Origin of the sequence: Mesorhizobium sp. M0778 (assembly GCF_040320105.1) — a bacterium.
Lineage (GTDB): Bacteria > Pseudomonadota > Alphaproteobacteria > Rhizobiales > Rhizobiaceae > Mesorhizobium.
Genome location: NZ_JAMYPA010000008.1, coordinates 171,031 through 267,049 on the forward strand (window position 1 = coordinate 171,031; position 96,019 = coordinate 267,049).

The following is a 96,019-nucleotide window of genomic DNA, read 5'->3' on the forward strand; positions in this document are numbered from 1 at the left end:
TCATCGACTACAACGTCTTCGAAGGTTTCGAGGTGACCGGCCTGCCACGCTACGTCTTCTCGCGCGGCGAACTGTCGATCGAGGAAAACGAGGTTAAGGCAAAGCCCGGCCATGGCGAGTTCGTCGCTCGCGAGCCGAACGCGGCGGTCAACCGGGCACTGTCGACCTGGAAGGAAATTTCCGCGCCGCGCAAGGTGGAGCGTACAGGCATCCCGGCGACGGGCGTTTGAGCTTGGCGAGCCACGGAGCGATCATCTCAATGGCCGCGGTGATCCTTGCCGCCGGGCCGGCGGCGGACGTCCTTGCCGGCTCCTTTGGCAATGAGGTCGGTTGCGCTGGTGTACGGCTCGGTTATCAGGACCGCGACGATTATGTCGTGCTGACCGCCGAGGGCGTCGAAACCTATGGCAGCGGCTGCGAGTTCGCACAGCCATTGACGACGACGCCTGGCACCCAGTTGTTGAGCTCCACCTGTTTCGCCGAGGGCGAGGAGGGGACGACCACAGATGTCGTCAAGGTCATCAACAAAGGAGGGGACGGTTTCTTCGTGACCATTCCCGGCCTTGAGGAGATAGGGCCGCTGAAATCATGTTCGTGACGGTGCCGATGACGGCCGCCGCCTCGACCCAGTCCTCAGGCGACCAACCCGTCCAGTTCCGGCAGCAGGACGACGCTTTCCTGTTCGTTGGGATCGGTGCGGGCAATAACCGCCGAGGCGGGGCTGTCGCTCAGATTGGCCGGCAGATGCGGCACACCGGGGGGAATATAGAAAAGATCGCCGGCCTTGACCACGATATGCTGTTCGAGCCGGTCGCCATACCAGGTATGGACTTCGCCGGAGAGCACATAGATCGCGGTTTCATGGTTTTCGTGCATATGTGCCTTGGCGCGGGCGCCCGGAGGCATGGTCAGCAGATGCATGCAGATACCGGAGGAGCCGACTGTTTCGGCGGCGATACCGGCGAAATAGCTCAGGCCCTGCTTGCCTTCATAAGAGCTTTCAGGGCGGATAAGATGGCACGTCGGTTTGGGCGACATCGGGGCAACTCCGGGCGTCTATCTGATGGGACAAGGGCACGTAGAACTGGGGCGCGTAGAACTGGCGCGAGTAGGACTGGGCGAGTGGAAAGCAACATCGGGGTAAAATCAATCGGATTCCGGCCGGTGGCGCAGTGGCCGGAAGCGACAGGCTACGGCCGATGACGGGAGCATCGCCAGCCGTTGTTTCGGCAAGCAAGCTTGGCCTGACCTTCCAGACCAATGACGGTCCGGTGCAGGCGCTGTCGAATGTCGACCTGACCATCGGCAAGGGCGAATTCGTGTCCTTCATCGGGCCCTCCGGCTGCGGCAAGACGACCTTGCTGCGCGTCATCGCCGATCTGGAGAAGCCGACATCGGGAGCCATTTCCGTCAACGGCATGACGCCCGAGCAGGCGCGCCAGCGCCGCGCCTATGGCTATGTCTTCCAGGCGGCCGCACTTTATCCGTGGCGCACGATCGAGCGCAATGTGGCGCTGCCGCTGGAGATCATGGGCCTGTCCAGGGCGGAGCAGGCGGCGCGCATCAAGCGAACCCTCGACCTCGTCAACCTCAGCGGCTTCGAGAAGAAATACCCCTGGCAGCTTTCGGGCGGCATGCAGCAGCGCGCCTCGATCGCACGGGCGCTCGCCTTCGATGCCGACCTTTTGTTGATGGACGAACCGTTCGGCGCGCTGGACGAGATCGTGCGCGACCACCTCAACGAACAACTGCTGGAGCTTTGGGAGCGGACCAACAAGACCATCTGCTTCGTCACCCATTCGATCCCCGAGGCGGTCTATCTGTCGACGCGCATCATCGTCATGTCGCCGCGCCCGGGGCGTGTCAGCGATGTCATAGAATCGACGCTGCCGAAGAAGCGGCCGCTCGATATCCGCGAGACGCCGGAGTTCCTGGCCATCGCGGCACGGGTGCGCGACGGGCTGAGGGCAGGGCACAGCTATGATGATTGAGCGGGATGAGGGTCCTCCTCTCCCCGACGGGGAGAGGGTGGCCGGAGCGAAGCGGAGGTCGGGTGAGGGGGCGGCGCCGACAGATCCAACTAAAAGAAATGTTGGGGCAACCGCTCGTGCCCGAAAGCTCCGGTTTGACGAGACCGAGGCTGAGTACCGGCTTTGGGGGGAACTGAGAGGACGTCATCTCAACGGCTACAAATTTGTGAGGCAGGTGCCGCTTGGCCTTTTCATCGCGGACTTCGTTTGTCGCGAGAAGGGTCTGATTGTTGAAGTCGACGGCAGTCAGCATGCGGATTCTCCAACCGATACGGCGAGAACTGCTTGGCTGAATGGCTATGGCTATTCCGTTCTTCGGTTCTGGAACCATGAAGTTCTGGCCGAACGTCGAGCGGTCCTTGATACGATATTGGCTTGCCTCGACGGAAAGATTTCTACCCCCTCACCCGGCCTCCGCTTCGCTCCGGCCACCCTCTCCCCGTTGGGGAGAGGAGGGCGCCAAGCGCCCGAGGATCGCTAGATGGACTCGTTTCGCGACAAGATCGTTCCCGTGACCTCGATCCTCCTGGGCGTGGTCGTCGTCTGGTACGTCATGGCCGTTGTCCTCAACGCGCCGTTCCAGCGCGATCTCGACCGCCGCGCCAATTTGACACCGGGCATTGTGGAATTCATCGGCAAGACGCTGGCACAACCGAAGCCGACGCTACCGGCGCCACACCAGGTGGCGGTGAATTTTTTCGAAAACACCTTTTTGCGCAGCATCACCTCGAACCGCAGCCTTGTCTACAATGCCTGGGTGACGCTGTCGTCGACGCTGCTCGGCTTTGCCTTCGGCACGGCGCTCGGCATCGTCATCGCCGTCGGCATCGTGCATGTGGCGACGCTCGACCGCAGCATGATGCCGTGGATCATCGCCTCGCAGACCATTCCGATCCTGGCGGTGGCGCCGATGATTATTGTCGTGCTGGCGGCGGTCGGCATCACCGGGCTGATCCCGAAAGCGCTGATCTCGACCTATCTGTCGTTCTTCCCGGTGGCGGTTGGCATGGTGAAGGGGCTTCGCTCGCCCGAGCTCACCCATCTCGACCTGATGCATACCTATAATGCCAGTCCCTCGCAGACCTTCTGGAAATTGCGGGTGCCGGCCTCGGTGCCGTTCCTGTTCACCTCGATGAAGGTGGCTGTCGCCGCCAGCCTGGTCGGCGCCATTGTCGGCGAGCTGCCGACCGGCGCCGTCGCCGGCATCGGCGCCAAATTGCTCGCCGGCGCCTACTACAGCCAGACGATCGACATCTGGTCGGCGCTGGTCGCCGGCTCGGTGGTGGCGGCCTTGCTGGTTATGCTGGTCGGCATTGCTGGGCGCCTTGTCGACCGCGCCATGGGCGGGAGGCCGGCATGAGCTCGCTCCTGAGCCTTTCCTCAATCACCCCCCGATCCTGGCAAGGATATGCCGCGCTTATCCTTCTTGTCGGCGCGCTGCTTCTTTGGCCGCTCGTCAGTGCTACGCCCGGTTACGGCATGGCGACTACGGTTTTGATTTTCATTTTGCTGCTCATGGCAATCGAGGCCGACAACTTTCCACCGATGATCGGGGTGGTGTTGCTGTTCCTTGGCGCGCACGGCGCGGCGTGGATGTTGCTCGCCGGCATAACCGGCAATGAGGGCAGCGCTCGTGGCTCCTTCTATCTGCTGCTCGTCGCGGCGTGGTTTTTGGCCTGGCGCTGCGTAACGGTCTTGTCGTCGGTTCGCCCGACGTCGCGCTGGACGTCAACCGCCTTGCGCCTGATCATTCCAGCCATCTTCGGCGCTTGGATCCTGATCATCTGGGAGGCGGTGACGCGTGGCGCCGGCATTCCCTTCATCCTGTTGCCGCCGCCAAGCGCCATCGGTGCACGCATCGTCGGCTCGCTGCCGGTGCTGGGGGCCGATGTCAGGCAGACCATCTTCAAGGCGGTGATCTTCGGCTATGTCGTGGGCAGCAGCGCCGGCTTCCTCGTTGCCATCGCCGCCGACCGTGTGCCGTTCCTGCGGCGCGGGCTTTTGCCGATCGGCAATATGGTGTCGGCGCTGCCGATCATCGGCGTCGCGCCGATCATGGTCATGTGGTTCGGCTTCGACTGGCAATCCAAGGCAGCCGTGGTCATAATCATGACCTTCTTCCCGATGCTGGTGAACACCGTCGCCGGGCTTACCGCCTCCGGCCATATGGAGCGCGACCTGATGCGCACCTATGCCTCGAGCTACTGGCAGACGCTGTTCAAGCTGCGGCTGCCGGCGGCGGCACCGTTCATCTTCAATGCGTTGAAGATCAATTCGACGCTGGCGCTGATCGGCGCCATCGTCGCCGAGTTCTTCGGCACGCCGGTGGTCGGCATGGGATTCCGCATTTCGACGGAAGTCGGCCGGATGAACATCGACATGGTGTGGGCCGAAATCGCAGTTGCAGCACTTGCGGGTTCGGTCTTTTATGGCGTGGTCGCTCTTTTCGAGAGAGCAATCACGTTTTGGCATCCCTCTGTCCGTGGTGGATAGGGGCGGTGGGTTTAGGGCGCTAACTTCAGAGGGTAAAAACATGAAAAGACTTGTTGTTTCGATGCTGGCCGGCGCGATGTCGCTTGCCGCCTTCCAGGCGATGGCCGCAGACAAGGTGACGCTGCAGCTGAAATGGGTCACCCAGGCACAGTTCGCCGGCTATTATGTCGCCAAGGCCAAGGGCTTCTATGACGCCGAGGGCCTAGACGTCGACATCAAGCCCGGCGGCCCGGACATCGCACCCGAGCAGGTCATTGCCGGCGGCGGCGCCGACGTCATCGTCGACTGGATGGGCGGCGCGCTGGCTGCACGCGAAAAGGGCGTGCCGCTGGTCAACATCGCCCAGCCGTTCAAGAAGGCCGGCATGGAGCTGGTCTGCCCGAAGGACGGCCCGATCAAGACCGAAGCCGATTTCAAGGGCCACACGCTCGGCGTCTGGTTCTTCGGCAACGAGTATCCGTTCTATGCCTGGATGAACAAGCTTGGCCTCAAGACCGACGGCGGGCCGGACGGCGTCACCGTGCTCAAGCAGAGCTTTGACGTGCAGCCGCTGATCCAGAAGCAGGCGGATTGCATTTCGGTCATGACCTACAACGAATACTGGCAGCTCATCGACGCCGGCTACAAGCCGGAAGAGCTGACCGTCTTCAACTATTCCGCCATGGGCAACGATCTGCTCGAAGACGGGCTCTATGCGTTGGAGGACAAGCTCAAGGATCCGGCCTTCGAGGACAAGATGGTGCGTTTCGTGCGCGCTTCGATGAAGGGTTGGAAATACGCCGTCGACAATTCCGACGAGGCGGCCGGCATCGTCATGGACAATGGCGGCCAGGACGAGAACCACCAGAAGCGGATGATGGGCGAAGTCGCCAAGCTGATCGACAATGCCGACGGCAAGCTCGATCCGGCGACCTACGAGCGCACCGCCAAGGCGCTGCTCGACCAGAAGATCATCACCAAGGAGCCGACCGGCGCCTACACGACCGCGATCACCGACAAGGCGATCAAATAGAGCTATCAAGCAGGCTCTGTTGGAAGACAAAAAGGGGCGGGCGACCGCCCCTTTTTAGTGGGATGTAAAATGAACGTTACCCGCGGAAACATCCGTTCGCAAAATCGTTGTGCCGATGCATCCAACTCAAGGGTGCCACAACGGAGGTTTCCATGCGCATCCAGTCCTTCACGCCGATGCTTTCGGCGCTGGCCATTTCTGCCGCCATCTTCTCGGTGTCACCGGCTCTGGCCGAAACCGTAAAGATGACCGCGACGCTCGATGGTGCTCAGCAGAGCCCGCCCGTCACCACGAAGGGCAAGGGTACCGCCACGCTCAGATTCAACACCGCCACCAAGAAACTCAGCTGGACGGTGAGATATTCCGGCCTCAGCGGGCCGGCGAAGGCCGGGCACATTCACGGCCCGGCGGCAGAGGGTCAAAACGCCGATCCAGTGGTGCCGTTCGAAGGCAAGCTGAAGAGCCCGATCAAGGGTTCGGCGACATTGACCGATGCCCAGGCGACCGATCTTGAGGCGGGCAAATATTACGTCAACATCCACACCGCGGCCCACGCCGACGGCGAGATCCGCGGCCAGATCGAAAAGGTCAAATAGGCAGATCAAGACGACAAAACAGGGCAACCACCCTGTTTGTCAGGCCTTGTCGCGAATCTGGGTCATCGTGCGGGTCGGCGTGATGGCTTCGGGGTCGAGCCTGATCTCGACGATCGACGGCTTGCCGCTAGCACGCGCGCGCTCGAAGGCCGCCGCGAAGTCGGCGGTCTTTTCCACCGTCTCGCCATGGCCGCCATAGGCACGGGCCAAAGCAGCAAAGTCGGGGTTTTTCAGATCGGTGGCGACGACACGGCCGGGATATTCGCGCTCCTGATGCATGCGGATGGTGCCATAAATGCCGTTGTTGACTACGATGACGATGATCGGCAATCCGTATTGTACGGCGGTGGCGAATTCCTGCCCGTTCATCAGGAAACAGCCGTCGCCGGCGAAGGCGATCACGTCGCGGTCGGGGAAAAGCTGTTTGGCGGCGACCGCCGCCGGCGTGCCGTAGCCCATCGAGCCGGAGGTGGGTGCTGCCTGCGTGCCGAAACGCCGGAAGCGATGGTAGCGATGCACCCAGGTGGCGTAGTTGCCGGCGCCATTGGTGAGGATGGCGTCGTCCGGCAGCATCGTTTCGAGATAATTCATGATCGGCCCCATCTGCACGGCGCCGGGGCCGCTCTCCGGAGGCGTCGACCAGTCGAGATAGGCGGTGTGCAGCTTCGCTGCCTCCGCCGCCCACACCGGCGTTGCGGCCGGCTTGCGTTTGGCAAAGGCTTCGACGAAAGCGGCAGGCGAGGTATTGATCGCCAGCGCCGGCCGGTAGACGCGGCCGAGCTCGCCGGCGTCGGCATGGATATGGACCAGCGTCTGGTCGGGGTAGGGGCTCTTCAGCAGCGTGTAGTCGGATGACGGCATCTCGCCCATGCGGCCGCCGATCAGCAGCACAAGGTCGGCCTGCTTGATGGCGGTTGCCACTTTGGGATTGATGCCGATGCCGACATCGCCGGCATAGTTCGCGTGGAGATGGTCGAACAGCATCTGGCGGCGGAAGGAGCAGCCGACCGGCAGCGACCAGGCTTCGGCTATCGTCCGCATCCGTGCAACGGCCTGCGCATCCCAGCGCGTACCGCCAAGGATGACGAACGGCCGCTTTGCCTTGTTGAGCAGCTCGTCCAGCGCGTCGAGCTCGGCTTCGCCAGGCCGCGTCTCGACAGGGGTGTAATGCCGGGCTTCCGGTGCCTCGGCAAGGCTGGTCAGCATGTCCTCGGGCAGCGAGATGACGACCGGGCCCGGGCGGCCGGACGTCGCCACTGCAAATGCCCGTGTGACGAATTCGGGGATGCGCGCGGCGTCGTCGATCTCGACCACCCATTTGGCGATATCGCCGAAGAACCTGACATAGTCGACCTCCTGGAAGGCCTCGCGCCCCTTGGCGTGGCTGGCGACCTGGCCGATGAACAGGATGAGGGGGACCGAATCCTGCATGGCGATGTGGATGCCGGCCGAGGCATTGGTGGCGCCTGGGCCGCGGGTGACGAAGCAGATGCCGGGCCTGCCGGTCAGGCGGCCATGGCAGTCGGCCATCATTGCGGCACCGCCCTCCTGGCGGCAGACGATGGTGCGGATTGGCGAATCATGCAGCGCGTCGAGCACCGCCAGATAGGATTCGCCGGGCACGCAATAGATACGGTCCGTTCCGTTGGCTTCGAGCGCATCGACGATGAGTTGTCCGCCGGTCTTCATTTTCCTGACCTCTCCAGTTCGGCAAGGATTTCTTCGGTGTGTTCGCCGAGACGCGGCGACGGCCGTTCATAGACCAGCGGCGTGCCGGACATGACCATCGGCGCGCGCACCGAGGGCAAGAGATTGCCATGGCCGTCATCGAGGTCGAGCCGCATGCCGCGCGCGATGGTCTGCGGGTCGGCAAACATCTGGCCGATATTGTTGATCGGGCTGGCCGGCACGCCGGCTGTCTCCAGCCTGGCCAGCAGCGGGTCGCGATCGAAGACCTTCAGCGCCTCGACCATGTGCTCGCGCAGCTTTGCCCGGTTGGCGACGCGGGCGGGATTGGTGGCGAAGTCAGGGTTCGAAGCCAGCTCATCGAGGCCGACGGCAGCGCAAAACTTTGCGAATTGGCCGTCATTGCCGACCGCCAGGATGATGTGGCCATCTTTCACCGGCACCACCTCGTAGGGCGCGATGTTCATATGCGCATTGCCCATCTGCACCGGCGATTGTCCGGAGACGAGATAGTTGAGGTTCTGGTTGCCGAGCGTTGAGATCTGGGTGTCGTAGAGCGCCATGTCGATATGCTGGCCTTCGCCGGTCTTCTCGGCGTGGCGAAGTGCCGCCTGGATGGCAACGACCGAATAAAGCCCGGTGAAGACATCTGAAATAGCCACGCCCGCCTTCTGCGGTTCGCGGCCGGCTTCGCCGGTGATCGACATCATGCCGGCCATGCCCTGGATGATGAAATCATAACCGGCGCGCGGCGCATACGGTCCCGACTGGCCAAAACCGGTGATCGAGCAATAGATCAGCCGTGGGTTGATTTTCCTCAGGCTGTCATAGTCGAGGCCGTATTTCTTAAGTCCGCCGACCTTGAAGTTTTCGATCAGCACTTCCGAGGTCGCGACCAGCCGGCGCACCGTCTCGGCGCCCTCGGGCGTCGAGAAGTCGATGGCGATGGAGCGCTTGCCGCGGTTGCAGGAATGGTAATAAGCGGCCGAAAGGTTCTCGCCATCATGGCCGATGACGAAGGGCGGTCCCCATTTGCGGGTGTCGTCGCCGCTGTCCGGGCTCTCGACCTTGATCACGTCGGCGCCGAGGTCAGCAAGCAGCTGCCCGGCCCATGGCCCGGCGAGGATGCGTGCGAGTTCGATGACGCGGATGCCTTTGAGCGGAGGCTCAGTCATGGATCACCGTGGTTGGCCGAAAGCGCAGGCTTAGATGTTTTTTGTGCATGTCGTTATCCCAAAACCGCTGCGCACCCTCGGGTCGAGCCCAAGGGCATGCTTTGGGCGACATCCCACTATCAATCCCGGGTGCCGCTGTCACGGCCCTTGCAATGGGCCAAGTATCAAGGCGCCCTCAGCACGCGATCGGCCCAAGCGGCAAAATCCTCCATGATGATGTCTCGATTGACCTCGTTCAGGCTCTCGTGGCGGGTTTCGGCGTAAACCTTTGAAACGAGATTCGAAAAGCCCAGCATGTGCATCCGGCCGGCGAGATGGCTGACCGCCTTGCCGCCGTCCGAGGCCGGATCCTGCCCGCCTCCGACCAGATTGACGAACAGGTCGCGCCGCACGCCGGAAAAATTGCGGTCGCGGCCGCAATGCAGCGTCATCTTGACGATGTCCTGCCACATCGACACCGATGCGTCCCAGCCGCAGAGCGGGTCGGCGATGTATTTCTCGACTTCGGCGGCATCGCGCGACAGCCAGTCGAAGGGCGTCCGGCGATCGGGCACTGCCTTGCCCCAAGCCCGGAACGTCAGCCGGGGCAGCATGCGCGACGGCACGTCTGAGCCAAGCCGGAACTTTTCCCAGGCAAGCATGCCCAGCGCGATTTGGCCGAGCAGTCCGGCAGAGAAATTGCCGTTCCAGATCGCGGCGGCATGGATGCGCGCCGAGTTGCGGAGGACAAAGTTCAGAGCGACCGACGCGCCCAAGGAGTGACCGAAGGCGATGACCGGCAGGCCGGGCTGTTCCCTGGCGATCAGATCATGGACGGCAGCGACATCGGCGATGACCTTGGCACCTCCATCCGCATCGGCGAACCTGCCAGGTGGCGCGTCGGGCGCCTTGGTGACGCCGTGGCCACGGTGGTCGTGCGCGTAGACCTGGTAGCCGCGCGCGCCGAGGAAATCGGCGAAGCGGGCATAGCGCGCCGCGTGCTCGGCCAACCCGTGATTGATCTGGACAATGGCGCGCGGCTGGCCTGTGGCGTGTTTCACATAAAGGTTGAGCTCGGCGCCGGTCGGCGATGCCAGCATCCTCTGCTTGTCAAATGGCATGTCTCGCTCCCGTCGGCGACTGTTGGGTGACGCAGCGATCGACGTCAAGAGACGTAGGGTACCCATTCGACGCTAGTTGACAGTATGCTGTCAATATGATTACATGACAGCATACTGTCAATTGGCCAGCAGATTGGGGGTATGACTATGAAAACCACCGGGGCCATTTCGCGGCGTGCAATCTTGCTGGCGGGCTTCGCCTTCACGACGGCCACCCTGTTGCCAGGGATTGCTGCGTTCAGTCAGGAAACCAGGGAGATGACCCATGATGACGTCCACCGTTCCAGGCCCGCAAGGCCAGCTTGCCACTTATAGGATCAACGCCGGCAATGGCCTGCCGATCCTGTTCCTGCATGGAGATTGCAGCCGCGCTTCCCACTGGGACCGGGTGATGCAGCTCTCCGTCGAAGGCCGCGAGGCGGTAGCCTTCGATTTTCGCGGCCATGGCGCCTCCGCGCCGGCGCAGGACGGTGACTATGGCTATGACGGCCGTGCAATGGATGTCGGTGCCGTGGCCGACGCGTTTGGCCTGAAGCGGTTTCTCATTGTCGCGCACAGCGGCGGCGGTGGTGTGGCGCTCGCTTATGCCGCCAGCCATGCCGACCGGGTCGCAGGTGTCTTGCTCGTCGACCCGGCGACCAATCCTCGTGCGCTGCCGCAGGCGATTCGCGACGGCTTTGTCCGCGATCTGGCCGGTCCGCAAGGCCGCGATGTCCTGAACGCCTATTACACGTCGATTGCCGGCCCTAACGCGGCTGTTCGCCAGCGTGTTCTGGCCGATGTGGCAGTGGTCGATCCGGCGGCGAGGGCAGGTGTCGGCAAGGCACTGGCCGAATGGAACCCGGAGCCGGCACTCAATGCGTATCGCGGGCCTATGTTCGTATTGGCTACCGAGGCCAGTGACACTCCAGCCGCGCTCTACCGGCTGCGCACGGACATTCCGCGCCAGATCGTGGCGGGCAGCGGCCATTGGGTGATGCTTGACAAGCCCGAGGTCGTAGCCGAAGCCGTTAATAATTTCGTCGCGACCATCGAGGCCGGCCAGAAATGACGACCAGGACCGAAGCGGCAAATGTGTTCACGGAACTCGTGCTTGCCGTGTTCAGGATGAACGGCAGTTTTCTGGATGCGGCCGACCGGCTGGCCGCTCCAACCGGGCTGACGGCAGCGCGCTGGCAGGTTTTGGGTGCGGTTTTGAAGGAGCCGAAATCCGTGGCCGACGTCGCCCGCGACATGGGTCTCGCCCGTCAGAGCGTACAGCGGCTGGCCGACATACTGGCTGCGGAGGGGCTTGCCGCCTATGCCGACAACCCAGCGCATCGCCGCGCCAAGCTGTTGTCGATAACCGATGCCGGCCGGGCAGCGGTCAAGAATATCGGCACACGCCAGCATGTTTGGGCGAACCGCGTTTCGGAGGGTATGGACGCCGACGCGCTAAAAGCCTCGCTTGATCTGCTGCGCACCTTGACAGAACGCGTGGAGGCGGGCGGATCCTGATCGACCACACGGGAACCGTCTCAATGCGCTGGCGATTGTTTTTACGGCCGACGAAAGAAATCGTAATTCTGACATGTCGCAAGTTCTAGCTTGCGGCGTGAATACGAGGAGTGCCGGAATGCGGATTTGGGCGATATGGGGGGCGGTGTTTCTTGCGTTTGCTGGCGCAAGCGCGGCGCGGGCCGATGTGAAGATGACCGGCTCTTTCGTCGCCGATGCCGCCTGTCCGGCAACGCAGGCGATCAAGAGCGGCAAGAATCCCCGCAACGTCTCGACCGCGGCTGGCCAGAGTTACGATCTGCTGGCCGGCAACAAGGACGCGCCCACGCACTATCTCATCCGCGTTCCGGGCGCCGATCCGGAGCGCCGCTGGGTTAAGATCAGCTGCGGTCACGTTTCGGGCGGCAGCGCGTCGACGATACCGGCTGCACCGGCGCCTGCCGAGCCGAACAAGCCATCGGCGTCCGGAAAGCCGGAATATGTCTTCGCGCTGAGCTGGCAGCCGGCTTTCTGTGAGACCAAATCCAGCAAGACCGAATGCCGGGCGCAGACCGCCGCCGGTTTCGATGCGACCCACTTCACCTTGCATGGGTTGTGGCCGCAACCGAATGGAAATTTCTATTGCCAGGTCGCGGCAAGCGACAAGGCGAACGACGATCCGGCACATTGGCGGGATTTGCCGCCGGTCACGCTGGACCCGAATACGCGATCGGAACTCGACCAGGTGATGCCGGGCACCGCATCCGCCCTCGAAAGGCATGAATGGATCAAGCACGGCACCTGCTACGGCAAGAGCCAGCAGGAGTATTTCTCCGACGCTTTGAACCTGATGCAAGCGGTGAACGCGTCGCCGGTGCGCGATCTCTTCACCAGGAACGTCGGCAAGCAGCTGACATCCGATCAGATCCGCAGCACCTTCGACAGCGCCTTCGGCAAAGGCGCGGGCGACCGGGTCCGCGTATCCTGCGTGGTCGATCCCTCGAGCGGCAGGCGGCTGATCGACGAGCTGACGCTCGGCCTGGCCGGCCCGATCGCTTCGAACTCTTCGCTCGGTGCGCTGCTGCTTGCCTCGGCACCGACAGCCAAGGTGGGTTGTCCGAAGGGTACCGTCGACGCCGTCGGGTTCCAGTAGACAGGCCGAACGCGACTGTCGCCTTGCGCCGGGGGTGGTATGGTCTTGAAGGCACACATTCGTAGGGGGTGGCGATGAGTGGCATGACGAACGGGGCGCTGGCGCGGCTGGCGTTCTGGGCCAGGGGCATGACGGCGATCCGAGACGGCCATATGGAATGGCCGGGCTTTTCCTACACCGAAGTGGAGTGGGCGCGCATGACCACGCTGGCCAAACCCATCGGCGGCGGCACCTACCAATTGTTCACGCTGGTCAACGCGGCGATCTTCATCGCCATCGCCGCGCTCGGGATCTTCTGTGTCTTCCTGCCGCTGGCGACGCTGCTGTTCCCGGTATCGGCCGAAACCAGTGCGCTCAAGTTTTCGCTGCTCCTGGCGGCATGCGCCTTGCTGATCATCGGCATCGGCTTGCCGATTTCGCTGCGTCTCTCGACCGCGCTGGTGGCGCCGAAGGCAATGCGGGCCGCGCTTGTCGCCGTGCCCGGCGACCAGATGCTTGCGGCAAAAGTGTCGTGGCAGATCAACCGGATCACGCTCGTGCTTTGCGGCCTGCTGGTGCCGGGCATTCTTCTGTTCATCGCCTACGACATCGATGCCGGCCCGGTCATCGCGGCAATGAAATGGCTGGCGATCGCGCTGATGGCGGTTTCGGTTGCGATCGGCGCATGGCAGCGGCGCAAACAATCCTGATTGCGCCAATCCGAGACCAGAGTGAGCGTTACGCGCCGGCGCTGCGCTCCGGCCTGGTCCATGTGTTGCGCCCGTCTGCTTCGTTGCCACCCGGTTCGCCGACAACACGATCGCGTCCGGTCGATTTGGCCTTGTAGAGACGCTGGTCGGCCAGCGCAAAGAGATCGGCAAGGCAACGGGTCGTCTCGCTGACCGTCGAGATGCCGGCGCTGACGGTGATGTCGAACCGGCTGGTGCTCGCAGACGTCTTGACCGCTTGCCTGACGGTTTCGCCCAGCAGTCTGGCGAGCGGCTGTGGACGCCAGCAGAGGATGGCGAATTCCTCACCGCCGATCCTGAACAATTGATCTTCGGTCCCGACAAGTTCGCCAAGCAAAATCGCCAGGGCTTTCAGCACCTTGTCGCCCTCGGCGTGGCCGAAGCGGTCATTGATCGATTTGAAGTGGTCGACATCGATGATCAGCAGGCTGAGCGGCTTGGCGGTCCGTAGGCTGGTTGCCACGGAGGCCTCGCCATCGCTGTCGAAGCGACCCCTGTGCAGTAGGCCGGTGAGGCCGTCGCGACCGACGTGCTCGATCAGCGCCTCATAGCGCTCGCGATAGGTCAGCGTGTCGAAAATGTCGGAAAGCCCGCGCGGCGCCGGCACCTGCCGCGCCTCGAACCATCTGATGTAGGCGACCAGCATGGTGCTGTAGACCAAGGCCGCTGCCACCTTGGCGAACCAGCCGCCGAAGAACACCGCGACCGGCGCCCCGGTGACGAAATGCAGCGCCGTGAAAAAGCCTGCCTGGTCGAAGGTGAGCACGCACGCGACGGAGACCAGGATGCGCGTGAAAAGCGCTTTGCGCAGATATTTGCCGAGCTTTTCATAGAGCAGGATGATCAGGATGGCGTCGACGAACAGCAGCGTCGTGCCCCACACCATCAGCCAGCCCATCTCGTCGATGAAGCCGATGTCCGGAAGCTTGCCGTCGGGCAGCGGTGCGATGTCGTGCAGGCGCAGGATCAGCACGAGCCCGATCATCAGGGCATTGCCGAGCAGCAGGCCGTAGATGGGCTGGCGGGCGGTTGCCGCGTCCTCCTTGATGTAGAGCAGGAGCAGCATGACCAGCTTGCCGGAAAACAGCACAGCCGAACCCGGCGACACCATGCCGAACGGCAGCGCGACGTAGAAGACGCTGGCGAGGTAGGTTTCCAGGAAATGCATAACGCCAAGGGCGCAGACAAAGACGCCGAGGCCGATGCGGCCTCTGAACCGGAAAAGCGTGACCATGATGCCGAAATAGAGAACCGCTTCGGCAAAAAGCAGGAAACTGTTCAGCACGGCCCGATCTCTCTCCCCGAAATCGCGGCTGCCAGCGATTTCCCATCCAAACACTGTTTTGACGCGGAATGGTTAACCGGAGCTTTCGCCCGGGCGCCGGCACGAAATGAAGCGGCTAAGCGTTCGCGGTGCGACCAATTCCGCCTGGGACCAAAACTGTTTGCCGTTCGGGGCCGCATCGCTTACATAGCCCCCAACTTCCATTCAATCCGACATCAGTCGACTTTTCAGGGAAAGCGCGCGTGGCACGCCAGTTCATCTATCACATGGCCGGCCTCAACAAGGCCTACGGCACCAAGAAGGTGCTCGAGAACATCCATCTGTCCTTCTACCCGGACGCCAAGATCGGCATCCTCGGCCCCAACGGCGCCGGCAAGTCGACGATTCTCAAGATCATGGCCGGCATCGACAAGGAGTGGAGCGGCGAGGCCTGGCTGGCCGAAGGCGCGACCGTCGGTTACCTGGCGCAGGAGCCGGCGCTCGATCCGAACAAGAATGTGTTCGAAAACGTCATGGAAGGCGTTGCCGCCAAGACCGCGATCATCGAGCGCTACAACGAATTGATGATGAACTATTCCGACGAGACGGCGGACGAGTCGGCCAAGCTGCAAGACGAGATGGACCGGCTCAATCTGTGGGATCTCGAGCAGCAGGTCGAGATGGCGATGGAGGCACTCGGCTGCCCGCCCAAGGAGGCCGATGTCACCAAGCTGTCGGGCGGCGAACGCCGTCGCGTCGCGCTCTGCCAGCTCTTGCTGCGCCAGCCCGACCTTCTGCTGCTCGACGAGCCGACCAACCATCTCGACGCCGAGACGACGGCGTGGCTGGAAAAGCATCTGCGCGCCTATCCGGGCGCGGTGATGATCATCACCCACGACCGCTACTTCCTCGACAATGTCACCGGCTGGATCCTCGAGCTCGATCGCGGCCGCGGTATCCCGTACGAAGGCAACTACACCAAATATCTCGAAGCCAAGGCCAAGCGGCTCAAGCAGGAAGGCCGCGAGGACGATGCGCGCCAGCGGGCGATCGGCCGCGAGCGCGAGTGGATCCAGTCCAGCCCGAAAGCCCGGCAGACCAAGTCGAAGGCCCGTATCCAGGCGTTCCAGGATCTGCTGGATGCGGCCGACAAGCGGCGTCCGAGCGATACGCAGATCGTCATTCCGCATGGCGAGCGGCTCGGCAATGTGGTGATCGAGGTCGAGGACCTGTCGAAGGGCTTTGGCGACACGCTTTTGATTGACGATCTCGAATTCAAGCTGCCGCCCGGCGGCATCGTCGGCGTCATCGGCCCGAACGGCGCCGGCAAGACGACGCTTTTCCGCATGATCACCGGCCAGGAAAAGCCCGATGCCGGCACCATCCGCGTCGGCGAGACGGTCAAGCTCGGTTATGTCGACCAGAGCCGCGACGCACTCGACCCGACCAAGACGGTCTGGGAAGAGATCTCGGGTGGCGCCGAAGTGGTCAAGCTCGGCAAGTTCGAAGCCAACACCCGCGCCTATTGCGCGTCGTTCAATTTCCGCGGCGGCGATCAGCAGCAGAAGGTCGGCAACCTGTCCGGCGGCCAGCGCAACCGCGTGCATCTGGCCAAGATGCTGAAGACCGGCGGCAATGTGCTGCTGCTCGACGAACCGACCAACGATCTCGATACCGAAACACTTGCGGCACTTGAAGACGCGCTCGAGAGCTTCGCCGGCTGCGCCGTCATCATCTCGCACGATCGCATGTTCCTCGATCGCCTGGCGACGCACATCCTCGCCTTCGAAGGTGACAGCCATGTCGAATGGTTCGAAGGCAATTTCGAGGATTACGAGCAGGACAAGATCCGCCGGCTTGGGCCCGATGCGGTCAATCCGCACAGGATGACGTATAAGCGGCTGACGAGGTAGAGTCTCGATCCGTTGCGGGCGATCGTCGTTTGGCCTAAATTGATCGGATGGAGTTGCCCATGATCACGGTCAAATTACCGCAAAAAGCCGAGAAGCTGCTGGCCGATATTGCCAAGGCCAGCGGCCGTACGATCGATCAGGTCGCAGTTGAAGCGATCCTCGAAACCATTGAGGATTGGCAGGATGCCAGGATTGCGGAGGAACGCCTGAGGGATGACGACGGCGTACGCATTCCGTTGGAAGAGGTGATCCGGAAGCTTGAACTTCGCGAAGTCGAGGAGCGGCACAAGAAACCTGCCGCTGAATGAGTTGGTAGGTCGAGTTTACGCGGCGAGCCGAAAAAGACATTGAAGGGCTTTCACCGAAGGACCAGCGCCGTGTCCTAGAATTCCTGTATCAAAGAGTTTCTGCGCACCCCAATCCAAGAGCACTCGCCAAACGGCTGACTGGGACCAAGGAAGCTTGGCGGTTTCGCGTCGGCGACTACAGAATCATTGCCCAGTTTCAGGACAGCCGGCTCGTCGTGCTGATCGTGGAGATAGGCAAGCGTCGCGAGATCTATCGATGAATAACAGCATAGCGGCAAAGGCAAAACCCGACTGGTCCGCCGCACTCTACCTGAAATTCGAGGATGAGCGCACGCGGCCGGCGCGCGACCTCCTAGCGCAGGTGCCAGTGCCGGAACCGCGCCGGGTGGTGGACATTGGCTGTGGGCCGGGCAATTCGACCGAATTGCTGGTCGAGCGCTGGCCGCAGGCACAGATCAGCGGCTTCGATACCTCGCCCGACATGATCGAGAAGGCGAAGGCGCGCCTGCCCGGCGTCACCTTTGCCTTGGCGGACGCGGCGACGTGGCAGCCGGCCGAACCGGTCGACGTGATCCTCGCCAATGCAGTGTTTCAGTGGCTACCGGAGCATCCGGCTGTCTTCCAGCGGCTGATAGGATTTTTGGCGCCCGGCGGCGCGCTTGCCGTGCAGATGCCGGACAATATGGGCGAGCCTTCGCACCGGCTGATGCGGGAGACCGCGGCCGAGATGCCGTTCACTGACAAGTTCGAGCGTGCGGCCCGCGCGCCGCTGCCGCCTGTCGCGTTCTATTACGACCTTTTGTCGCCATTCTCGGATCGGCTCGATATCTGGCACACGATCTACAACCATCCGCTGGCCGATGCCGAGGCGATCGTCGAATGGGTGAAGTCGACGGGGCTGAAGCCGTTCCTCGATCCGCTCGACGAAGACGAGCGGCAGCTTTTCCTGAAGCGCTACACGGCCAGGATCGCCGAAGCCTATCCGAAAACGGCAAGCGGCAAGGTGTTGCTGCGCTTTCCCCGTGTCTTCATCGTGGCGCGGCGTTCTAATTAGAAACTCTTAGCTACACCCAAAAACAGTGCATGGCGGATGCTTGACCGGCTTTCGCCGTCATGCGCATCTCGCTGGGGCAGGGATAACGGCCCTCATGGGCCATGGGGGGTGGATGATGACATTGAAAACGCTCATTTTTGGCGGCAGCATTTGTGCGGCCGCGGTGCTCGCCTTCTCGATATCGGCGCAGGCCAAGCGAGCGCGCTGCTTCACCAGCGACGACGGCTATTTCTCCTGCAGCTATCGGGCGCTGGACGATGCCGGCAGCTTTCGCATCTCGGCGCCGGGCTATCCGACTTACGTCCTGGAGATCGACGGACCGGGTTTTGCCTACGGCTATGTCAATCTCGGCCGCCGCAACGTGCCGCTGCCCGGGCAATTCGTGCGCAGCAATGATGACGGTGCCTGCTGGAACAACCCGCAGACCAATACCAAGCTCTGCGCCTGGTAAAGACCCGTTCCAGGGACTTGATTTAAGCCGGCATAAACTGGCTAGGTGCAAAAAGAGGTTGCGCCGAGCTTTTGCGGCGTCGACATGAAGCCGCAACGCCTGCGCACGGGACGAACTGGAAATGCATCGCGTCATCATCAGCGGCATCGGCGTTGAAATCCCCGAAGCGTCGATCACCAATGAGGAGCTCGTCGCCAGCTTCAACACTTGGGTGGACATGGAGAACGTCCGGCGCGAGGTCTCGGGCGAGCCGCTGCTGCAGAAATCGGACAGTGCCTTCATCGTCCACGCCTCGGGCGTCCAGACCCGCCATGTCATCGAACGGGAAGGCATCCTCGACCCGACCCGCATGGCGCCGCGCTTCCCGGCGCGGCCCGACGATGCGCTGTCGCTGGAGGCCGAGTTCGGCATCGCCTCGGCCAGCAAGGCGCTCGATCATGCCGGGCTGAAGCCTGGGGACATCGACCTGGTGATCTGCTCGGCCTCGCACCATCAGCGGCCCTATCCGGCTATCGCCATCGAAATGCAGCAGGCGCTGGGCACGAGAGGCGCCGGCTTCGACATGGGGCTTGGCTGCTCTTCGGCGGCGGCCGCATTGCACATTGCGGTCAATCTGGTGCGGGCAGGGGCGCATAAACGCATACTGGTGACGACGCCGGAGATCATCACGGGCCACCTCAATTTTCGCGACCGGCAGACGCATTTCATCTTCGGCGACGCGTCCGTGTCGATGATCGTCGAAGGGCTCGCCCAGGGCGAGAAGCGGCCGGGGCGTTTCGAGGTGCTCGACACGCGTGCCTGGACGCAGATGTCGAACAGCATCCGCACCAATCTCGGTTATTATACCCGCGCCACCCAGGACGATCCGTACATGATCGATCTGGAAGGCAATCTGATCAAGCAGATCGGCAACAAGGTGTTCAAGGAAGTCACCGTTGCCGGCCACAAGTTCATCGTCGAATTCCTGGCCGAACACGGGCTGACGCCGCAAGCGATCCGGCGCTTCTGGCTGCATCAGGCGAATGCGCGGATGAATGCCATGATCCTGAAATTGTCGTTCGGCCATGACGTCGACCATGACCGCGCGCCGATGGTGCTGGAGCGCCTCGGTAATACTGCCGCCGCCGGTGCCATCATCGCCTTGTCGGAGAACCATGCCGATATGAAGCCCGGCGACTACGGCCTGCTCTGCGCCTTCGGCGCCGGCTACTCGATCGGCGGCGCGCTATTGCGCATGCTCTGACCATTTCGGCGCGAACGGAACCAGCATCGGAACCCGCCGGGGCGTAGTCACATCAGTCCGCTTGATCGGAGCATCAGCGCTTTCGACTGGACCCGATGGGCTACCGAGGCTAATTGCGCGTATCACGCGAGGAACGAACCCATGCCGGATCTGTTCCCAGAGGCCGAAAATCCGGTCGAGATCGTGCCGGCGCGAAAGCTCACCGCCAAGGTGGCCGCGCTTTATCTCGCGCTGTTCGATCATTTCGAGACACGAGCCATCGACACCTTGCAGCTTGGCTTCGACGGCATTGAAGGCGATTTCCACGCTGGCACGACACGGCGCTCCGGCGGACGGGAACCCTGGTATCCGCGCGGCACCGAAATGCGCAACGAACGGCAATTGTCGATCGTGGCGGCGGACGAACTGACCACCGTCGCCGAACGGATGGGCATCGCCGAGATCAAGCCGGAATGGATCGGCGCCAATCTCCTAATCGAAGGCCTGCCGCACCTCTCGATGCTGCCGTCCGGCGCGCTGCTGTTCTTCAAAGGCGGCGCGACTGTCAAGATCGACGCGCAGAACGGGCCTTGCCGCATCGCCGGGCGATCGGTCGCCGAAAGTGCCGGGATGGCCGATCACGAGGCCGGCGCGCTGCTGTTCGCGAAAGCGTCGAAGCGTTTGCGCGGCCTCGTCGCCTGGGTCGAGAAGCCCGGCACGATCACGGCCGGCGAGGAGATTTCGGTGCGCGTGCCAGAACAGTGGATTTACCGGGCCTGAAGACTAAAATCTTAGAGGATCAGGGATTGTCTGTTTGTAGTTGGCTGCTGAAACAGCTTCCAATCCATCGCCTTGTTTGGCCGTTTTCTTTGTTCGCCGCAATTTCGTCACCGCAATTCTTGCAACGATAGATGCCGGAATTCGGTGGCTTGCTGCCTGGCGACCATTCGTTGTCGTAAGCAACGCTGTCTTCTTGTGCCGCAAGCTCGGTGTTATCATAACAGTTTCAGGCGTGGCCACGTTTCATCCGCGCCTGCTTAAGGATGGCGCGCCAGCGGATCATGGCGAAGGGAATAGGCTCGTTGTTGTTGGCAATGTGGAAGATCTCGTTGTTGAGGTTCTTCAGCGAGCGCCAGAAATCATAGTCGGTGATGCGTGGGTCAGCCGCCAGCCTGTCCGCCTCGACCTTGATGTCGGTTTTCATGCACGTTCCCCGAACCGCTGCTGCTCCGCCGCCCGTATCGCAATTCGATGCGGATGGTTTTCCAACGCCGCGCTGAGTCGTTCAACGTCTCAATTCGGCTTGTTCACGTTAAAACCTCGGTAAGGTTAACGGCGGTTGGGTTGCGGTTCAAGCCGGCTTACGACGAATACCGATCGAGCGGCCGGCGCGCTCCGGCATCGGCAGGGCGGCATGGGCGGCGCGCATCGCTTCGACATTGGCAAGGACGTCGGCGGGGAAGGGCGCCACCTTCGGGCCAGCCATGTCGACATGCAGCGACAGCGTTTCAGACGTGGCGGCAAGCCAGCCGTCGACATGGCGGATTTCCTGATAGGCCCTCAGCCGCTTGTCGTCATGGTCGAGGAGTTGGAACGAGACCGTGACCTTGTGGTCGAGATGCAGCTCCTGGACGTAGCAGACATGGACTTCCGCGGTGTAGATGGTCAGCCGCCGTTCCCTTACATAGTCCATCCCCATTCCCATCATCTCGAAGGCTTCGTCGGAGCAACGGTCGAACAGCACGTTGTAATAGGCCATGTTGAGATGGCCGTTGTAGTCGATCCAGGCCTTCTCGATATCCATGGCGCGAGAGACGAAAGGGGCGGGGATGGGCATCGGAAACTTCCTTCTCGTCATGCCGGGATGAGCGTGGACTGGACAGAGCGTGGTCGGTGAGACTACGCATCCCTAGATGCAGAACAAGGGTGGACGCTGGTCCATTCGCGGAGGAATCGATGGCTCTAAGCGACCTCAACCCGGTCGAACGCAACGAGGAAGGCATTGCCGCCGTGCTCGGCATCCTCAAGCAGCGGCTCGGCGAGCGATTCCAGACCGGCCAGGCGATCCGCGCCCAGCACGCGCACACCACGACCTATATCCCGACGCAAGCGCCGGATGGTGTCGCCTTTGCCGAGACGACGGAGGAGGTCCAGGAGATCGTGCGTGCGTGCGCGGCACATCGCGTGCCGGTGATCGCCTTTGGCGTCGGCTCTTCGCTCGAAGGTCACACCAATGCGCCGGGCGGCGGCATCTCGCTCGATACGTCACGCATGAACCGCATCATCGCGGTCAATCCGCAGGACCTCGATTGCATCGTCGAGCCCGGCGTGACGCGCGAGGACCTCAACCGGCATCTGCGCGACACCGGCCTGTTCTTTCCGATCGACCCGGGCGCCAACGCTTCGCTCGGCGGCATGGCGGCGACACGGGCGTCGGGCACCAACGCCGTGCGCTACGGCACGATGCGCGACAACGTCCTGTCACTGACGGCGGTGATGGCCGACGGCGAAGCGGTTACGACCGGAAAGCGCGCCAAGAAAAGCTCGGCCGGCTATGATCTGACGCGGCTGCTGATCGGCTCGGAAGGTACGCTTGGCATCATCACCCAGCTGACCTTGAAGCTGCAGGGCATTCCGCAGGCGATTTCGGGCGGCGTCTGCCCGTTTCCCAGCGTCGAGGCGGCCTGCAACGCGGTGATCGCGACCATCCAGATGGGCATTCCGGTGGCGCGCATCGAATTGGTCAATGCGCTGCAGATGCGAGCGATGAAGACCTATTCGAAGCTCGACTATCCGGAGAGCCCCTGCCTGTTCGTCGAGTTCCACGGCAGCGATGCCAGCGTCGCCGAACAGGCCGAGACTTTCGGCATGATCGCCGAGGAAAATGGCGGCGGCCCGTTCCTGTGGACCAGCATCGCCGAAGAGCGGACAAAATTGTGGAAAGCCAGGCACGATGCCTACTGGTCATCGCTGACGCTGCGGCCGGGCGCCAAGGGCCTGTCGACCGATGTCTGCGTGCCGATCTCGCGCTTTGCCGAATGTGTCACCGAGACCGAGGCGGATATCGCCGAGATGGGCCTGATCGCACCGATCGTCGGCCATGCCGGCGACGGCAATTTCCATGTATTGGTGCTGATGGACGTGGACGACCCGAAGGAGATCGCATTGGCGGAAAAATTCGTGGCGCGGCTCAATATGCGCGCCATCGCCATGGACGGCACCTGCACTGGTGAGCATGGCATAGGGCAGGGCAAGATCGGCTTCCTGCGGCATGAGCTCGGTCATGGCGTCGACATCATGCGCACGATCAAGCAGGCGCTCGACCCGCTGAATATCATGAACCCGGGCAAGATATTGCCGGCCGAATAGTGGAAGAAGATCCAGATGGTCCCTGGCTTGACCGCACCACCATTTGGATCGAGACTCCAAGGACCTGAGAGGCAGGCAGGCGTCACAGACGGAGGAATGGTGTCATGGCGATTTCACGCAAGGAAGAGGCTCGGGCGCTGAGCGCCGACGAACATGCTCTCGTCGAGAAGTCGCACCATCCAGCAGTGCAGCATCTTGCCGACGCCGAACTCGCCAGCCTGGTCAAGCTCCTAAGGGAGCGGCGCGACAAGGCCCAGACCGAGGCGCATCGCCGCCGCCGCGAAATGCGCGGCAAGGGTGCGCCAAAGGGCGCCGGCGCCTCGAAGGCCGATGAAGGTTCGCAGTTGAAGCTGGCGGTTCTGGCGATGACCATGCGGCGGCTCAATGGCGAGGCCGAACGCCGCCGCCAGTTGGCAGCGCGTGTTTCGCTGGTCGAGAATGCACGCAAGGCGCTGTCCATGAAGCAGGGCGCTGCGGCAGACGGTCCCGAGTTCAACACGCGCACCGCGCACAAAGGCATGCGCGCGATCGTGAGCCGGCGGCCCGAGAATCTGATCCGGCCGATGGAACTCGGCCGGCAGCGGCAGGCGGCAAAGGTGGCGCAGGCAAAGCGCGACGCGCGCTGAGTTTTCTTGGCCGCCTTCTTTTGCTCTGGAAACCTGTCTGGCGGAATTGCCTCTTTATCGACACGCTGATGCGGGTAGAGTGCGGCTGATTTTCAATCAACCGCTTCGGAGTTCATGCTCGCACGCCTGTTCGTGATCTTCGGTGGGCTTCTCGTGCTGGTGCTGTGTGCGGCGCTGGTGGTGCCTTACTTTGTCGATTGGACGGGTTACCGTGCCGATTTCGAGCGCGAGGCGAGCGCCGTCCTAGGCCGCAAGGTGACCGTGCGAGGCGATGCAACGGCAAGGCTGCTGCCATTCCCCTCGGTGACCTTTTCCAACGTCGCCGTTGCCGGCGGCCCCAACGGCCAGCCGGCGATGACCGTCGAAACCTTTTCGATGGATGCAGAACTCGCGCCATTCCTGCGCGGCGAGGTGCTGATCTTCGACATGCGTCTGGTGCGGCCGAAGGCGATGATCGACATCGCCGCCGACGGCACGGTCGACTGGACGATACGACCGTCCTCGCCCTTCGATCCTGGCCAGATCTCCATCGAGAAGCTGACGGTGACGGAAGGACAGATCGCGCTCAGCCACGCCGCAGGCGGGCGCAGCCATCTTATTTCCGAGATCAACTCGACGATCTCGGCCAAGTCGCTGGGCGGCCCCTGGCGGATGGACGGCTCCCTGTTGCTGGACGGGTTGCGGACCACGATCGCCGCTTCCACCGGCAAGGCTGAAGCGGACGGGCAAATGCGGCTCAGGCTCAAAGCCGATCCGGATGACTATCCGCTGGTCATCGAGACCGACGGCAATGTGGGCCTCGTCGAGGGCGCCGCGGTCTATTCGGGCCAGTTCAAGATATCGGGCGCAGACCAGACTGTAGCGCAGTTGCGCGGCACCGACGGCGAGGCAGTGAAAGTCAGCGCCGGCAAGCCGGATCCGGGGTTCAGGCTGAACGGCAAGTTTTCGCTCGACCACCAGGAGCTCGGCGTCGACGAGTTCCGCTTCGAGACCGGACCGCTCGGCAATCCTTACACCGCCGACGGCAAGGCTGCGGTCGACCTTGGGCTGAAGCCGCATTTCTCGATCGAGGCCAATGGCGCACAGGTGCAGTTCGACGAGGCCGTGGGGGCGGCGGCCGGTGCCGGATTGACGCTGTCCGAGCGGGTGGCGGCGCTGGAGCAGGCGCTGCTCGATCTGCCGAAGCCGACCATACCGGGCACGGTCGAGGTGAGACTGCCGGCGGTGGTGGCAGGCGACACGACCGTTCGCGACGTGCATCTATCCGCCGAACCGGCCGAGGGCGGCTGGGCGGTGAAATCGCTGGCCGCCACGCTGCCCGGCCGCGCCAAGCTGGAAGCCAATGGCATGGTCAGCGTCGAGGATCATTTTGGATTCACCGGATCGCTGCTTCTGGCTGTGGCGCAGCCCTCCGGCTTTGCCGCCTGGCTGTCGAAGGACGTCGACGAGGCGATCCGCCGCTTGCCGGCCGCCGGCTTCAAGGCAAAAGTAGATTTGAGTGAAAAGCACCAGGCCTTCAGCGATCTCGAACTCATCCTCGGCAAGGCGAAGTTCTCCGGCCGCATCGATTCCACCCAGCCCGAAGACACAAGGCCATCGGTGCTGATGCAACTGGAAGGTGGCGAACTCGACGTCGATGGACTCGCCGCCTTCGCCTCGATCTTCGTCAGCGACAAGGGAGCCAACCGCTTTTCCGACCGCGACCTCGATTTCCAGATCAAGGCCGGGCCGGTCAGCGCAGGTGGGTTGACCGCCGATAGCGTCGACACCGCGCTTAGATTGCGCGACGGGCTGCTTGAGATCGACCGCCTGTCGGTCGGCGGACTTGCCGGCGCCTCTATCAGCGCCACCGGCCGGATCAAGGACTTCCCGGCGAGCCCGACCGGCAAGCTCGACGCCTCGGTGGTCGCCGTCGACCTCAAGCCGCTGATCGACGTCGCCGTCCGGCATTATCCGGACAATGCGGTGCTGAAGGGGCTGGCGGCGCGCGCCGCTGCCTATCCGGAGCTGTTCCAGGATGCGCGTATCGACGCCGTCACGAGTGCCGCAGACAATGGCGACGGTACGACTGGACTGGCAATGAGCGCACAGGGCAGGGCCGGTGGCTCGGCCTTTTCGGCGTCGTTGTCCGGCAAAGGGGCGCTCGACCGGCCTCTCGAAGCGCCGGTGACGTTGACCTTCAATGCAAGGAACGCCGACGCCACCGCACTTCTGGCGCTTTACGGGTTGCCGGCACTGCCACTCGGCATGCTCGGCGAGGCGACCACCGACGTCTCGGCCAAAGGCACGCTTGGCGGCGGCCTGGCGACACGCTTCAGCCTCGCCGGCAACGACTTCAAAGCTAGTTTCGACGGGACAGTTGCCGACACGCCTCAGGGCGCCGCCGCAAAGGGCAAGGTCAGCCTTGAAACGGCCGATATCGAGCCATGGCTGATGACGACCGGCGTCGGCCTGCCTGGCATGGGGACCGGCATGTCGACGTCGCTTGCGGCCGATGCCGACTACGGCAATGGTCTCTTGGTGCTGAGCGGCCTCAGTGGCGCCGTCAATGAAGCGGCGGTTTCCGGTGACGTAAATATCGACGTCAAAGAGGGGCTGCCGCATCTTGCCGGCGCGCTGTCGCTGGACGAGCTGGACCTCGATCCGATGGCGATGATGCTGTTCGGCGACCAGGCCTTCCTTGTCAATGATGGGGCCTGGCCGACGGCACCGTTCAGCCAGAAATCCAGTCTGCCATTTACCGCCGATCTCGATCTGACGGCGGCGTCGCTCGCCACCGGCCCGCTTGCCACCGCCTATGACGCCGCGCTGTCGCTGCAGCTCGACCAGGAGGGTATCCGCGTTTCCGATCTCAAGGCAAAGTTCCTCGGCGGTGTGCTGAGTGGTCTGTTCGAGCTCAAGAACAATGACGGCACCGGGCTTTTCTCCGGCCAGATGAAGCTCGCCGGCGGCGATCTGGCAGCCGTGCTGCCGGAGGCCGGCATCAGCGGAAACGGCGAGTTCACGACGGCGCTGTCGACCAGCGGCAAATCGGTCGACGCGATGGTGGCGGCGCTGTCCGGTTCCGGCACGGCGACGCTGAAGGGCATGACCATTGCCGGCTTCAATCCCGATGCCTTTGGCGCATTCATTGCCAAGGCCGACGCGATAGGGCGCGATATCGACGCGTCGAAGACTGCCGGCTTTGTGCCGCAGATCGCCGCGGCGGGCAGTTTTCCGGCGCAGGACACCGATATTGCCTTCACCATCGCCGGCGGCACGCTGAGGGCGCCGCCGGTCAAATTCGAAAGCCCGGGCGCGACGCTGTCCGCCGACATCACCGCCGATCTGAATACCAGCACCGTCGATGCTAAGGGCGAGATCGCCTACCGGCCCGGCGACGAGGCGCTGGTCGGCTCCGAACCGATTTTGAATTTCAGCGTCGACGGGCCGTTCGGCGCCACCAAACGGCAGTTCGACAGCGAGCCGCTGACACAGTTCCTGACCCAGCGTGCGCTGGAAAAGGAGCAGCAGCGGGTCGAAGCCATGCAAGCCGCACTGCTCGAGAAACAAAGGCTGCGGCGTGAGGTGCGCTACTACGCTGCCCTGCAAACGGAGCGTCAAAGAGCGGCGGAGGAACTGCGCAGGCAACAGGAAGCAGCGCGGCTGAAGGCCGAGGCCGACGCCAAGGCAAAGGCCGAAGCTGAGGCGCAGGCCCAAGCCGAAGCGGAGGCGAGGGCGCAGGCTGAAGCCAAGGCGAAGGCTGAAGCGGACGCCAAGGCAAAGGCCGAAGCTGAGGCGCAGGCCCAAGCCGAAGCGGAGGCCAGGGCGCAGGCTGTAGCCAAGGCGAAAGCGGATGCAGCGGCGAAGGCCGAAGCCGAGGCCAGGGCGAAAGCCGAGGCGGCTGCAAAGGCCAAAGCGGATGCCGAAGCCAAAGCCAAGGCGGCGCAACAGGCCGCCGAGGAAGCAGCGCAGGCCGAAGAACAGCAACGCCAGAGGGCGGAAGAGGCGTTGCGGATAGCCTCGGAAGAGAAGGCAAAGCTCGACGCCGAACGCAAGGCCGCGGCGGAGCAAGCGCAGAAAGCAGAACGTGCGCCACCGGCCGCAAATAACGTGCCACCCTCAGTGCCGCCCCCGCCAAAGCTCAAGTTCGATCCCTCGTCGATCGACGATCTGCTAAAATCGCTGAATGGCGGGTGACGGCGCATCCCTTATGCGCCGCGTCCAGCAAGCAAGCGCTTCAGCATCGGCTCGATCCGCCCGAGTTCGTCGAGATGAGCGGCTGACAGATCGGCGAGACTGTCGTCGGCGCGGTCGGTCAGCCGCAGCAGCACGCGGCGGTGGTCCTCCTCGTAGTGGTCCCTCGCGACGAGCCCGGCTTCGCAAAGACGGTTGCCTATCCGGATGAGTATCTCGAGGGCCCCTCCGACAAGCTGCTGATGGCGAACGTGTCCCATTTGCCCGTCGTCACGCGAGAAAATGCGCGGCTGGTGGGCTATGTCGGCTGGAAGGACCTGATGCGTGTCAGATCGAAGAAGCAGGCCGAAGAACGCGACCGCTCGGCTTTGCTGGGCTTCCGTATCCGGCGCAGGAAACAAAATAGCGTTGCCTGAAGGCTACAACTTGCGGCGCTTGGCCCAGTCCAGCACATAGAGCCTGAGCGCCGAGGAGAGGTTCGCATCGCGCGGGCGGCTCTCGTCGATTTCGGCGACAAGCGCGGCGAGCGTCAATTTTCGCGCGGCCGCGATGGCGACCAGGTCGTCGTAAAAAGGCTTTTCGAGCGAATAGCTGGTGCGGTGGCCGCGAATGGTGACCGAGCGCTTTTCGACCGGGCTCACGCGACCGCCCTCACACTTCAAGCATCGGATTTGTCCGAATCGCCCGATTTTTCCCGGCGATGACTGGCGACGAATTTGTCGGCCTTGTCGGCGATCAGGCGGTCGCGATCCCGGCTGGTTTTGGAACGGCCATGCAGCGCCCGGTTCTGTTCGGCCAGGCGCTCCTTCTCGGCTCGCGCCTTCTGCTTGCGTGCCTGACGGAGATTGACGATCTCGGCCATGTCACGCCGCCCGTCGGGTCACTTCTTGCGGAAGGCGTCGAGCGACACCACGTCGGCCCCCTTGGCGCCGGCGTCGGCCGCGGCAGGCTTCTTTTCCGCCTCAGCGGTTTTCTTCTTCGTCTCAGGCTTTTTCTCGGCGACGATGGCCAGCGGCTCGGGAGCAGGCTTGGCCTTTGTCTCCTGTTCAGCCGGGGTATCCGTCTTGACGTCGAATTCGAGCTCGAAGTTGACGGACGGATCGTAAAAGCCGCGTACGGCCGAGAACGGGATTTCCAGTTTCTCCGGCACGTCGGAAAACGACAGCCCGACCTCGAAGCCGGTGTCGCTCACCTTCAGGTCCCAATATTGGAACTGAATAACGATGGTCATCTGTTCGGGATAGCGTTCGCGCAGCCGCGAAGATACGCGCACGCCCGGCGCGCCGGTGAGAAATGTGATGAAGAAGTGATGGTTGCCTGGGAGACCGGTGCGCGCGACCTCGGCCAGGACCTTGCGCATGACGCCGCGCAACGCCTCCTGGGCCAGAATGTCGTAGCGGATGTGGTCGTCGGCCATGTGGCTGTCGGCTTCCGTTGAATCGTCCTGATAGCTGTAATCAAGCTTGAGCGCGGCGTAAACCGGATATAGATCGCCGGGGTGCGGAAGCGAAGCCTGTTGGCGACGATTTGATCGCCAAACGGCTTTGATCGTCAAGCGCTGGCGAGCACGCCCTGTTTGCTTGCCCGGACCACATGCTGCCGCTTGCCGAAGGCGCGCAGGAAGGTGCGCACGCCATTTGTCGCCGATTGCACCACCTCGTCCTCGGTCGGTGTACCGCCGAGCATGAACGTCGTCTGCAACTCGGCATTGGCAAGCGCCATGAACTGGCGCGCTGCGACATCGGGATCGTCGATATCAAGGAAGCCCGCATGAGCGAGGCGGGCGAAGCGGGCGGCGATCGCCGGCCATGTCCTGCCCGGTCCTTCTTCGCGCCATTCGGCGAACAACTCGGGATAGCGCCCGCCCTCGGTCTGGATCAGCTTGCGCAGGAATTTGCCGTCGCGGTTGCAGATGCAGTTGTGGTTCATCCGCACAGCAAAGGCGATGAGATCGGCCTCGAGATCCTTCGGCTGATCGGGAAAAGTGGAAATCGTGGCAAAGATGCTGGCATTGCAACGTTCGGTGAGGTCGCGGACGATGGCAATGAAGAGTTTTTCCTTGTCGCCGTGATGATTGTAGATGGTCTGGCGCGAGACGCCGGCCTCGGCGGCAATCATGTCGATATTGGCACCGGCGAAGCTTTCGCGGCAGAAGACCGAGGCGGCGGCGTCGACAATCGACATCCGCTTGGCTTCATGGCCCCGCGGCGGGAAAATGTCAGGAGAAACGTTGAGCTTCATGCAAAACTATATAGAGGTGGTTGACGAATTAGACAAGCCTGTCTAAATTTGTGGACCTGCACGAAGGGAGTTTCGTTCCGGAGAAGAGTCGGAACTCCACGGGATGGAACGTCCTAGGGTTACACGCCGGTCCTCGGCGGCAACCAGAATTCGAAAGAGCCTGCTATCATGAACGCCAAATTCCTCCGCATTGCGGTCGTGCTCGGCCTATTGTCCGCCATCGGCCCGTTTGCCATCGACATGTATCTTCCGGCCCTTCCGTCAATCGGCGAGGATCTGCATGCCGGCACTGCCGCGGTGCAAATGAGCCTGCTGATCTTCTTTCTTTCCATGGGCTTCGGCCAGATCGTCGTCGGACCGATCTCCGACATGGTCGGCCGCAAGCTGCCGCTCTACGGCGGCCTGGCGCTGTTCATGGTCGGCGGCGTCGGCTCGGCGCTGGCTCCCTCGATCGAATGGCTGATCGCCTTCCGCTTCCTGCAAGGGCTCGGCGCCAGCGCCGGCATGGCCGTGCCGCGCGCGATCGTGCGCGATCTGCATACCGGCACCGAGGCCGCCAAGTTGATGTCGCTGTTGATGCTGGTGTTTTCGGTGTCGCCGATCCTGGCGCCACTGACCGGTAGCCAGATCATCGAGAATTTCGGCTGGCGCGCCGTGTTCTGGACGGTGACGGGCGCGGCCGTGCTCGCCACCATCCTGCTGGCGACCTCGCTCAAGGAGACGCGGCCGGTCGAGGAGCGCGCCGGGTCGTCCTTCGGGACGGCACTTTCCGGCTACCGCTTCCTGATGGGCGACCGCAACTTCCTTGGCCTGACGGCCATCGCCGGCTTCGGCATTGCGAGCTTCTTCGTCTATCTGTCGAGCTCGTCCTTCATCCTGATCGACCATTACGGGCTGTCGCCTTCGGTCTACAGCGTGTTCTTCTCGATCAATGCGGTTGCCTTCATCGGCATGTCGCAGCTGACCGGGTTGCTGTCGGAGCGGTTCGGGCTGCAGCGCGTGGTACGCGTCGCGGTGACCGGCTATGCGACGACGATGGTGGTGTTGTTCGCGGTGATGGCCTCGGGTGTCGACCGGCTCGACGTGATGGCGGCCCTGCTGTTCGTCGGCTACGGTTTCCTCGGCCTGGTTATCCCGACCACGTCGGTGCTGGCCATGGAAGAGCATGGTGAGATCGCCGGCACGGCGTCGGCGCTGATGGGCACGCTGCACTTCGCCATCGGCGCGGTCGCCATGGGTGTCGCCGGCGTGTTCTTTGACGGCACGCCGCTGCCAATGGTGGCGGGCATCACGCTCTGCGCGGCGATCTCCTTCACGCTGGCCAAGGTAACGCTCGGCCGCAGCCGCGAAGCTGCGGAAGCGCCGGCGGAGTAAGCTTCTCCTAGCGAGACAAAAAAGGCCGGGCGATGTTCCCGGCCTTTCACGTTTGCGATCCCGGTTCAAAGCAGCCTATGCCTATATGACGGGTTCAGGACATGCAGCTTCGACATCTCAAGACATTCGTGGCGGTCGCCACCACCTTGAACATCACACGCGCCTCCGAGCGGGTTCATCTTGCCCAATCGAGCGTGACGGAACAGATCCAGGCGCTGGAAGCCGATCTGGGCACGTCGCTGTTCGACAGGTCACGGCGTGCCTTGAAGCTGACGGCGGCGGGACAGCGCCTGCTGGACTACGCAAACGATCTCCTCGACCTCGCGGACGAAGCCCGTTCCGCTGTCGCCGACGCGAGCGGCACGGTTGCCGGTCGCCTGACTGTCGGCGGCCTGGAGACGCTTTGCGTTACGCGCTTGCCAGCCTTGCTGAGCGAATTCCACCGGCGCTATCCAGACGTGGAACTGAACCTCCAGGCGGACGATAGCGGCCGGTTGCGTGCCGGCGTGGCCAGCGGGGCGCTGGACGTGTCTTTGCATTTCGGGGCCGCCCCGGTGGCGGCGCCGGAGCTGCGAAGCGAGCAGGTGGCAGAAGAAGAGCTCGTCATCATAATGCCGGCAAATCACCGGTTGGCCGGATATTCTGCCATAACGCCCGACGATCTGGCTGACGAGGCCTTCCTCGTCACCCAGCCCGGTTGCGTCTACAGGCGGATGTTCGACGAAACGTTTGCCGCAACGTTGCCTGACCATCCAAAACTGGTCGGCGAGTTCGCCAGCATGGGCGCGATACGGGGCCTTGTTGCAGCCGGTCTTGGATGCGCGCTGGTCCCGCGTCTCGTGGGTTCTGCGGCTGACGCCAATATCGTCGTGCTGCCTTGGGTCGGAAGCAGCCCGGTGACGCCGGTCACCATGGTATGGCGCCACCGGCGCATTCAAGCGCCGGTCTTGCAACTGTTCCTCGCAATGGTTCGCGAGGTCTGGCCATCACTAGACCAATCGCTGGCCACCATCGACATGAAGCACGGTTCCGGTGATGAAGCCGTTATGCATCAGGGACGTGATAGCTTGGGCAACGTCGGCTGCCCGGCCGATCCGGCCGACGAGCAGACGCTTTGCCATGGCGTCCAGCGCAGCCGTCTTTCCGCTGCCGACGACGGCATCCCAAATCGGCGTGTCGACCCAGCCCGGCGAGACGACATTGACGCGGATCGGCGCCAGTTCGACGGCAAGCGCGTAGGCGAGTGAGCCAAGGGCCCCATTAACGGCTGCCACCACCGAGCCTTTCGCCGCCGGACGATAGGCGGCGATGCCCGAGGTCAGCGTGATCGACCCCCTGGGCGTCAGACGAGGCGCGCCGTGTTTGGCGAGAAGAAGCGGCCCGACGATTTTGGAATCCATCACTTTCCGCGCTATCGAGACGTCCATCTCGGGAAGCAACACATAGACGCCGATGATGTCGGCAGCGGTCGAGACGATGTGGTCGAGCGTACCGACGTCCTCGAACAGGCGCTGGACCTCGTCCTCGCTTGTGACGTCGGCTGCGATCGTCCTCAGCCTTTCCGGGTGAGGCAAGTGCTGCCGTGCGGCCGACAACCGGTCCTCGGAGCGGCCGACGATCGTAACCTCGGCGCCGGCAGCAAGCTGCTGTTCGGCAAGCGACAGCCCCATGCCGGAACTGCCGCCAACGATCAGGATGCGTTCGGGTTTTGGCGTGGTTTCCTGGTTCATCTTATCTCCATCAGGTAGCTCGCGGGGCGTGACCGACACGCGGCGAGAAACTGAAGCCTTGTTCGACAAAGGCAGGGGAGAAGGGAAACGGGAAGATACGAATGCTGCCATCGGAGGTTCCGATGATGGAAAGCCCTTGGGTTTTCGCCTCAGCCTGAGACGCCTCAGCCTGAGACGTTGACGATGCGCGATTTTCTGTGTAGCAGCGATCATCATGAAGATCGCAATGGTTCTTGCAGTGGTAGGAAAGCGCACGGGCAGGATGGTGTAACCATCCGGCGACAGCCACTCGTGCGCGACAAACAGGCTCCCGACGGGGCCTTTTTTTATGCCCGAAATTCTTCTTACGCCCGATTTCGGCGATGCCCCGTCAACCCATCCTCATCACGCTACGGGACAGAACCATGACAAGCGATAATTCCATTCAGGATACGAGCAACCGCATGACAGGAGCGGAGATCGTTCTCCGCGCACTCAAAGACAATGGTGTGGAGCATATTTTCGGCTATCCCGGCGCGGCTATTTTGCCGATCTATGACGAGATATTCCAGCAGGACGACATCAAGCATATCCTCGTGCGCCATGAACAGGGCGCCGGCCATGCCGCCGAGGGTTACGCCCGGTCCACGGGCAAGGTCGGCGTGATGCTGGTCACGTCAGGCCCAGGCACGACGAATGCCGTGACGCCCCTGCAGGACGCGCTGATGGATTCAGTGCCGATTGTCTGTCTGTCCGGACAAGTGCCGACAACATTGATCGGCTCCGATGCCTTTCAGGAATGTGACACGATTGGCATCACGCGATCCTGCACCAAGCACAACTCTTTGGTCAAAGACGTCAATGACCTGGCGTCAGCGATCCATAGGGCGTTCCACATCGCCCAGTCAGGGCGACCGGGGCCGGTTCTCGTCGACATGCCAAAGGACGTTCTGTTTGCGTCCGGCATGTACACGCCGCCTTCGGACGTTGCTGCGCTGAAAAATTATCAACCGAAGCTGCAGGGCGACATCAACAAGATCGGCCAGGCGATAGCGCTGATGGCCAATGCCAGCCGTCCCGTTATTTATGCCGGCGGCGGCATCGTCAATTCCGGCCCGGAAGCATCGACATTGCTCCGGGAGCTGGTTCAACTGACCGACTTTCCGGTCACCTCGACGCTTATGGGCCTTGGAGCTTACCCCGCCTCCGGCAAGAACTGGCTCAAGATGGTCGGTCTGCATGGTTCCTATGAGGCGAACATGGCGATGCACGATTGCGACGTCATGATCTGTATCGGCGCGCGCTTCGATGACCGCGTGACCTCGCGTGTGGATGCTTTTTCGCCCAACTCCAGGAAGATACATATCGATATAGATCCGTCCTCGATCAACAAGAACGTCCACGCCGATATCGGCATACAAGGCGATGTCGGCAATGTTCTGGGGGACATGGTTCGTCTATGGCGCGCATTATCTCAGAAACCGGATGGAAGCCGCCTTCAGGACTGGTGGAGAAAGATCGCCGCCTGGCGCGCATGCAATTCGTTCTCCTATGAGATGAACAACGACGTGATCATGCCGCAATATGCGGTGCAGCGCCTTTACGAGCTGACGAAGGATCGCGACACATACATCACCACTGAAGTCGGCCAGCATCAGATGTGGGCGGCCCAATTCTACGGCTTCGAAAAGCCGAACCGCTGGATGAGTTCGGGCGGCCTGGGGACGATGGGTTACGGCCTGCCGGCGGCGCTCGGCGTGCAGATCGCTCATCCGGACAGCCTCGTCATCGATATCGCCGGCGACGCGTCGGTTCAGATGACCATGAAAGAGCTGTCGACGGCAGTCCAGTACGACGCGCCGATCAAGATATTCATCCTGAACAACGGATATATGGGCATGGTTCGCCAGTGGCAGCAAATCCTTCATGGCAACCGCCTCGCGCATTCCTATTCCGAGGCCTTGCCCGATTTTGTCAAATTGGCCGAGGCGTTCGGAGCGGTCGGCCTGCGCTGTGACAAACCAGCCGACCTTGACGATGCGATACAGGAAATGATCGACGTGGACCGGCCGGTGCTCCTCGACTGTCGTGTTGCCAAGCTCGCCAATTGTTTTCCGATGATCCGGACGGGCAGAGGGCACAATGAGATGCTGTTGCCCGATGAGGCTACTGGTGAAACATTCGCCGGTGCGATCGACGCGGTCAGCCAGGGGCTGGTATAAACGCCGCGGCGTCTTGAGCGTATCAGGGCGCATAAAAAGCCCAGCCGGCGAGGCCTGCAGCTGCACATATCAAAAAAGAAGAAATGGAGGTTTCTGTTGCCAGGTACCTCCGAACCCCGCCTAGAAGTGCGAACCACTAGGGCTTGAATTGAAGCTATCGCACCGCTTACGCGGCGAGACGTGCTTCCGCATAGTTGTCGTTGGCAACTATAAGTTTAGCCCGATAACGGTGGTACAATGCCGGGCAAAAGTACGATCTTTACACCTTCGTCGATCCTATTTCGCCCCCAGCAAAAGCCGCTCTTGAGCAGCGGTTTTTGGTGGAGGCGCCGGGTACCGCCCCCGGGTCCGAACGGCTTATTTCATCGCCTGTTTATCACCATAGTCGGTCCAGCCGACGAGGCGAATATAGGGACTGGCGGTGGAAAATGAAAGGCCGGAATGCCACTTTCGTCCGTGTCAAAGTGGATCATCAAGGGGTTGACTTGCAGCCGGTCTCAACCGAAGCTTTGTGGCGGTGAGGAGACCCAGCGCACAGTTGCGGCAGCGCGCCACAATCCTCATCGACCGGATCCCGTGGCGCCGACGAGGGGAAATTCGATGGCCGATTATCTCGCAGACGTAAAAAAATATGATGCGGCGGCGGATGCCGACGCGGTCGCCAAGATCGTCAAGCATCTGGGCATCGCGCTCAGGAACCGCGATTCCTCGCTGGTGTCCTGCACCGACCCGGAGGAACTGAAGCGCGTCAGGAACAGCTGGGTCGCTGGCAAGCTCGGTGTCACCGACGGCGCCAAGGCGGATGCGGCTATCGAAAAGACCTGCAAGGCGATGGCGGCCGACAACAGCAAGAGCCGGGTGACGTTCTATTATCTTGTCGCCAAGGATCTGGGCATGCTCGGCTCGCTCTGAACAAACTCGCCGCTGATGCTGGCGAGGCTTCTGCTGGAATTGTCTCGCTTTGCTGTGTTCGGCCGACGGTCATTCGGCTATGATGGCTGACAACCCGAATCGGACCGGAGCCGATGCGCCAGTATCTCGACCTTCTGAAGCATGTGCTGGAAAACGGCGCAGATCGCGGCGACCGTACCGGCACCGGAACACGCTCGATATTCGGCTACCAGATGCGCTTCGACCTGGCCCGCGGCTTTCCGGTCACCACCACCAAGAAGCTGCACCTCAAGTCGATCATCCATGAGCTTTTGTGGTTCCTGGCCGGCGACACCAACATCAAATATCTCAACGATCACGGCGTCTCGATCTGGGATGAGTGGGCCGACGAGAATGGCGATCTCGGCCCGGTCTATGGCAAGCAATGGCGTTCGTGGCCGGACGGCCATGGCGGCGCCATCGACCAGATTGCGAATCTTCTGAAGGAGATACGCAAAAATCCTAACTCGCGGCGGCTGATCGTTTCGGCGTGGAACCCTGCCGAGGTAGAGGCCATGGCGTTGCCGCCCTGCCACTGCCTATTCCAGTTCTATGTTTCGGAAGGCAAGCTTTCCTGCCAGCTCTATCAGCGCTCCGCCGACATCTTTCTCGGTGTGCCCTTCAACATCGCTTCCTATGCGTTGCTGACGCTGATGGTGGCGCAGGTGACCGGATTGAAACCCGGCGATTTCATCCACACGCTCGGCGACGCGCATCTTTACTCGAACCATTTCGAGCAGGCGCGCGAACAATTGCGGCGTACGCCCAAGGCGTTGCCGACGCTATGGATCAATCCCGAGGTGAAGGATCTCTTTGCCTTCGGCTTCGAGGATTTCCGGCTCGACAACTATTTCGCCGACGCGACGATCAAGGCGCCGATCGCGGTTTAGCACCCTACCTGACTGTGCATATCGAAATTGCCTACTGCGGCTACGCCCTCGGACGTTGTCAGCATCCATCTTGATCGACCGACGTCTGTGGTGCGCGCAACAGATTCCATGCGATATTTTCTTCGACCTCGATACCGCTGTATCTAAAGGAGGTTATCGCAGGCGGAGAAAACCGCAGCTCAGAATGCCGTCGCCTGGTAAAGAGCCTTTCCTTGTTATGTTCACATGGATATATCGATGGACGGCTTCGGGCGATCCGAGACGAGGAGAGTTCATGCTGGCGCGCAAAGGTTCGACGACGATTGCCATCGCGGGTCTCGCTGCCATGCTGATGGCCGCGGTGCCGGCGGCCCATGCCGATGACAAGGTGGTCGTGTTTGCCGCGGCGAGCCTGAAGGACGGGCTCGATGCCGTCAACAAGGCCTGCGAGGCCAGTGTCGGCGAGGCGGCAACCATTTCCTACGCGGCGAGCTCGGCGCTGGCCAAGCAGATTGAAAGCGGCGCGCCGGCGGACGTGTTCATCTCGGCCGATCTCGACTGGATGAAATATCTTTCCGACAAGGAGCTGACCAAGCCCGACACCGAAGTGAAATTGCTCGGCAACCAGATCGTGCTGATCGCGCCGCAGGATTCCAAGGTTGAAACCAGGATTGAAAAGGGTTTCGATCTTGCCGGGCTCGTGGGTGACGGCAAACTTGCCATGGGCGATTTCAAGGCGGTGCCGGCAGGCAAATACGGCAAGGCGGCGCTCGAATCGCTCGGTGTCTGGTCTTCCGTCGAAGGCAACGTGGCGCAGGCCGAGAATGTGCGCGCCGCCCTAAAGCTGGTGTCGACCGGCGAGGCAGCACTCGGCATCGTCTATGCCACCGACGCGCATGCCGAGCCTGGCGTGAAGGTGGTCGGCACTTTCCCCGACAATACACATCCGCCGATCATCTATCCGGTTGCCCAGCTTGCGGATTCGAAGGGCAAGGATACCCCGGCATTCCTGAAATGCCTGCAATCCGCCAAGGCTGGCGAACTCTTCAAGGCGCAAGGTTTTACCGTGCTTGCGCCGAGCAACTGACGAACGGCCCTGAGCATGAGCTGGCTGCTGGATCTCGCTCCCGACGAATGGAATGCGGTCCGACTGTCCATCAAGGTGGCGACCGTGGCGATGATTGCCAGCCTGCCGCCGGGCGTAGCGATCGCTCTTGTGCTCGCCCGCGGCCAGTTCTGGGGCAAGACGCTGCTCAACGGGCTGGTGCATCTGCCGCTGATCCTCCCGCCGGTGGTGACCGGCTATTTGCTGCTTTTGACTTTCGGCAAGCGCGGTCCGGCCGGAGCTTTCCTGGCCGAACATATCGGCATCGTTTTTTCCTTTCGCTGGACCGGCGCCGCGCTCGCCTGCGGCGTGATGGGTTTTCCGCTGATGGTGCGGGCGATCCGGCTGTCGATCGAAGCGGTCGACCGCAAAATCGAGGCGGCCGCCGGCACGCTCGGCGCCAATCCATTATGGGTGTTCGGCACGATCACGCTGCCGCTGATCCTGCCCGGCCTGATCGCCGGTGCGATCCTCTCCTTCGCCAAGGCGATGGGCGAATTCGGCGCGACGATCACCTTCGTCTCCAACATTCCGAACGAGACGCAGACGCTGCCGTCGGCGATCTACACTTTCACGCAGGTTCCCGGCGGCGACGCCGGCGCGCTCAGGCTGACGCTGATCTCGATCGTCATCTCGATGGCGGCACTGGTCGCCTCGGAAGTGCTGGCGCGACGCGTCGGCCGGCGGATGGACATCGAATGACGGTTCAGGTCGACATCAGCCACCGGCTTGGCGATTTCGCCGTCAATGCCCGCTTCGAAAGCGCCGGGCGGCTGACTGCGCTGTTCGGGCCTTCCGGCTCCGGAAAGACGACGCTGATCAACCTGATTGCCGGGCTGATCCGCCCCGACAAAGGCCGTATCGCGGCCGACGGCCGTGTGCTGGTCGATAGCGATGCCGGCTTGTTCATGCCGAAGCACAAGCGGCGGATCGGCATGGTGTTCCAGGACGCGCGGCTGTTTCCGCATATGAGCGTGGCGAGCAATCTGCGCTATGGCCGCTGGTTCACGCCGGCTGCTGAGCGCTACGCGGATATCAATGGCGTGGTCGAACTGCTCGGGATCGGCCATTTGCTCGACCGGCGGCCGGCAAAACTCTCCGGTGGCGAGAAGCAGCGCGTGGCAATCGGCAGGGCGCTGCTTGCCAGTCCGAAATTGCTGCTGATGGACGAGCCGCTGGCGTCGCTCGACGAGGCGCGCAAGGCCGAGATCTTGCCTTATATCGAGCGGCTGCGCGACGAGACGAAAATCCCGATCGTCTATGTCAGCCACTCGATCGCCGAAGTGGCGCGGTTGGCGAGCGACGTCGTGGTACTGATGCAGGGCAAGGTCGCTGCTTCCGGTCCAACCGGAGTGATCATGCAGCGTCTGGATCTATTGCCGGCCGAAGAGCGCGGCGAGGGCGGTGCCGTGCTGGATACCGCGGTTCTGCGCCACGACGAGGCGTTTGGCATGACCGTGCTTGGCTCGGCGGCGGGCGAGATCCGTGTGCCGCTTCTGGCAACGCCGGTCGGTGCGCCGGTGCGCGTCCGCATCCGCGCCCGCGACGTGATGATCGCCACCGAGCAGCCGGTTGGCCTCAGCGCGCTCAACATATTCCCGGGCGCGATCATGGCGATAAAGCCGGGCGAAGGGCCTACGGTCGAGATCGGCATCGACTGCAATGGCGCAACCGTGCTTGCCCGCATCACTGAACAGTCGCGGCAGACGCTAGGGCTCCAGCTTGGTCGAAAGGTCTTCGCGGTGGTCAAGACGGTGAGCTTCGACCGGGCAAATACCGGCGCCGGCCTCCCCGGCGAGGCGGATGGGTGAACGGCCGATGATTCGCTATATCGTGTTGGAATAGCGGTATCGCTGGAGAACTTGTAGAATGGCGTGACCGCGGAGGAGCAAATGCCGTCGCTGAGCTTGCGGATAAATCTCGATCCAGATGGCCGCATCGGGCCGGGCAAGATCGAGCTTCTGGAACAGATCGCTGCCTTCGGCTCGATTTCGGCCGCGGCGCGCGGCATGGAGATGTCCTACAAGCACGCTTGGGATCTGGTCGAGGACATGAACCGCGTGTTCGGCAAGCCGCTGGTTGCGGCACAGACGGGCGGCAAGAAAGGCGGTGGCGCCCAATTGACGTCGGTCGGGCTTGCGGTGGTCAGCCGCTTCCGCGCCATCGAGCGGGCTGCGTCTTCAGCAGCGGCGGCGCATATGGAGGCGCTGCAGGCCGAGATCGATGCTGCGTGAACTCGGCGGAATTCATGCCGCGCTCAATCCCTGTCACTCCTCAGGCTCGCCCGGCTTGCGCAGCAGATAGGTGTCCATGATCCAGCCCTTTTTCCGGCGGGCCTCCTCACGAGTGCTGACGATCTCGTCGCTGACGTCGCCAATCCGGCCCGAGATGATGATCTCGTCGGGTGTGCCGAGATAGGCGCCCCAGTGGACGCTAACGTCCTTGTCGGCCAGCGTGTTGAAGGCGCATTTGCCGTCCAGCATGACGATGGTGCTGCCGGCGTTTTCGGGCAGACCTTCCTCGGCGAGCCGGCGGCCGGTGGTGATCAAAATGGCGTCGCCGATGCGGTTCAATGCCATTTTGTGACTGGCTGCGAGTGCCTGGATGGCGGTGATGCCAGGGATGACCTCCAGTTCGAACGCGACATTGCCTCTGAGGCGCACGCGCTCCAGGATACGCAGCGCGCTGTCATAGAGCGAAGGATCGCCCCAGATCAGGAAGGCGCCGCAGCCATCTTCGGGGAGTTCGCCGCGAATCAGGCCTTCATAGATCGCGGCGATCGCCTCGTGCCAGTCGTCGACGGTCGAGCGGTAGGAAGGCGCCGGCTCGGCGCGCACCGGCACATCGAATTCAACGCGGCGCGAGTTCGGATTGATGACGAAGCGGTCGCAGATCTGGCGGCGCAATTCGGCGAGATCGTTCTTCTTCGCGCCCTTGTCGGGGATGAACAGCACGTCGGCCCGATTGAGGCCGTTGATGGCCTGGACCGTCATGTGCTCCGGATTGCCGGCGCCGATGCCGATGACAAGAAGCTTGCGCATGAGCGAACTCCTGCCCGATCGAGACCGGCGTGTCTAGACCGACACGACAAGCCGGCACGCGCCGGCGCGTTTGCCGAAAGGCTTTGAAACGCCACATTGAACGGCTAGAGTCATGTTGGCATTTTCGCCGGGGGAGTTTCCATGTTCCGTTACGTCCTGACCGCAGCCTTGGCGCTCTCGGCTACGCCCGCACTCGCCAATGATTCGGTCGCCGAACTCGGCACCGGTGGGCTGATCCTGTCGCGCAGCGATGCGGTGGCGATGGAAAGCGAGGATCTCTACATCTCGCCGGAAAAGGTGACGGTCGATTACGTCTTCCGCAACAACACCGACAAGGATGTCGATGCGATCGTCGCCTTTCCGATGCCCGACATCGAAGGCGACCCCGAAGAAATACCGGCGATTCCCGAGGCGCAGAGCGACAATTTCCTCGGCTTCGAAGTGACGATCGACGGGGTGCCGGCAAAGCCGCAGCTCGAGCAGAAGGTGTTCGCGCTCGCCATCGACATCGGCGCCGACCTGGAGGCGCAGGGCGTGCCTTTCTATCCATTCGGCGATGCGGCCAAGGCAGCGCTGGCAAAGCTGCCGCAAGCGGTCACCGACGACTGGGTCAACCGCGGCATCATCATCGAAGACACTGCCGATGACGGTTCGGGCATGAAGACCGTCTATACGCCGTTCTGGCAATTGCGCTCGACCTATTGGTGGCGCTCGACCTTTCCGGCCAACAAGGCGGTGCATGTCTCGCATCGCTACAAGCCGAGCGTCGGCGGCACCTCCTCGGTCAGTTTCTTCTATGACGGCCAGTTCCAGGGCCAGTATGCCCCCTACAAGACCCGCTACTGCATGGATGACACGTTCGAGAACGCCGTGCGCAAGGCAGCCAAGGACGATCCCGACGGCTACCCCAAATATTTCGAGAACCGCATCGCCTATATCCTGACCACGGGCGGCAACTGGGCGTCGGGAAACATCGGCACGTTCAAGCTGACCGTCGACAAGGGCGATCCGAAGAACCTGGTCTCGTTTTGCGGCGAAAACGTCAGGAAGATCGGACCGACGACGTTCGAGATGAAGGCGCAGAACTTCTACCCCGAGCGCGACGTTGACATATTGCTGCTGGAGCCATCCGATGGCGGGAACGGCGGCTGATGGACCTCGCGATCTACGTCGCCATCGCCGAGAACGGCGTGATCGGGCGCGAGGGTGGGTTGCCGTGGCGGCTTTCCACCGATCTCAAGCGGTTCAAGGCCGATACGATGGGCAAGCCTATCATCATGGGCCGCAAGACCTATGAAGGCATCGGCCGGCCGTTGCCGGGCAGGCTCAACATCGTGGTGACGCGGGACAGGGCATGGCGCGCCGAGGGCGTAGAAGTCGCGCACTCGATCGAGGACGCAATCGCGCTGGCGACGGTGCGCGGGCGCTGCATGGCAGGCGCCGACGAGATCTGCGTCATCGGCGGCGGCGAGATCTATGCTCAGGCGCTGCCGCTGGCCGATCGGCTGCACGTCACCCATGTGCTGGCCGCGGTCGACGGCGACGCTCATTTCCCGCCGATCGACCCGGCACTGTGGCGGATAGTCTACTCACAGGAGGTTGAGGCCGGTGAGAAGGACAGCCATGCGACACGCTATTCGGTTTACGAGCGGCGCCGCGATGTGAATTGAAGACGACAAAGCGTCGCGACAGGTCTAAATGGACCCAAAGGCGGACTGTGACGGCAGCCGATCGCGTTGAAAGCGTGCCGTTGCATCCCTATAGAAGAATAATGTTGGATTTTGCGCCGGTGAGCCGGCGCTTGAGGGAATTCCAAGCGAAAGGACATTCATGCCCTGGAACGACAAGAGCGGCGGCGGCGGCCCGTGGGGCGGCGGCAACAATCAGGGACCTTGGGGACAGGGACCCAAGGGACCCAGCGGCCCGCAGGGCTCGCCTCCTGATCTCGAGGATATCATCCGGCGTGGGCAGGATAGGTTGCGGCGCGCACTGCCGGGCGGCGGTGGCGCGAGCCCGGCGGTGTTCGGGCTGATTGCTGCGGCGCTGGTGGTGCTGTGGGCGTTCAAGGCGGTCTACACCGTGCAGCCCGACGAAGTTGCGGTGGAGCTCAGGTTCGGCAAGCCGAAGGCGGAACTCTCGCAGCCTGGCCTGCATTTCCATTGGTGGCCCATTGAAACGGTCGAGACCGCCAACATCGCCGAGCAGCTTGTCAGCATCGGTGGCGGCAGCACCAGCGGCAATGGTCTGATGCTTTCCGGCGATCAGAACATCGTCAACGTGCAATTCTCTGTGGCCTATCAGGTTTCCGACCCGAAGGCCTATCTGTTCGACGTGTCCGACCCCGGCGGCATGCTGCAGCAGGTCGCCGAAAGCGCGATGCGTGAAGCGGTCGGCCGGCGCCCGGCGCAGGACATTTTCCGCGACGACCGGCAAGGAATTGCGGCGTCGGTGCGTGAGATCATCCAGACGACGCTGGACGGCTACAAGGCCGGCCTCAACGTCAACGCCATTTCGATCGAGGATGCCGCGCCGCCGCGCGAGGTGGCGGACGCGTTCGACGAGGTGCAGCGGGCCGAACAGGACGAGGACAAGTTCGTCGAGCAGGCCAATCAGTATTCCAACCAGAAGCTCGGCCAGGCGCGCGGCGCTGCCGCGCAGATCCGCGAAGACGCGGCCGCCTACAAGAACCGGGTCGTGCAGGAGGCCGAAGGCGAGGCGCAGCGCTTCATCTCGGTCTATGACGAATATGCAAAGGCGCCGGAGGTGACGCGCAAGCGGCTTTACCTGGAAACAATGGAGAGGGTGCTGAAGGATTCGAGCAAGGTCATCGTCGAGCAAGGCAATGGGCAAGGGGTCGTTCCCTACCTGCCGCTGCCCGCATTGCAGCAGAAGGCGCCGGCACCGGCCGCCGGAGGAAACCAGTGATGGCCAACCGTCTTCCCGTCATTGCGGTCATCGCCGCGGTCATCCTGTTCCTGCTCTATTCGTCTGTCTTCGTCGTCAATGCGCGCCAGCAGGCGCTGGTGCTCAGGTTCGGCGAAATCGTCGACGTCAAGAACCAGCCAGGCATCTATTTCAAGGCGCCGTTCTCCTTCTTCGATGCCGACACCGTGCAGCTGATCGAAAACAGGGTCCTGCGCTTCGACCTCGACAACATCCGCGTCCAGGTTTCGGGCGGCAAGTTCTATGAGGTCGATGCCTTTATCGCCTATCGTATCTCGGATCCGCGCGTGTTTCGCGCCGCGGTCTCCGGCCAGATCGAACTGGCCGAGGCCCGGCTGAGGACGCGTCTCGACGCCGCCTTGCGCCGCGTCTACGGCCTGCGCGACTTCGAGGCGGCACTCTCGGAAGAGCGCGCCGTGATGATGCGCGAGGTACGCGATCAACTGAGGCCCGACGCCACCTCGCTTGGCCTGCAGATCGAGGATGTCCGCATCCGCCGCACCGATCTCACGGCTGAGGTCTCGCAGCAGACCTTCGACCGCATGAAGGCCGAACGTCTCGCCGAAGCCGAGCGGCTGAGGGCGCGAGGCAATGAGGCAGCGCAGCGGATCAGGGCCCGCGCCGACCGCGAAGTGGTGGAAATCGTCGCCGAAGCGCAAAAAGAGTCTGAAATCCTGCGTGGTGAAGGTGAAGCCCAGCGCAGCGCGACGTTTGCCGGGGCCTATCAGCGCGATCCGGCCTTCTTCGATTTCTATCGATCGATGAATGCCTATGGCACGGCGCTGAACAGCACCGGAACGACGATGGTGCTGTCGCCGAATTCCGAGTTCTTCCGCTTTTTCCGCGACCCGAACAGCAAGGAAACGCTCGCGGCACCGGCGGCACCACCGCCAGCGCCGCCCGCTCCCGCCGCGCCAGCGGCACAGCCAGGCACCGGCCAGTAGGGCCGGTGCAGGGGAAGCCGGCGTAACGGAGGATTTATCCTCTGGCGGTAGCCGTAGCCGCAAACGTGCCTTATTTCTTGCCAACATGACGCGACGCGGCGTTTTTGCCGAAGCGCTTTTTTAGAACACCCGGAGGCCTTTCGATGACATCCACCACCCTTCTGCGTGCAGCGAGGCGGACGTTCATCGCCGGGGCCGCTGCGCTTCTGGTCGGCGCAGTTGCCGTTCCGTCGTTCGTGACGCCGACAGTGGCAGCCGACGGGCCACCCTCGGTTGCCGATCTCGCCGCCGGCCTGCTCGGCGCGGTGGTCAACATCTCGACTTCGCAGACGGTGAAGGGCACGGAGGGTCCGGGCGCCGTGCCGATGCCGCAGCTCCCGGAAGGCTCACCCTTCCAGGACTTCTTCGACGATTTCTTCAAGAACCGTGGCGGCGACAAGGGCGGCGGCGGGCAAAAGGTGCAGTCGCTGGGCTCCGGCTTTGTGGTCGACGCCGAGCAGGGCATCGTGGTGACCAACAACCACGTCATTGCCGATGCCGACGACATCGAGGTGAATTTCTCCGACGGGGTGACGCTCAAGGCGACGCTGGTCGGCACCGACACCAAGACCGACGTCGCGGTGCTGAAGGTCGATCCGAAAGGGCACAAGTTGACAGCGGTGAAGTTCGGCGATTCCAACACGATGCGTGTCGGCGACTGGGTGATGGCGATCGGCAATCCGTTCGGTCTCGGCGGCACGGTGACGGTCGGCATCGTCTCGGCGCGCAATCGCGACATCAATTCCGGCCCGTATGACGACTTCATCCAGACCGATGCCGCGATCAACCGCGGCAATTCCGGTGGACCGCTGTTCAACAGCAGCGGCGAGGTCATCGGCATCAACACGGCAATCATCTCGCCGTCGGGAGGCTCGATCGGCATCGGCTTCTCCATTCCGTCGCAGCTCGCCTCGGGCGTAGTCGACCAGCTTCGCCAGTTCGGCGAGACGCGGCGCGGCTGGCTCGGTGTGCGCATCCAGCCGGTGACCGACGACATTGCCGAAAGCCTGGGCATGGCGACCGCCAAGGGCGCGCTGGTTGCCGGCGTCATCAAGGGCGGACCGGTCGACAACGGCACCATCCAGGCCGGCGACGTCATCATCAAGTTCGACGGCAAGGACATCCATGAAATGCGCGACCTGCCGCGCGTCGTGGCGGAAAGCCCGGTCGGCAAGGCGGTCGACGTGATCATCGTGCGCAAGGGGGTCGAGCAGACCGTGAAGGTGACGCTCGGCCGACTCGAGGACGGCGAAAAGCTTGCCAGCGGCGGTGAAAACGGCAACACCGACCAGGACGATGCCGACAAGGCGCCTGCCGTTTCGACGGCTGCCGTGCTTGGCATGACGATCGGCGAGCTCAACGACGAGACGCGCACGAAATTCGGCATCGCCGCCGACGTCTCCGGCGTCGTCGTGACCGACGTCACCAAGGATTCAGCCGCTGCCGAACGCGGCATCCAGCCGGGCGAGGTGATCACCGAGATCGCGCAGGAATCGGTCGCCACGCCCAAGGACGTCATGGACCGGATCGGCGCGCTGAAGGAGCAAGGGCGCAAGAACGCGCTTTTGATGCTGGCGTCGAAGACCGGCGAGCTGAGGTTTGTGACAATCCGGATGGATTGAGTCCGGAAGAGCCTGTAACACTCTGATCTTGAAAAGAAAAAGGGCGGCTAGCGGGCCGCCCTTTTTCTTGCTTGCCAGTCTGTGCGTGACAGCCTGTAGAAGACATGTCGCCTGAGTGCGGTGTGGCTGTCCGGAACACCGGGATGGTCGAAGTCGGAGGCCGGGTCGGCGATCATGTTCAGGCGCTCCATGACGGCAGTGGACCGGCTGTTATCCTTGACGGCGAAGGACACGATTTCGTGGAGGCCAAGTCTTTCAAAGCCATAGGTGAGCCAGGCTTCGGCTGCTTCGGTGACATAGCCGCGGCCCCAGAATTCGGGTGCCAGCCGCCAGCCGATCTCGATCGTGCCGGGCGGCAGGAAGGGCAAATGATCGGTTCGGGTTATGCCGACGAAGCCGATGCATTCACCTGTGGCTGTGATCTCAGCGGCCGCGAAGCCGAAGCCGTTGCGATCGATAGCGGCGCGCAACTCCTCCATCTTGGCGTCAGCCTGGGCGCGGTCGCGGCGAAACGGAAAGAATTCCATGACGCGCTCGTCGGAATTGATGCGATGGAAGAGCTCGCGGTCACGATCTTCCCAGTTGCGCAGGATCAGGCGCTCGGTGCGGATCGGCGTCATTCGATAAATTCTTTCCGGCGATAACCCTGCAGATAAAGCAAGGCGGTGAGGTCGCCGTGGTCGATGCGGATCTTTGCCTCGGCTGCCACGGCCGGCTTGGCGTGCAAGGCGACGCCGATGCCGGCAAGACGGATCATGTCGAGATCGTTGGCGCCATCACCCACGGCAATGGCATCGGCAGGCGTCAGGCCGAGGCGGGCGGAAATCTCGATAAGGGCTTCGGCCTTGGCGGCGCGGCCGAGGATCGGCTCGGCGACCAAGCCGGTGAAGCGGCGATCCTGCTCGATCAGCCGGTTGGCGCGATTTTCGTGAAAACCGAGCAATGCTGCGATGCGGGTGGTGAAGATGTCGAAACCACCGGAGATCAGCGCCGTCCAGGCGCCGTTGGCCGCCATTGTCTGGACGAGCGTGCGACCGCCGGAGGCAAGCGTCAGGCGATTGTCGATGATGCGGTCGATGATTGCGGCATCGAGACCCTTAAGCAGCGCCACGCGCTCGCGCAAGGCCGGCTCGAATGCGATCTCACCGTTCATCGATCGCGCCGTGATGGCGGCGACGCGATCCTTGACGCCGATCTCGTCGGCAAGCTCGTCGATGCATTCCTGCTCGATCATCGTCGAATCCATGTCGGCGATCAGGACCTTCTTGCGCCTGTTCTCAGCCGGCTGGACGGCCACGTCGATGGGTTCGGAAGCAAGCGCGGCATGCAGGCGGGCCGTTATTTCGGAAGCTTCGGCGGTCTCCGGCAAATCGAGCTCGCAGGCGATGCCTTCGGCCAGCCAGCGAACAGCGCTTGCGCCGACCAACCGCGAGGCCATATTCGCTAGCGTCGGCGTCAATGCGCGGCCGGCGGGATGGGATAGAAGCGTGGCGATCAGCGGCATCGAAAATTCCAGCAGACAGGCGGGCGAAGGTCGCGTGAAGAACGCGATCCTGATAGCCGGGCCGACCGCCAGCGGCAAGTCGGCACTCGCACTCGACCTCGCCGAGCGCAATGGCGGTGTCATCGTCAACACCGATTCCATGCAAGGCTATTCGGTGCTCGACGTGCTGACGGCGCGGCCTGGTCCTGCCGAACTCGCCCGCGTCCCCCACTTTCTTTATGGACACGTCGATCCGTCCACCGCCTATTCCACCGGCGCCTGGTTGCGTGATGTCATGAAGCTGATCGACGACGGCACGCTTTCGGCGCGGCAAGTGATTTTCGTCGGCGGCACCGGGCTTTATTTCCGGGCACTCACGGAAGGTATTTCGGAGATGCCCGACATTCCGCAGTCGATCCGCGAGCGCTGGCGCTACGAGCTCCAGGAACAGGGCGCGGTGAGATTGCACCGCATCCTGTTGCGCGAGGATTCTGCGGCCGGCATGGTGCTGAAGCCGACGGATGGCCAGCGCATCGTGCGGGCGCTGGAGGTGCTCGACGCGTCGGGCCGTTCCATCCTGGACTGGCAGGCCGCGCGTGGCCAGCCGTTGATCGACAGAAGCAGCGCGCGCTTTTTCGTCATCGAGCCGGAGCGGGCGGCGCTGGTGGAGCGGATCGATGCCCGCTTCGACCGCATGCTGGACAAGGGGGCATTGGACGAGGTGAAGCAGCTTTCAGTGCTCGGCCTCGATCCCGACCTGCCGGCGATGAAGGCAATCGGTGTTCGCGAGCTTCAGGCCGCGCTGGCCGGCGCCATCAGTTTTCCCGAGGCTATCGAGCGTGCGAAGATCGCGACGCGGCAATATGCAAAGCGGCAGGCGACCTGGTTCAGGCACCAATTGGGTCCGGAATGGCACAGGTTGCGTCCCGGTGAGGGGATCAACTGGGTGATCTCACCCCCTCCTTCGAGCGCAACCTGAAAAGTCGACATCGAGGGGACATTTCGCGTTGAAGTTGTCCAGGTTAACTGTCCGTAAGCTCCCGCATGCCATAAGATCGATAGGAACTTTTCAACGGGGAGCAGATGCATTTCCACAAGGCGGAATCAGCGTTTTTCGTCTTTATTTTTGTGATCCTGGCCGCCGGCCTGGTGACGCTTTACGCCTATGGACTCCTGCAAACCCTGGCGGCCGACATTAGCAATACGCCTTCGGAACTCGATGAAATCGTCTATCTCAACAAGCTGCTGTTTGCGATCGGCGTGCTGCTGGCGACTGCGCTGTTCTTCGGCATTTTCTTCATCTATCCGCTGATCCGAAAGCAGGCGACGGAAGAAGGCAAGCTGCGCGCGATGACAGTTTCACTCAGTGCGCGCTCGGAGACGCTGGAGCATGCGGCGCTGACCGACAGCCTCACCGGCATGCAGAATCGGCGCTATTTCGACGATGCGCTGAAAGAATATCTCGAGGAGTTTCGCCGCATCGAAAAACCAGTCGGGCTGATGATCCTCGATCTCGACCACTTCAAGCAGGTCAACGACAGCCACGGCCACGATGTCGGCGACGAGGTGTTGCGGGCCGTCGCCAACTGTCTCAAGGACATGACACGCTATCACGACGTGGTGGCGCGCCTGGGCGGCGAGGAGTTCGCGGTGGTCACGCCCAATATGGACGCCGAGCTGCTATCCAAATTCGCCGAGCGCATCCGCAAGGCGATCGCCAGCATGTCGGTGCTGACAGGCAATGTCCGACTGAAAATCACCACCAGCGTCGGGCTTGCCGTCTGGGACCGCAAGGAAACCGCCGAGGAGTTCTATCGCCGCGCCGACCGCCAGCTCTATGAGGCAAAGAGGCAAGGCCGCAACCGCGTCTGCGCCTGAATCCCGTCATTAAATTCGTGATGCTGGAAATTCGGGATGCTGGCCGTCTGGTGCCGTTTTCTGCGCTTCCGGCGCTCGCAGACCGACGTCGCCAAGTAGGCTGAGACGGCGCCTTGCAAGGCTTGTGGGAGATAGAGGTGTTGCCGTGATCAAATCCGACCTCTCCGATCTTTACCGAGGCTATATTGCATGTCTGAACAAGCAGGATTGGCCAAATCTGGGGCAGTTTGTTCATGATGAAGCGATCCACAACGGTCGGCCGCTCGGATTATCCGGGTACCTCGAAATGTTGGAGAGAGACTTCGATGAAATTCCGGACCTTTACTTCGACATTCGGCTATTGGTTGCCGATCCGCCTTATATAGCGAGCCGGCTAAGCTTCAACTGCACCCCAAGGGGAACGTTCCTTGGGCTCGATGTAAGCGGGAAGAGAATTTGGTTTACCGAGAACGTATTCTATGAGTTTCAGAGAGGGAAAATTCGCCAGGTATGGTCCGTTATAGACAAGGCAGCCATCGAAGTTCAGCTTTGATGGTTGCCGACGCACCGATGAGGTCTGCCTAAACGTCGCTCGGCTCAATCGTTCTGGGGACGCAGGCCGAAGGTCGCCGGCTTGAGGCCGTAGCGCAAGTCGAAATCCTCGTCCCGCTGGGTACGTACGGCCGGCGGTTTGCGATAGTCGGAATCGCCGGCCTGCCGGCCCGGATCAATGACTTCCGCGAACGCCATTGCCTGTTGTGGTCTAGGCACGTTGCGCAGCCGTTCGACGATCGCAACGAGGTCGACATCGTTGCCGGTTTCGGAGGGCAAGGCGTCCTCGCGCTTGGCCGTGCCGGGGATCAAATCCTCGGAGAGTTTTTCGAATTTCATCCGCATCGTCGTCGCCACGCCTTCTCCGAAGGCAATGGCCTCGCGCTGCCCCATGGAAGACAGGAACGCCAGCGTCGAAGCCGAGGAATCGGCGATCGCCGAGCGGATGATCGCCTGGTCCTGCTCATTGGCGAGCCGCATGGCGAAGAACGTCGAGCACTGCGACAGGATGGTCGGATCAAGCTCGCCCGGGCGCTGGGTGACGACGCCGAGATAACAGCCATATTTGCGGCCTTCCTTGGCGATGCGCGACAGCGCGTGCCGGGTCGGCGCGAAACCGAGGCGCGGATCGGCCGGCATATAGCGATGCGCTTCCTCGCACAGGAAGAGCAGCCGCAAGCGGCCTTCGCTCCACAACGCCAGGTCGAACGCCAGCCGCGCCAGCACCGAGCATACGGAATTGACCACCTCGGACGGCATACCGGCCATTTCGAAGCAGGTCACCGGGCGGCCGTGATGCGGCACGCGGAAAATGTTGCCGATCGTCTCGTGAATGGTGTCCTCGATCAGGCGCGAGTTGAACATGAAACGGTAGCGCGGATCGGATGCCGCCGATTCGACACGTGTCTTCAGTGACCTGAGGGTTGGACGATCGTTCTTGCTTTCTAGCAATCCCATGCGTTCGTCGACCAGCTTGATGAGGTCGGCAATGCGATAGGGTACCGGCGCGTCGGCGGTCAGCGCGTCGGTGCTGCGCCGCAGGTAGTTGCCGGTGTTCGGATTGCGATAGAGGTTCTTGGCCGCGGGAATGAGATCGCGCAAGGCGTCGACCTCTTCCGGCACCGTCTCGCGGCCGCGAAACAGCACCTCGGCGAATTCCTCGAGTTTGAACATCCAGAAAGGCAGGTCGAGCGTCGTCGAATCGACCCTGAAGCAATATTCGGGCAAGGACGCGGCGAACTCGTTGTGTGGATCCAGGATGAGCACGCGCAGGTCGGGCCGGGCGGCGATCGACTTGCGCAAGAGCAGCGAGACGGCGGTCGATTTGCCGACCCCGGTCGTGCCGACAATGGCGAAATGGCGCGCCAGCGTATCGTCGATGGCAATATTGGCGTCGATGGCCTCGTCCTGCGACAGCGTGCCGATGGTAATCGAATGACGCCCGGCGAGATCGTAGACGGCCTGCAGGTCGCGGCTGCGGATACGATGGGCAATGGCGCCGATATGCGGATAGGTCGTGATGCCACGGTCGAACACCGGCTTGGCGCCGGGTTCGGCACCGTCGCGCACCTCTCCGATCAATTCGATGCTGACCTCGATCGGATTCTGGCCCTCGCTGCTCCAGGCGCGATCCGACTTGCCGATTTCGTAAACCAGGCCGACGGTTCGTGATGTGCCGAGATTGATCGAGATCATCTTGCCGACGCTCCATAGGCCGGTGACCGTGCCTTCGATATCGTCGGCATAGGCGCTGATGGTGGCTCGCGCGCCATCGCATTGCACGACATTGCCCAGAATCCGCTTGTCGTTCTGCTCCGCCCTGCGGCGCTCCAGCAAAGTCGGTTCACCAATGGAGGTTTCGCGTTCGACGAGCATGGACAGGCCGATCCCCTTTTCCCAAACAATGAGCCTAGGCGAACGGCGTTAAGGTGGGGTGAGGCCGGATGGTTTAGCGGACGTTAAGCGGTTTGCGAAAACTGGACGAAACGGCCGTTGCCGGAGCGCGTGATTTCGCTATAGTGGATGAATGGATAATATAGCGAACGATATCTCATCGATTATCGGCAGAAGGATACACGCCGAAAGGGTGGCTCGCAGCTGGTCTCTCGCGGAACTGGCGGAGCAGTCCGATGTCTCGAAAGCCATGCTGAGCACGATCGAGCGCGGCATGACGAGCCCGACGGCGGCGCTTCTTGTGCGCATTGCGGCCGCGTTCGGCATGACGCTTTCCACTTTGATCGCAAGGGCGGAGTTGCAAGGCGGTGGCCTGCTTCGCGAACGTGACCAGCCGGTCTGGCGCGATCCGTCTACGGGTTATGTGCGGCGGCACCTTTCGCCGGTTTCGGACATGCCGCTCGAACTGATCCGGGTCCAACTGCCGGCGGGCGCCAAGGTGAGCTTCCCGGCGGCCTCCTATGCCTTCATCAGACAACAAATCTGGCTGATCTCCGGGCAGCTTGAATTCATCGAGGGCGACGTCGTTCACAGGCTCGAGCCCGGCGACTGCCTGGCGCTCGGCGCGCCATCCGATTGCGTCTTCCACGCTCCGGGACCGGACGCCGCCGACTATCTGGTTGCATTGGCCAGGAGCTGAGACGATGGCGCGCCGTCCGAAACGCTCCGACAATGGCGGTCCGCCGCTCGACGACTACGACGGTCCGCCTTGGGGCAAGGGAGACCCCTATATCTTTCTTGCCTGGCGGACCGCCCATGCCCAGGCATGGAAAGTGCCGAGCCGCGAGATCATGCTGATGCGGCTGGACAAGGCCGAGCGGCTGGGCCTGACTTATGAGGAATACACGCTCGAACTGCTGGAACGCGGGCGACATCTGCAAGAGGAAGACGCCGAGCGCATCGGGGAAATCCGCCGAGCCAGGAAGCGGAAGCGGACCAGTCATTTCGGCTAACGGTGCAGGCCATGCTGCCGCTCGATGCACTGCCGTTCCCGTTGCACACAGAGGAGACCACATGGATTCAATAGAAATCAACCTGCTCAGCAATACTGCCGGAACGAAAAAAATGCTGGTCGATTTGCTGATCGGCACGGTTGCCGCCGGCGGCTCGGTCAGCTTCATGCATCCCTTGGCGCCGGAGATGGCCGCAGCCTTCTGGAACAAGTCGCTTCAGGCGGTCAACAGAGGCGAAAGGGCGGTGCTCGGGGCCTGGAACGGCGAGGCTCTGGTCGGCACCGTCACCTTGCTGCTCGACTGCCCTCCCAACCAGCCGCACCGGGCCGAGATCGCCAAGCTGATGACCCGCCTCAATTATCGCGGCAAGGGCGTCGCAACCCGCCTGATGGAGGCGGCGGAAGCCGTTGCCATGGAGAAAGGCCGCACGCTGTTGGTGCTGGACACGGCAAAAGACGAAGGGGCTTCCGGCCTCTATGAAAAGCTCGGCTTCACGCTGGGCGGCGAAATACCAGATTATGCGATGAAGCCGCATGGCGGGCTGACAGGCACCCTCATCTACTGGAAGCGCATTGGTACAGTCTGATCCTGCCCGCGCACATTCGCCGTTGACAGCACCATCAAACCAATTCTATTGTCCGCGACCATGAAAACGGCACTCATTCTCGTAGGAAAGCGCGTGGGCAAGGCGGTGTAACCGCCAGGCGGTGACCTCCCATGCGCAAGACACAGGCTCCCTCGGGGGCCTTTTTTATTGCCCGAAACACGACTAAACGACCAGCAATCGCCCGATGGCGAACAGTACGGGACCAGACCGATGAGCAGTGGACAGAATGAGCGGCGCGAAACGCCAAGAACCGAGATGACTGGCGCCGAAATGGTGGTGCAGGCGCTGAAGGACAATGGCGTCAAGCATGTTTTCGGCTATCCGGGCGGCGCGGTTCTGCCAATCTACGATGAAATCTTCCAGCAGGACGAGGTCGAGCACATCCTCGTTCGCCACGAGCAGGGCGCTGGCCACGCGGCGGAAGGCTATGCGCGCTCGACCGGCAAGGCCGGCGTCATGCTGGTGACCTCCGGGCCGGGCGCGACAAACGCGGTGACGCCATTGCAGGATGCGCTGATGGATTCGATCCCGCTGGTCTGCCTGACCGGCCAGGTGCCGACCTCGCTGATCGGCTCGGATGCGTTCCAGGAGTGCGACACGGTCGGCATCACGCGGCCCTGCACCAAGCACAACTGGCTGGTGAAGGACGTCAACCAGCTCGCGGCAACGATCCACGAGGCCTTCCATGTGGCAACGACAGGGCGCCCCGGTCCGGTCGTCGTCGACATCCCTAAGGACGTTCAGTTCGCCAAGGGCATCTATGTCCCGCCGCAGACGGCGCCGCGCACCAGCTACCAGCCGAAGGTCCAGGGCGACCTGGAGAAGATCAAGGCGGCGGTCGAGCTGATGGCCGGCGCCAGGAGGCCGATCATCTATTCGGGCGGCGGCGTCATCAATTCCGGCCCGGAGGCGAGCCATCTGCTGCGCGAGCTGGTCGACCTGACCGGCTTCCCGATCACCTCGACGCTGATGGGCCTTGGCGCCTATCCGGCGTCGGGCAAGAACTGGATGGGCATGCTCGGCATGCACGGCACCTACGAAGCGAACATGGCGATGCACGATTGCGACGTCATGCTCTGCATCGGCGCGCGCTTCGACGACCGCATCACCGGGCGGCTGACAGCGTTTTCGCCGAATTCGAAGAAGATCCACATCGACATCGACCCGTCTTCGATCAACAAGAACGTCCATACCGACGTGCCGATCATCGGCGATGTCGGCCGTGTGCTGGAGGATCTTGTGCGACTGTGGCGGGCAACCGCCAAGGCCGACAAGAAGGCGCTTCACCCGTGGTGGGAGCAGATCGCCAAATGGCGCGCGCGCGATTCACTCGCCTACAAGATGAACCATGAGGTGATCATGCCGCAATATGCCGTCCAGCGGCTTTATGCGCTGACCAAAGACCTCGACACCTACATCACCACCGAGGTCGGCCAGCACCAGATGTGGGCGGCGCAGCACTATCATTTCGAGAAGCCGAACCGCTGGATGACCTCCGGCGGGCTGGGCACGATGGGCTACGGCCTGCCGGCCGCGCTCGGCGTGCAGATCGCGCACCCGGATGCGCTGGTCATCGATATCGCCGGCGACGCTTCGGTGCAGATGACGATGCAGGAGATGAGCGCGGCGGTACAGCACGAGGCGCCGATCAAGATCTTCATCCTCAACAACCAGTACATGGGCATGGTGCGGCAATGGCAGCAGCTGCTGCACGGCAACCGGCTGTCGCATTCCTATACCGAGGCGATGCCGGATTTCGTCAAGCTCGCCGAAGCCTATGGCGGCCACGGTATTCGCTGCGACAAGCCGGACGAGCTCGATGACGCCATCAAGGAGATGATCGCGGTCAAGAAGCCCGTCCTGTTCGATTGCCGCGTGGCGACGCTCGCCAACTGCTTCCCGATGATCCCGTCCGGCAAGGCGCATAACGAGATGCTGTTGCCTGATGAGGCGACCGACGAAGCTGTCGCCAACGCGATCGACGCCAAGGGCAGGGAACTGGTGTAGCCTGGTTCAAGGAAGCTGTGCGGAAACAGCAGATTAGCACAAAAGTTTGAAATCGAGATTCATGTCATGAACGCACAGTTGCAACCGACCGGCTCCGCCTATTTCATCGCCAAGGAGACGGAAAAACCAGAGAACCACACGCTTTCGGTCCTCGTCGACAACGAGCCGGGCGTGCTTGCCCGGGTCATCGGCCTGTTCTCCGGACGTGGCTACAACATCGAGAGCCTGACGGTCTCGGAAACCGAGCACGAAAAGCACCTGTCGCGCATCACCATCGTGACGCGCGGCACGCCCCACGTGCTGGAGCAGATCAAGCACCAGCTCGAGCGCATCGTGCCGGTGCATCGTGTCGTCGATCTCACCGTGCGATCGCAGGAATTCGGACAGGAGCGGCCATTGGAGCGGGAGCTCGCGCTGGTCAAGGTCGCCGGCACCGGCGAATCCCGCGTCGAGGCGCTCAGGCTCGCCGATGCATTCCGCGCCAGCGTCATCGACGCCAACACCGAGCATTTCATCTTCGAGATTACCGGCAAGGGCTCCAAGCTTGATCAGTTTATCGCCATCATGAAGCCGCTCGGGCTGGTCGAAATCTGCCGTACCGGAGTGGCGGCGATGAACCGCGGCCCGCAAGGGATGTAGTCATCCAGCTTGGCTCTATCTCGTCGCTTTGCCACCGATCGCATTGAATAGGGGAACGGCATGACATTCGACGCATTCTTCGCCCTGCTGGTCTATGCCTTCGTGACCTCGATCACGCCGGGTCCGAACAATTTCATGCTTTTGGCCTCGGGTGTGAATTTCGGCTTGGTCAAGACCGTGCCACACATGCTCGGCATCGGCTTCGGCTTCCTCGTGCTGTTGCTTGCCGTAGGCTTCGGGCTTGGCGCCGTGTTGACGGCCTTTCCGGTGCTGCATACCGGGTTGAAGATCGCCGGCGGCCTCTACCTGCTTTATCTGGCCTGGAAGATCGCCATGTCGCGCTCGCTCGGCGGCGAAGGCGAGGCGAAGGGCCAGCCGATGCGCTTCGTCGAGGCTGCGGCTTTCCAGTGGGTCAATCCTAAGGCCTGGGTGATGGCGATTACGGCCATGGCCGTCTATACCAATCCGGAACGCCCGTTTGTGTCCGTGGTGCTGATCGCGGCCGCTTTCGCCGTCGTCATGCTGCCGAGCATTTCGACTTGGGCCGGTTTCGGCATGGCGCTGCGCGGTTTTCTGGCTGATGCGGTGCGGCTCAAATGGTTCAACATCGCCATGGGCGTGATGCTTGCGGCGACGCTGTGGCCGATGCTGCGTTAGCTGCCGTTTTATTGTGCACTGCACATTAAATCTTCGTAATGACGGCTTTTGGCCCTTTTTCGCCTTCGGCATCCTCTATTATCTGGCAAAAGCGCGGCAAGAGGCTGCGAGTTGAGCTAGACTGCGGCCACCGGATAGCGGCGTGTCGGATCGAGAGGCCTTTTGTCGATGCGCGGAAAGATCGTATTTGCGGTGATTGCTGCAGCCTGCGTTGCCGCGGCGGCGTGGCTTTATCATTCGCCCACCGCAATGAGCGGTCTTCAGCAGATGCTGTCGGCGAAGCAGACGACGGCGGCGGCGGACAAGCCCGCTGCAGCGGCAAATGCCGCGCGTTCGACTTCGGTGGTTGCCGCCACCGCCTCGACGGCCGATTTCCCGGTCCGGCGCTATGCCATCGGCTTTGTGTCCTCTCCCGCCGTGGTCAGCATCAACGCACGGGTCTCGAGCCAGATCGTCGCAATCGCGGTCAAGGACGGACAGATGGTGAAGGCCGGCGACCTTCTGTTCTCGCTGGACGATCGCTCATTGAAGGCCCAATTGGCACGCGATCAGGCGACGCTCGCAAAAGACCAGGCGCTGCTTGCCAGCGCCACGGCCGATCTTCAGCGCGCCAAGAATCTCGTCGCCAGGCAGGCCGGAACACAGCAGACCTATGATCAGGCCGTCGCGGCGCAGAAATCCGCCGCGGCCACCGTCGACGCCGATAAGGCGACGATCGATGCGGACGAGGTCCAGCTTGGCTTTGCCACGATCAAAGCGCCGATTTCCGGCAGGCTTGGCGCGGTCAGCGTCGCGGTCGGCGACCTCGTCACCACCAGCAACGGCAGCAGCACGTCGACGCCGCTGGTGACGATCACGCAGGTCGACGCGCTGCAGGTGAACTTCAATCTTCCGGAAAGCGATCTTGCCTTACTGCACAAGGCGCTGGCGGCGCCGCAGCAAGGCGCGGTGACGCTGACCAAGGACGGCGGCCCGAAGCCGATCGGCAAGGGAACGCTGGATTTTGTCGATTCCAGCGTGGACACGGCATCCGGCACGATCGCAACGCGGGCCAGCGTGCCCAACACCGATCTTTCGCTGTGGCCGGGCCAATATGTCAATGTCGTGCTCGATGCCGGCATCATGCCGCAAATGACGTCCGTTCCGACGGTCGCCGTCCAGCCCAGCCAGAAGGGCCCGTTCGTCTATGTGATCAAGCCGGACAACACCGTTGAAATGCGGCCCGTGCAGGTCGCGCTGACAGAAGGCGCCAACACCGCGATCAGCCAAGGATTGAAAAGCGGCGAGCGTGTCGTCGTCGAAGGCCAGACCAAGCTGAAAAACGGCGCGGCGGTGCGCGAAGGCAAGGCCTCGACCGGTACCGGCGACCAGGCGACTCCGAAGGTCGCGGAGGCCGACAGGACGGGCGGAACACAGCCATGATTTCCGAATTCTGCATCCGCAGGCCCGTCGCCACGCTGCTCATGTCGTTCGCCTTGGTTCTGGGCGGGCTATTTGCTTACAAATTCCTGCCGGTCGCGGCGCTGCCAAGCGCGGAATTTCCGGTTGTCAATGTCTCGGCCTCGCTGCCTGGGGCCTCGCCGGAAACCATGGCGACCTCGGTGGCAACGCCGCTGATCAAGCAGTTTGCCACTATCGCCGGCATCGATTCGATCTCGACGACCAATTCGCTCGGCACGACCTCGATTGCCATTCAGTTCGTGCTCAACCGCGACATCGATGCAGCCGCCGCCGATGTGCAGGCGGCGATCGCACGCACGCAACGACAATTGCCGCCGGAGATGACCAGCCCGCCGAGCTATCGCAAGGTCAATCCAGCCGACGCACCGATCCTGCTGATGTCGCTGGTCAGCGACACCATTCCGCTGACCGATCTCGATGCCTTTGCCGAGAATGTGATTTCGCCGTCGCTGTCGACGATCGACGGCGTTGCGCAGGTTTCGATCTACGGCCAGCAGAAATATGCCGTCCGCGTCCAGATCGATCCGACGGCGCTCGCCGCACGCGGCATCTCGATCGACCAGCTGCAGACGGCCATTGCCTCGGCCAACAGCAACACGCCGCTCGGTGTGCTCAAGAACAACAAACAGCAGCTGACCATCACGGCGAACACGCAGCTGACCAACGCGGCGGGATTCTCCAACATCATCATCGCCACCAAGAACGGCCATCCGGTGCGGCTCGGCGAGGTGACCCGCGTCATCGATTCGGTCGAGACCACGACGACGGCAAGCTGGTATGACGGCACCCGCGCCATCATCATGGCGGTGCAGCGTCAGCCGGATGCCAATACCGTCGATGTCGTCGACCGCGTCAAGGCGATGCTGCCTTCCTTCGAGGGTCAGATGCCGGCAGCTGCGAGCATCCAGTTGCTCAACGATCGCTCGACATCGATCCGCGAGGCGGTCGACGACGTGCAGTTCACGCTCCTGCTCACTATCGCGCTGGTGGTGATGGTGATCTTCCTGTTCCTGCGCCGGGTGACGGCGACGGTGATCCCGGCCGTGGCGGTGCCGATTTCGCTCATCGCCACTCTGGGCGTGATGTACCTGTTCGGCTTTTCCATCGACAACATCTCGCTGATGGGACTGACGCTGGCGGTCGGCCTTGTCGTCGACGACGCCATTGTCATGCTGGAAAATATCTTCCGGCATATGGAGGAGGATGGGCTCTCGGCAATGGAGGCGTCGCTCAAGGGCGCCCGCGAAATCGGCTTCACCATCATCTCGATCTCGATCTCGCTGGTCGCCGTGTTCATTCCCGTGCTTTTGATGGGCGGCGTGATCGGGCGCATCTTCAACGAGTTCGCGGTGGTGGTGACGGTCGCCATCCTGGCATCGATGTTCGTCTCGCTGACGCTGACGCCGATGCTGTGCTCGCGGCTATTGTCGTTATCGAAAGCCGAGCAGAAAGCAGCGCACGGTGAAGGCCATAGACAAAACGTCTTCATGCGGGGCTATGACCGGCTGCTGACATTCTGCCTGCGCCACAATTTCCTGGTTTTCCTTGTCTTCCTGGTAACCGCCGGGCTGTCGGTGTGGCTGATCCAGATATCGCCGAAGGGCTTCTTCCCGCAGGAGGATATCGGCCAGGTCTCGGTGACGACCATCGCGCGCCAGGACATTTCGTTCGACGCCATGGTGAAGCTGCAGGGGCAAGTGGCTGATGTCTTCACCCATTCGCCCTATGTCGCGCATGTCGGCTGGTCGGCGGGCAGCGGAAACAATGCGCTCAACCAGGGCCAGCTCTTTGTGCAGCTGAAGGACAAGGACCAGCGCCCCAACATCGACAAGGTGCTTTCGGATCTGCGGCGCCAGCTTGCCAATGTGCCCGGCATCGAAACCTACATGCAGCCGGTGCAGAACCTGCGGCTCGGCGCGCGTTCTTCGGCGAGTGCCTACCAGCTTGCCGTGCAGGGCCTCGATACCGGCCTGACGAACGTCTGGGCGCAAAGGCTGACGGACGCAATGGCCGCCGATCATGCCGCCTTCACCGACGTGACCAATGACCTGCAGAACAACGCGCTACAGGCGACGCTGGTGATCGACCGCGACAAGGCGGCGAACCTCGGCGTCGATACCGACACGCTGCGCTCCAGTCTCTATGGCGGTTTCGGCACCCAGCAGGTGTCGACCATCTTCGGCTCGGCCGACAGCTACGACGTGATCATGGAGCTCGACCCGAAGATCGAGTGGTCGCCCGAGCGGATGCTGGCCATCAAGGTGAGAACGGCGAGCGGCAGCCTGGTGCCGCTCGGTGCGTTCGCTCGCGTCGATCGGACCGCCGGTGCTTTGACCGTCAACCAGCTCGGCCAGCTTCCGGCTGTGACCATCTCCTACAATCTGCCGCAGGGCGTGGCCCTCGGCGACAGCGTGAGCCACATCAACGCGCTGAAGGACAAGATCGGCATGCCGCCGACGATCTCGACCGCCTTCTCGGGCACGGCGAAGACGTTCCAGGATTCGCTTTCCAACCAGGGGCTGCTGATCGGCGGCGCGATCCTGACCATCTATATCGTGCTCGGCATGCTCTATGAGAGCTTCATCCATCCGCTCACCATCCTGACCGGGCTTCCATCGGCGGTGCTCGGCGCGCTGGTGGCGTTGCGGCTGGCGGGGATGGATCTGTCGGTGATCGCGGTGATCGGCATCCTGATGCTGATCGGCATCGTCAAGAAGAACGGCATCATGATGATCGACGTGGCGCTGGAACTCAGGCGCGAGGGGATGTCGCCTGTCGAATCCATCCACAAGGCCTGCCTGATGCGCTTCCGGCCGATCATGATGACTACGCTTGCCGCGCTGATGGGTACCATCCCGATCGCGCTCGGCACCGGCGCCAGCGCGGAATTGCGCCAGCCTCTCGGCGTGGCGGTGGTCGGCGGCCTTGTCGCCTCGCAGGCACTGACGCTGTTCGTCACGCCCGTCATCTACGTCTACATGGAGCATTTTTCCGGCTGGCTCGTCAGCGTATGGGCGGGGCACCGGGGCGAGCCGAGCCCGGTCGAGGCGGTCGACCAGCCGTCACTGTTCGACGACGAGGAAGAACCGGTGCCGCAGAAGGCGGCAGCCGAATAGCACTGGCCCAAGCCGTGGTGCTTGCGGCCGGAGGTCCGCGATCGTAATTTGATGCCATGCTGCACAATCACGACCACGACAACGAGCTTGATGCTTTTGCGGCGCGTGTGCGCGCACTGGAGACGATTCTCACCCGCAAGGGGCTGATCGATCCAGCGGCGATCGACGTCATCGTCGATACCTACGAAACCAAGGTCGGGCCGCGCAACGGCGCAAAGGTGGTGGCGAAGGCCTGGGTTGATCCCGGGTTTGCCGCATGGCTGAAGCGTGATGCGACGGCGGCCATCGAATCGCTCGGCCACACCGGCCGGCAAGGCGAACACATGCAGGCGGTGTTCAACACGGCCGACACGCACAACCTCGTCGTCTGCACGCTATGCTCCTGCTATCCATGGTCGGTGCTCGGCCTGCCGCCGGTCTGGTACAAGGCGCCGCCCTACCGTTCGCGCGCGGTGATCGATCCGCGCGGCGTGCTCGACGAATTCGGGCTGACCTTGCCGGCGACGACGGCAATCCGGGTGTGGGATTCGACCGCCGAGCTGCGCTATCTGGTGGTGCCGATGCGGCCCAGGGACACAGAGGGCTGGGATGAGGCGCGGCTCGCCGATCTGGTGACGCGCGATGCCATGATCGGCACGGCGCTGGCGCGGGAACCGGCATGAACGGGCCGCAGGATCTCGGCGGCCAGATGGGTTTCGGGCCGGTCGCGCCTGAACAGGACGAACCCTATTTCCATGCCGATTGGGAAAGGCGGGCGCTGGGCGTGACGTTGTGCGCCGGCGCCATGGGCGCCTGGAACATCGACGAGAGCCGGCACGCGCGGGAATCGCTGCACCCGGCCGACTACTATGCGTCGAGTTATTACGAAATCTGGATCAAGGCGCTGGAGGTGTTACTCAAACGCCATGGTTTCGTCAGCGACCGCGATCTGGCCAGGGGCGATGCGGTCGACCCGGTAGCGACACCCAAGCGGGTCCTGAAGGCGCAAGACGTTTCGGCGGTGCTGGCCAAGGGCGGGCCTTGCGACCGGCCGGTCGCCGTCCCGCCGCGATTCAAGGCAGGCGACCTCGTGCGAACCAAGAACTTTCATCCGACCGGCCACACCAGGCTGCCGCGTTACGCGCGTGGCAAGCGAGGCGTCATCGAGGCCATGCGTGACGGCTTCGTTTTTCCCGACACCAATGCGCACGGCCAGGGCGAAAACCCGCAATGGGTCTATACGGTGGCCTTCACCGGCAGCGAAATCTGGGGCGAGGGCGCCGACCCGACACTTGTCGTGTCGATCGATGCCTGGGAGAGCTATCTTGAAGCGGCGTGAGACGGGCTCAGTCGCCATCGCGCTGCCCGCCGGTGTCGAGGCGCCAGTCTTCGCCCAGCCGTGGCAAGCAGAGGCCTTCGCCATGACGGTGGCGCTACACGACAACGGGCTGTTTTCGTGGAGCGAATGGGCGGACGCCTTGTCGGCCGAGGTGAAGCGGCCGGGCGCCGCGCGCGACGGTCATGACTATTACAAGCACTGGCTGGCCGCGCTAGAAAAGCTGCTTTCGGCCAAAGGCGTTGCCGGTAGGAGCGACGTCGACAGCCTTGCTGCTGCCTGGGAACGGGCCGCGCATGCTACGCCGCATGGCAAGCCGATCCTGCTGGAGAACGATCCACAGCGGGCTGGGTAAGCTGTCGTCGCCCGGCGTTGTTCTCTTTACGTTCCTCTTCGTCGCTGATAGCCTGGCCCTGTCGCAGCAGCGTAATTGCAGGCGATGAAGTTGATGGTGACGGCAGTCACCTTGTCTTTCCCTCGCGAATCCGGTCTGTCGCGCTGATGGAATTCTCCCCTCAACAAGACGAGGCGCTGAAGGCGGTGGCCGGCTGGTTGAAAGCCGGCAAGCCGCAGCTGTTCCGGCTGTTCGGCTATGCCGGCACCGGCAAGACGACGCTGGCGCGCTATTTCGCCGAGCATGTCGACGGCCAGGTGCAGTTCGCCGCCTTTACCGGCAAGGCGGCGCAGGTGCTGCGTTCCAAGGGCGCGGTCAATGCCCGCACAATCCATTCGCTGATCTACCGGCCGAAAGGCGAGGAATCGGTAGCGGACGAGGTGACCGGCAAAACCTCGATGTCGCCGACCTTTTCGCTCAACCGGCAGAGCCCGATCTCGCGGGCCAAGCTCGTCGTCATCGACGAATGCTCGATGGTCGACGAGCAGCTTGGCCGTGACCTGATGAGCTTCGGCACGCCGATCCTGGTGCTTGGCGATCCCGGCCAGTTGCCGCCGATCTCCGGCGGCGGCTTCTTCACCGACCATGAGCCGGACATTCTGCTCACCGAAATCCATCGCCAGGCGCGCGACAACCCGATCATCCGGCTTGCGCTCGATGTGCGCGAGGGCCGCGAGTTCATGCGCGGCGACTATGGCGCGGCGCAAGTGATCGGCAAGGAAGACGTCACCCAGGAATTGGTGCTGAAGGCGGACCAGGTGCTGGTCGGCACCAACCGCACGCGCCGTCGCTATAATCAGCGGCTGCGCGAGCTGAAGGGGTTCAACGCCGATTATCCGCAAGCCGGCGACAAGCTGGTCTGCCTGCGCAACGATCCAGCCAAGGGGTTGCTCAACGGCTCGCTGTGGAAGGTGATGACCTCGTCGCGCGAGACGGTCAAGCCCGGCATCAATCTGCTGGTCTCGCCGGAGGAAGACGATCCGGATCGCGGCGTCGCCAAGATCAAACTGCTCAAGGCGGCGTTCGAAGATCCGGACGCCGACATTCCCTGGCAGCAGAAGAAGCGCTTCGACGATTTCGATTATGGCTACGCGCTGACCGTGCACAAGGCGCAGGGGTCGCAGTGGAACGAGATCGTGCTTTTCGACGAAAGCTGGGCATTCAAGGAAACCCGGCAGCGTTGGCTCTACACCGCCATCACGCGCGCGGCCGAACGGCTGACGATCGTCCGATAGGGCGGCCGTATCAGCGCTGGGCGATCGGTCTGGCGCCAAGCCATTCCCAGGCGGCGGTTTCGTCCTTAGCCTCGAAATGCCGGAGTTCGATAGGCAAAGAGGCTGGCAAGAAGGCTCTTGCCTCCGCTATCCAGTTCGGCTCACCGACCGCCGCGCAGCGGCCGATATGCTCCACCGCGTGAGCTATGCCCTGTTCGATCGTCTCGTCCGATACGTCGGTCCAGTCGACACCCTCATGATCGATCAGGCGCACCAGCACGTCGATTTTCGTGTGCAGCGCGTAGGCTGCCTCCAGCAATCCGAACAGGTTTTCGGCATCAGCCGCTGCGACATGGCCGACGACATCGATGGCGAAGAGGTCTTCGCGATCGGTATCGATGCGGCGGATCGCCGGCACGGCATCGAGAAAATTCAACAGGAAACTCCTTGCGCTCGATTTTCTTCGTTCCCCTGGAACACCTGAAACCCTCTGTCTGTTCCCCTTAAAGGCGCTATAGATGCGCGCCGAGATCAGCCTGGAACCGTGCAAATGCCTGCAAAGCTTTCCGTCAACCTCAATGCCATCGCCATGCTGCGCAACCGGCGCGACCTGCCGTGGCCAAGCGTGACGGGGCTCGGACGCATCGCCCTTGCCGCCGGTGCGCATGGGCTGACGGTGCACCCGCGACCCGACGAGCGGCACACCAGGCATTCCGATCTGCCTGAGATCAGGGCGCTGATCGACGACGAGTTCCCGAGTGCGGAATTCAACATCGAGGGCTATCCGACCGAGGAGTTCCTGGCGCTTGTGGAAAAGCATCAGCCGGAACAGGTGACGCTGGTGCCCGACGACCCGGTGCAGGCGACTTCCGACCATGGCTGGAACTTCGCCGCCGGGGCTGCGTTCCTGACACCGGTCGTCAAGCGCCTGAAGAAGGGAGGCTTTCGCGTATCGCTCTTTTCCGATCCGGATCCCGATGGCGTGAAAGCCGCTCGCGACACCGGCGCCGACCGGATCGAACTCTACACGGGTCCATATGGCAGCTATCATTCCGATTCGGCAAAAGCGGCGAAGGAATTGGAGAAATTGGGAAAGACGGCGGATGCCGCACTTGCTGCAGGGCTCCAGGTCAATGCCGGGCACGACCTTGTGGTGAGCAATTTGCCGGCACTGGCCAGGCGCATCCCGGCAATGGCCGAAGTGTCGATCGGACATGGGTTGACAGCCGATGCGTTGGAGTATGGCATGGCCGCAACGGTCAGGCGGTTTCTGAAGGCTTGTGGCTGGTAGAGAGAGGCGAGCCGATAGGCCGTGCGTTCCCGGCATGGCAGCGCGTCCTTTCCACCCCGCAGCATAGAGCACCGCACGTCTATGGGAGTGTCGTCCATGGCCCTTGCTCACGCCGGTAGCGAGGCAGAACCCATCGAGCAATCCAGCCACTCCACCGTCGAGCAGCACAGCACCAAGGTGCTGATGCTGGGCGCGCTGGGCGTGGTTTACGGCGATATCGGCACCAGCCCAATCTATGCATTTCGGGAAGCGCTGCACGCATCGTCGGGACCGGTAGCCCGCAACGACGTCCTTGGCGTGCTGTCGCTTATCGTCTGGGCGCTGACGATCATCGTCACGATAAAGTACGTCGCTTTCGTTCTCAGAGCCGACAACAAGGGCGAGGGCGGCACGCTGTCGCTGATGTCGCTTGCGCGCAGCGCTTATCCCAATGGAGCCAAGCTCATCCTGGGGATCGGGCTGTGCGGCGCGGCGCTGTTTTTCGGCGACGCCATTATAACGCCGGCCATCTCCGTGCTTTCGGCGGTCGAAGGCCTGGAAGTGGTGACCCCGACGCTGGAAACCTATGTGGTTCCGATCACGCTGGTCATCCTGGCAATGCTTTTTGCCGTGCAACGCTTTGGCACCGGCAGGGTGGCGGCCGTGTTCGGACCGGTGACGGCAGTGTGGTTCCTGGCGATCGGCGCCGCCGGGGTGTACCATCTGCTGGACGACCCGTCGGTCCTGCTGGCGATCAATCCCTATTACGCGGTCGCTTATCTGGCCAATACGCCCACCGGTGCCTTCGTCACGGTCGGGGCGGTGTTCCTGGCGGTCACCGGGGCCGAAGCCCTCTATGTCGACCTCGGTCATTTCGGGCGCAGGCCGATCGTGCTGGCATGGTTTTCCGTGGTGTTCCCTTGTCTGCTCCTCAACTATTTCGGACAAGGCGCGTTCGTTCTGGCCAACGGCGGCAAACCCACCAATCCATTCTTCCAGATGCTGCCTGATTGGGCGCTGATGCCCATGGTTGGGCTGGCCACGGCAGCGACCGTGATCGCCAGTCAGGCGGTGATCTCCGGCGCTTTCTCGCTGACCCGCCAGGCGGTGCAGCTCAATCTGCTTCCGCGCATCGAGGTGCAGCATACGTCCGAAATGCAATCCGGCCAGATCTACATGCCGCGCGTCAATCTGGTGGTTGCGCTGGGCGTGATGTTGCTGGTGGTCGGCTTTGGCGGTTCGAGTTCGCTGGCTTCCGCCTATGGCATTTCGGTGACTGGCGAAATGCTGATGACAACCATCCTGCTGTTTGTCGTGATGCGGTTCCGGTGGAAATGGCAGCTTGCACTGGCGGCGGCGCTCACACTGCTGTTTGGCACGATCGATACCGGATTTTTCCTCGCAAACATCGTCAAGATCCTCGAAGGCGGGTGGGTCTCGATAACAGTCGCTTGCGCCATGGGGCTGATCATGTCCACGTGGATCCGCGGCACCCGCTATTTGTTCGAAAAGACCCGCCGGAACGAGATTCCGCTCGATTTCCTTGCCGGCAATCTGCTGAAGAAGAAGCCGCATCTGGTGTCGGGCACCGCAGTGTTCCTGACCAGCGATCCGCTGAGCGCGCCGACCGCGCTGATGCACAGCCTCAAGCACTACAAGGTGCTGCACGAGCAGAATGTCATCCTTTCGGTGGTGACGGCACCGCAGCCGGTTGTGCCCGACAGCGAGCGCGTCAAGATGGAGACGGTCAACGAACTGTTCATGCGGGTGACGCTGACCTTCGGCTATATGGAGCAGCCCAACATCCCGCGTGCGCTGGCGATCTGCCGCAAGCAGGGCTGGAAGTTCGACATCATGACGACATCCTTCTTCCTGTCGCGGCGCTCGCTCAAGGCCTCGCCCAATTCCGGCATGCCGGTCTGGCAGGACAAGCTGTTCATCGGGCTGGCGCGCACGGCGGCCGATGCGACGGAATATTTCCAGATCCCGACCGGACGCGTGGTCGAGATCGGGACGCAGGTGGCTATTTAAAAACGTGTCCGTTGCGACATTCCAGGTAGTCTGCCGATGGGACTGAGTCTGCCAAGTCGTGGACGACTCGCAATATCGGGACGGAGCCATTACGTGACGGCACTTGATATTGCAGCGCAGCAAGCGTAGAGCACCGCCCGCTTATCGGAGTGTCGTCCATGGCCCTTGCCAATGCTGGTAACGAGGCAGAACCTGTCGAACAATCAAGCCATTCTGAGGTCGAGCAGCACAGCACCAAGGTGCTGATGCTGGGCGCACTCGGTGTGGTTTACGGCGATATAGGCACCAGCCCGATCTATGCATTCCGAGAGGCGTTGCATGCATCAGCCGGCGGCAACGTCGCCAACCGTGGCGACATCCTGGGCGTACTCTCGCTGATCATCTGGTCGCTGACGATCACCGTCACCATCAAATACATCATGTTCGTGCTTCGTGCCGACAATCGCGGCGAGGGCGGGGTGCTGTCGCTGATGGCGCTGGCGCGCAACAGTTTCCCGACGCGCTCGGCGGTGATCCTCGGCATCGGCATTGTCGGCGCGGCGCTTTTTTTCGGCGACGCAGTCATTACGCCGGCGATCTCGGTACTATCGGCGGTCGAAGGCATGAATGTCGTCACGCCGACATTCCAGCCCTATGTGGTGCCGCTGACGCTGGCCATCCTGGCGATCGTGTTTGCGGTACAGCGGTTCGGCACCGGCGGCGTAGGATTGGTGTTCGGGCCAGTCACGGCGCTGTGGTTCCTGGCCATCGGCCTTTCCGGCATTAACCACATCATCGCCGATCCGGAAATCCTGCTGGCGATCAGCCCGCATTACATCGTGTCGTTCCTGGTCAACTCGCCCGACGTCGCCTTCGTCACTGTTGGTGCGGTCTTCCTCGCCGTCACCGGCGCTGAGGCGCTCTATGCCGATCTCGGCCATTTCGGCCGCAAGCCGATCGTGCTCGCCTGGCTGGCAATTGTGTTCCCTTGTCTGTTGCTCAACTATGTCGGGCAAGGTGCCTTCGTGCTCGCAAATGGCGGTGTTGTCGGCCATCCCTTCTTTGAGATGAACCAGGGCTGGACGCTTATTCCGATGGTCGTGCTGGCGACGGCGGCGACCGTCATCGCCAGCCAGGCGGTGATCTCCGGCGCTTTCTCGCTGACCAGGCAGGCGGTGCAGCTCAACATGCTGCCGCGTTTCGTCATCCAGCACACGTCGGAAAAACAGTCGGGCCAGATCTATCTGCCGCGCATCAACCTGATGCTGGCGCTGGTGGTGATGTTGCTGGTGGTCGGCTTCGGCGAATCCAGCCGCCTGGCCTCGGCCTACGGTATTTCGGTGACCGGCAACATGCTGGTGACGAACATACTGCTTTTTGTTGTAATGACGCGCATCTGGAAATGGCCGCTCGGCGTCGCGGTCGCCTTGATGGCGGTGTTCGCCTTCGTCGATACCCGCTTCTTTGCAGCCAACATAGTCAAGGTGTTTGAAGGGGGCTGGTCCTCGCTTGCCATTGCCGCAGTTATTGTGCTGACCATGTGGACCTGGATCCGCGGCACCCGCTATTTGTTCGAAAAGACCCGCCGGAACGAGATCCCGCTGGATTTCCTCGCCGGCAATCTGCTGAAGAAGAAGCCGCATCTGGTGTCGGGCACCGCAGTGTTCCTGACCAGCGATCCGCTGAGTGCGCCGACGGCGCTGATGCACAGCCTCAAGCACTACAAGGTGCTGCACGAACAGAACGTCATCCTTTCGGTGGTGACGGCGCCGCAGCCTGTCGTGCCCGACAGCGAGCGCGTCAAGATGGAGACGGTCAACGAGCTGTTCATGCGGGTGACGCTGACCTTCGGCTACATGGAGCAGCCCAATATCCCGCGCGCGCTGGCGATCTGCCGCAAGCAGGGCTGGAAGTTCGACATCATGACGACATCCTTCTTCCTGTCGCGGCGCTCGCTCAAGGCATCGCCCAATTCCGGCATGCCGGTCTGGCAGGACAAGCTGTTCATCGGGCTGGCGCGCTCGGCGGCCGATGCGACGGAATATTTCCAGATCCCGACCGGACGCGTCGTCGAGATCGGGACGCAGGTGGCTATCTAAACAAACGGCCGTGCCCCTTGAGGGCACGGCCATTGTGAGGCTCAGCTCACCAGAGCCGCCTTGTTTGCTTCAAGAAATTGCTTCAGCGGCTGCGGCTTCCTGCCGGACAGCGTCTCGACCGCGTCGGTCACCATGCTGATGCGACCGGAGCGGGTGTTGGTATCGAAGGAAACGATAACGGGGGCGAAAGCCTCGGGAACGCCGGCTGCCTTCAATCCCTCGGTCAGCGCTTCATCCGAAAGCTGGACAACTTCGATCGGCTTGCCGGTGATCTCGGTGACGAGGGCTGCAATTTCGGCCATCGTGTGGGCCTTGGGGCCGGTCAGCGTGTATGTCGTGCTTTCGGTTGCGCTCGAAGCGAGGCCGGCGGCAATCGCGGCAGCCATATCGTCGCGCGCGCCGTGGGCAATGCGGCCGTCTCCAGCGGACGTGTACCACTGCCCAGAGGCGATGGCGTGCGGCAGCGCCAGGAACAGGTTCTCCTGATACCAGCCGTTGCGGAAGATGGTGGAGGGGATACCGCTCGCCTTGATCGCCTGCTCGGTGCCGTGGTGATCGGGCGCAAACAGCACCGGCGATCCTGGCTCCGGATTGGGCATCGATGTGTAGAGCAGATGCGAAACACCCGCGCTTTTTGCGGCGGCGACCGCGGTCTCATGTTGCTTCAGGCGCTTGCCCGGAATGGCGAGCTCGTTTGTCGAAATGATCAGAACCCTGTCGGCGCCGGTAAATGCACTGGCCAACGATGCGGTGTCGTCGAAGTCGACCGTCCTGATGGTGACGCCTCGGGCTGCCAGATCGGCCAGATTTTCCGGATTGCGGGTAGCGGCGATGATGCGCTGAGGGGAGACCTTGAGCGTGTCAAGCAGATGATTGATGACGCCGCGGCCAAGCTGGCCGGAGGCGCCGGTGACGAGAAGGGTGTCGGTCATGAAAGGTCCTGACGTTGCGCCGGAGCGGCGGGTGCATATGTTAGTCTCAAAAAGAGACCAGCACTAAAATAGGAATTGACCCATCCTCGTAAAGAAGGCAGTTTTGCGGGAGGTAGGCACAGCCAGGGAACCAGCCATGGACGGCAAGATCGTCAATCTGAGATCGAAGCTCGAGATCTACAAAGCAGGCAGCGGTGGCGGAAACCTTGCGGATTGCCCGGTTCGCGACGTGATCCAGGGCATAAGCAACAAATGGAGTTCGCTGCTGATGGAGGCCTTGGCCGAGAAGCCGTACCGCTTTGGCGAGTTGCGGCGCCTCGTGCCCGATATTTCACAGCGCATGCTCACCCAGACGCTGCACGATCTGCAGCGCGACGGCTATGTGCATCGCGAGGTTTTTCCGACCAAACCGCCGAGCGTTGAATACAGCCTCACCGATCTCGGGCGCTCGATGTTTGGACCCTTGCACCAGCTGATCCAATGGGCCGAGCTCAATCACGGCGCTGTACGCGAGGCGCGGAAGGTTTTCGATGCTGCCGAAGGCTGAGTCTCAAGGCCGAGACAGCGGCTTGATTTAGCGACAACGCTGAAGGATTGTCCGGCCTGGGTCGGGTCGGGCAAATGGGCAATTCTCTGGACATCGCGATTGCCGGCGCGGCGATCAGTTACGCGCTCATCGGAACGGACGTATCGATACTGCGCTGGAGGCTTGCGTCCGCGACAGGCTGGTGGCCAGTGGCAAGCATTCCGCCGGAAACGAATATCCTTGCCTCGATGATTACCGGCACTGTGATCAATCCATTCAAGCCGATCGGGCTTGCGGAAGCCCGGTGGCCGGATCGTTTCGGCGGATGATTTCCGAAAGGTGCGAGCCCTTCGCCTGTAGGAATGTATGGAGGCGTTGCGGATAATCGGGAGCGACCGCGTCCTTCACGGATGGGCGTTTGCGCAACGCCTCGCGCCACACCTGGACATGCGGCTTTCCGTCCAGGATGCCGAAATCGCCGATCCGGTCGAAGACGTCGAAATAGCGGAAAATCGGCCCGTAGACCGCGTCGACCAGTGAAAAGCGCTCACCGGCGAACCACGGCCCAACCGCGCCATTCGCCAGTTCCACTTCCAGGCGATCGAACACCGCCGATAGCGCCTCGCTTTCGGCGAGCAACGCGGCTTCCGTAGGCGCTGAATAGAAGCGACCGATGGCGCTGAGGATTGCCGAGCCAAACTCGATCCAGGCGCGATGTCGGGCACGGGCATAGGGATCGGTGGGATGCAGCGGATTGGGCTGGGTTTCCTCGAGGAATTCGAGGATGACGAGCGATTCGAAGATCACCGTTTCCTGGCCGTCATGCTCAACGCGAAGCAGCGGCACCTTGCCGAGCGGCGATATCGCCTTGAACCAGGCAGGCTTGTTGGCGAGATCGACGGCGATGCGCTCGAACGGCACGCCCTTTTCGCGAAGCGAAATCGCCGCGCGCTGCACATAGGGACAAACATGGTGGCTGACGAGGATGAGCTTGTCGGTCATCTCACTCTCCCCAGACATAGTTCAAGGCGCCGTTCTCGACGCGGGTGGAGAGGAACATCAGGCGGGAGCCCTTCGGCGCTGGGCCTTCGAGGCGATCACCGTTCGCCATGTCGAACGAGGCGCCGTGCCATTGGCAGACGAGCTTGCCGTCCTTGCAGTCGAGCGGGCCACCGAAGTGCAGGCAGACGTTGGCGGCGGCGCGGATACGCTCGCCGCTGCCGTAGACATGGACCTCGCGGCCGAAAAACGGAGCGATCAGGCTGCCTGTTTCCGGAATGTCGGCGATCCTGCAGATTTCATGCTTCATCGGAATTGCCTCTCATGATTGATGCGATTGCATCTATATAGATGCATTTGCATCGATCGTCAAGCTTGATGCAGTTGCATCTATCGCCTACGATGTAATCATGACCGGGATTCCTTCACCTCCAGCAATCAAAGCCTGGGCCCGCCTGATGCGGGTTTCGCGCCAGTTGTTGGAACGAGCCGAGGACGCGCTGAAGGACAGTGGCCTGCCGCCGCTTGCCTGGTACGACGTGCTGCATGAGCTTGCCGAGGCGGGCGAGGGCGGATTGCGGCCGTTCCAACTCACCGAGCGCACCCTGTTTGCGCAATACAACATCTCGCGGCTGCTGGCGCGGCTCGAAGCCGACGGGCAGGTCGAGAAGCTTCCAGTTGCCGATGACGGCCGCGGGCAAACCATCCGCATCACCGGCAAGGGGCGCGAGACGCGCCGCCGCATGTGGGTCGTCTACGGCCGCTCGATATCGGAGTTGGTCGGCTCCCAGCTTTCCAACGATGATCTGGACACGCTGTCGGCTCTGCTTGGGCGCCTGCGAGATCCGCCCGCCCTGGCGTGACACGCCTTCGTGCCGAAGATGGCGCGGATCTGCGAGGTCAGGCACTGCCCCAAAGGAATGCCAATGTCGCCAGAACCCCAAGCCCGACGCGGACCAGATGCAGATTGCCCCATTTGACGATCATTGTCCGAGCCTCAGGATTGACGGTGTTAGCGTCCATCACCTCCAGCAGCCGATTTGCCGGCATCATCACCAGCAGCGTCCATGGCCAAGGCAGGATGATCAGCACGGCGCCGGCCAGATAAGCGAGATTGCCGGTCTGCCACCACGCGACGAGGCCCAGAATACAGGCGATGACGGCGATCGAGGCCTGCATGGCGGCGCCGCGCTTGTAGGAAGGCTGCCATTCCTGCAGCAATGCTTTGTCATCGAGGCGAAGCCGCGCCGGCTGTTCGGCGACGCTGACGTAGATAGCCGCGCCTGCAAACACAGCGGCAACGGTCAAGGCAAGCAATCCGGCGAGCATGATCCGTGTCTCCCGTAATGCCCCGCATGGAGCAAGCTACAGAAATAAAGGCTTGCGCCGGGTCGGGCAATACGCCATAAAGCCGAACCGTAACGTACGGTACGCGGTCGAGTTCGTATCTGAACTGCGGGTGAGTTCGCCTCCTGAGGAAAGACTGTGTTGCACGCTGTGACCGACATCGACACCAGCGAGACGCTGACGGAGCGGCAGAAGGCCGTGCTCGACGCCGCCCTTCGCCTGCTGGTCGAAGAGGGCGATCAGTTGACCATGACCGCCGTGGCGCGGCGGGCGAGCTGCTCGAAGGAGACGCTCTACAAATGGTTCGGCGATCGCGACGGGCTGTTGACGGCAACGGTGCAATGGCAGGCGTCCAAGGTGCGGGTAGTGCCGGTCGACCGCAAGGGACTCGATCTTGCCTCGCTGACGGCGAGCCTCGAACTTTTCGCTTCGGACTGGCTCAGGGTAATTTCGAGCGACACCTCGATCGCGCTGAACCGGGTGGCGGTCGGCCATGCTAGTTCGGGGAAGGACGATCTCGGCGCCATCGTGCTGGAGAACGGCCGCTTCGCGCTGGCCAGGCGGCTGAAGCCGGTGCTGGAGGCAGGCAAGGAAGCTGGTTTCCTCGAGTTTTCCGACGCTGAGATGGCTTTCCGCACCTTTTTCGGGCTGGTCGCCCGCGACGTGCAGATCCGCCTGCTGCTCGGCGACCGGCTGGAATTGACTGATGCGGCGATCGGCGGCGATGCCGTCCGGGCGACGCAGCAGTTTCTCGCTCTTTACGGGGCAAAAACCGGGCCGCAGGGCCTCTGAATTCAAAACGGGAAGGAAGAAAAATGCGTGTCTATTACGATCGCGACGCCGATCTCAACCTGATCAAAGGCAAGAAGGTTGCCATCATCGGCTATGGCAGCCAGGGCAGGGCGCATGCGCTCAACCTCAAGGATTCCGGCGTCAAGGATATCGCCATTGGCCTCAAGGCCGGCTCGGCGACCGCGAAGAAGGTCGAGGCCGACGGGCTCAAGGTGATGAGTGTGGCCGATGCCGCCAAATGGGCCGACCTGATGATGATGGCGACGCCCGACGAGCTGCAGGCCGACATCTACAGATCAGAGATCGCGCCGAACATCCGCGACGGCGCGGCGATCGCCTTCGCCCACGGCCTCAACGTGCATTTTGGCCTGATCGAGCCAAAAGCCTCGGTCGACGTCGTCATGATCGCGCCAAAGGGCCCGGGCCACACGGTGCGCGGCGAATACCAGAAGGGCGGCGGCGTGCCGTGCCTGGTCGCGGTCAACCAGGACGCTTCGGGCAATGCGCTCGATTTGGCGCTCTCCTACGCCTGCGGCGTCGGCGGTGGCCGTTCGGGCATCATCGAGACCAATTTCCGCGAGGAGTGCGAGACCGACCTGTTCGGCGAGCAGGTGGTGTTGTGCGGCGGTCTGGTCGAGTTGATCCGCGCCGGTTTCGAGACACTGGTGGAAGCGGGCTATGCGCCGGAAATGGCCTATTTCGAGTGCCTGCACGAGGTCAAGCTAATCGTCGACCTGATCTATGAAGGCGGCATCGCCAACATGAACTATTCGATCTCGAACACCGCCGAATGGGGCGAATACGTCTCGGGTCCGCGCATCATCACCGCCGAGACCAAGGCCGAGATGAAGCGCGTGCTCAAGGACATCCAGACTGGCAAGTTCACCTCGGAATGGATGCAGGAATACCGCGCCGGCATGTCGCGCTTCAAGGGCATCCGCCGCAACAACGACAGCCACCAGATCGAGGAAGTCGGCGCCAAGCTGCGCGCGATGATGCCGTGGATTTCCAAGAACAAGCTGGTCGACAAGGCCAAGAACTGAAGGAAATCCACGTTCGTTTCGTTACGCGTCCTCGGGCTTCGCCCTGCGGGCGCGTGGGAATTTCCAAGAACAAGCTGGTCGACAAGGCCAAGAACTGATCGCAATTTCATTGTCGATCAAGAAAGCCGGCGGAGCGATCCGCCGGCCTTTTTGCGTTGATTTCTCAGCAGGCGCGCTATTCCCGCTGTCGTGGTATGCGTGTGCAGGGCATGGCACAAAATGGCCAAGGGGGTGAGCGTTGGAACTCAAATTTCTGTTGGTCGGGTTTGCCGGCGCGGTTGCCGGCATGCTGTCCCTCGTCACCTTGCTGAAGTGGTGGGAGGTGAGGGCGGTCAGCCGCTGGTCTCCGACGCAGGGAAAGATCATCTCGTCGCGGGTCGAGGCTCGCGAGGTGACCAGTTCGGGATCCGGTTCGGACAGCAGAGGGTCGACCGAGATGCGCAACTTCCCGGCGATCACCTTCGAATACAAGGTGAACGGCAAGAAGTTTCGCAGTTCGCACTACAGCGTGCAGGAGAACCTTGGAAACTTTGCGGTGGCGGAAACCCTTGCGAAATTTCCAAACGGGGCCGGCGTAACCGTCTTCTACAATCCGGCCGATCCAGCCAAGGCCGTGATCGAACGCACCATGCCCGACGGTTCCTTCAAATTCATGGTCCAGCTTTCGGCCGGGTTGGTGGTCGGCGCGCTGGTATTGGTCTTCTCCGTTGGCGGCGTCCTGGAAGCGATCCGGCCGTTTTTGCCCAAGCCGCAGAACCTCGGCGCCGCGGCCCTGCTGCTTTTCATGGGATTGTTTGTCCTGCGCATGGGCTTTGCCCAGAAGTCACTTGCGGAACAGGCGGCCAAATGGCCCATCACGGCAGGACGCATCGACGCCTCGGGCCTGCAGAAATTCGAGACCCGCGACAGGTCCGGAGGCGGCTATCGGCCTTGGCACACAGTTTTCAAATCCCGCATCGTCTACAGCTATAGCGTTGCCGGCCAGCGCTACGCCGCCGATCGCATCGCTTTCGGCGCAAACGTGACGGCGTCGCTGCCGAGCCTCGTCAGCGGTCAATCGCAGCGCTACCTCGAGGGCGACAAGGTCGAGGTCCACTACGATCCCGCCAATCCGGCTGCAGCCGTTCTCGAATGCAGGGTGCGTGGGCTTTGGCTACTGTGGGTCTGCGCCGCTGGCTTCCTCGGTGGAGCCGCGCTTCTGGTAGGCGTAATCTGAAGCTGCTGTTCTAGATGCTGCATATCCAGCGGAAGAAGGCACCTGTCGTCAGCATCTGACAAGAACTCCGCTGTCGAAGCCAGGCCAGGTCAATCTCACCGTCGTGCCATTGCCAACGATATGGACGAGACGCGAGAACGGCTCTTCAATCGTGGGATCAGAACCGTAGCATTGGCTGGCCCGCGCCACCCAGCCCGTGGATATCTTGCGAAACGTTGCGTGTTCGCAGCCGAAAGCAGGAACCGACAGTGCCTCAGGGTACAATGTGTAAACAGTCTGGCGTTGAACATCCGCGACGGCGGTACAGTTCGATCTGTCCCCGGACCATGTGCCCACATAGGGTTCCGTGGCAAAGGCGCTGCCGCACGAAAATGTTAAGATCGAAATGAGCATCAAGAGATTTCGCATCATCGATTTCTTTCTTTCGACCGGGCCTCGGGTCATGCTAAAGCATCGATGCTTAAACTTCACAATGCTGCTGCTCCAGGGACTCAAATGATCATCCGCAAAGCAGCAGCTATTTTTCTGAGCATGCTGAGCCTGTTGCAAGCAGCGAACGCGACAGAATGTTCGCTCAGCCAGGCGACCTATCGCGAGCCGCGTTCGGGAGCGACGATACAGTTCCGGCCCATCGACCGCGAACCGGCCGCGCTGACGACAGAGGTCTTTTCGCTGATCGTGCCCAATACCCCCATTCGTCTGCCATCGGACATCACCTGGACCAATGGCAAGTACTCGTTTCCTGTGGGGACGATTCGGCACACCTGCAACGACGACGATCGTGAGGCGGGTCTCGAGGACGGCACCGGGCTGTGCAGAGTGTGGGATGGGCAGGTCTATGCGTTCAACGCAGGCGGTGCCGAGCAGTTGAGCTCCCGCGAAGCCTCGCCGGCACCAACAGGGTTGCTGCTGCCTGACTTTGGCGCGATTTTTACCGAATGGCCCGATTTCGCCAAAGCCAACCCCGATGGTTCGGCCTGGGATGCCTTTACCTTGACGGGTTGCAGCGATGAATAGCAAGAGACTGCCGGCCTGCATCTGCGCCCTGCCGGTCCTTCTGGCCATGGCCATCGGGGCGCGTGCCGACCAAAGCAAGCCGTCGCGTCCGCCTGTCGACAAATGCACCTGGGAACGGCTGGCGGACAGAGATGTCGGGCTGGCTGCCTGGGTACAGCGCTGCGATTTCGGATTCCGCCAGATCCATTTCGAGCTTGGCGGCAATGCTCTTGCCATCAAATACAGCGATGGCGGGCCGGCCGATCCCGTCGTCGAAGTCTTCGATATGCTGCCGGGCGAGGCCGCTGGCGCCGCGTTGCAGCGAATATACTCGCAGAAGACCGAGAAGGCTATCAGCACACGTTGCGTGCTCATGCCTTACACCGAAGGGGTCACGCCCACGGGCACCCTGCGGTATGTCTTCAGTCCCGATGCCGTTTATCTCAGTGAATTGAAAGCCGTTGCAGACCTTGACGAGGTCGGCGAACCGCCATGCGGCGAATGGGGCGAAGCCCCGGACGGCATTCAGTATTTCGAGGTACAATCACCCGAGCTGCGAAAGCTTCTGTTCATTCGCGTTGGCCAGGAGGAGCCGCTGTTTGACGAGCAGACACTGCAAGTCCTGCCACCCGGATAGGGCCGGGAACCTCAACCGTAGTGCCAGCTGGGCTTTGGTTCGGTGCCGGTGAACATCACCCCAATTCGGTCCTCGCGGCGCCAGCGGACCTCCGCCTTGTAGGCAATGCCGTCGGTTGGAACGTAGAGCAGGAACTCATCGGGCACGCGCGCGTCGATCGAGACCTTCAATTCGGCACCGCCGGCATGCATGTTGCGCAGCGTGCATGTGACCTCGGAGTTGGTCATGCCGGTCAGGATCGCCGCGCCCTTCAAGACGCGCTGCCGGCGTTTGTCCCTCTGTTCGTCCTCGGCCATCGTACGCAATCCAGCGATCTTTCGCGTCTCGGGCGTTCTGATCGGGAGGATTATTAGACCTGGCTGATAAAAATAGCGTTATCGCTGGTGGAGGCTGGACGATTTTCGCGATTCCTGGCTGAAAGAAAAAGGCGCCGCGAAGCACGGCGCCGAATGATGCTTGTTGTCGGCCTGCTCAGCTATAGGGCGAATAGCATTGCTGGCGCGGGCCGTTGTAGGGCTGGAACGTGTTGTCCCAGGCGCGGTACGACCGGTAGCGATTGTAACACCATTGGACATGCGCGCTGGACAGCCGCTGTGTCCGGTAATAGCGCCGCGGTGGCGGCGCGTCGTAGTAGTTGTAGTTGTTGTACAGGCTGCCAAGGCCGAGCCCCAGGCCCAAGCCAAGAATCGCGGCGCCCGCACCACCATCATCATAGTAGCCGCCACGGTAATGGCGGCGATGATGGCGCCTACGCCAGCTGTCGTCCCAGCCGCCATTGTCCCAGTGTCTCGAAAAATGACGGCCGCGGAAATTGTTGGACCGCCATCTCCAATCATTGTCGCCGTGCCATTGCCGAAAGCCGCGATGGCGCCAACGCCAGATCTGCCTGTCGTTGCCGCCTGCCCAATCTTCACGAATTTGCACGATGTCGGCGGCATTGCCCGCCACCGGCAGCAGGGGTTTGGGCATCGGCCCGGCAAGCGAGGGGGCCGAGAGGCCGGCTATCAGACCGAGGGCCATCAGCCCGGATCTGACGGAAGATAAAAAGAGCGGTTTCATCGCACTCTCCTAAGATTCAGGCCCCACGCCCAGAATACCCAGGGAAGAGCCCATTCATGGAACTTTCCATCTGAACGGAGGATGAACAAAAAAGGTTCCATCAACCATGACGAGCGCGCGGTCAATCGGGGCCGCCTGGGTTCTACGCCCTTGTTTTCGAGCGCGCTTGCGGGCAAAGGTCAAAGCCATGTCGCTGCGCCTTGCCACATTCAACGTCGAAAACCTGATGAACAGGTTTGATTATTCCGGATACCGCAATCAGCTCAACGAAGATCGCACGCTGGCGCTTTTCGACATCCAGAGCGAGGCCGAATACAAGATGCTCGAGCAGGCGCGGGCGATCGCGCAGTCTGACGACACGCGGCAGTTGACGGCACTGGCGATCGCGGCCACCCGCGCCGACATCATCTGCATGCAGGAGGTCGACAATATCGAGGCGCTGAGGGCCTTCGAATATGGCTATCTGTTCAAGATGGTGGGGCAAGGCTACCGGCAGAAATACACCACCGCCGGCAATGATTCGCGCGGCATTGACGTCGCCGTGATGATGCGCAACGAGACCGCGCAGGGCCAGCCGATCGAATTCGTGCGTATGACCAGCTACGCCTATGTCACGTTCGAGCAATTCGGGCTGCACACGGCGGAATTGGCAGCGCTTGGACATCAGGCCAATGAACGCATCTTCCGGCGCGACTGCCTGGAAATCGATCTGACGGTGGCTGGCGCGCCGTTGACACTCTATCTCGTGCATTTCAAGTCGATGGGCTCTCCCCGCAACGGCCTCGACGGCCGTGAAGCAACAATGCCGCTGCGCATCGCCGAGGCGCAAGCGGTGCGGCGGATCATTGAGGAGCGCTTCGGCAAGGACCATGCCGCCGACAAACGCTGGGCAATCTGCGGCGACATGAACGACTACCGGCAGCGCGTGAAGATTACCGGCGATGCCGTCGACGGCTATCGCTTCGAGGTCATCGACGAGACCCGGTCCTGCATCGACGTGCTCACTGCCGGCGGTTTTTGCGAAAACGCGGTCGAGCGGCGGCCGGAAATGGATCGCTGGACTTTCTATCACACGCGCGGACCGGAAGAGCGGCATCTCTGCCAGCTCGACTACATCCTTTTGTCGAGGGCGCTAGCCAGGCAGAACGCCACCGCCGTTCCCGATATCATCCGCAACGGCCAGCCCTGGCGGACCATATTTCCGGCGGGCCAGGAGGTCGAGCGCTTTCCACGCGCCGGGTGGGACCGGCCCAAGGCATCCGACCATTGCCCGGTAGCAATTGCCCTCGACATGGCGTGAGACACGCGTGAGTTTCGACCTGCCGCGCAACGTCATCCTGCCGGTCGATGCCATCGACGTCAGGCTCGATCCCGGCCCACATCCGTTCGAGCGCGATAATGCCGAGGCGATCGCCGCAAACTGGCGGCGTGAGACCGCAGCCAAGCCGGCGCTTTTTGACGGCACCGTGGTGCTGCTTTCCGCTCTCAGCTATCGCGACAATCGCCTCGTCGGCCGCTGCCATGCGGTGCGTTATTCGACCTTCATGCTTTGGCGCAGCAATAGGCAGGTGCCTGGCGCCGAACATGCCTACGCGCACGCCATGCTGGTCGCCGGCGACAACGCGTTGGTGGCGATCCGCATGGCGCCGCATACGGTCAATGCCGGGCGCGTCTACTTCGCCGCCGGTTCGTTCGAGCCAACCGATTTCCACGACGGCCTTGTCGACGTCGACTTCAACATGATCCGCGAGGTGCGGGAAGAGACCGGCCTCGACCTATCAGGTGCGGCACGCGGCAGGCACCATTACGCCCTGTCGACGGCAAGCGGCACGGTGATCTTTCGCCGCTACCGCGAGACGGCCTCCGCCGACGACCTGGCACAGCGGATCAGCGCTTTCGTCGCCGCCGAGTCAGAGCCTGAAATCGAAGGCCCCGTCATCATCCGCAATGCCGCCGATCTGCCGGACGGGCTGATGCCGCATATGAGACCGCTGATCGAATGGCACTTTGCGAGCGAGCAAGGCTTCCGACTCTAACGTCGTAGCCTGCCTTCAATAGCCTTGCGGTCGTTGCGGGCGGCGACAAAATACAACAGCACGCCGAGACCCAGGAGCGCCCCCATCGCCGTTCCCATCGTCTGCCCAATTACCTGCTGGAAGTCAGCGGTGACGCGATCGGGATTCTCCATCCCATAAAGGATCAAATTCCACCAAAGCCCTGCCAAGGCGGCTTCGACGATCACAATCGCCAGAGCCAGTCGCGCTTTCTTGCTCATCCATTGTTCCCCCTTAGTCCCCAACAGCATTGTTATCATTGCAGAATGTGCTGCGACAAGGGCAGGTTGCATAAAAAATCGGCAGCGTCTGGAGGCGACACTTGCTGCAACGCCTACTCATGTCTCAGCGCGTCGATCGGGTTAAGCCGCGCGCCGCGCAGCGCCGGGAAGAAGCCGAACACCATTCCGATCAGCGCGGAGAAGCCGACCGCAAGCAGGATGACCGCCGGGCTTGGCGCAAACGGGATCGTCAGCGTCAGCGAGGCAAGGCCGGCAAGCGCCAGGCCGATCAGGATGCCGATGATGCCGCCAAGCAGCGACAGCACGGTTGCCTCGACCAGGAACTGGATGAGGATATGCTTTTCGTGGGCGCCGATGGCGAGCCTGATGCCGATCTCGCGCGTGCGCTCGGTTACCGACACCAGCATGATGTTCATGATGCCGATGCCGCCGACGAGCAGGCTGACGCCGGCGACGGCGCCGAGCATGCCAGTCATGGTGGTGGTCGCGCTGGCCATGGCATCGGCGATCTGGGTCATGTCGCGGATCGAGAAATCATCGTCACGGTCGGGCGTGATGCGGCGTGTGTCGCGCAAGATGTCCTCGACGCGCTGCTGCAGCACCGTGGTCAGCGTACGGTCGTCGGCGGCGACATAGATCGAGTCGATGTCGCGATTACCGGCAATGCGACGCTGATAGGCGGCAAGCGGCATCAGCACGACATTGTCCTGGTCCTGGCCGAAGCCGGTATAGCCCTTTGGTTCGAGCAGGCCGATGATCTTGCAGGAGGTGCGGTTGACGCGGATGATCTCGCCTTCGGGATCGCCGGCGCCGAAGAACTGCTGGCGCACCGTCTCGCCGATGAGGCAGACGCCGGTGCCGGAGCGGGTTTCCGAATCGCTGAAGGGGCGGCCCGAGACCAGCTTCCAGTCGCGGGCATCGAGATAGGCGCTGTCGGTGCCGGTGACGCCCGAGGTCAGGCTTTCGGTGCCAAAAATGACGCGCACCTGCTTTTGCGACGCCGGCGAGATGGCGCGCGCGCCGTCCAGGTGCGCGACAAGCGCGGCGAAGTCCTTGTCGGCAAGAGGCCGGACCACCTGGTCGAGCCCTCCCGGGCCGCCGGGTCCGGCCGGCCGGCCGGAACGAATGACGAGCAGGTTGCTGCCGAGCTTGGAAATGTCGGACTTGACCTTCTCGGTGGTGCCCGAGCCGATGGTCAGCATGGCGATAACGGCGGCGACGCCGATGACGATGCCGAGCAACGTCAGGAACGAGCGCAGCACGTTGCGGCGGATGGAGCGGAGCGAGAGGCGAACGGTTTCCCAGATCATGGCTAGGCCATCTCGAGATTGGCTGTGTCCGAGGCGACATGGCCATCGAGGAAACGGATCGTGCGCTGCGCATAGCCGGCAACATCGGCTTCGTGCGTGACCATCGCGATGGTCAGGCCGAGCTCGGTATTCAACTGCGTCAGGAGCTCCATGATCTCGTGCGTGCGGGCGGTGTCGAGATTGCCGGTCGGTTCGTCGGCGACGAGCAGCGTCGGCCTGGTGACGATGGCGCGCGCGATCGCCACGCGCTGCTGCTGGCCGCCGGACAGCTCGGCCGGCGTATGATGCTCGCGGCCGATAAGGCCGACCTCGGCAAGTGCCTGCATGGCCAGGCCGCGGCGCTCGCGGGCACCGACGCCGCGATAGATCAGCGGCAGTTCGACATTCTCGGCCGCCGTGGTGCGCGGCAACAGATTATAGCCCTGGAAAACGAAGCCGACATAAAGATTGCGCAGCTGAGCACGGCGGTTGCGGTCGAGACGGCCGGCGTCGATGTCTTCGAAGCTGTAGGTCCCGGCCGTCGGCGTGTCGAGGCAGCCAATGATGTTCATGGCCGTCGATTTGCCCGAGCCGGACGGGCCCATGATGGCGACGAATTCGCCGCGCCTGATGGCGAGGTCGACGCCGGCCAGCGCATGCACCCGGGCTTCGCCCTGGCCATAGCTTTTGCAGACCTTGTCGAAGCCGATGAGGGTCGCGCCGGATGCCACGATCAGCTCCTCTGCTGCGAGGCGGTAATGACTTGCGCGCCTTCCTCGAGGCCGGAAACGATCTCGGTCAGTTCGCCATCTGTCGAGCCGACCTTGACGTTGACCGGATGCGGCCGCCCATTCTCCAGCACGTAGAGCGTGCGCGAGCCGTCGGTGGGCTTCGTCGCCGCCTGGCGCTGGCGGTTGCCTCCGGGGCGTCCCATGCGGCCAGTGAACAGGTCGGTGAGGCTCCAACCGCGCTCCGCCGTCTGCGCCGGCCGGTAGCGGAAGGCGATGGACGGCACGGTTAGCACGTTTTTGGCCTGCTTGGTGACGACCGAGACGGTGGCGGTCATGCCGGGCCGCAACAGAAGCTCGCTGTTGTCGACATCCAGCCTTGCATCGTAAGTGACGACGCCGTCGGTAGTGACCGAGGCATAGGAAATGTCGCGGATTTCGGCGTCGAATGGCCGTTCAGGGAAGGCATCGACGGTGAAGCGCGCATGCTGGCCGGGTTTGACGGCGCCGATATCAGCCTCGTCGACTGCGGCCTTCAGCTCCATGTTCTTCAGATCCGCTGCGATGACGAACAGCACCGGAGCCTGCAGCGACGAGGCGACCGTCTGGCCGGGATCGACCGAGCGCGTCAATATGATGCCGTCGATGGGAGCGTAGATGGTGCTCTTGGCAAGATCCGTCTGCTGCGCCTTGAGATCGGCATTGGCCATGGCGAGGTTGGCTCTGGCGATATCGAGCGCCGCCTTCGAGCGGTCGCGCGTGGCGGTTGCCGCTTCAAGCGACTGGTCCGTCGCCATGCCGCGCTTGGTCAATTGCGCCGCGCGCACCAGGCCCTTTTCGTTTTCGGCCAGGGTCACGGTGGCGTCCTCGACGCTCGCCGCCGCCGCCTTGGCGGAGGCCTGGGCGCGCTCGATCTGGACCTCCAGCTTGGCAGTGTCGAGCGCGGCCAGCACATCGCCCTTCTTCACCAGCTGGTTCTCGTTGACCGAGACCGAGCGGACGACGCCGGAGAGTTCGCTGGAAATATCGACCTGGGTGAGGGGCTGCAGCGTGCCAGTAGCCGAAACCGCGACGGTAAGATCGGCCGTGGCAGCCAGTGTCGTGGTATACTCGATCTTGGCGGGCGAGCCCGCGTACCACTCATAGCCGGCAAAAGCCGCGGCGACGGCAAGCAGTGCGAACACTGCGTAAAGCCAACCGCGACGGCGTTTTGTCTTCAGGCCCTGGTGGTCAAGCCCGAGCGCCGTCTCGATGGCGGAAGTGGAATCCGTCTTTGGCAGATTGACAATCTGGTCCACGCCGGACCCCTATGTTCAGTGATGTCCCATCAGTGCACAAATCAGGCCTAATGGTTCAAAATTCAAATTAAATTTCGCTCATGTTGGGAATGAGGCAGAGGACTTACTGAAATGCAGAAGCGGAATTACTTGCTTTACGACGTATTCACCACCACCCGGCTGGCCGGCAATCCGCTGGCCGTGGTACTCGACTGCGACGGGCTGGACGTTGCGGCGATGCAGGCGGTGGCGCGCGAGTTCAACCTGTCCGAAACCGTCTTCGTGCTGCCGCCCGACAACCCGAAGCACCGGGCCCGCATCCGAATCTTCACGCCTGACTATGAAATGCCGTTCGCCGGCCACCCAACTGTCGGCTCGGCGATAGCGCTCGCCGAAATGGCGGGAGAGGCCGCCGGCATCTTCGTGCTCGAGGAGAATATCGGGCCGGTGCGCTGCGCTGTCAGCAAGCACGATGGTTCGACCTTCGCCGAGTTCGACCTGGCAAAACTGCCGGCGCAGCTGGAATTGTCGGCCGATCCCGAGGCCATCGGCGCGGCCCTTGGCCTTGGGCCGCACGAGATCGGCTTCGAGAACCACCGCGTTTCATTCTGGTCGGCGGGCGTGCCCTACGTGACCATCCCCGTCGCTAATCTGGAGGCGGCTGCCCGGATCAGGCTGGACAACCAGGCGTGGTCGGAACTGGCACCACGCAAAAGCGAATGGGCCTTCGCCAGCCCCTATGTCTATTGCCGTGAGACGGTGCACCACGACAGTGCCTTCCATGTCCGCATGATGGTGCCCGGCAATCCGTCCTACGAAGACCCGGCGACCGGCTCGGCGGCGGCCGCGTTCGCCGGCGCGATCATGCATTTCGACGGCCCGACCGACGGCGTTTCACAACTGTGGATCGAGCAGGGGCTGGAGATGGGCCGGCCTTCGCGCATTCGCCTCGAACTGAATGTCGAAGGTGGCAAACTGACGGCCGCCCGCATCGGCGGCCATGCGGTCAAGGCGGCGGAAGGCAGGCTTTTCATCTGACCATGTGCGGCACTTGGGCAATTTGTCGGTAAATGAATCGGCAGGGCTGGACATGGCGGATGTCGGCGGCTATATGCCCGCCAACGCCGGTTTTTCCGGCCGAGTGGGTGCGTAGCTCAGTTGGTAGAGCAGCTGACTCTTAATCAGCGGGTCCACAGTTCAATCCTGTGCGCACCCACCAAAAATCTCCAGGATTTGGTGGAAAGACCTTAACGAGCCGCGGCGCGAGACGGCGTTTTGCCGTCGCACATGTCCGCCAGCGGCTGGTCGACTCGCCCGACTATTGGATAGTGGGCCTCAGATAGGTCAGGATTGCTCGCGTTATGGCTATCACGCGGTCGACGTTATCGAAGTTTGTTTTGCTTTTGCCAGCGATCCATTCGAGTTCAGGATGCCTGGGCAGTCGAAGTGCATGGCATAGCGCCTCGCCCGAGAGACCGCCCAGTCCAAAGGATGTAGGTTCATCGTCTGCGTAGTAAGGGAAGCGAAAATCCAGCCGGATCGGCCCACCATATCCAAGCTTTAGTTTCATCCCGACTAGAACCTCGTGGCCAAAAGCATCTTCCATCATGCCCCTAAAGCTGAGGTCACGAAGAAAATAATCGTGTGACGGTCTATCCAGCCCCATGGAACTCCACAGTCTCCACGTGTGTGCTTTAACTCCTTGTAATTCGTAAGTTTTCTGATCTCGGGGGTGAGGCGCGTGGGCGGATCCGCGTAGCCGGTCTCTTCTCTCCACTCCTCAGCCGCGTTGCGAAAACCCTCAAAAATCCGGACGGTTTCTGGATCCGCGGGTTCCTTGGAAAAGTAGGAAATCCGCTTTTGAGAAATCATCTTGCATAGGTCCTCGACCGAATGGCCTGATCGTTCAGCCCAATCCTCCGTGGCCAACATCCATGGTGAACTGTATGTGAGCCCCGCAAAGGCCCCAGCCTTCCGATCGAAATCGCGGACAATTCGCGCATAGATTTCGCGAATGCCATGCTTCGGGTCACGAAAAGGATATAGCGGTTCATTCATCGCAGCCGTCTGGTCCTTACTTCTCCGAAACACCAGCCTCGGCAAAACTTGCCATGCGGACATGGCATTCCAATGCCGAGCGGACGATGTTGACCGCCAGGCAGGCGCCGGAGCCTTCGCCGAGACGCATGCCGAGATCGAGCAGGGGCGGCAGGCCGAGCGCCTCCAACAGGCGGCGGTGGCCGGACTCGGCCGATACGTGAGCGGCCATGGTGTGGGCAAGGCCGGCGGGATGCAGCGCTGCCAAGGGTGCTGCGGCGGCGGTGCAGACGAAGCCGTCGAGCAGCACCGGCACGCCCAGGTGGCGCGCCGCCAACGTTGCGCCCAAGATCGCCGCAAGCTCGCGGCCGCCGAGGGTGGCCGCTAGCTTCAGCGGATCGGCCAGCGCCGTGGCGTGGCGCTTGAGGCCGGCCTCGATGGCGACGATCTTTCGCACAAGGCCGGCATCGTCGACGCCGGTGCCACGCCCGGTCCATCTTTCCGCTCCGCCGCCGAACAGAGCGGTCGAGATGGCCGCCGCCGGCGTGGTGTTGCCGATACCCATTTCGCCGAAGCAGACAAGGTCGAGTTCCCTGCTGATCGCGTCGTAGCCTGCCGAGACGGCGGCGAGGAAGGCCTCGTCGTCCATCGCCGCGTCTTGCGTGAAATCGCCGGTCGGACGGTCGAGGTCGAGCGGGATAACATCGAGATCGGCGCCGGCGATGCGGGCAAGCTGGTTGATGGCGGCGCCGCCGCCGGCGAAATTCGCCACCATCTGCACGGTGACTTCCGACGGGAAGGCCGACACGCCTTGCGTGGTGACGGCGTGGTTGCCGGCGAAGACGAAGACCTTGACGCGGTCGAGCTTTGGCATGTCGCGGCCCTGCCAGCGCGCCAGCCAGGCGGCTATCGTCTCCAGTCGGCCGAGGCTGCCTTGCGGCTTGGTCAGCGTGTCCTGACGGCGGGCGACGGCATTGGCCGCGGTGTCGCTGCCGTTGGGCAGGTCAAGGCAGGCGGCGCGCAGTTCATCGAGCGATTTGAAAGGCATGGGGACAAAATCTCCGAAACAGAGTCAGGAAAGGGAAACGGAAGCGACGATCAGGATTGCGATCTCGCCGAGCTGCTGGAGGGCACCGACAGTGTCGCCGGTCTGGCCGCCGATCTGGCTGATGCACAGCGCGCGGAAGGCGGCAAACAAAAGCGCAAGCAGGATGAGCGCGAAGATAGCAGCGCCGAACCCAAGCGCCAGCAGCGCGACCGCACCGAGTACGGCACCGATGCCAGCGGTCTCAGTCGTAACCAAGCCTGCTTCGGCCGAGAGGCCGTCGCTGCGAGCCGGCGGCAAAAGGTGCATGAAGGCGCCGAGCAGGCCGCGCGAAGCGGCATGCGCGGCTATGAGGGCCCAGAACACGTAGACCGGGCCGGCGAGTTCGGCGAGCACGGTCCAGCGGATCAGCAGCGAGACAGCAAGTGCACAAGCGCCGTAGGCACCGATGCGGCTGTCGCGCATGATCTCCAGCTTTCTGTCGCGTGTCTTGCCGCCGCCAAAACCGTCGGCGACATCCGAAAGCCCGTCCTCATGCAGACAGCCGGTGGCGAGCAAGATCGCGGCAAGGGTCAATGCGGCGGCAGACCCTCCGGCCAGGCCGAGCCTTGTCCCGATGGCGTAGACCAGCGCACCGGCCAGAGCGACGGCGAGGCCGGCCACGGGCGCCGCCCAGATCGCGGCAGCAAGGCTACGGACGCGGAAGTCGGTTCTCGGCAGCGGCAGCCGGGTGAAGAAGACGAGGCAAAGCGCGATGTCCTCGAAAATCTGCCGTTGCGAGGCCTTCATCCACCCCTCGCAATGGCATGGAAGAAGGTGCCGCTGACATGGCCGCGCCGGTAGCCGGAGGCGCCGAGCGGATTGCCTTGCCCATCGGCGAGGTCGGCCAGCGGCTCGTCATTGCCGGTCGCGATCATCTGCGCATAATGGAATTCGTGGCCGCGGATCAGCGTGCCGTGGCTGCCGAGCGGGCACCCGGAACGCAGCCGCGCCTCGCGGTAGCCGAGATTCATCTTGCGCTTGGCGAAGCTGGTCGAATGACCGAGCAGGCCAAGCATTCGATGCGTCTCGCCCGACGCGTCCTCGAGCGCCTCGCCGAGCACCATGAAGCCGCCGCACTCACCATGCACCGGCCGCGTAGCGGCGAACCGCGCCATGCCGGCTCTGAAATTCGCCGCGGCGGCGAGGCGACCGGCGTGAAGCTCGGGATAGCCGCCGGGCAGCCAACAGACATCGCAATTGTCGCCTGGTGCTTCGTCGGCGAGTGGCGAGAAGGGAATAATCTCGGCGCCGGCCTTGCGCCAATGCATGGCGACATGCGGATAGAGGAAGCTGAAGGCGGCGTCCTCGGCAAGTGCAATGCGCTGGCCGGGGGGCGGCAGCGCGTCGCCGAAATTGCCCGGCGCGGGCGTGAATGGCGCCGCCAGCGCCATGATGGCGTCGAGGTCGAGCGAGCGCTCGACCATGTCGGCCAGCCGGTCGAGGTGCGCCATCAGATTCTCATATTCGCCGGCCTGGACGAGGCCGAGATGGCGTTCGGGCAGGTTGAGCGAGGGATCGCGCAAGATAGCGCCGACGACAGGCAGCCCGAGTGCCTCGATGGCATCGCCGCATAGCCGGCCGTGGCGCTCGCTGCCGAGCCGGTTGAGCACGACCCCCGCCATGCGCACATCCGGATCGTAGGTGGCAAAACCCTTGGCGACGGCCGCTGCCGTGGTCGACTGGCCGGAAACGTCGAGCACCAGCAGCACCGGCAGGCCGTAGAGCCGGGCAAGGTCGGCAGCCGAGCCGGACCGTCCTGGAGCAGCCGGAATCCCGTCGAACAGGCCCATGGCGCTTTCGAGAAAGATAAATTCGGCATCCTCGTTCGCTTCACCAGCCAGCGCGTTGAGCAGGGCAGGCGGCATTGCCCAACTGTCGAGATTGACGCCGGACAGGCCGGTGGCTGCGGCGTGGAAGCCGGGATCGATATAGTCCGGGCCGGATTTGGCGCCGCGCACCTTCAGGCCGCGCCGGGCGAGCGCGCGCAGAATGCCGATGGTGACGCTGGTTTTGCCCGAGCCCGAGCGCGGCGCGCCGATGATGATGGCGCGGGTCATGACTCACCCGCCAATGCCGCGCGCATCGCGACGATGCCGCCAACGACGATCAGCGCCGGCGAGGTCAGACCGGCGGCCGCTGCCTCTTCCGCAATGGTGGCGAGCGTGGCGACGACGATCCGTTCCTGCGGTGTCGTCGCAGCGACAATTACCGCGGCGGGCGTCGAAGGCGCCAGCGCGCCCTCAAGCAGCGAGGCGGCGATCAGCGGCAGATTGGCCATGCCCATATAGATGACCACCGGCTGGCCGGTACGGGCGATGGCCGCCCAGTCGAGATCGTCATCGGTGCCGGCGGCGTGACCGGTCGCCAGGATCAGCGCCTTGTTGATGCCGCGCATGGTGCCGGGAATGCCGGTGGCGGCCAGCGCGCTGAGGCCGGACGTCAGGCCAGGCAGGATGTGGAACGGGATGGTTTCCCCGGCCAGCGCCAGCGCCTCTTCGCCGCCACGCCCGAAAATATAGGGGTCGCCGCCCTTCAGCCTGACGACGCGCCGGCCCTCGCGCGCCAGCCGGACCAGCAGAGCGGTGATGTCGTCCTGCTTCATCGATGGTTTGCCACCGCGCTTGCCGGCATAGAACAGTTCCGCGCCCTCGGCGACGGCGACGACTTCGGGCGAGACCAGCGCGTCATAAACCAGCGCGTCGCACTGTCCGAGGGCGGCCAGCACTTCCAGCGTCAGGCAGCCGGGATCGCCAGGGCCGGCGCCGGCCAGCCAGACATGTCCGGGCTCCAGCTGGCGCGGCTTGAAGTTCAGCCGGGTGAGCGCCTGCTCGACAGTAGTGTTTCTATTGCTGCCGCTCACGATCCGTCTCGTCCGCGAAAACGCCGCTGGTAGTGGGCGTCGTAAAGTGAACTTTCACTAAAATCTTCCGCCGCCAGCGAGCGGCCGACGAAGATGATCGCCGTGCGTTCCATAGGATCCGCGCCTAGCTGCGCCTCAATGGTCGCCAGCGTGCCGGTCAACACCCGCTCGTCCGGCCAGGAGGCGCGGAAGACGATCGCGACTGGGCAGTCGGCGCCGTAGTAGGGCGTCAGCTCGGCGACGACGCGGTCGACAGCGTGGATGGCGAGGTGGATGGCGAGCGTGGCGCCGGTGCGGCCGAAGCCGGCCAGTGTTTCTCCGGGCGGCATTTTCGAGGCGCGGCCGGAGATGCGGGTCAGCACCAGGCTTTGCGCGACTTCCGGAATGGTCAGCTCGCGGCGCAGCGCGGCGGCCGCGGCGGCAAAAGACGGCACGCCCGGCGTCAGCGTGTAAGGGATGCCGTGCTTTTCCAGCCGGCGGATCTGCTCGGCAACGGCGCTCCACACGGAAAGGTCGCCTGAATGGAGGCGGGTGACATCATGGCCGGCCGCGTGGGCTGCCAGATATTCGGCCTCGATCTCGTCGAGTGACATCGGCGCGGTGTCGATCAACATCGTTCCGGGCGCGCAGTGCTGCAACAGCTCCGGCGCGACGATCGATCCGGCATAGAGGCAGACGGGACAACTGCCGAGCAGACGGCTCCCGCGCAAGGTGATCAGATCGGCGGCACCCGGGCCGGCGCCGATGAAATGGACGGTCATACCGCATCTCCGCTGATGGCGATGGCGCAGGTGACAGCACCGAGCACGGTGCGTGGTCCGAGCAGTTTTGCGCCTTTGCCGGCGGCGGCAAGCGCGGAGGCTTCGGAAACCGACGGCGTGCCGGCGTGCTCCTGTGATAGGTTGGAGTGGCTGGTTGTAGATGCAGCTTTAAGTTCGTCCTGCTCGACAACGATCACCGGAAGGCGGAGTTCGCGTCCGGCGGCGAAGATTGCCGCTTCATCCTGCTTGAGAGACGCGGTCGCGAGCGCCGAAAGCGCGGGCAGGGCAAGCCCGTGCGCCTCCAGCGCGGTTTCTACCGCAGCAAGCACGTCGCGTGCGCTGACGCCTTTGCGGCTGCCGATGCCCGCGACCATCATGGCTTCACCCAGCTCCATTGGGTGACCGGCATAGCCGGCCGCCAAGCCTGCATCGAACCGACCGGCGAAGCACGGGATATGGCGATGCGGGTGAGCTCGCCGCCGAGCGCAGCGTGACGGGAAAGCAGCAGTGCCTCCATCTCCAGCGTCACCGCGTTGGCGACGAGGCGGCCGCCGGCGGGTAAGGCATCGATGGCTCTTTCCAGCACGCCGGCATCGCTGCCGCCGCCGCCGATGAAGATCGCCGCCGGCGTTTCCAGTCCGGCAAGAGCTTGCGGTGCCGAACCTTCAACGACGGCGAGACCGGGAACGCCGCAGGCCGCGGCGTTGTGTCGGATGCGCGCGGCGCGGGCCGGATCGGCTTCGACGGCGATGGCGCGCATGGAGGGATGCGCGAGCATCCATTCGACGCCGATGGAGCCGGAGCCGGCGCCAATGTCCCACAGCAGTTCGCCGCGCCTTGGCGCGAGAGCGGACAGGGTGACGGCGCGCACTTCGCGCTTGGTGATCTGGCCGTCGTGCTCGAACAAATGATCGGCAAGGCCCGATGTCAGCGGCAGGACGCGTGCTTGCGGGGTCGAATCAACTTCGATTGCGAGCACGTTGAGTGGGTTGATCTTTTCGAGGTCGAAAGCGCCGGCGTTCGCCGAGCGCAGCCTTTCGTTCTGCCCACCCAGCGCCTCCAGAACCGTCAACCGCGAGGCGCCGAAGCCGAGTTCGGTCATGAGACGGGCAATCGCTTCCGGTGCATCGCTATCCGAGGTCAGCGCCAGAATGCGGGTGCAAGGATGCAGCAACGGCCGGATCAGGTCGAGCGGGCGGCCATGCAGCGAAATGGTCTCGACGTCCTGTAGCGCCCAGCCCAAGCGTGAGGCGGCCAGCGAGAAGGCCGAGGGCGCGGGGATCACCCGCATATCCTCCGCCGCGACCTTGCGTGCGAGGGTGACGCCGACACCGTGGTAGAAGGGATCGCCGGAGGCCAGCACGCAGACGCGTCTGCCGGAGAGCGCCAGCACGTCGCGCATTTCGGCATCGAAAGGCGTCGGCCAGGCGCGCGCTTCACCTTTGGCGAGCGATGCGACGAGGGCCAGGTGGCGCTTGCCGCCGAAAACGAATTCGGCACCCGCGATCAACTGCTTGGCCTCGTCGCCGAGACCCGCTACACCGTCCTCGCCGATGCCGATGATCGTGAGCCATTTTGGAGTGAGCACGGCGGCGCGCGGACCTTCAGCAGGCATGATGACCCACCGCATTCTGATCCTCGGCGGAACCACCGAAGCCCGGCAGGTGGCCGGAATACTCTCGGTGCGCTCCGATCTCGCGATTACGCTGTCGCTGGCCGGCCGCACTGAAAACCCGGCCGCGCAAGGCGTGCCGGTGCGGGTTGGCGGCTTTGGTGGCGTCGACGGGCTGGCGTTGTATCTCCACGAGACGGACGTCGACCTGCTGATCGACGCCACGCATCCCTATGCGGCGCAGATCTCCGCCAATGCGGCGGAAGCAGCGCGCCGATCCGGCGTGCCGATCGTTGCGCTCAAGCGCCCAGGCTGGGAGCCTGCCGAAGGTGACCAGTGGACGCTGGTCGACGGTGTTACCAGCTCGGTGACGGCGCTGGGATCGGCGCAGCGCCGCGTGTTCCTGGCGCTCGGACGGCAGGAGATCACTGCCTTCGAGGCTGCACCCCAGCACCACTATCTCATCCGGAGCGTCGATCCGGTCGAACCAAGACTTACTGTGCCCGACGCGACCTATCTCTTGGCGCGCGGGCCGTTCCAGGAGCCGGACGAACACTCGCTGCTTCAAGAGCACCGCATCGATGTCGTCGTTTCCAAAAACAGCGGCGGCGAAGCGACCTACGGCAAGATCGCCGCAGCGCGGGCGCTCGGCATCGAGGTGGTCATGATCCGCAGGCCGGCGTTGCCGGACGTCACGTCGGCTGAGACGGTCGAATCTCTTGCCGCGATGGTCGATCATTTTCTGGTCGGTCATGTTCTTGGGCCCGCTGCCGACCGTGGCGTATAGACCAGCGCTGGCTTTTCACCGCGCTTGATGATCCGGGTTTCCGGCGAGCCGATGATGATGCAGGTGGCCATATCGGCCTTTTGCGCGTCGGCTTCCGCCAGCAAGAAAACTTCGATGCGCTCGTCGGGACGGCCGGCGGCGCGACCGAAGATCACCGGCGTGGTGCCGGGCAGGATCGCGGCAAGGCACTCGAAGGCGCGGCCAAGCTGCCAGGGGCGTGCCTTGCTGATCGGATTGTAGAGTGCGATGACGAAGCCGGCGCCCGCTGCCGCCAGCAGGCGCAGCTCGATCAAATCCCACGGCTTCAGATTGTCTGACAGCGAGATGGCGCAGAAATCATGGCCGAGCGGCGCGCCGATGCGGGCGGCGACGGCGAGCATGGCGGTGATGCCAGGCACGATGGCGATGTCGACCGCGCGCCACTCGACCGGCCCCGCCTCGATCGCCTCGCAGACGGCCGCCGCCATGGCGAAGACGCCGGGATCGCCGCCCGATACGACCGCGACATCGTGGCCTTCCGCAGCCTTCAGCAGCGCGTCCCTGGAGCGCGCTAGCTCCTCGCGATTGTCGGAAGCGACGCGAATCTGGTCGGGACGCAGATCAAGCCGGTCAAGATAAGGCTTGTAGCCGTAGAAGAATTTCGCCTCGGCGACGGCCCGGCTCGCTTCCGGCGTCACCTGGTCGGCGTTGCCAGGCCCCAGGCCGATGACGGTTAGGCGGCCGCTCATGCTTCGGCTCCCAATGCGCTTGGCCGCCCCGACCAGCCGGCGACCAGCACGATGGCGAAATAAGGCGCCTGGTCGTCCTTTTTGTCGGCGAGCCGCATCGAGACGCCGCCCGGCATGGTGCCGCGCTCGACATAGATGGCCCGTGCCAGCTTGTCGGTCGCCTCCAGCGCACGCCTGATCTTGGGCAAGTTGCGGCCGACCTTCATGATTACGGCGGCATCGGTGTCGGCGAGGCGGCGCGTCAGCTCGAATTCGCTCATCGTGCCCGGCAACACAGTCAGCACGTCGTCGCCCTGGACGATCGGTAGGCCGGTCGCCGACCAGCAGCCGGACATGGCGGTGACGCCGGGAATGACTTCGGTCGGAAAGCGATGCGCCAGCCTGACATGCAGATGCATGTAGGAGCCGTAGAAAAGCGGGTCGCCTTCCGAGAGCACCGCAACCATCCTGCCGGCGCTGAGGTGCTCGGCAACCTTTTCGGCCGACTGCTCGTAGAAATCGGTGATCTGCGAGCGGTAGTCGCCGTGGTCCTTGTCGATCTCGGTGGTCACC

The 96,019-nt window shown here is 62.8% G+C and carries 102 protein-coding genes, 1 tRNA gene, 1 other RNA gene and 2 pseudogenes (1 of these 106 cut by a window edge); 67 read left to right on the top strand and 39 right to left on the bottom strand.

Annotation, left to right across the window (positions count from 1 at the left end):
• Positions 1-230: the 3' end of a dihydropyrimidinase gene (gene hydA, locus NKI22_RS13985; protein WP_023720852.1), read on the top strand. Its footprint begins 1,222 nt before the window's first position; 230 of the gene's 1,452 nt are visible here — the last part of the coding sequence; its start codon lies beyond the left edge, outside the window; the stop codon is at positions 228-230.
• A gap of 29 nt (positions 231-259) precedes the next feature.
• On the top strand, positions 260-598 hold the full coding sequence (locus NKI22_RS13990) for a hypothetical protein (protein WP_352814703.1): 339 nt from the start codon (positions 260-262) through the stop codon (positions 596-598).
• 35 nt (positions 599-633) lie between these two features.
• On the opposite strand, the gene NKI22_RS13995 is transcribed toward NKI22_RS13990, so the two are convergent.
• On the bottom strand, positions 634-1,038 hold the full coding sequence (locus tag NKI22_RS13995) for a cupin domain-containing protein (protein WP_023720850.1): 405 nt from the start codon (positions 1,036-1,038) through the stop codon (positions 634-636).
• 161 nt (positions 1,039-1,199) lie between these two features.
• Between NKI22_RS13995 and NKI22_RS14000 the strand changes: the two genes are divergently transcribed.
• The 6 genes from NKI22_RS14000 (at position 1,200) to NKI22_RS14025 (ending at position 6,131) form a co-directional block, all read left to right on the top strand.
• Positions 1,200-1,991 (top strand): ABC transporter ATP-binding protein, encoded by a 792-nt coding sequence (locus NKI22_RS14000; RefSeq protein ID WP_023720849.1) that lies wholly within the window; start codon positions 1,200-1,202, stop codon positions 1,989-1,991.
• On the top strand, positions 1,984-2,511 hold the full coding sequence (locus NKI22_RS14005) for an endonuclease domain-containing protein (protein WP_023720848.1): 528 nt from the start codon (positions 1,984-1,986) through the stop codon (positions 2,509-2,511). The genes NKI22_RS14000 and NKI22_RS14005 overlap by 8 nt, the downstream gene beginning before the upstream one ends.
• Positions 2,512-3,390 (top strand): ABC transporter permease, encoded by an 879-nt coding sequence (locus tag NKI22_RS14010; protein WP_352482952.1) that lies wholly within the window; start codon positions 2,512-2,514, stop codon positions 3,388-3,390.
• Positions 3,387-4,523 carry an ABC transporter permease gene (locus tag NKI22_RS14015; protein WP_352814702.1) on the top strand — a complete coding sequence of 379 codons (1,137 nt, stop codon included), beginning with the start codon at positions 3,387-3,389 and terminating at the stop codon, positions 4,521-4,523. The genes NKI22_RS14010 and NKI22_RS14015 overlap by 4 nt, the downstream gene beginning before the upstream one ends.
• A 40-nt stretch (positions 4,524-4,563) precedes the next feature.
• The gene (locus NKI22_RS14020; protein ID WP_352482954.1) at positions 4,564-5,535 is read left to right on the top strand and encodes an ABC transporter substrate-binding protein; all 972 of its coding nucleotides are present in this window, start codon (positions 4,564-4,566) and stop codon (positions 5,533-5,535) included.
• 152 nt (positions 5,536-5,687) lie between these two features.
• The gene (locus NKI22_RS14025) at positions 5,688-6,131 is read left to right on the top strand and encodes a CHRD domain-containing protein (protein WP_023720844.1); all 444 of its coding nucleotides are present in this window, start codon (positions 5,688-5,690) and stop codon (positions 6,129-6,131) included.
• Positions 6,132-6,170: 39 nt separating this feature from the next.
• On the opposite strand, the gene NKI22_RS14030 is transcribed toward NKI22_RS14025, so the two are convergent.
• The 3 genes from NKI22_RS14030 to NKI22_RS14040 form a co-directional block, all read right to left on the bottom strand.
• The gene (locus NKI22_RS14030; RefSeq protein ID WP_023720843.1) at positions 6,171-7,820 is read right to left on the bottom strand and encodes a thiamine pyrophosphate-binding protein; all 1,650 of its coding nucleotides are present in this window, start codon (positions 7,818-7,820) and stop codon (positions 6,171-6,173) included.
• A complete protein-coding gene (locus NKI22_RS14035) occupies positions 7,817-8,992 on the bottom strand; it encodes a CaiB/BaiF CoA transferase family protein (protein ID WP_352482956.1) in 1,176 nt (391 codons plus the stop codon). The genes NKI22_RS14030 and NKI22_RS14035 overlap by 4 nt, the downstream gene beginning before the upstream one ends.
• A 164-nt stretch (positions 8,993-9,156) precedes the next feature.
• Entirely contained in the window at positions 9,157-10,092 is a 936-nt protein-coding gene (locus tag NKI22_RS14040) for an alpha/beta fold hydrolase (protein ID WP_352482958.1), read from the bottom strand.
• Between the two features lie 265 nt (positions 10,093-10,357).
• Between NKI22_RS14040 and NKI22_RS14045 the strand changes: the two genes are divergently transcribed.
• The 4 genes from NKI22_RS14045 to NKI22_RS14060 all read left to right on the top strand — a co-directional run bounded on the left by NKI22_RS14045 (position 10,358) and on the right by NKI22_RS14060 (position 13,410).
• A complete protein-coding gene (locus tag NKI22_RS14045) occupies positions 10,358-11,143 on the top strand; it encodes an alpha/beta fold hydrolase (protein WP_023720840.1) in 786 nt (261 codons plus the stop codon).
• Positions 11,140-11,589, top strand: coding sequence for a MarR family winged helix-turn-helix transcriptional regulator (locus NKI22_RS14050; protein ID WP_352482959.1), 450 nt, complete (start codon positions 11,140-11,142; stop codon positions 11,587-11,589). The genes NKI22_RS14045 and NKI22_RS14050 overlap by 4 nt, the downstream gene beginning before the upstream one ends.
• 118 nt (positions 11,590-11,707) lie before the next feature.
• Positions 11,708-12,721, top strand: coding sequence for a ribonuclease T2 family protein (locus NKI22_RS14055; protein WP_352482960.1), 1,014 nt, complete (start codon positions 11,708-11,710; stop codon positions 12,719-12,721).
• Positions 12,722-12,795: 74 nt separating this feature from the next.
• The gene (locus tag NKI22_RS14060) at positions 12,796-13,410 is read left to right on the top strand and encodes a hypothetical protein (RefSeq protein ID WP_352639726.1); all 615 of its coding nucleotides are present in this window, start codon (positions 12,796-12,798) and stop codon (positions 13,408-13,410) included.
• A 28-nt stretch (positions 13,411-13,438) separates the two neighbouring features.
• Here the strand turns inward: NKI22_RS14060 and NKI22_RS14065 are convergent, their stop codons facing one another.
• A complete protein-coding gene (locus NKI22_RS14065) occupies positions 13,439-14,734 on the bottom strand; it encodes a GGDEF domain-containing protein (RefSeq protein ID WP_352814699.1) in 1,296 nt (431 codons plus the stop codon).
• A gap of 242 nt (positions 14,735-14,976) precedes the next feature.
• Between NKI22_RS14065 and ettA the strand changes: the two genes are divergently transcribed.
• The 7 genes and pseudogenes from ettA (at position 14,977) to NKI22_RS14100 (ending at position 20,441) form a co-directional block, all read left to right on the top strand.
• Positions 14,977-16,626 carry an energy-dependent translational throttle protein EttA gene (gene ettA / locus NKI22_RS14070; protein WP_023720834.1) on the top strand — a complete coding sequence of 550 codons (1,650 nt, stop codon included), beginning with the start codon at positions 14,977-14,979 and terminating at the stop codon, positions 16,624-16,626.
• A 59-nt stretch (positions 16,627-16,685) separates the two neighbouring features.
• Positions 16,686-16,934: a DUF6290 family protein gene (locus NKI22_RS14075; protein ID WP_023720833.1), complete on the top strand. Its 249-nt coding sequence runs from the start codon at positions 16,686-16,688 to the stop codon at positions 16,932-16,934.
• Positions 16,935-16,954: 20 nt separating this feature from the next.
• Positions 16,955-17,194, top strand: a pseudogene (locus NKI22_RS14080) (type II toxin-antitoxin system RelE family toxin); the annotation flags it as partial.
• Positions 17,191-17,988: a trans-aconitate 2-methyltransferase gene (tam, locus tag NKI22_RS14085; protein WP_352851057.1), complete on the top strand. Its 798-nt coding sequence runs from the start codon at positions 17,191-17,193 to the stop codon at positions 17,986-17,988. The pseudogene NKI22_RS14080 and the gene tam, both read left to right, overlap by 4 nt.
• Before the next feature lie 115 nt (positions 17,989-18,103).
• Complete coding sequence (locus NKI22_RS14090; protein ID WP_023720831.1) at positions 18,104-18,439, top strand: hypothetical protein; 336 nt, start codon at positions 18,104-18,106, stop codon at positions 18,437-18,439.
• 121 nt (positions 18,440-18,560) lie between these two features.
• On the top strand, positions 18,561-19,682 hold the full coding sequence (locus NKI22_RS14095) for a beta-ketoacyl-ACP synthase III (RefSeq protein WP_352851055.1): 1,122 nt from the start codon (positions 18,561-18,563) through the stop codon (positions 19,680-19,682).
• Between the two features lie 141 nt (positions 19,683-19,823).
• A complete protein-coding gene (locus tag NKI22_RS14100) occupies positions 19,824-20,441 on the top strand; it encodes an MOSC domain-containing protein (RefSeq protein WP_352851053.1) in 618 nt (205 codons plus the stop codon).
• Between the two features lie 226 nt (positions 20,442-20,667).
• Here NKI22_RS14100 and NKI22_RS14105 read toward each other — a convergent pair whose 3' ends face one another.
• Both NKI22_RS14105 and NKI22_RS14110 read right to left on the bottom strand, forming a co-directional pair.
• Complete coding sequence (locus tag NKI22_RS14105; RefSeq protein WP_023676715.1) at positions 20,668-20,865, bottom strand: hypothetical protein; 198 nt, start codon at positions 20,863-20,865, stop codon at positions 20,668-20,670.
• Positions 20,866-21,012: 147 nt separating this feature from the next.
• Complete coding sequence (locus NKI22_RS14110; protein ID WP_023720828.1) at positions 21,013-21,498, bottom strand: thioesterase family protein; 486 nt, start codon at positions 21,496-21,498, stop codon at positions 21,013-21,015.
• Positions 21,499-21,617: 119 nt separating this feature from the next.
• Here NKI22_RS14110 and NKI22_RS14115 point away from each other — a divergent pair, with 119 nt between their 5' ends.
• The 3 genes from NKI22_RS14115 (at position 21,618) to NKI22_RS14125 (ending at position 27,835) form a co-directional block, all read left to right on the top strand.
• Positions 21,618-23,030, top strand: a complete 1,413-nt coding sequence (locus NKI22_RS14115; RefSeq protein WP_352590011.1) for an FAD-binding oxidoreductase — start codon at positions 21,618-21,620, stop codon at positions 23,028-23,030.
• Between the two features lie 104 nt (positions 23,031-23,134).
• Complete coding sequence (locus tag NKI22_RS14120; protein ID WP_352482975.1) at positions 23,135-23,656, top strand: hypothetical protein; 522 nt, start codon at positions 23,135-23,137, stop codon at positions 23,654-23,656.
• A gap of 114 nt (positions 23,657-23,770) precedes the next feature.
• Positions 23,771-27,835, top strand: coding sequence for an AsmA family protein (locus NKI22_RS14125; protein WP_352851050.1), 4,065 nt, complete (start codon positions 23,771-23,773; stop codon positions 27,833-27,835).
• Between the two features lie 11 nt (positions 27,836-27,846).
• Here the strand turns inward: NKI22_RS14125 and NKI22_RS14130 are convergent, their stop codons facing one another.
• Complete coding sequence (locus NKI22_RS14130) at positions 27,847-28,092, bottom strand: winged helix DNA-binding protein (protein WP_023720825.1); 246 nt, start codon at positions 28,090-28,092, stop codon at positions 27,847-27,849.
• Here NKI22_RS14130 and NKI22_RS14135 point away from each other — a divergent pair.
• On the top strand, positions 27,976-28,248 hold the full coding sequence (locus tag NKI22_RS14135) for a CBS domain-containing protein (RefSeq protein WP_245278655.1): 273 nt from the start codon (positions 27,976-27,978) through the stop codon (positions 28,246-28,248). The two genes, NKI22_RS14130 and NKI22_RS14135, sit on opposite strands and share 117 nt — an antisense overlap.
• 3 nt (positions 28,249-28,251) lie before the next feature.
• On the opposite strand, the gene NKI22_RS14140 is transcribed toward NKI22_RS14135, so the two are convergent.
• From NKI22_RS14140 to NKI22_RS14155, 4 genes are all read right to left on the bottom strand, one after another.
• Positions 28,252-28,473, bottom strand: coding sequence for a ribbon-helix-helix domain-containing protein (locus NKI22_RS14140; RefSeq protein ID WP_023720823.1), 222 nt, complete (start codon positions 28,471-28,473; stop codon positions 28,252-28,254).
• A gap of 17 nt (positions 28,474-28,490) precedes the next feature.
• Positions 28,491-28,694 carry a DUF4169 family protein gene (locus NKI22_RS14145; protein ID WP_023720822.1) on the bottom strand — a complete coding sequence of 68 codons (204 nt, stop codon included), beginning with the start codon at positions 28,692-28,694 and terminating at the stop codon, positions 28,491-28,493.
• Between the two features lie 18 nt (positions 28,695-28,712).
• Positions 28,713-29,249: an SspB family protein gene (locus NKI22_RS14150; protein WP_023676707.1), complete on the bottom strand. Its 537-nt coding sequence runs from the start codon at positions 29,247-29,249 to the stop codon at positions 28,713-28,715.
• 134 nt (positions 29,250-29,383) lie between these two features.
• Entirely contained in the window at positions 29,384-30,073 is a 690-nt protein-coding gene (locus NKI22_RS14155; protein WP_023720820.1) for a TetR/AcrR family transcriptional regulator, read from the bottom strand.
• Between the two features lie 168 nt (positions 30,074-30,241).
• Here NKI22_RS14155 and NKI22_RS14160 point away from each other — a divergent pair, with 168 nt between their 5' ends.
• Positions 30,242-31,447 carry a multidrug effflux MFS transporter gene (locus NKI22_RS14160; RefSeq protein WP_023720819.1) on the top strand — a complete coding sequence of 402 codons (1,206 nt, stop codon included), beginning with the start codon at positions 30,242-30,244 and terminating at the stop codon, positions 31,445-31,447.
• Between the two features lie 101 nt (positions 31,448-31,548).
• Positions 31,549-32,370, top strand: a pseudogene (locus NKI22_RS14165) (LysR family transcriptional regulator); the annotation flags it as partial.
• Between the two features lie 66 nt (positions 32,371-32,436).
• Here NKI22_RS14165 and NKI22_RS14170 read toward each other — a convergent pair.
• On the bottom strand, positions 32,437-33,177 hold the full coding sequence (locus NKI22_RS14170) for an SDR family oxidoreductase (protein ID WP_031194509.1): 741 nt from the start codon (positions 33,175-33,177) through the stop codon (positions 32,437-32,439).
• Positions 33,178-33,581: 404 nt separating this feature from the next.
• On the opposite strand from NKI22_RS14170, the gene NKI22_RS14175 reads away from it, so the two are divergent.
• Positions 33,582-35,378 carry an acetolactate synthase 3 large subunit gene (locus NKI22_RS14175; protein WP_023720817.1) on the top strand — a complete coding sequence of 599 codons (1,797 nt, stop codon included), beginning with the start codon at positions 33,582-33,584 and terminating at the stop codon, positions 35,376-35,378.
• Positions 35,379-35,460: 82 nt separating this feature from the next.
• On the opposite strand, the gene ssrA is transcribed toward NKI22_RS14175, so the two are convergent.
• Positions 35,461-35,816: a transfer-messenger RNA gene (gene ssrA / locus NKI22_RS14180) on the bottom strand.
• A 162-nt stretch (positions 35,817-35,978) separates the two neighbouring features.
• Between ssrA and NKI22_RS14185 the strand changes: the two genes are divergently transcribed.
• From NKI22_RS14185 to NKI22_RS14210, 6 genes are all read left to right on the top strand, one after another.
• Positions 35,979-36,290, top strand: a complete 312-nt coding sequence (locus NKI22_RS14185; protein WP_023676702.1) for a DUF2853 family protein — start codon at positions 35,979-35,981, stop codon at positions 36,288-36,290.
• A gap of 113 nt (positions 36,291-36,403) precedes the next feature.
• Positions 36,404-37,198 (top strand): thymidylate synthase, encoded by a 795-nt coding sequence (locus NKI22_RS14190; protein WP_352482986.1) that lies wholly within the window; start codon positions 36,404-36,406, stop codon positions 37,196-37,198.
• 274 nt (positions 37,199-37,472) lie between these two features.
• A complete protein-coding gene (gene modA / locus NKI22_RS14195) occupies positions 37,473-38,264 on the top strand; it encodes a molybdate ABC transporter substrate-binding protein (protein ID WP_031194508.1) in 792 nt (263 codons plus the stop codon).
• 15 nt (positions 38,265-38,279) lie between these two features.
• The gene (gene modB / locus NKI22_RS14200) at positions 38,280-38,984 is read left to right on the top strand and encodes a molybdate ABC transporter permease subunit (protein WP_023720814.1); all 705 of its coding nucleotides are present in this window, start codon (positions 38,280-38,282) and stop codon (positions 38,982-38,984) included.
• The gene (modC, locus tag NKI22_RS14205) at positions 38,981-40,093 is read left to right on the top strand and encodes a molybdenum ABC transporter ATP-binding protein (protein WP_352851048.1); all 1,113 of its coding nucleotides are present in this window, start codon (positions 38,981-38,983) and stop codon (positions 40,091-40,093) included. Before modB ends, modC begins: the two co-directional genes overlap by 4 nt.
• 81 nt (positions 40,094-40,174) lie before the next feature.
• Complete coding sequence (locus tag NKI22_RS14210; RefSeq protein WP_023676697.1) at positions 40,175-40,516, top strand: winged helix-turn-helix domain-containing protein; 342 nt, start codon at positions 40,175-40,177, stop codon at positions 40,514-40,516.
• 33 nt (positions 40,517-40,549) lie between these two features.
• Here NKI22_RS14210 and cobF read toward each other — a convergent pair whose 3' ends face one another.
• Positions 40,550-41,323 (bottom strand): precorrin-6A synthase (deacetylating), encoded by a 774-nt coding sequence (cobF, locus tag NKI22_RS14215; RefSeq protein ID WP_023720812.1) that lies wholly within the window; start codon positions 41,321-41,323, stop codon positions 40,550-40,552.
• Between the two features lie 141 nt (positions 41,324-41,464).
• Between cobF and NKI22_RS14220 the strand changes: the two genes are divergently transcribed.
• The 5 genes from NKI22_RS14220 (at position 41,465) to NKI22_RS14240 (ending at position 46,871) form a co-directional block, all read left to right on the top strand.
• Positions 41,465-42,475 (top strand): DUF4424 domain-containing protein, encoded by a 1,011-nt coding sequence (locus tag NKI22_RS14220; RefSeq protein WP_352495175.1) that lies wholly within the window; start codon positions 41,465-41,467, stop codon positions 42,473-42,475.
• Positions 42,475-42,993, top strand: coding sequence for a dihydrofolate reductase (locus NKI22_RS14225; protein WP_023720810.1), 519 nt, complete (start codon positions 42,475-42,477; stop codon positions 42,991-42,993). The genes NKI22_RS14220 and NKI22_RS14225 overlap by 1 nt, the downstream gene beginning before the upstream one ends.
• A gap of 160 nt (positions 42,994-43,153) precedes the next feature.
• Positions 43,154-44,248: an FtsH protease activity modulator HflK gene (gene hflK / locus NKI22_RS14230; RefSeq protein WP_023720809.1), complete on the top strand. Its 1,095-nt coding sequence runs from the start codon at positions 43,154-43,156 to the stop codon at positions 44,246-44,248.
• Complete coding sequence (gene hflC, locus NKI22_RS14235; RefSeq protein ID WP_023720808.1) at positions 44,248-45,210, top strand: protease modulator HflC; 963 nt, start codon at positions 44,248-44,250, stop codon at positions 45,208-45,210. Before hflK ends, hflC begins: the two co-directional genes overlap by 1 nt.
• Positions 45,211-45,353: 143 nt before the next feature.
• Entirely contained in the window at positions 45,354-46,871 is a 1,518-nt protein-coding gene (locus tag NKI22_RS14240; protein ID WP_023720807.1) for a DegQ family serine endoprotease, read from the top strand.
• 47 nt (positions 46,872-46,918) lie between these two features.
• Here the strand turns inward: NKI22_RS14240 and NKI22_RS14245 are convergent, their stop codons facing one another.
• Both NKI22_RS14245 and serB read right to left on the bottom strand, forming a co-directional pair.
• Positions 46,919-47,491: a GNAT family N-acetyltransferase gene (locus NKI22_RS14245; RefSeq protein ID WP_023720806.1), complete on the bottom strand. Its 573-nt coding sequence runs from the start codon at positions 47,489-47,491 to the stop codon at positions 46,919-46,921.
• A complete protein-coding gene (serB, locus tag NKI22_RS14250; protein ID WP_023720883.1) occupies positions 47,488-48,375 on the bottom strand; it encodes a phosphoserine phosphatase SerB in 888 nt (295 codons plus the stop codon). The genes NKI22_RS14245 and serB overlap by 4 nt, the downstream gene beginning before the upstream one ends.
• Here serB and miaA point away from each other — a divergent pair.
• The 3 genes from miaA to NKI22_RS14265 all read left to right on the top strand — a co-directional run bounded on the left by miaA (position 48,365) and on the right by NKI22_RS14265 (position 50,764).
• The gene (miaA, locus tag NKI22_RS14255) at positions 48,365-49,333 is read left to right on the top strand and encodes a tRNA (adenosine(37)-N6)-dimethylallyltransferase MiaA (protein ID WP_023720805.1); all 969 of its coding nucleotides are present in this window, start codon (positions 48,365-48,367) and stop codon (positions 49,331-49,333) included. The genes serB and miaA overlap by 11 nt on opposite strands.
• A 104-nt stretch (positions 49,334-49,437) precedes the next feature.
• The gene (locus NKI22_RS14260; protein ID WP_023720804.1) at positions 49,438-50,232 is read left to right on the top strand and encodes a GGDEF domain-containing protein; all 795 of its coding nucleotides are present in this window, start codon (positions 49,438-49,440) and stop codon (positions 50,230-50,232) included.
• 145 nt (positions 50,233-50,377) lie between these two features.
• Positions 50,378-50,764, top strand: a complete 387-nt coding sequence (locus tag NKI22_RS14265) for an ester cyclase (RefSeq protein WP_023720803.1) — start codon at positions 50,378-50,380, stop codon at positions 50,762-50,764.
• A 44-nt stretch (positions 50,765-50,808) separates the two neighbouring features.
• On the opposite strand, the gene NKI22_RS14270 is transcribed toward NKI22_RS14265, so the two are convergent.
• Positions 50,809-52,638, bottom strand: coding sequence for an ATP-binding protein (locus tag NKI22_RS14270; protein WP_023720802.1), 1,830 nt, complete (start codon positions 52,636-52,638; stop codon positions 50,809-50,811).
• A 151-nt stretch (positions 52,639-52,789) separates the two neighbouring features.
• Here NKI22_RS14270 and NKI22_RS14275 point away from each other — a divergent pair, with 151 nt between their 5' ends.
• The 12 genes from NKI22_RS14275 to NKI22_RS14330 all read left to right on the top strand — a co-directional run bounded on the left by NKI22_RS14275 (position 52,790) and on the right by NKI22_RS14330 (position 65,100).
• Positions 52,790-53,356, top strand: a complete 567-nt coding sequence (locus NKI22_RS14275; protein WP_023720801.1) for a helix-turn-helix domain-containing protein — start codon at positions 52,790-52,792, stop codon at positions 53,354-53,356.
• Between the two features lie 4 nt (positions 53,357-53,360).
• Positions 53,361-53,669, top strand: a complete 309-nt coding sequence (locus tag NKI22_RS14280; RefSeq protein WP_352547049.1) for a hypothetical protein — start codon at positions 53,361-53,363, stop codon at positions 53,667-53,669.
• Between the two features lie 61 nt (positions 53,670-53,730).
• On the top strand, positions 53,731-54,255 hold the full coding sequence (locus NKI22_RS14285; RefSeq protein ID WP_352814678.1) for a GNAT family N-acetyltransferase: 525 nt from the start codon (positions 53,731-53,733) through the stop codon (positions 54,253-54,255).
• Between the two features lie 231 nt (positions 54,256-54,486).
• Positions 54,487-56,283: an acetolactate synthase 3 large subunit gene (locus tag NKI22_RS14290; protein ID WP_352495182.1), complete on the top strand. Its 1,797-nt coding sequence runs from the start codon at positions 54,487-54,489 to the stop codon at positions 56,281-56,283.
• 66 nt (positions 56,284-56,349) lie between these two features.
• Entirely contained in the window at positions 56,350-56,922 is a 573-nt protein-coding gene (ilvN, locus tag NKI22_RS14295; RefSeq protein ID WP_023720797.1) for an acetolactate synthase small subunit, read from the top strand.
• A gap of 60 nt (positions 56,923-56,982) precedes the next feature.
• Entirely contained in the window at positions 56,983-57,579 is a 597-nt protein-coding gene (locus NKI22_RS14300; protein ID WP_023720796.1) for a LysE family translocator, read from the top strand.
• Between the two features lie 168 nt (positions 57,580-57,747).
• Positions 57,748-59,001 carry an efflux RND transporter periplasmic adaptor subunit gene (locus tag NKI22_RS14305; protein ID WP_352958519.1) on the top strand — a complete coding sequence of 418 codons (1,254 nt, stop codon included), beginning with the start codon at positions 57,748-57,750 and terminating at the stop codon, positions 58,999-59,001.
• Positions 58,998-62,156, top strand: coding sequence for an efflux RND transporter permease subunit (locus NKI22_RS14310; protein WP_352483007.1), 3,159 nt, complete (start codon positions 58,998-59,000; stop codon positions 62,154-62,156). The genes NKI22_RS14305 and NKI22_RS14310 overlap by 4 nt, the downstream gene beginning before the upstream one ends.
• A 56-nt stretch (positions 62,157-62,212) precedes the next feature.
• Positions 62,213-62,818: a nitrile hydratase subunit alpha gene (gene nthA, locus NKI22_RS14315; protein ID WP_023720794.1), complete on the top strand. Its 606-nt coding sequence runs from the start codon at positions 62,213-62,215 to the stop codon at positions 62,816-62,818.
• Entirely contained in the window at positions 62,815-63,474 is a 660-nt protein-coding gene (nthB, locus tag NKI22_RS14320; protein ID WP_352483009.1) for a nitrile hydratase subunit beta, read from the top strand. The genes nthA and nthB overlap by 4 nt, the downstream gene beginning before the upstream one ends.
• A complete protein-coding gene (locus tag NKI22_RS14325; RefSeq protein ID WP_352483010.1) occupies positions 63,461-63,826 on the top strand; it encodes a nitrile hydratase accessory protein in 366 nt (121 codons plus the stop codon). Before nthB ends, NKI22_RS14325 begins: the two co-directional genes overlap by 14 nt.
• Positions 63,827-63,972: 146 nt before the next feature.
• Positions 63,973-65,100, top strand: a complete 1,128-nt coding sequence (locus NKI22_RS14330; protein WP_023720791.1) for an ATP-dependent DNA helicase — start codon at positions 63,973-63,975, stop codon at positions 65,098-65,100.
• Between the two features lie 10 nt (positions 65,101-65,110).
• On the opposite strand, the gene NKI22_RS14335 is transcribed toward NKI22_RS14330, so the two are convergent.
• Positions 65,111-65,515: a SpoIIAA family protein gene (locus NKI22_RS14335; protein WP_023720790.1), complete on the bottom strand. Its 405-nt coding sequence runs from the start codon at positions 65,513-65,515 to the stop codon at positions 65,111-65,113.
• A gap of 114 nt (positions 65,516-65,629) precedes the next feature.
• Here NKI22_RS14335 and NKI22_RS14340 point away from each other — a divergent pair, with 114 nt between their 5' ends.
• The 3 genes from NKI22_RS14340 to NKI22_RS14350 all read left to right on the top strand — a co-directional run bounded on the left by NKI22_RS14340 (position 65,630) and on the right by NKI22_RS14350 (position 70,458).
• Positions 65,630-66,370 carry a pyridoxine 5'-phosphate synthase gene (locus tag NKI22_RS14340; protein ID WP_352814677.1) on the top strand — a complete coding sequence of 247 codons (741 nt, stop codon included), beginning with the start codon at positions 65,630-65,632 and terminating at the stop codon, positions 66,368-66,370.
• A gap of 96 nt (positions 66,371-66,466) precedes the next feature.
• Positions 66,467-68,380, top strand: coding sequence for a potassium transporter Kup (locus NKI22_RS14345; RefSeq protein WP_352483011.1), 1,914 nt, complete (start codon positions 66,467-66,469; stop codon positions 68,378-68,380).
• Between the two features lie 158 nt (positions 68,381-68,538).
• Positions 68,539-70,458, top strand: coding sequence for a potassium transporter Kup (locus NKI22_RS14350; RefSeq protein ID WP_352958522.1), 1,920 nt, complete (start codon positions 68,539-68,541; stop codon positions 70,456-70,458).
• 41 nt (positions 70,459-70,499) lie between these two features.
• Here the strand turns inward: NKI22_RS14350 and NKI22_RS14355 are convergent, their stop codons facing one another.
• Positions 70,500-71,390, bottom strand: a complete 891-nt coding sequence (locus NKI22_RS14355) for an SDR family oxidoreductase (protein WP_023720787.1) — start codon at positions 71,388-71,390, stop codon at positions 70,500-70,502.
• A 136-nt stretch (positions 71,391-71,526) separates the two neighbouring features.
• Between NKI22_RS14355 and NKI22_RS14360 the strand changes: the two genes are divergently transcribed.
• Positions 71,527-71,937: a winged helix-turn-helix transcriptional regulator gene (locus tag NKI22_RS14360; RefSeq protein ID WP_023720786.1), complete on the top strand. Its 411-nt coding sequence runs from the start codon at positions 71,527-71,529 to the stop codon at positions 71,935-71,937.
• A gap of 255 nt (positions 71,938-72,192) precedes the next feature.
• Here the strand turns inward: NKI22_RS14360 and NKI22_RS14365 are convergent, their stop codons facing one another.
• The gene (locus NKI22_RS14365) at positions 72,193-72,918 is read right to left on the bottom strand and encodes a glutathione S-transferase family protein (protein WP_352814673.1); all 726 of its coding nucleotides are present in this window, start codon (positions 72,916-72,918) and stop codon (positions 72,193-72,195) included.
• 1 nt (position 72,919) lies between these two features.
• The gene (locus NKI22_RS14370) at positions 72,920-73,225 is read right to left on the bottom strand and encodes a Rieske (2Fe-2S) protein (protein ID WP_023720784.1); all 306 of its coding nucleotides are present in this window, start codon (positions 73,223-73,225) and stop codon (positions 72,920-72,922) included.
• 100 nt (positions 73,226-73,325) lie between these two features.
• On the opposite strand from NKI22_RS14370, the gene NKI22_RS14375 reads away from it, so the two are divergent.
• The gene (locus NKI22_RS14375) at positions 73,326-73,778 is read left to right on the top strand and encodes a MarR family winged helix-turn-helix transcriptional regulator (protein ID WP_023720783.1); all 453 of its coding nucleotides are present in this window, start codon (positions 73,326-73,328) and stop codon (positions 73,776-73,778) included.
• 37 nt (positions 73,779-73,815) lie between these two features.
• On the opposite strand, the gene NKI22_RS14380 is transcribed toward NKI22_RS14375, so the two are convergent.
• Positions 73,816-74,244, bottom strand: a complete 429-nt coding sequence (locus tag NKI22_RS14380; protein WP_023720782.1) for an anthrone oxygenase family protein — start codon at positions 74,242-74,244, stop codon at positions 73,816-73,818.
• A gap of 156 nt (positions 74,245-74,400) precedes the next feature.
• Here NKI22_RS14380 and NKI22_RS14385 point away from each other — a divergent pair, with 156 nt between their 5' ends.
• From NKI22_RS14385 to NKI22_RS14405, 5 genes are all read left to right on the top strand, one after another.
• Positions 74,401-75,054 (top strand): TetR/AcrR family transcriptional regulator, encoded by a 654-nt coding sequence (locus NKI22_RS14385; protein WP_352814671.1) that lies wholly within the window; start codon positions 74,401-74,403, stop codon positions 75,052-75,054.
• Between the two features lie 23 nt (positions 75,055-75,077).
• Entirely contained in the window at positions 75,078-76,097 is a 1,020-nt protein-coding gene (ilvC, locus tag NKI22_RS14390) for a ketol-acid reductoisomerase (RefSeq protein WP_352483016.1), read from the top strand.
• Between the two features lie 238 nt (positions 76,098-76,335).
• Complete coding sequence (locus NKI22_RS14395) at positions 76,336-77,313, top strand: DUF3592 domain-containing protein (RefSeq protein WP_352814669.1); 978 nt, start codon at positions 76,336-76,338, stop codon at positions 77,311-77,313.
• A gap of 495 nt (positions 77,314-77,808) precedes the next feature.
• Complete coding sequence (locus NKI22_RS14400) at positions 77,809-78,330, top strand: hypothetical protein (protein ID WP_352937416.1); 522 nt, start codon at positions 77,809-77,811, stop codon at positions 78,328-78,330.
• Entirely contained in the window at positions 78,323-78,946 is a 624-nt protein-coding gene (locus NKI22_RS14405; RefSeq protein WP_352814667.1) for a hypothetical protein, read from the top strand. Before NKI22_RS14400 ends, NKI22_RS14405 begins: the two co-directional genes overlap by 8 nt.
• Positions 78,947-78,957: 11 nt before the next feature.
• On the opposite strand, the gene NKI22_RS14410 is transcribed toward NKI22_RS14405, so the two are convergent.
• Both NKI22_RS14410 and NKI22_RS14415 read right to left on the bottom strand, forming a co-directional pair.
• Positions 78,958-79,242 carry a PilZ domain-containing protein gene (locus NKI22_RS14410; protein WP_352483022.1) on the bottom strand — a complete coding sequence of 95 codons (285 nt, stop codon included), beginning with the start codon at positions 79,240-79,242 and terminating at the stop codon, positions 78,958-78,960.
• A gap of 175 nt (positions 79,243-79,417) precedes the next feature.
• Positions 79,418-80,005 (bottom strand): BA14K family protein, encoded by a 588-nt coding sequence (locus NKI22_RS14415; protein ID WP_352483023.1) that lies wholly within the window; start codon positions 80,003-80,005, stop codon positions 79,418-79,420.
• Positions 80,006-80,192: 187 nt separating this feature from the next.
• Between NKI22_RS14415 and NKI22_RS14420 the strand changes: the two genes are divergently transcribed.
• Complete coding sequence (locus tag NKI22_RS14420; protein WP_023720773.1) at positions 80,193-81,305, top strand: endonuclease/exonuclease/phosphatase family protein; 1,113 nt, start codon at positions 80,193-80,195, stop codon at positions 81,303-81,305.
• A gap of 7 nt (positions 81,306-81,312) precedes the next feature.
• Positions 81,313-82,041 (top strand): hypothetical protein, encoded by a 729-nt coding sequence (locus NKI22_RS14425; RefSeq protein ID WP_023720772.1) that lies wholly within the window; start codon positions 81,313-81,315, stop codon positions 82,039-82,041.
• Here NKI22_RS14425 and NKI22_RS14430 read toward each other — a convergent pair.
• From NKI22_RS14430 to NKI22_RS14445, 4 genes are all read right to left on the bottom strand, one after another.
• Positions 82,038-82,280, bottom strand: a complete 243-nt coding sequence (locus tag NKI22_RS14430) for a hypothetical protein (protein ID WP_023720771.1) — start codon at positions 82,278-82,280, stop codon at positions 82,038-82,040. The two genes, NKI22_RS14425 and NKI22_RS14430, sit on opposite strands and share 4 nt — an antisense overlap.
• Before the next feature lie 113 nt (positions 82,281-82,393).
• Positions 82,394-83,611, bottom strand: a complete 1,218-nt coding sequence (locus NKI22_RS14435) for an ABC transporter permease (RefSeq protein WP_352814665.1) — start codon at positions 83,609-83,611, stop codon at positions 82,394-82,396.
• A 2-nt stretch (positions 83,612-83,613) separates the two neighbouring features.
• Positions 83,614-84,321: an ABC transporter ATP-binding protein gene (locus NKI22_RS14440; protein WP_352814664.1), complete on the bottom strand. Its 708-nt coding sequence runs from the start codon at positions 84,319-84,321 to the stop codon at positions 83,614-83,616.
• Between the two features lie 2 nt (positions 84,322-84,323).
• Positions 84,324-85,616, bottom strand: coding sequence for an efflux RND transporter periplasmic adaptor subunit (locus NKI22_RS14445; protein WP_352814663.1), 1,293 nt, complete (start codon positions 85,614-85,616; stop codon positions 84,324-84,326).
• Between the two features lie 111 nt (positions 85,617-85,727).
• Between NKI22_RS14445 and NKI22_RS14450 the strand changes: the two genes are divergently transcribed.
• Complete coding sequence (locus NKI22_RS14450) at positions 85,728-86,633, top strand: PhzF family phenazine biosynthesis protein (protein WP_352639664.1); 906 nt, start codon at positions 85,728-85,730, stop codon at positions 86,631-86,633.
• 105 nt (positions 86,634-86,738) lie between these two features.
• Positions 86,739-86,814 (top strand) — tRNA-Lys (locus tag NKI22_RS14455).
• 386 nt (positions 86,815-87,200) lie between these two features.
• On the opposite strand, the gene NKI22_RS14460 is transcribed toward NKI22_RS14455, so the two are convergent.
• The 8 genes from NKI22_RS14460 to cbiE are packed head-to-tail and all read right to left on the bottom strand — an operon-like array spanning position 87,201 to position 93,955.
• Complete coding sequence (locus NKI22_RS14460; RefSeq protein ID WP_352639644.1) at positions 87,201-87,653, bottom strand: hypothetical protein; 453 nt, start codon at positions 87,651-87,653, stop codon at positions 87,201-87,203.
• A 16-nt stretch (positions 87,654-87,669) separates the two neighbouring features.
• A complete protein-coding gene (cobT, locus tag NKI22_RS14465; RefSeq protein WP_352814662.1) occupies positions 87,670-88,680 on the bottom strand; it encodes a nicotinate-nucleotide--dimethylbenzimidazole phosphoribosyltransferase in 1,011 nt (336 codons plus the stop codon).
• 24 nt (positions 88,681-88,704) lie between these two features.
• Positions 88,705-89,466 carry an adenosylcobinamide-GDP ribazoletransferase gene (gene cobS, locus NKI22_RS14470; RefSeq protein WP_352639640.1) on the bottom strand — a complete coding sequence of 254 codons (762 nt, stop codon included), beginning with the start codon at positions 89,464-89,466 and terminating at the stop codon, positions 88,705-88,707.
• A complete protein-coding gene (locus NKI22_RS14475) occupies positions 89,463-90,776 on the bottom strand; it encodes a cobyrinic acid a,c-diamide synthase CobB (protein ID WP_023720764.1) in 1,314 nt (437 codons plus the stop codon). The genes cobS and NKI22_RS14475 overlap by 4 nt, the downstream gene beginning before the upstream one ends.
• Complete coding sequence (cobA, locus tag NKI22_RS14480) at positions 90,773-91,579, bottom strand: uroporphyrinogen-III C-methyltransferase (RefSeq protein WP_023720763.1); 807 nt, start codon at positions 91,577-91,579, stop codon at positions 90,773-90,775. The genes NKI22_RS14475 and cobA overlap by 4 nt, the downstream gene beginning before the upstream one ends.
• On the bottom strand, positions 91,576-92,340 hold the full coding sequence (gene cobM, locus NKI22_RS14485) for a precorrin-4 C(11)-methyltransferase (RefSeq protein ID WP_352639638.1): 765 nt from the start codon (positions 92,338-92,340) through the stop codon (positions 91,576-91,578). Before cobM ends, cobA begins: the two co-directional genes overlap by 4 nt.
• Positions 92,337-92,717: a cobalamin biosynthesis protein gene (locus NKI22_RS14490; RefSeq protein WP_023720761.1), complete on the bottom strand. Its 381-nt coding sequence runs from the start codon at positions 92,715-92,717 to the stop codon at positions 92,337-92,339. Before NKI22_RS14490 ends, cobM begins: the two co-directional genes overlap by 4 nt.
• On the bottom strand, positions 92,714-93,955 hold the full coding sequence (gene cbiE, locus NKI22_RS14495; RefSeq protein ID WP_352483035.1) for a precorrin-6y C5,15-methyltransferase (decarboxylating) subunit CbiE: 1,242 nt from the start codon (positions 93,953-93,955) through the stop codon (positions 92,714-92,716). The genes NKI22_RS14490 and cbiE overlap by 4 nt, the downstream gene beginning before the upstream one ends.
• Position 93,956: 1 nt before the next feature.
• Here cbiE and NKI22_RS14500 point away from each other — a divergent pair, with 1 nt between their 5' ends.
• The gene (locus tag NKI22_RS14500; RefSeq protein ID WP_023720759.1) at positions 93,957-94,739 is read left to right on the top strand and encodes a cobalt-precorrin-6A reductase; all 783 of its coding nucleotides are present in this window, start codon (positions 93,957-93,959) and stop codon (positions 94,737-94,739) included.
• Here the strand turns inward: NKI22_RS14500 and NKI22_RS14505 are convergent.
• Both NKI22_RS14505 and NKI22_RS14510 read right to left on the bottom strand, forming a co-directional pair.
• Entirely contained in the window at positions 94,703-95,467 is a 765-nt protein-coding gene (locus NKI22_RS14505; RefSeq protein ID WP_352639635.1) for a precorrin-3B C(17)-methyltransferase, read from the bottom strand. The genes NKI22_RS14500 and NKI22_RS14505 overlap by 37 nt on opposite strands.
• A partial coding sequence (locus tag NKI22_RS14510; protein ID WP_352958525.1) for a precorrin-2 C(20)-methyltransferase occupies positions 95,464-96,019 on the bottom strand: 556 nt, incomplete at its 5' end. The genes NKI22_RS14505 and NKI22_RS14510, both read right to left, overlap by 4 nt.

Coding starts and splice junctions, on each gene's coding strand:
- NKI22_RS14120 (WP_352482975.1), top strand. CDS start 23,135: ATGGCGATTTCACGCAAGGAAGAGGCTCGGGCGCTGAGCGCCGACGAA.
- NKI22_RS14355 (WP_023720787.1), bottom strand. CDS start 71,390: ATGACCGACACCCTTCTCGTCACCGGCGCCTCCGGCCAGCTTGGCCGC.
- NKI22_RS14145 (WP_023720822.1), bottom strand. CDS start 28,694: ATGGCCGAGATCGTCAATCTCCGTCAGGCACGCAAGCAGAAGGCGCGA.
- cobS (WP_352639640.1), bottom strand. CDS start 89,466: ATGAAGGCCTCGCAACGGCAGATTTTCGAGGACATCGCGCTTTGCCTC.
- NKI22_RS14450 (WP_352639664.1), top strand. CDS start 85,728: ATGCAGAAGCGGAATTACTTGCTTTACGACGTATTCACCACCACCCGG.
- cobT (WP_352814662.1), bottom strand. CDS start 88,680: ATGCCTTTCAAATCGCTCGATGAACTGCGCGCCGCCTGCCTTGACCTG.
- NKI22_RS14500 (WP_023720759.1), top strand. CDS start 93,957: ATGACCCACCGCATTCTGATCCTCGGCGGAACCACCGAAGCCCGGCAG.
- NKI22_RS14000 (WP_023720849.1), top strand. CDS start 1,200: ATGACGGGAGCATCGCCAGCCGTTGTTTCGGCAAGCAAGCTTGGCCTG.
- NKI22_RS13990 (WP_352814703.1), top strand. CDS start 260: ATGGCCGCGGTGATCCTTGCCGCCGGGCCGGCGGCGGACGTCCTTGCC.
- NKI22_RS14360 (WP_023720786.1), top strand. CDS start 71,527: ATGGACGGCAAGATCGTCAATCTGAGATCGAAGCTCGAGATCTACAAA.
- NKI22_RS14020 (WP_352482954.1), top strand. CDS start 4,564: ATGAAAAGACTTGTTGTTTCGATGCTGGCCGGCGCGATGTCGCTTGCC.
- NKI22_RS14225 (WP_023720810.1), top strand. CDS start 42,475: ATGGACCTCGCGATCTACGTCGCCATCGCCGAGAACGGCGTGATCGGG.
- NKI22_RS14380 (WP_023720782.1), bottom strand. CDS start 74,244: ATGCTCGCCGGATTGCTTGCCTTGACCGTTGCCGCTGTGTTTGCAGGC.
- NKI22_RS14245 (WP_023720806.1), bottom strand. CDS start 47,491: ATGACGCCGATCCGCACCGAGCGCCTGATCCTGCGCAACTGGGAAGAT.
- NKI22_RS14400 (WP_352937416.1), top strand. CDS start 77,809: ATGATCATCCGCAAAGCAGCAGCTATTTTTCTGAGCATGCTGAGCCTG.
- NKI22_RS14340 (WP_352814677.1), top strand. CDS start 65,630: ATGCCTGCAAAGCTTTCCGTCAACCTCAATGCCATCGCCATGCTGCGC.
- NKI22_RS14060 (WP_352639726.1), top strand. CDS start 12,796: ATGAGTGGCATGACGAACGGGGCGCTGGCGCGGCTGGCGTTCTGGGCC.
- NKI22_RS14505 (WP_352639635.1), bottom strand. CDS start 95,467: ATGAGCGGCCGCCTAACCGTCATCGGCCTGGGGCCTGGCAACGCCGAC.
- NKI22_RS14170 (WP_031194509.1), bottom strand. CDS start 33,177: ATGAACCAGGAAACCACGCCAAAACCCGAACGCATCCTGATCGTTGGC.
- NKI22_RS14375 (WP_023720783.1), top strand. CDS start 73,326: ATGACCGGGATTCCTTCACCTCCAGCAATCAAAGCCTGGGCCCGCCTG.
- NKI22_RS14240 (WP_023720807.1), top strand. CDS start 45,354: ATGACATCCACCACCCTTCTGCGTGCAGCGAGGCGGACGTTCATCGCC.
- NKI22_RS14435 (WP_352814665.1), bottom strand. CDS start 83,611: ATGATCTGGGAAACCGTTCGCCTCTCGCTCCGCTCCATCCGCCGCAAC.
- NKI22_RS14410 (WP_352483022.1), bottom strand. CDS start 79,242: ATGGCCGAGGACGAACAGAGGGACAAACGCCGGCAGCGCGTCTTGAAG.
- NKI22_RS14125 (WP_352851050.1), top strand. CDS start 23,771: ATGCTCGCACGCCTGTTCGTGATCTTCGGTGGGCTTCTCGTGCTGGTG.
- NKI22_RS14370 (WP_023720784.1), bottom strand. CDS start 73,225: ATGAAGCATGAAATCTGCAGGATCGCCGACATTCCGGAAACAGGCAGC.
- NKI22_RS13995 (WP_023720850.1), bottom strand. CDS start 1,038: ATGTCGCCCAAACCGACGTGCCATCTTATCCGCCCTGAAAGCTCTTAT.
- modC (WP_352851048.1), top strand. CDS start 38,981: ATGACGGTTCAGGTCGACATCAGCCACCGGCTTGGCGATTTCGCCGTC.
- NKI22_RS14365 (WP_352814673.1), bottom strand. CDS start 72,918: ATGACCGACAAGCTCATCCTCGTCAGCCACCATGTTTGTCCCTATGTG.
- nthB (WP_352483009.1), top strand. CDS start 62,815: ATGAACGGGCCGCAGGATCTCGGCGGCCAGATGGGTTTCGGGCCGGTC.
- NKI22_RS14210 (WP_023676697.1), top strand. CDS start 40,175: ATGCCGTCGCTGAGCTTGCGGATAAATCTCGATCCAGATGGCCGCATC.
- NKI22_RS14150 (WP_023676707.1), bottom strand. CDS start 29,249: ATGGCCGACGACCACATCCGCTACGACATTCTGGCCCAGGAGGCGTTG.
- NKI22_RS14260 (WP_023720804.1), top strand. CDS start 49,438: ATGCATTTCCACAAGGCGGAATCAGCGTTTTTCGTCTTTATTTTTGTG.
- NKI22_RS14350 (WP_352958522.1), top strand. CDS start 68,539: ATGGCCCTTGCCAATGCTGGTAACGAGGCAGAACCTGTCGAACAATCA.
- ilvC (WP_352483016.1), top strand. CDS start 75,078: ATGCGTGTCTATTACGATCGCGACGCCGATCTCAACCTGATCAAAGGC.
- NKI22_RS14095 (WP_352851055.1), top strand. CDS start 18,561: ATGCATCGCGTCATCATCAGCGGCATCGGCGTTGAAATCCCCGAAGCG.
- NKI22_RS14050 (WP_352482959.1), top strand. CDS start 11,140: ATGACGACCAGGACCGAAGCGGCAAATGTGTTCACGGAACTCGTGCTT.
- ilvN (WP_023720797.1), top strand. CDS start 56,350: ATGAACGCACAGTTGCAACCGACCGGCTCCGCCTATTTCATCGCCAAG.
- NKI22_RS14110 (WP_023720828.1), bottom strand. CDS start 21,498: ATGCCCATCCCCGCCCCTTTCGTCTCTCGCGCCATGGATATCGAGAAG.
- NKI22_RS14040 (WP_352482958.1), bottom strand. CDS start 10,092: ATGCCATTTGACAAGCAGAGGATGCTGGCATCGCCGACCGGCGCCGAG.
- NKI22_RS14185 (WP_023676702.1), top strand. CDS start 35,979: ATGGCCGATTATCTCGCAGACGTAAAAAAATATGATGCGGCGGCGGAT.
- NKI22_RS14115 (WP_352590011.1), top strand. CDS start 21,618: ATGGCTCTAAGCGACCTCAACCCGGTCGAACGCAACGAGGAAGGCATT.
- NKI22_RS14420 (WP_023720773.1), top strand. CDS start 80,193: ATGTCGCTGCGCCTTGCCACATTCAACGTCGAAAACCTGATGAACAGG.
- cbiE (WP_352483035.1), bottom strand. CDS start 93,955: ATGCCTGCTGAAGGTCCGCGCGCCGCCGTGCTCACTCCAAAATGGCTC.
- NKI22_RS14220 (WP_352495175.1), top strand. CDS start 41,465: ATGTTCCGTTACGTCCTGACCGCAGCCTTGGCGCTCTCGGCTACGCCC.
- NKI22_RS14025 (WP_023720844.1), top strand. CDS start 5,688: ATGCGCATCCAGTCCTTCACGCCGATGCTTTCGGCGCTGGCCATTTCT.
- NKI22_RS14175 (WP_023720817.1), top strand. CDS start 33,582: ATGACAAGCGATAATTCCATTCAGGATACGAGCAACCGCATGACAGGA.
- NKI22_RS14490 (WP_023720761.1), bottom strand. CDS start 92,717: ATGATGGTCGCGGGCATCGGCAGCCGCAAAGGCGTCAGCGCACGCGAC.
- NKI22_RS14090 (WP_023720831.1), top strand. CDS start 18,104: ATGACATTGAAAACGCTCATTTTTGGCGGCAGCATTTGTGCGGCCGCG.
- NKI22_RS14430 (WP_023720771.1), bottom strand. CDS start 82,280: ATGAGCAAGAAAGCGCGACTGGCTCTGGCGATTGTGATCGTCGAAGCC.
- NKI22_RS14105 (WP_023676715.1), bottom strand. CDS start 20,865: ATGAAAACCGACATCAAGGTCGAGGCGGACAGGCTGGCGGCTGACCCA.
- NKI22_RS14270 (WP_023720802.1), bottom strand. CDS start 52,638: ATGCTCGTCGAACGCGAAACCTCCATTGGTGAACCGACTTTGCTGGAG.
- NKI22_RS14280 (WP_352547049.1), top strand. CDS start 53,361: ATGGCGCGCCGTCCGAAACGCTCCGACAATGGCGGTCCGCCGCTCGAC.
- modB (WP_023720814.1), top strand. CDS start 38,280: ATGAGCTGGCTGCTGGATCTCGCTCCCGACGAATGGAATGCGGTCCGA.
- cobM (WP_352639638.1), bottom strand. CDS start 92,340: ATGACCGTCCATTTCATCGGCGCCGGCCCGGGTGCCGCCGATCTGATC.
- NKI22_RS14130 (WP_023720825.1), bottom strand. CDS start 28,092: ATGGGACACGTTCGCCATCAGCAGCTTGTCGGAGGGGCCCTCGAGATA.
- NKI22_RS14300 (WP_023720796.1), top strand. CDS start 56,983: ATGACATTCGACGCATTCTTCGCCCTGCTGGTCTATGCCTTCGTGACC.
- NKI22_RS14045 (WP_023720840.1), top strand. CDS start 10,358: ATGATGACGTCCACCGTTCCAGGCCCGCAAGGCCAGCTTGCCACTTAT.
- tam (WP_352851057.1), top strand. CDS start 17,191: ATGAATAACAGCATAGCGGCAAAGGCAAAACCCGACTGGTCCGCCGCA.
- NKI22_RS14345 (WP_352483011.1), top strand. CDS start 66,467: ATGGCCCTTGCTCACGCCGGTAGCGAGGCAGAACCCATCGAGCAATCC.
- NKI22_RS14005 (WP_023720848.1), top strand. CDS start 1,984: ATGATTGAGCGGGATGAGGGTCCTCCTCTCCCCGACGGGGAGAGGGTG.
- NKI22_RS14285 (WP_352814678.1), top strand. CDS start 53,731: ATGGATTCAATAGAAATCAACCTGCTCAGCAATACTGCCGGAACGAAA.
- NKI22_RS14275 (WP_023720801.1), top strand. CDS start 52,790: ATGGATAATATAGCGAACGATATCTCATCGATTATCGGCAGAAGGATA.
- NKI22_RS14015 (WP_352814702.1), top strand. CDS start 3,387: ATGAGCTCGCTCCTGAGCCTTTCCTCAATCACCCCCCGATCCTGGCAA.
- serB (WP_023720883.1), bottom strand. CDS start 48,375: ATGCCGCTGATCGCCACGCTTCTATCCCATCCCGCCGGCCGCGCATTG.
- NKI22_RS14460 (WP_352639644.1), bottom strand. CDS start 87,653: ATGAATGAACCGCTATATCCTTTTCGTGACCCGAAGCATGGCATTCGC.
- NKI22_RS14190 (WP_352482986.1), top strand. CDS start 36,404: ATGCGCCAGTATCTCGACCTTCTGAAGCATGTGCTGGAAAACGGCGCA.
- hflC (WP_023720808.1), top strand. CDS start 44,248: ATGGCCAACCGTCTTCCCGTCATTGCGGTCATCGCCGCGGTCATCCTG.
- NKI22_RS14310 (WP_352483007.1), top strand. CDS start 58,998: ATGATTTCCGAATTCTGCATCCGCAGGCCCGTCGCCACGCTGCTCATG.
- NKI22_RS14155 (WP_023720820.1), bottom strand. CDS start 30,073: ATGAAGCTCAACGTTTCTCCTGACATTTTCCCGCCGCGGGGCCATGAA.
- NKI22_RS14035 (WP_352482956.1), bottom strand. CDS start 8,992: ATGACTGAGCCTCCGCTCAAAGGCATCCGCGTCATCGAACTCGCACGC.
- NKI22_RS14305 (WP_352958519.1), top strand. CDS start 57,748: ATGCGCGGAAAGATCGTATTTGCGGTGATTGCTGCAGCCTGCGTTGCC.
- NKI22_RS14160 (WP_023720819.1), top strand. CDS start 30,242: ATGAACGCCAAATTCCTCCGCATTGCGGTCGTGCTCGGCCTATTGTCC.
- NKI22_RS14405 (WP_352814667.1), top strand. CDS start 78,323: ATGAATAGCAAGAGACTGCCGGCCTGCATCTGCGCCCTGCCGGTCCTT.
- nthA (WP_023720794.1), top strand. CDS start 62,213: ATGCTGCACAATCACGACCACGACAACGAGCTTGATGCTTTTGCGGCG.
- NKI22_RS14330 (WP_023720791.1), top strand. CDS start 63,973: ATGGAATTCTCCCCTCAACAAGACGAGGCGCTGAAGGCGGTGGCCGGC.
- NKI22_RS14290 (WP_352495182.1), top strand. CDS start 54,487: ATGAGCAGTGGACAGAATGAGCGGCGCGAAACGCCAAGAACCGAGATG.
- NKI22_RS14055 (WP_352482960.1), top strand. CDS start 11,708: ATGCGGATTTGGGCGATATGGGGGGCGGTGTTTCTTGCGTTTGCTGGC.
- cobF (WP_023720812.1), bottom strand. CDS start 41,323: ATGCGCAAGCTTCTTGTCATCGGCATCGGCGCCGGCAATCCGGAGCAC.
- NKI22_RS14075 (WP_023720833.1), top strand. CDS start 16,686: ATGATCACGGTCAAATTACCGCAAAAAGCCGAGAAGCTGCTGGCCGAT.
- NKI22_RS14100 (WP_352851053.1), top strand. CDS start 19,824: ATGCCGGATCTGTTCCCAGAGGCCGAAAATCCGGTCGAGATCGTGCCG.
- NKI22_RS14010 (WP_352482952.1), top strand. CDS start 2,512: ATGGACTCGTTTCGCGACAAGATCGTTCCCGTGACCTCGATCCTCCTG.
- NKI22_RS14030 (WP_023720843.1), bottom strand. CDS start 7,820: ATGAAGACCGGCGGACAACTCATCGTCGATGCGCTCGAAGCCAACGGA.
- modA (WP_031194508.1), top strand. CDS start 37,473: ATGCTGGCGCGCAAAGGTTCGACGACGATTGCCATCGCGGGTCTCGCT.
- NKI22_RS14415 (WP_352483023.1), bottom strand. CDS start 80,005: ATGAAACCGCTCTTTTTATCTTCCGTCAGATCCGGGCTGATGGCCCTC.
- hflK (WP_023720809.1), top strand. CDS start 43,154: ATGCCCTGGAACGACAAGAGCGGCGGCGGCGGCCCGTGGGGCGGCGGC.
- NKI22_RS14475 (WP_023720764.1), bottom strand. CDS start 90,776: ATGACCCGCGCCATCATCATCGGCGCGCCGCGCTCGGGCTCGGGCAAA.